At 64.9% G+C, this 114,337-nt stretch carries 99 protein-coding genes, 2 tRNA genes, 2 rRNA genes and 2 riboswitches (2 of these 105 running past the window's edge); of the genes, 44 read left to right on the top strand and 59 right to left on the bottom strand.

The genetic code is table 11. The features are described 5' to 3' along the window. From BI327_RS31925 to BI327_RS31940, 4 genes are all read right to left on the bottom strand, one after another. Positions 1–1,037, bottom strand: a 23S ribosomal RNA gene (locus BI327_RS31925) (it extends 1,803 nt beyond the left edge of the window). A gap of 429 nt (positions 1,038–1,466) precedes the next feature. Beyond that, a tRNA-Ala gene (locus BI327_RS31930) sits at positions 1,467–1,542 on the bottom strand. A gap of 35 nt (positions 1,543–1,577) precedes the next feature. Further along, a tRNA-Ile gene (locus BI327_RS31935) sits at positions 1,578–1,654 on the bottom strand. Between the two features lie 210 nt (positions 1,655–1,864). Beyond that, positions 1,865–3,353: ribosomal RNA gene (locus BI327_RS31940) — 16S ribosomal RNA — on the bottom strand. The 16S and 23S rRNA genes sit together here with 2 tRNA genes alongside, the layout of an rRNA operon. Positions 3,354–4,365: 1,012 nt before the next feature. On the opposite strand from BI327_RS31940, the gene BI327_RS31945 reads away from it, so the two are divergent. Continuing rightward, positions 4,366–6,432 carry a M23 family metallopeptidase gene (locus BI327_RS31945; RefSeq protein ID WP_076865243.1) on the top strand — a complete coding sequence of 689 codons (2,067 nt, stop codon included), beginning with the start codon at positions 4,366–4,368 and terminating at the stop codon, positions 6,430–6,432. Positions 6,433–6,524: 92 nt separating this feature from the next. Then, positions 6,525–6,782, top strand: a complete 258-nt coding sequence (locus BI327_RS31950; RefSeq protein WP_076865245.1) for a hypothetical protein — start codon at positions 6,525–6,527, stop codon at positions 6,780–6,782. A gap of 53 nt (positions 6,783–6,835) precedes the next feature. Here BI327_RS31950 and clpB read toward each other — a convergent pair whose 3' ends face one another. Both clpB and BI327_RS31960 read right to left on the bottom strand, forming a co-directional pair. Continuing rightward, positions 6,836–9,487, bottom strand: coding sequence for an ATP-dependent chaperone ClpB (gene clpB, locus BI327_RS31955; RefSeq protein ID WP_076865246.1), 2,652 nt, complete (start codon positions 9,485–9,487; stop codon positions 6,836–6,838). A gap of 191 nt (positions 9,488–9,678) precedes the next feature. Then, positions 9,679–10,242 carry a helix-turn-helix domain-containing protein gene (locus BI327_RS31960; protein ID WP_076865248.1) on the bottom strand — a complete coding sequence of 188 codons (564 nt, stop codon included), beginning with the start codon at positions 10,240–10,242 and terminating at the stop codon, positions 9,679–9,681. A gap of 58 nt (positions 10,243–10,300) precedes the next feature. Between BI327_RS31960 and BI327_RS31965 the strand changes: the two genes are divergently transcribed. Further along, complete coding sequence (locus BI327_RS31965; RefSeq protein WP_076865249.1) at positions 10,301–10,816, top strand: GNAT family N-acetyltransferase; 516 nt, start codon at positions 10,301–10,303, stop codon at positions 10,814–10,816. A gap of 56 nt (positions 10,817–10,872) precedes the next feature. Beyond that, positions 10,873–11,643: an MOSC domain-containing protein gene (locus tag BI327_RS31970; RefSeq protein WP_076865251.1), complete on the top strand. Its 771-nt coding sequence runs from the start codon at positions 10,873–10,875 to the stop codon at positions 11,641–11,643. Between the two features lie 59 nt (positions 11,644–11,702). On the opposite strand, the gene BI327_RS31975 is transcribed toward BI327_RS31970, so the two are convergent. After that, complete coding sequence (locus BI327_RS31975; RefSeq protein ID WP_076865253.1) at positions 11,703–12,368, bottom strand: TIGR02594 family protein; 666 nt, start codon at positions 12,366–12,368, stop codon at positions 11,703–11,705. 233 nt (positions 12,369–12,601) lie between these two features. On the opposite strand from BI327_RS31975, the gene BI327_RS31980 reads away from it, so the two are divergent. After that, the gene (locus BI327_RS31980; RefSeq protein ID WP_076865255.1) at positions 12,602–13,474 is read left to right on the top strand and encodes an alpha/beta fold hydrolase; all 873 of its coding nucleotides are present in this window, start codon (positions 12,602–12,604) and stop codon (positions 13,472–13,474) included. Positions 13,475–13,569: 95 nt separating this feature from the next. Here BI327_RS31980 and metW read toward each other — a convergent pair whose 3' ends face one another. Next, positions 13,570–14,235 (bottom strand): methionine biosynthesis protein MetW, encoded by a 666-nt coding sequence (gene metW / locus BI327_RS31985; RefSeq protein ID WP_076865257.1) that lies wholly within the window; start codon positions 14,233–14,235, stop codon positions 13,570–13,572. Further along, entirely contained in the window at positions 14,232–15,437 is a 1,206-nt protein-coding gene (gene metX / locus BI327_RS31990) for a homoserine O-acetyltransferase MetX (RefSeq protein ID WP_076865259.1), read from the bottom strand. Before metX ends, metW begins: the two co-directional genes overlap by 4 nt. An 85-nt stretch (positions 15,438–15,522) precedes the next feature. Continuing rightward, a riboswitch (SAM riboswitch) is annotated at positions 15,523–15,602 on the bottom strand. A 186-nt stretch (positions 15,603–15,788) separates the two neighbouring features. Between metX and BI327_RS31995 the strand changes: the two genes are divergently transcribed. The 4 genes from BI327_RS31995 to BI327_RS32010 all read left to right on the top strand — a co-directional run bounded on the left by BI327_RS31995 (position 15,789) and on the right by BI327_RS32010 (position 19,411). Next, positions 15,789–16,637 (top strand): chorismate mutase, encoded by an 849-nt coding sequence (locus BI327_RS31995; protein ID WP_076865261.1) that lies wholly within the window; start codon positions 15,789–15,791, stop codon positions 16,635–16,637. Between the two features lie 36 nt (positions 16,638–16,673). After that, positions 16,674–17,771, top strand: coding sequence for a histidinol-phosphate transaminase (hisC, locus tag BI327_RS32000; RefSeq protein WP_076865263.1), 1,098 nt, complete (start codon positions 16,674–16,676; stop codon positions 17,769–17,771). A 4-nt stretch (positions 17,772–17,775) separates the two neighbouring features. Further along, positions 17,776–18,708 carry a prephenate/arogenate dehydrogenase family protein gene (locus BI327_RS32005; RefSeq protein WP_076865264.1) on the top strand — a complete coding sequence of 311 codons (933 nt, stop codon included), beginning with the start codon at positions 17,776–17,778 and terminating at the stop codon, positions 18,706–18,708. 268 nt (positions 18,709–18,976) lie between these two features. Then, positions 18,977–19,411 (top strand): VOC family protein, encoded by a 435-nt coding sequence (locus tag BI327_RS32010; RefSeq protein WP_076865266.1) that lies wholly within the window; start codon positions 18,977–18,979, stop codon positions 19,409–19,411. A gap of 29 nt (positions 19,412–19,440) precedes the next feature. Here BI327_RS32010 and BI327_RS32015 read toward each other — a convergent pair whose 3' ends face one another. Next, positions 19,441–19,953, bottom strand: a complete 513-nt coding sequence (locus BI327_RS32015; RefSeq protein WP_076865268.1) for a hypothetical protein — start codon at positions 19,951–19,953, stop codon at positions 19,441–19,443. Positions 19,954–20,170: 217 nt separating this feature from the next. Further along, the gene (locus tag BI327_RS32020; protein ID WP_245334994.1) at positions 20,171–21,739 is read right to left on the bottom strand and encodes a hypothetical protein; all 1,569 of its coding nucleotides are present in this window, start codon (positions 21,737–21,739) and stop codon (positions 20,171–20,173) included. Positions 21,740–22,048: 309 nt separating this feature from the next. Here BI327_RS32020 and BI327_RS32025 point away from each other — a divergent pair, with 309 nt between their 5' ends. Continuing rightward, positions 22,049–22,366 carry an antibiotic biosynthesis monooxygenase family protein gene (locus tag BI327_RS32025; protein WP_076865272.1) on the top strand — a complete coding sequence of 106 codons (318 nt, stop codon included), beginning with the start codon at positions 22,049–22,051 and terminating at the stop codon, positions 22,364–22,366. Between the two features lie 114 nt (positions 22,367–22,480). Here BI327_RS32025 and BI327_RS32030 read toward each other — a convergent pair whose 3' ends face one another. Further along, positions 22,481–23,668 carry a DUF2125 domain-containing protein gene (locus BI327_RS32030; RefSeq protein ID WP_076865274.1) on the bottom strand — a complete coding sequence of 396 codons (1,188 nt, stop codon included), beginning with the start codon at positions 23,666–23,668 and terminating at the stop codon, positions 22,481–22,483. A gap of 143 nt (positions 23,669–23,811) precedes the next feature. Between BI327_RS32030 and BI327_RS32035 the strand changes: the two genes are divergently transcribed. The 5 genes from BI327_RS32035 (at position 23,812) to BI327_RS32055 (ending at position 30,858) form a co-directional block, all read left to right on the top strand. After that, positions 23,812–24,417 (top strand): gamma-glutamylcyclotransferase, encoded by a 606-nt coding sequence (locus tag BI327_RS32035; RefSeq protein ID WP_076865276.1) that lies wholly within the window; start codon positions 23,812–23,814, stop codon positions 24,415–24,417. Between the two features lie 130 nt (positions 24,418–24,547). Beyond that, positions 24,548–25,306 carry an ankyrin repeat domain-containing protein gene (locus BI327_RS32040; RefSeq protein WP_076865278.1) on the top strand — a complete coding sequence of 253 codons (759 nt, stop codon included), beginning with the start codon at positions 24,548–24,550 and terminating at the stop codon, positions 25,304–25,306. 143 nt (positions 25,307–25,449) lie between these two features. Beyond that, complete coding sequence (locus tag BI327_RS32045; protein WP_076865280.1) at positions 25,450–28,749, top strand: efflux RND transporter permease subunit; 3,300 nt, start codon at positions 25,450–25,452, stop codon at positions 28,747–28,749. Positions 28,750–28,806: 57 nt separating this feature from the next. Continuing rightward, positions 28,807–29,274: a peroxiredoxin family protein gene (locus BI327_RS32050; protein ID WP_076865282.1), complete on the top strand. Its 468-nt coding sequence runs from the start codon at positions 28,807–28,809 to the stop codon at positions 29,272–29,274. 102 nt (positions 29,275–29,376) lie between these two features. Continuing rightward, entirely contained in the window at positions 29,377–30,858 is a 1,482-nt protein-coding gene (locus BI327_RS32055) for an aldehyde dehydrogenase (protein ID WP_076865284.1), read from the top strand. A 51-nt stretch (positions 30,859–30,909) separates the two neighbouring features. On the opposite strand, the gene BI327_RS32060 is transcribed toward BI327_RS32055, so the two are convergent. The 3 genes from BI327_RS32060 to BI327_RS32070 all read right to left on the bottom strand — a co-directional run bounded on the left by BI327_RS32060 (position 30,910) and on the right by BI327_RS32070 (position 33,664). Continuing rightward, positions 30,910–31,926 (bottom strand): zinc-dependent alcohol dehydrogenase family protein, encoded by a 1,017-nt coding sequence (locus tag BI327_RS32060; protein ID WP_076865286.1) that lies wholly within the window; start codon positions 31,924–31,926, stop codon positions 30,910–30,912. After that, on the bottom strand, positions 31,923–32,342 hold the full coding sequence (locus BI327_RS32065) for a (R)-mandelonitrile lyase (RefSeq protein WP_076865288.1): 420 nt from the start codon (positions 32,340–32,342) through the stop codon (positions 31,923–31,925). The genes BI327_RS32060 and BI327_RS32065 overlap by 4 nt, the downstream gene beginning before the upstream one ends. A 95-nt stretch (positions 32,343–32,437) precedes the next feature. Next, a complete protein-coding gene (locus BI327_RS32070) occupies positions 32,438–33,664 on the bottom strand; it encodes an MFS transporter (RefSeq protein ID WP_076865290.1) in 1,227 nt (408 codons plus the stop codon). Positions 33,665–33,792: 128 nt separating this feature from the next. Between BI327_RS32070 and BI327_RS32075 the strand changes: the two genes are divergently transcribed. Continuing rightward, entirely contained in the window at positions 33,793–34,707 is a 915-nt protein-coding gene (locus tag BI327_RS32075; RefSeq protein ID WP_076865293.1) for a LysR family transcriptional regulator, read from the top strand. A gap of 33 nt (positions 34,708–34,740) precedes the next feature. On the opposite strand, the gene BI327_RS32080 is transcribed toward BI327_RS32075, so the two are convergent. Next, positions 34,741–35,502 (bottom strand): lysophospholipid acyltransferase family protein, encoded by a 762-nt coding sequence (locus tag BI327_RS32080; protein WP_076865295.1) that lies wholly within the window; start codon positions 35,500–35,502, stop codon positions 34,741–34,743. A 1-nt stretch (position 35,503) separates the two neighbouring features. Further along, positions 35,504–36,226 (bottom strand): YdcF family protein, encoded by a 723-nt coding sequence (locus tag BI327_RS32085; protein WP_076865296.1) that lies wholly within the window; start codon positions 36,224–36,226, stop codon positions 35,504–35,506. 306 nt (positions 36,227–36,532) lie between these two features. Here BI327_RS32085 and BI327_RS32090 point away from each other — a divergent pair, with 306 nt between their 5' ends. Then, a complete protein-coding gene (locus BI327_RS32090) occupies positions 36,533–37,528 on the top strand; it encodes a hypothetical protein (protein ID WP_143271725.1) in 996 nt (331 codons plus the stop codon). Between the two features lie 30 nt (positions 37,529–37,558). On the opposite strand, the gene BI327_RS32095 is transcribed toward BI327_RS32090, so the two are convergent. Next, on the bottom strand, positions 37,559–38,530 hold the full coding sequence (locus BI327_RS32095; RefSeq protein ID WP_076865299.1) for a cell division protein FtsX: 972 nt from the start codon (positions 38,528–38,530) through the stop codon (positions 37,559–37,561). Continuing rightward, the gene (gene ftsE, locus BI327_RS32100) at positions 38,523–39,182 is read right to left on the bottom strand and encodes a cell division ATP-binding protein FtsE (protein ID WP_076865300.1); all 660 of its coding nucleotides are present in this window, start codon (positions 39,180–39,182) and stop codon (positions 38,523–38,525) included. The genes BI327_RS32095 and ftsE overlap by 8 nt, the downstream gene beginning before the upstream one ends. 162 nt (positions 39,183–39,344) lie before the next feature. Here ftsE and BI327_RS32105 point away from each other — a divergent pair, with 162 nt between their 5' ends. Beyond that, positions 39,345–40,226 (top strand): MJ0042-type zinc finger domain-containing protein, encoded by an 882-nt coding sequence (locus BI327_RS32105; protein ID WP_076865302.1) that lies wholly within the window; start codon positions 39,345–39,347, stop codon positions 40,224–40,226. Positions 40,227–40,263: 37 nt separating this feature from the next. Beyond that, positions 40,264–40,641 carry a response regulator gene (locus BI327_RS32110; RefSeq protein ID WP_076865304.1) on the top strand — a complete coding sequence of 126 codons (378 nt, stop codon included), beginning with the start codon at positions 40,264–40,266 and terminating at the stop codon, positions 40,639–40,641. A 132-nt stretch (positions 40,642–40,773) separates the two neighbouring features. On the opposite strand, the gene BI327_RS32115 is transcribed toward BI327_RS32110, so the two are convergent. Then, on the bottom strand, positions 40,774–43,368 hold the full coding sequence (locus BI327_RS32115) for a TIGR02302 family protein (protein ID WP_076865306.1): 2,595 nt from the start codon (positions 43,366–43,368) through the stop codon (positions 40,774–40,776). A 169-nt stretch (positions 43,369–43,537) separates the two neighbouring features. Between BI327_RS32115 and BI327_RS32120 the strand changes: the two genes are divergently transcribed. Continuing rightward, entirely contained in the window at positions 43,538–43,918 is a 381-nt protein-coding gene (locus tag BI327_RS32120) for a carboxymuconolactone decarboxylase family protein (protein ID WP_050629459.1), read from the top strand. Between the two features lie 195 nt (positions 43,919–44,113). Continuing rightward, a complete protein-coding gene (locus BI327_RS32125; RefSeq protein ID WP_076865308.1) occupies positions 44,114–45,025 on the top strand; it encodes an NAD(P)-dependent oxidoreductase in 912 nt (303 codons plus the stop codon). A 181-nt stretch (positions 45,026–45,206) separates the two neighbouring features. Here the strand turns inward: BI327_RS32125 and lysA are convergent, their stop codons facing one another. The 3 genes from lysA to argH form a co-directional block, all read right to left on the bottom strand. Next, positions 45,207–46,472: a diaminopimelate decarboxylase gene (gene lysA / locus BI327_RS32130; RefSeq protein ID WP_076865310.1), complete on the bottom strand. Its 1,266-nt coding sequence runs from the start codon at positions 46,470–46,472 to the stop codon at positions 45,207–45,209. A 16-nt stretch (positions 46,473–46,488) separates the two neighbouring features. Further along, positions 46,489–46,758, bottom strand: a complete 270-nt coding sequence (gene lptM / locus BI327_RS32135; RefSeq protein WP_076865512.1) for an LPS translocon maturation chaperone LptM — start codon at positions 46,756–46,758, stop codon at positions 46,489–46,491. Positions 46,759–46,851: 93 nt separating this feature from the next. Next, positions 46,852–48,249 (bottom strand): argininosuccinate lyase, encoded by a 1,398-nt coding sequence (argH, locus tag BI327_RS32140; protein WP_076865312.1) that lies wholly within the window; start codon positions 48,247–48,249, stop codon positions 46,852–46,854. Positions 48,250–48,374: 125 nt separating this feature from the next. Between argH and tlpA the strand changes: the two genes are divergently transcribed. Beyond that, the gene (tlpA, locus tag BI327_RS32145; protein WP_089025655.1) at positions 48,375–49,067 is read left to right on the top strand and encodes a thiol:disulfide interchange protein TlpA; all 693 of its coding nucleotides are present in this window, start codon (positions 48,375–48,377) and stop codon (positions 49,065–49,067) included. Here tlpA and BI327_RS32150 read toward each other — a convergent pair whose 3' ends face one another. Beyond that, a complete protein-coding gene (locus BI327_RS32150) occupies positions 49,068–49,256 on the bottom strand; it encodes a putative motility protein (RefSeq protein WP_076865315.1) in 189 nt (62 codons plus the stop codon). Positions 49,257–49,350: 94 nt separating this feature from the next. Next, a complete protein-coding gene (locus BI327_RS32155) occupies positions 49,351–50,208 on the bottom strand; it encodes a LysR substrate-binding domain-containing protein (RefSeq protein ID WP_083742283.1) in 858 nt (285 codons plus the stop codon). Positions 50,209–50,316: 108 nt separating this feature from the next. Between BI327_RS32155 and BI327_RS32160 the strand changes: the two genes are divergently transcribed. Genes BI327_RS32160 through BI327_RS43600 form a run of 3 tightly spaced genes read left to right on the top strand, consistent with a single transcriptional unit; the run spans position 50,317 to position 52,030 of the window. Next, on the top strand, positions 50,317–50,700 hold the full coding sequence (locus BI327_RS32160) for a tautomerase family protein (RefSeq protein WP_076865317.1): 384 nt from the start codon (positions 50,317–50,319) through the stop codon (positions 50,698–50,700). After that, a complete protein-coding gene (locus BI327_RS32165; RefSeq protein WP_076865319.1) occupies positions 50,697–51,908 on the top strand; it encodes an aminotransferase class I/II-fold pyridoxal phosphate-dependent enzyme in 1,212 nt (403 codons plus the stop codon). The genes BI327_RS32160 and BI327_RS32165 overlap by 4 nt, the downstream gene beginning before the upstream one ends. Continuing rightward, positions 51,905–52,030 carry a hypothetical protein gene (locus BI327_RS43600; RefSeq protein WP_283807825.1) on the top strand — a complete coding sequence of 42 codons (126 nt, stop codon included), beginning with the start codon at positions 51,905–51,907 and terminating at the stop codon, positions 52,028–52,030. Before BI327_RS32165 ends, BI327_RS43600 begins: the two co-directional genes overlap by 4 nt. 10 nt (positions 52,031–52,040) lie before the next feature. Here the strand turns inward: BI327_RS43600 and BI327_RS32170 are convergent, their stop codons facing one another. From BI327_RS32170 to BI327_RS32190, 5 genes are all read right to left on the bottom strand, one after another. Further along, positions 52,041–52,922, bottom strand: a complete 882-nt coding sequence (locus tag BI327_RS32170) for a 3-hydroxybutyryl-CoA dehydrogenase (protein WP_076865514.1) — start codon at positions 52,920–52,922, stop codon at positions 52,041–52,043. Between the two features lie 247 nt (positions 52,923–53,169). Beyond that, on the bottom strand, positions 53,170–54,120 hold the full coding sequence (locus BI327_RS32175; protein ID WP_076865321.1) for an electron transfer flavoprotein subunit alpha/FixB family protein: 951 nt from the start codon (positions 54,118–54,120) through the stop codon (positions 53,170–53,172). Beyond that, complete coding sequence (locus tag BI327_RS32180) at positions 54,120–54,869, bottom strand: electron transfer flavoprotein subunit beta/FixA family protein (protein ID WP_021079449.1); 750 nt, start codon at positions 54,867–54,869, stop codon at positions 54,120–54,122. Before BI327_RS32180 ends, BI327_RS32175 begins: the two co-directional genes overlap by 1 nt. 117 nt (positions 54,870–54,986) lie before the next feature. After that, positions 54,987–55,559 carry a cob(I)yrinic acid a,c-diamide adenosyltransferase gene (locus BI327_RS32185; RefSeq protein ID WP_076865323.1) on the bottom strand — a complete coding sequence of 191 codons (573 nt, stop codon included), beginning with the start codon at positions 55,557–55,559 and terminating at the stop codon, positions 54,987–54,989. 32 nt (positions 55,560–55,591) lie between these two features. Continuing rightward, complete coding sequence (locus BI327_RS32190; RefSeq protein ID WP_028340366.1) at positions 55,592–55,786, bottom strand: twin transmembrane helix small protein; 195 nt, start codon at positions 55,784–55,786, stop codon at positions 55,592–55,594. 165 nt (positions 55,787–55,951) lie between these two features. Between BI327_RS32190 and BI327_RS32195 the strand changes: the two genes are divergently transcribed. After that, the gene (locus tag BI327_RS32195; protein ID WP_394329903.1) at positions 55,952–56,812 is read left to right on the top strand and encodes a YihY/virulence factor BrkB family protein; all 861 of its coding nucleotides are present in this window, start codon (positions 55,952–55,954) and stop codon (positions 56,810–56,812) included. On the opposite strand, the gene BI327_RS32200 is transcribed toward BI327_RS32195, so the two are convergent. Both BI327_RS32200 and gluQRS read right to left on the bottom strand, forming a co-directional pair. Beyond that, entirely contained in the window at positions 56,739–58,037 is a 1,299-nt protein-coding gene (locus tag BI327_RS32200; protein ID WP_076865327.1) for an ATP-binding protein, read from the bottom strand. The two genes, BI327_RS32195 and BI327_RS32200, sit on opposite strands and share 74 nt — an antisense overlap. 245 nt (positions 58,038–58,282) lie before the next feature. Then, the gene (gene gluQRS / locus BI327_RS32205) at positions 58,283–59,152 is read right to left on the bottom strand and encodes a tRNA glutamyl-Q(34) synthetase GluQRS (RefSeq protein WP_076865328.1); all 870 of its coding nucleotides are present in this window, start codon (positions 59,150–59,152) and stop codon (positions 58,283–58,285) included. 225 nt (positions 59,153–59,377) lie between these two features. On the opposite strand from gluQRS, the gene BI327_RS32210 reads away from it, so the two are divergent. From BI327_RS32210 to BI327_RS32220, 3 genes are all read left to right on the top strand, one after another. Continuing rightward, a complete protein-coding gene (locus BI327_RS32210; RefSeq protein ID WP_076865330.1) occupies positions 59,378–60,031 on the top strand; it encodes a DNA-3-methyladenine glycosylase family protein in 654 nt (217 codons plus the stop codon). A gap of 168 nt (positions 60,032–60,199) precedes the next feature. After that, positions 60,200–61,762, top strand: a complete 1,563-nt coding sequence (locus BI327_RS32215) for a glycoside hydrolase family 17 protein (RefSeq protein WP_076865515.1) — start codon at positions 60,200–60,202, stop codon at positions 61,760–61,762. A 201-nt stretch (positions 61,763–61,963) separates the two neighbouring features. Next, positions 61,964–63,745 (top strand): adenylate/guanylate cyclase domain-containing protein, encoded by a 1,782-nt coding sequence (locus BI327_RS32220; RefSeq protein WP_076865331.1) that lies wholly within the window; start codon positions 61,964–61,966, stop codon positions 63,743–63,745. A gap of 264 nt (positions 63,746–64,009) precedes the next feature. Here the strand turns inward: BI327_RS32220 and BI327_RS32225 are convergent, their stop codons facing one another. The 3 genes from BI327_RS32225 to BI327_RS32235 all read right to left on the bottom strand — a co-directional run bounded on the left by BI327_RS32225 (position 64,010) and on the right by BI327_RS32235 (position 66,472). Then, positions 64,010–64,831: a hypothetical protein gene (locus tag BI327_RS32225; protein ID WP_143271726.1), complete on the bottom strand. Its 822-nt coding sequence runs from the start codon at positions 64,829–64,831 to the stop codon at positions 64,010–64,012. 130 nt (positions 64,832–64,961) lie between these two features. Continuing rightward, positions 64,962–65,417, bottom strand: coding sequence for a MaoC/PaaZ C-terminal domain-containing protein (locus BI327_RS32230; RefSeq protein WP_076865336.1), 456 nt, complete (start codon positions 65,415–65,417; stop codon positions 64,962–64,964). A 167-nt stretch (positions 65,418–65,584) separates the two neighbouring features. Continuing rightward, entirely contained in the window at positions 65,585–66,472 is an 888-nt protein-coding gene (locus BI327_RS32235; protein ID WP_076865338.1) for a LysR family transcriptional regulator, read from the bottom strand. A gap of 174 nt (positions 66,473–66,646) precedes the next feature. Here BI327_RS32235 and BI327_RS32240 point away from each other — a divergent pair, with 174 nt between their 5' ends. From BI327_RS32240 to BI327_RS32260, 5 genes are all read left to right on the top strand, one after another. Then, a complete protein-coding gene (locus BI327_RS32240) occupies positions 66,647–67,618 on the top strand; it encodes an NAD(P)H-dependent flavin oxidoreductase (RefSeq protein ID WP_076865516.1) in 972 nt (323 codons plus the stop codon). A gap of 25 nt (positions 67,619–67,643) precedes the next feature. Beyond that, positions 67,644–69,161: an acyl-CoA synthetase gene (locus BI327_RS32245; protein WP_076865340.1), complete on the top strand. Its 1,518-nt coding sequence runs from the start codon at positions 67,644–67,646 to the stop codon at positions 69,159–69,161. 105 nt (positions 69,162–69,266) lie between these two features. Beyond that, the gene (locus BI327_RS32250; RefSeq protein ID WP_076865342.1) at positions 69,267–70,352 is read left to right on the top strand and encodes a DUF2855 family protein; all 1,086 of its coding nucleotides are present in this window, start codon (positions 69,267–69,269) and stop codon (positions 70,350–70,352) included. Positions 70,353–70,462: 110 nt separating this feature from the next. Further along, the gene (locus BI327_RS32255; RefSeq protein ID WP_076865344.1) at positions 70,463–72,250 is read left to right on the top strand and encodes a flavin-containing monooxygenase; all 1,788 of its coding nucleotides are present in this window, start codon (positions 70,463–70,465) and stop codon (positions 72,248–72,250) included. A gap of 64 nt (positions 72,251–72,314) precedes the next feature. Continuing rightward, positions 72,315–73,292 carry a peptidyl-alpha-hydroxyglycine alpha-amidating lyase family protein gene (locus BI327_RS32260; protein ID WP_076865346.1) on the top strand — a complete coding sequence of 326 codons (978 nt, stop codon included), beginning with the start codon at positions 72,315–72,317 and terminating at the stop codon, positions 73,290–73,292. A gap of 154 nt (positions 73,293–73,446) precedes the next feature. Here the strand turns inward: BI327_RS32260 and BI327_RS32265 are convergent, their stop codons facing one another. After that, complete coding sequence (locus tag BI327_RS32265) at positions 73,447–75,207, bottom strand: chloride channel protein (protein ID WP_076865349.1); 1,761 nt, start codon at positions 75,205–75,207, stop codon at positions 73,447–73,449. A 191-nt stretch (positions 75,208–75,398) separates the two neighbouring features. Between BI327_RS32265 and BI327_RS32270 the strand changes: the two genes are divergently transcribed. From BI327_RS32270 to BI327_RS32290, 5 genes are all read left to right on the top strand, one after another. After that, positions 75,399–75,956 (top strand): HNH endonuclease, encoded by a 558-nt coding sequence (locus BI327_RS32270; protein ID WP_016845270.1) that lies wholly within the window; start codon positions 75,399–75,401, stop codon positions 75,954–75,956. Between the two features lie 158 nt (positions 75,957–76,114). Further along, complete coding sequence (locus BI327_RS32275; RefSeq protein WP_076865350.1) at positions 76,115–76,567, top strand: MarR family winged helix-turn-helix transcriptional regulator; 453 nt, start codon at positions 76,115–76,117, stop codon at positions 76,565–76,567. A 2-nt stretch (positions 76,568–76,569) separates the two neighbouring features. Next, positions 76,570–78,621, top strand: coding sequence for an FUSC family protein (locus BI327_RS32280; RefSeq protein ID WP_076865352.1), 2,052 nt, complete (start codon positions 76,570–76,572; stop codon positions 78,619–78,621). Next, entirely contained in the window at positions 78,618–78,824 is a 207-nt protein-coding gene (locus BI327_RS32285) for a DUF1656 domain-containing protein (protein WP_076865357.1), read from the top strand. The genes BI327_RS32280 and BI327_RS32285 overlap by 4 nt, the downstream gene beginning before the upstream one ends. Next, complete coding sequence (locus BI327_RS32290; protein WP_076865358.1) at positions 78,821–79,687, top strand: efflux RND transporter periplasmic adaptor subunit; 867 nt, start codon at positions 78,821–78,823, stop codon at positions 79,685–79,687. The genes BI327_RS32285 and BI327_RS32290 overlap by 4 nt, the downstream gene beginning before the upstream one ends. A gap of 164 nt (positions 79,688–79,851) precedes the next feature. Here the strand turns inward: BI327_RS32290 and BI327_RS32295 are convergent, their stop codons facing one another. Together BI327_RS32295 and BI327_RS32300 are read right to left on the bottom strand one after the other, a co-directional pair. Next, on the bottom strand, positions 79,852–80,721 hold the full coding sequence (locus tag BI327_RS32295; RefSeq protein ID WP_076865359.1) for a tetratricopeptide repeat protein: 870 nt from the start codon (positions 80,719–80,721) through the stop codon (positions 79,852–79,854). 46 nt (positions 80,722–80,767) lie between these two features. Further along, on the bottom strand, positions 80,768–81,382 hold the full coding sequence (locus tag BI327_RS32300; RefSeq protein WP_245334995.1) for a FecR family protein: 615 nt from the start codon (positions 81,380–81,382) through the stop codon (positions 80,768–80,770). 514 nt (positions 81,383–81,896) lie between these two features. Between BI327_RS32300 and BI327_RS32305 the strand changes: the two genes are divergently transcribed. Further along, the gene (locus BI327_RS32305; protein WP_076865362.1) at positions 81,897–86,060 is read left to right on the top strand and encodes a DUF5801 repeats-in-toxin domain-containing protein; all 4,164 of its coding nucleotides are present in this window, start codon (positions 81,897–81,899) and stop codon (positions 86,058–86,060) included. Between the two features lie 68 nt (positions 86,061–86,128). Here the strand turns inward: BI327_RS32305 and BI327_RS32310 are convergent, their stop codons facing one another. Beyond that, on the bottom strand, positions 86,129–87,898 hold the full coding sequence (locus BI327_RS32310) for an alkaline phosphatase family protein (protein ID WP_076865363.1): 1,770 nt from the start codon (positions 87,896–87,898) through the stop codon (positions 86,129–86,131). Between the two features lie 44 nt (positions 87,899–87,942). Beyond that, positions 87,943–88,083, bottom strand: coding sequence for a hypothetical protein (locus BI327_RS42465; RefSeq protein WP_159450497.1), 141 nt, complete (start codon positions 88,081–88,083; stop codon positions 87,943–87,945). A gap of 119 nt (positions 88,084–88,202) precedes the next feature. Between BI327_RS42465 and BI327_RS32315 the strand changes: the two genes are divergently transcribed. Continuing rightward, positions 88,203–89,633, top strand: coding sequence for a cytochrome c peroxidase (locus BI327_RS32315; protein WP_083742286.1), 1,431 nt, complete (start codon positions 88,203–88,205; stop codon positions 89,631–89,633). A gap of 5 nt (positions 89,634–89,638) precedes the next feature. Here BI327_RS32315 and BI327_RS32320 read toward each other — a convergent pair whose 3' ends face one another. From BI327_RS32320 to BI327_RS32335, 4 genes are all read right to left on the bottom strand, one after another. Then, a complete protein-coding gene (locus tag BI327_RS32320; protein WP_245334996.1) occupies positions 89,639–90,298 on the bottom strand; it encodes a hypothetical protein in 660 nt (219 codons plus the stop codon). Between the two features lie 146 nt (positions 90,299–90,444). Next, the gene (locus BI327_RS32325) at positions 90,445–92,499 is read right to left on the bottom strand and encodes an alkaline phosphatase family protein (RefSeq protein ID WP_245334997.1); all 2,055 of its coding nucleotides are present in this window, start codon (positions 92,497–92,499) and stop codon (positions 90,445–90,447) included. 238 nt (positions 92,500–92,737) lie between these two features. Next, positions 92,738–94,114 carry a cytochrome c peroxidase gene (locus BI327_RS32330; protein WP_076865367.1) on the bottom strand — a complete coding sequence of 459 codons (1,377 nt, stop codon included), beginning with the start codon at positions 94,112–94,114 and terminating at the stop codon, positions 92,738–92,740. After that, a complete protein-coding gene (locus BI327_RS32335) occupies positions 94,111–94,842 on the bottom strand; it encodes an EfeM/EfeO family lipoprotein (RefSeq protein ID WP_245334998.1) in 732 nt (243 codons plus the stop codon). Before BI327_RS32335 ends, BI327_RS32330 begins: the two co-directional genes overlap by 4 nt. 299 nt (positions 94,843–95,141) lie before the next feature. On the opposite strand from BI327_RS32335, the gene BI327_RS32340 reads away from it, so the two are divergent. After that, complete coding sequence (locus BI327_RS32340) at positions 95,142–95,633, top strand: prepilin peptidase (RefSeq protein ID WP_076865369.1); 492 nt, start codon at positions 95,142–95,144, stop codon at positions 95,631–95,633. Positions 95,634–95,643: 10 nt separating this feature from the next. On the opposite strand, the gene BI327_RS32345 is transcribed toward BI327_RS32340, so the two are convergent. From BI327_RS32345 to BI327_RS32390, 10 genes are read right to left on the bottom strand one after another with little or no spacing between them, the layout of a single operon-like run. Then, complete coding sequence (locus tag BI327_RS32345; RefSeq protein ID WP_245334999.1) at positions 95,644–96,288, bottom strand: hypothetical protein; 645 nt, start codon at positions 96,286–96,288, stop codon at positions 95,644–95,646. Further along, positions 96,288–96,851 carry a type II secretion system protein GspM gene (gene gspM / locus BI327_RS32350; RefSeq protein WP_076865371.1) on the bottom strand — a complete coding sequence of 188 codons (564 nt, stop codon included), beginning with the start codon at positions 96,849–96,851 and terminating at the stop codon, positions 96,288–96,290. Before gspM ends, BI327_RS32345 begins: the two co-directional genes overlap by 1 nt. Continuing rightward, positions 96,848–97,921, bottom strand: coding sequence for a PilN domain-containing protein (locus tag BI327_RS32355; protein ID WP_076865372.1), 1,074 nt, complete (start codon positions 97,919–97,921; stop codon positions 96,848–96,850). The genes gspM and BI327_RS32355 overlap by 4 nt, the downstream gene beginning before the upstream one ends. Next, entirely contained in the window at positions 97,921–98,850 is a 930-nt protein-coding gene (locus BI327_RS32360) for a type II secretion system minor pseudopilin (RefSeq protein ID WP_076865373.1), read from the bottom strand. Before BI327_RS32360 ends, BI327_RS32355 begins: the two co-directional genes overlap by 1 nt. After that, positions 98,850–99,569, bottom strand: coding sequence for a PulJ/GspJ family protein (locus BI327_RS32365; protein ID WP_076865374.1), 720 nt, complete (start codon positions 99,567–99,569; stop codon positions 98,850–98,852). The genes BI327_RS32360 and BI327_RS32365 overlap by 1 nt, the downstream gene beginning before the upstream one ends. After that, positions 99,566–99,976 carry a prepilin-type N-terminal cleavage/methylation domain-containing protein gene (locus BI327_RS32370; protein WP_143271727.1) on the bottom strand — a complete coding sequence of 137 codons (411 nt, stop codon included), beginning with the start codon at positions 99,974–99,976 and terminating at the stop codon, positions 99,566–99,568. Before BI327_RS32370 ends, BI327_RS32365 begins: the two co-directional genes overlap by 4 nt. Beyond that, positions 99,951–100,415 carry a prepilin-type N-terminal cleavage/methylation domain-containing protein gene (locus tag BI327_RS32375; RefSeq protein WP_076865517.1) on the bottom strand — a complete coding sequence of 155 codons (465 nt, stop codon included), beginning with the start codon at positions 100,413–100,415 and terminating at the stop codon, positions 99,951–99,953. Before BI327_RS32375 ends, BI327_RS32370 begins: the two co-directional genes overlap by 26 nt. 22 nt (positions 100,416–100,437) lie before the next feature. After that, entirely contained in the window at positions 100,438–100,950 is a 513-nt protein-coding gene (gene gspG / locus BI327_RS32380) for a type II secretion system major pseudopilin GspG (RefSeq protein ID WP_076865375.1), read from the bottom strand. Between the two features lie 17 nt (positions 100,951–100,967). After that, positions 100,968–102,179, bottom strand: coding sequence for a type II secretion system F family protein (locus BI327_RS32385; RefSeq protein WP_076865376.1), 1,212 nt, complete (start codon positions 102,177–102,179; stop codon positions 100,968–100,970). A gap of 4 nt (positions 102,180–102,183) precedes the next feature. Next, complete coding sequence (locus BI327_RS32390; RefSeq protein ID WP_076865377.1) at positions 102,184–103,860, bottom strand: GspE/PulE family protein; 1,677 nt, start codon at positions 103,858–103,860, stop codon at positions 102,184–102,186. 331 nt (positions 103,861–104,191) lie between these two features. Between BI327_RS32390 and gspD the strand changes: the two genes are divergently transcribed. Beyond that, positions 104,192–106,570 (top strand): type II secretion system secretin GspD, encoded by a 2,379-nt coding sequence (gspD, locus tag BI327_RS32395; protein WP_167386922.1) that lies wholly within the window; start codon positions 104,192–104,194, stop codon positions 106,568–106,570. A gap of 76 nt (positions 106,571–106,646) precedes the next feature. After that, positions 106,647–107,120 (top strand): tetratricopeptide repeat protein, encoded by a 474-nt coding sequence (locus BI327_RS32400; protein ID WP_076865519.1) that lies wholly within the window; start codon positions 106,647–106,649, stop codon positions 107,118–107,120. 6 nt (positions 107,121–107,126) lie between these two features. Here BI327_RS32400 and BI327_RS32405 read toward each other — a convergent pair whose 3' ends face one another. The 5 genes from BI327_RS32405 to BI327_RS32425 form a co-directional block, all read right to left on the bottom strand. Beyond that, on the bottom strand, positions 107,127–108,626 hold the full coding sequence (locus BI327_RS32405) for a peptidase (protein ID WP_076865379.1): 1,500 nt from the start codon (positions 108,624–108,626) through the stop codon (positions 107,127–107,129). 2 nt (positions 108,627–108,628) lie between these two features. Continuing rightward, positions 108,629–110,908, bottom strand: coding sequence for a TonB-dependent receptor (locus BI327_RS32410; RefSeq protein ID WP_076865520.1), 2,280 nt, complete (start codon positions 110,906–110,908; stop codon positions 108,629–108,631). Between the two features lie 106 nt (positions 110,909–111,014). Then, positions 111,015–111,209: riboswitch (cobalamin riboswitch) on the bottom strand. 224 nt (positions 111,210–111,433) lie between these two features. Further along, on the bottom strand, positions 111,434–112,363 hold the full coding sequence (locus BI327_RS32415; protein ID WP_076865521.1) for a CobW family GTP-binding protein: 930 nt from the start codon (positions 112,361–112,363) through the stop codon (positions 111,434–111,436). A 1-nt stretch (position 112,364) separates the two neighbouring features. Next, positions 112,365–113,855 carry an amidohydrolase family protein gene (locus BI327_RS32420; protein ID WP_076865380.1) on the bottom strand — a complete coding sequence of 497 codons (1,491 nt, stop codon included), beginning with the start codon at positions 113,853–113,855 and terminating at the stop codon, positions 112,365–112,367. A gap of 152 nt (positions 113,856–114,007) precedes the next feature. Further along, positions 114,008–114,337 carry the 3' portion of a hypothetical protein gene (locus BI327_RS32425; RefSeq protein WP_076865381.1) on the bottom strand. The gene runs 75 nt beyond the window's last position, so the window shows 330 of its 405 coding nt (coding positions 76–405); its start codon lies beyond the right edge, outside the window — the gene reads right to left on this strand; its stop codon occupies positions 114,008–114,010.

Here is a 114,337-nt window from a genome sequence, read left to right on the forward strand (position 1 = left end):
CACCCGCCGTGTGACTCCCGGATAGTACTCTCAGGTATTCGGAGTTTGGTTGGGTTTGGTAAGACGGTAAGTCCCCCTAGCCCATCCAGTGCTCTACCCCCTGAGGTATTCATCCGAGGCGATACCTAAATATCTTTCGCGGAGAACCAGCTATTTCCCAGTTTGATTGGCCTTTCACCCCTAACCACAAGTCATCGGAGCCTTTTTCAACAGGCACCCGTTCGGTCCTCCAGTGAGTGTTACCTCACCTTCAACCTGCTCATGGCTAGATCACTAGGTTTCGGGTCTAATACAACGAACTTGACGCCCTATTCAGACTCGCTTTCGCTACGCCTTCGCCTATCGGCTTAAGCTTGCTCGTTAAATTAAGTCGCTGGCCCATAATACAAAAGGTACGACGTCACCCAGAACGTATCTTGGGCTCCGTCTGTTTGTAGGTGTCCGGTTTCAGGTCTATTTCACTCCCCTCGTCGGGGTGCTTTTCACCTTTCCCTCACGGTACTGGTTCGCTATCGGTCGCTGAGGAGTACTTAGGCTTGGAGGGTGGTCCCCCCGTGTTCAGACAGGATTACACGTGTCCCGCCTTACTCGTGGATACATCATCGCATTACTCGTACGGGGCTATCACCCTCTGAGGCCCAGCTTTCCTGACTGGTTCCGATTGTCTTTGATGTATCACTGGCCTGGTCCGCGTTCGCTCGCCACTACTAACGGAGTCTCGATTGATGTCCTTTCCTCCAGGTACTTAGATGTTTCAGTTCCCTGGGTTTGCTTAAAACCTCCTATTTTATTCGGAAGTCTCATACCTTCTCTTGATAACCGGAAATCCAAAACCTCGCGGTCTGATTTCTTCCATTTCTGGTCGAACCCCAAAACACAAGGTCTTGGAGTTCCGGCTATCGAAGGTGGGTTTCCCCATTCGGAAATCCGTGGATCAAAGCTTCTTCGCAGCTCCCCACGGCTTATCGCAGCGTAGCACGTCCTTCATCGCCTCTCAGCGCCAAGGCATCCACCGAACACCCTTAAGGCACTTGATTGCTCTCATTATCAATGTCCACACACTCGGCAGAATGTTGTCTGCACAACTGCCCGAAGACCGAAGTCTCAGGCACGCATCCTCGATGAATGCGATTGCGCAGCCGGACATTGACTAGAAAGACCAGCTTGCTTCGTAAGATCGGCCCGATAGCGAGGCGGTCAAGCTTCGCTACAAAGATCGTTTTACAACTCGATCATCTCACTCACCTTGCGGTGAGCTGCGATGAACGAGCGCCGAAAACGATCTGGAGATTAGGAATGGTACCCGCGAATTGCTTCGCAGATCCAAACTCGGATCGATCTCCTCTTTACGATGTCAGAAAACACGCACGTCACCGTCCATCCGGACCAATGAGTGCGAAGTGATGTTTCGCGGACGATATGAACAGAGCCTGCTAAGCAGAGTAGTCTCGAGCTTCAATTCCATCTGGTGGAGCCAGACGGGATCGAACCGACGACCTCATGCTTGCAAAGCACGCGCTCTCCCAGCTGAGCTATGGCCCCGTACCAGAAGACGAATGCTCCGCACTCGATCAAAATGGTGGGCCTGGGAAGACTTGAACTTCCGACCTCACGCTTATCAAGCGCGCGCTCTAACCAACTGAGCTACAAGCCCCTAACACGAGAGACATGCCGGCGCGCACCCGACGCGAAGTCGGTGCATCGCACAGCGCTCAGCCCCTGGCGCGTGTTCGTCCGCGAAGAAAGAGAAACGAAGACGGCGAAATCCCGCCAATGGAGCTCAACAATCCTGAAACTGTTGGCCCCTGAATGTTTCTAAAACGATCCGATAGTGAGCGTGAGCTCGCTGAAGGATCATCCTTAGAAAGGAGGTGATCCAGCCGCAGGTTCCCCTACGGCTACCTTGTTACGACTTCACCCCAGTCGCTGACCCTACCGTGGCCGGCTGCCCCCTTTCGGTTAGCGCACCGTCTTCAGGTAAAACCAACTCCCATGGTGTGACGGGCGGTGTGTACAAGGCCCGGGAACGTATTCACCGTGGCGTGCTGATCCACGATTACTAGCGATTCCAACTTCATGGGCTCGAGTTGCAGAGCCCAATCCGAACTGAGACGGCTTTTTGAGATTTGCGAAGGGTCGCCCCTTAGCATCCCATTGTCACCGCCATTGTAGCACGTGTGTAGCCCAGCCCGTAAGGGCCATGAGGACTTGACGTCATCCCCACCTTCCTCGCGGCTTATCACCGGCAGTCTCCTTAGAGTGCTCAACTAAATGGTAGCAACTAAGGACGGGGGTTGCGCTCGTTGCGGGACTTAACCCAACATCTCACGACACGAGCTGACGACAGCCATGCAGCACCTGTCTCCGGTCCAGCCGAACTGAAGAACTCCGTCTCTGGAGTCCGCGACCGGGATGTCAAGGGCTGGTAAGGTTCTGCGCGTTGCGTCGAATTAAACCACATGCTCCACCGCTTGTGCGGGCCCCCGTCAATTCCTTTGAGTTTTAATCTTGCGACCGTACTCCCCAGGCGGAATGCTTAAAGCGTTAGCTGCGCCACTAGTGAGTAAACCCACTAACGGCTGGCATTCATCGTTTACGGCGTGGACTACCAGGGTATCTAATCCTGTTTGCTCCCCACGCTTTCGTGCCTCAGCGTCAGTATCGGGCCAGTGAGCCGCCTTCGCCACTGGTGTTCTTGCGAATATCTACGAATTTCACCTCTACACTCGCAGTTCCACTCACCTCTCCCGAACTCAAGATCTTCAGTATCAAAGGCAGTTCTGGAGTTGAGCTCCAGGATTTCACCCCTGACTTAAAGACCCGCCTACGCACCCTTTACGCCCAGTGATTCCGAGCAACGCTAGCCCCCTTCGTATTACCGCGGCTGCTGGCACGAAGTTAGCCGGGGCTTATTCTTGCGGTACCGTCATTATCTTCCCGCACAAAAGAGCTTTACAACCCTAGGGCCTTCATCACTCACGCGGCATGGCTGGATCAGGCTTGCGCCCATTGTCCAATATTCCCCACTGCTGCCTCCCGTAGGAGTTTGGGCCGTGTCTCAGTCCCAATGTGGCTGATCATCCTCTCAGACCAGCTACTGATCGTCGCCTTGGTGAGCCATTACCTCACCAACTAGCTAATCAGACGCGGGCCGATCTTTCGGCGATAAATCTTTCCCCGTAAGGGCTTATCCGGTATTAGCACAAGTTTCCCTGTGTTGTTCCGAACCAAAAGGTACGTTCCCACGCGTTACTCACCCGTCTGCCGCTGACATATTGCTATGCCCGCTCGACTTGCATGTGTTAAGCCTGCCGCCAGCGTTCGCTCTGAGCCAGGATCAAACTCTCAAGTTGGACTTGAAACCTTTGAACCGGCTGATCACAACGTTTGACGAGGTCCCACCATTCTTCGTCGACCGAAGTCAACGAGCCGCCTGCGATTCACATCGTTGGCAGCGATGGTGTAACCTTTAAACGTGTACCGCCGAAGTCTTTCGTCCACTCTCAGAAGTCAAAAGCCGAAGCTTTCGAGTATTCCGAGAGACGCAAGGACTCCGCCGTCCACGTTTCTCTTTCTTCATCTTCACTTGTCAAACAGCCCGGGATCAGACGACCCCACACCCTTAGAGGGTGGTTCTACCCTTCACCGGCAGACAGTGAACCTCAACCGATTTATGTCGGCTGTTGTGTCACTCATCTAAGTGAGGAGCATCAGAGGCGCGTTCGCTCGCCTTGGTCAGTGACCCGGCGGCGCCGCGCTCAGTGGTTGGTTTATAGTCCCCACCCCTCCGGATTGTCAACGCCCATTGTCAACAAATCGTCGCACGCCCAAATCGATTGTGCAGTGCGAAGAAAGTCTCGCGCTTTCCGTGACTTAGGTCGGAGGTAAAAATGCGTCACCGAACCCACGTGGTAAAAAACTTCAAAAAAAGTTTGTCGCCGGAGAGCCCGTGAGGCCCTTCGGAACGGGTTCCAATCGGCTCAAGCCACTCCAGCCGGGCGGCGGCACCTACCCGCTTCAGGAAACTTTTCCACCCTAAATGCCGCACTTGAGCCACAATCCTGCGACGTTCTCGCTATAACGAATGCAATGAACCGCTCGAAACCAGTGGGGGCTCGGGTGGTTTTGTCAGGGGACCAGGCGATTTCTTCGAGAACCCGTCGCCTCTTCCCTACGCGGCCGAGCAATATCGAGAGATCTGCACACCATTGACGTTCGAGAGTACGGCCAGCAAATGGCCTTCGTCTCTTCGACTTCGATGCGTGTGGCTCGCCACACTGCCGAAATCCCTCTCGGAGGGAGCGAGGTAGAGATGAGGACGAGCAGAGGACGATCGCAGTTGCTGGAATTTGGGGGGATATCGGGTTGAGCCAACGGGCGTCACGCGGAAGCGGCATTGGGCGCGAGACCGGGATGATCGATCTCGGTCACGAACCGCCGCTCTCAGTCGACGGCACCGAGGCTGCGGTGATCGATCGCCGCCGTGTCTCCGTTCAATGGTTCAGCGGCACCATTCTGACTGGTCTATGTGGCGCGGCCCTGATCGGCGGCGCCGTTTTTGCGTCGCTCGACGGCGAGATGACCTTCGCCAAGGTGCCGGAGCGCGTCGAAGGCGCGCTGCGCGGCGCCTTCACCGGCAATGATCGCGTCGTCAGCCTGCACAAGGGTGACCGCCTGCCGCCGCCAAGCGAAAACTCCGCCTCCCGCAGCCTGGTGCGCGTCTCGACCGTGACCCGCGTCGGCAATCGCGACGTGATGCGGGTGCGGCCCTTCATCCGGATTTCCGGCAATCTCTCGATGACCACGAGCGATCTGTCGTCCAAGATACCGCCGTTCAACGCGCAGCGTCTGTTGACCGATGTCGGCTCCGACACGCCGGCGGCAACCGAGGATCCGAATGCGGCGGCGGCCGCCGAACCCGACGCCGAGGTCTCCTTCGTCACCAAGGATCTCGGATCCGTGCTGCCGAAAGCCAAGCTCGCCGCAGGTGTCGGGCTCGACGACATCCTGATGCGGGTCCGCGACGCCGCCAATTGGCGCGGCTCCGGCAACTCGGTGCGCTACGCCTCGCTCGCCAATGCGGCGGCCGATGCCAGCGGCGCCGGCCCCGATATGCGGATGGCCTACGCCACCGAGGGCAACACCTCCGATCCGTATGCGGGCTTCGAGACCCGCGTGGTGCCGGAAAACGTCACGCTGCTGCCGAAGACCAAGGAGCAGGTCACCGGCGGCAACCCGGTCGGCGAACGGGTTCACCTCGTCAAGAAGGGCGACAGCATCACCTCGATCCTGCGCGACCAGGGCGCGACGCCCGACGAGGCGAAGGCGATTGCCGCAACGCTTGGTCCGCGCGGCCGCGACGGCGGCTTGAAGGAAGGCCAGAAGGTGCGGATCCTGATGGCGCCGGCAGCACCGGGCGCCCGGCTGCAACCCTATCGGGTGATCGTCGCGAATGACTCCATCGTCGAAGCCGTCGCTGCGCTGTCCGACCTCGGCAAATACGTCGCCGTCGACGTGCAGAGCATGAACACCACGACCGATACCGCCGACAATTCCAGCGACGACGACGAGGATGATGGCAGCGGCGTGCGGCTCTATCAGAGCATTTACGAGACCGCGCTGCGCAACAAGGTGCCGCCGACCGTGATCGACGACATGGTCAAGATCTACTCCTACGACGTCGATTTCCAGCGCAAGGTCCAGCCCGGCGACTCCTTCGACGTCTTCTATGCCGGCGAGGACGAGGGCGTCACCAGCACCGAAAAGACCGAAGTGCTGTACGCCGCGCTGACCGTGGGCGGCGAGACCAAGAAATACTACCGCTTCCAGAGCTCCGACGACGGCGTCGTCGACTACTATGACGAGACCGGCAAGAGCGCGAAGAAGTTCCTGGTGCGCAAGCCGGTCAACAACGCGATCATGCGCTCGGGCTTCGGCGGCCGCCGCCACCCGATCCTCGGCTACGTGAAGATGCACACCGGCGTCGACTGGGCCACCGCCTACGGCACGCCGATCTTCGCTTCCGGCAATGGCGTGCTCGAGAAGGTCGGATACGAGGGCGGCTACGGCAAATATATCCGCATGAAGCATGCGAATGGCTATGAGACGGCCTACGGCCACATGTCGGCCTTCGCCAAGGGCATGGAGATCGGCAAGAAGGTGCGGCAGGGCCAGGTGATCGGCTTCGTCGGTTCGACCGGCCAGTCGACCGGCCCGCACGTCCATTACGAGATCCTGGTCAACGGCCGATTCGTCGACCCGATGCGCGTGAAACTGCCGCGCGGCCGATCGCTCGAAGGTCCGATGCTGGCGAACTTCGAGAAGGAGCGCGACCGGATCGAAGCCCAGATGTCCAGCCGCGGCAGCTCGCGCATCGTCTCGGATGCCACGAGCTCGACGTCGCAGACGCGCTCCATCACCACCAACCGCTGATCGCGGAACCTCTCCAAAGCCGCCCCAAACGGAACGATTCGCGCCCGATTCGGCTTGTCCCGGCTGGGCAACCGCTTGCAGAGGAGGCGCGCATGACCAGCCTCACCCGTGACGACGTGTTGAAGGCCGTCAGCAACGCCGACGACGTCACGATCGCGAAAATCATCGCATCGGGGGCGACCGTCGCCGAGCTCGCCGAGGCGCAGGCCTGGCTCGCCAATGACGAGCCGCTGATCAATGCCGGCAAGCCGCTCGCCACCGGCCGCGCCCGCGAGCTGGTCGACATCCTCTCCGAACTCGAGCCTGCCGAAGACGACGAGCCGTCACCGCCCACCGTCCCGCAAGCGTAGTCCAAGAAGCAAGCCCTCCCCGCGGCGCGCGGAGAGGGCTCTCGTCGTTACGATCAGTTCAGCTTGCGCTTCGAGACCGGGGCCTCGAACTGCACGATCTCGGCTGTCTTGGGCACCTGACCGTTGAAGATCAGCACGTTGCCTTTCTCCGAAATCACCACGCGATCGCCGTCCTTGACCTCGCCGGCGAGGATCATCTCGGCCAGCGGATCCTGCACGCTGCGCTGGATCACCCGCTTCAGCGGGCGGGCGCCGTAAGCCGGATCCCAGCCCTTTTCCGCGAGCCAATCCCGCGCCTTCGGATCGAGCGTGAGCTCGATCTTGCGATCCTCGAGCAGCTTCCTCAGCCGCGCGAACTGGATCTCGACGATGCGGCCCATCTCGCTCTTCTGCAGCCGATGGAACAGGATGATCTCGTCGATGCGGTTCAGGAATTCCGGCCTGAAATGCGCCCGCACGACGCCCATCACCTGATCGCGGACCGCAGCGGTGTCCTCGCCTTCCGGTTGATTCACCAGGAATTCCGAACCGAGGTTCGAGGTCATGATGATCAGCGTGTTGCGGAAATCGACGGTGCGGCCCTGACCATCGGTCAGGCGGCCGTCGTCGAGCACCTGCAACAGCACGTTGAAGACGTCGGGATGCGCCTTCTCGATCTCGTCGAACAGCACGACCTGGTAGGGCCGGCGCCGAACGGCTTCGGTCAGTGCACCACCCTCGTCGTAGCCGACATAGCCGGGAGGCGCGCCGATCAGCCGCGAGACCGAGTGCTTCTCCATGAACTCGGACATGTCGAGGCGGACCATCGCGGTCTCGTCGTTGAACAAATCAGCGGCGAGCGCCTTGGTCAGCTCGGTCTTGCCGACGCCGGTGGGGCCCAAGAACATGAACGAGCCGGTCGGCCGGTTCGGATCCTGCAAGCCGGCGCGGGCACGGCGAACGGCGGTTGCCACCGCACGCACGGCTTCGGCCTGGCCGACAACGCGCTTGGCGAGACTGTCCTCCATTTTCAGGAGCTTGTCCTTTTCGCCCTCGAGCATCTTGTCGACCGGCACGCCGGTCCAGCGCGAGACGACCTGCGCGATGTGGTTGGCGGTGACCGCCTCCTCCATCATCTCGCCGCCGTTCGGCTTGCTGTTCTCTTGCGCCTCGATGTCAGCGAGCTTCCTTTCCAGCTCGGGGATCCGGCCATAGGCCAGCTCGCCCGCCTTCTGGAATTCGCCGCGACGTTGCGCATTGGCGAGCTCGACGCGGAGCGCATCGAGTTCGCTCTTTAGCTTCTGGGCGTTGGAGAGCTTGTTCTTCTCCGCGCTCCAGCGCGCCGTCAGCGCCGTCGACCGCTCCTCGAGCCCGGCGAGCTCCTTCTCCAGCGTCTGCAGACGGCTCTTCGAACCGGCATCGCTCTCCTTCTTCAGCGCCTCCTGCTCGATCTTGAGCCGGATGATGTCGCGATCCAGCGAATCGAGCTCTTCCGGCTTGGAATCGACCTGCATCTTGAGCCGCGCCGCCGCCTCGTCCATCAGGTCGATGGCCTTGTCGGGCAGGAAGCGGTCGGTGATGTAGCGGTTCGACAGCGTGGTCGCGGCTACCAACGCGGAGTCGGTGATGCGCACGCCGTGGTGCTGCTCGTACTTGTCCTTCAGGCCGCGCAGGATCGAGATGGTGTCCTCGACCGTCGGCTCGCTGACATAGATCGGCTGGAACCGGCGGGCCAGCGCAGCATCCTTCTCGACATGCTTGCGATACTCGTCGAGCGTGGTCGCACCGATACAGTGCAGCTCACCGCGCGCCAGCGCAGGCTTCAGCAGGTTGGACGCGTCCATCGCGCCGTCGGCCTTGCCGGCGCCGATCAGCGTGTGCATCTCGTCGATGAACAGGATGATGCCGCCCTCGGCGGACGAGACCTCCTGCAGCACGGACTTCAGCCGCTCCTCGAACTCGCCGCGATATTTCGCGCCGGCGATCAAGGCGCCCATGTCGAGCGACAAGAGCTTCTTGTCCTTCAGGCTCTCCGGCACGTCGCCGTTGAGGATGCGCAGCGCCAGGCCCTCGACGATCGCGGTCTTGCCGACGCCGGGCTCACCGATCAGGACGGGATTGTTCTTGGTTCGCCGCGACAGCACCTGGATAGTGCGGCGGATCTCCTCGTCGCGGCCGATGACGGGATCGAGCTTGCCGTCGCGCGCAGCCTGGGTCAGGTCGCGGGCATATTTCTTCAGCGCGTCATAGGCATTCTCCGCGGTCGCGCTGTCCGCAGTGCGGCCCTTGCGCAGCGCTTCGATCGCCGCATTCAGGTTCTGCGCCGTGACGCCGCCCTTGCTCAGGATGGAGGCCGCCTCGCTGCCCTTCTCGAGCGTGAGCCCGAGCAGCAGCCGCTCGACGGTGACAAAACTGTCGCCGGCCTTGTCGGCGGCCTTTTCCGCCCCATCGAAGGCGCGCGCCAGCTCCGGCGACAGGTAGACCTGTCCGGCACCGTTGCCCGAGACTTTCGGCAGCTTGTTCAGTGCCTCTTCGGTCGATTTCAGGATCGCTCTGGAATTGCCGCCGGCACGGTCGATCAGACCGCCGGCGAGCCCCTCATTGTCGTCCAGCAGCACCTTCAACAGATGCAGCGGTGAGAACTGCTGGTGACCGTCACGCATTGCGAGCGATTGGGCAGACTGGATGAATCCGCGCGCGCGCTCGGTGTACTTCTCAATGTTCATTCGTTTTCCCTCGGCCTGCCGTCACCACCCATTCAGGCATGGTTCCGGCATCTTCATTGGGTTTCCGCGGGCCGCGTTGACGTTCCTCAACCAGCCTCTGGTCGTCGCCATCATTTTTCAGGCTTGCCGCAGATGTGGGCACTTGGTTCCGAAACGGAAGAGCCACAGTCCGCGATTTCGCCCGGTCGAGCTCAGCGCCGCACGATGGCGACAAGGTAGCGGCAGGGCTGAGCAGTTTCGTTACGGAAGACGATGTCCGACGGCGGGCCGAGCTCGACGCGGTCACCCGCAGCGAGCTCGTGGCGCTCCGCTCCTTCCATCAAGGTGAGGCGGCCGCTGATCACCCACACCACCTGACGGACCAGGTGATAGGCGCTGGCGGGGAAACCGGCTTCCTGGTGGGCAGGCAGCTCGACCTCGACCAGCTCCAGCGGATTGGCCGGGTGCAGGAACACCTGCCGCCGCAGATAGGCGGCCTTGGGATCGCGCCACACCGGCTGATCCTTGGCCCGCTGCAGGCGGGAACTGTGTGAGGCAACCTCGAACAGCGCGGCCATGGTCAGGCCATAGGCCGTGGCAATCCGCGACAGCGTCGCCGCCGTCGGGCTTGCCTCCGCCCGCTCGATCTTGCTCAGCATGGCCTTGGACACGCCGGCCCGCCCGGCGAGTTCCGCCAGCGACCAGCCGCGCCCCTCCCGTTCGGCGCGAACCCGCCGCCCGAGGGCCTCATCGGCGCTGTCTTCTATAATTGACATACCGTCTTATATAGTAGACGATAGGGTCCATTCAATAGGCTCGTCGAGGAAACTAACAATGATTATCCGCCCCGCCGCCGAGCAGGACGTCCCTGCGATCACCGCGATCTTCAACGAGGCGGTCGTCAACTCGAACGCGATCTGGACGGAGAAGCAGGATTCCGAAGCCGAGCGGTTGACCTGGATGAAGGCCCGGCTGGCGCTGGGCTATCCGGTGCTGGTCGCGGCCGAAGGACCTGTGGTGCTGGGGTACGGCACGTTCGGCGACTTCCGCGCCTTCCCGGGATACCGCTACAGCGTCGAGCATAGCGTCTACATCCATGCCGAGCATCGCGGCCGCGGCCTTGGCCGCGTCATCGTCGACGAGCTCATCGCCGCAGCCACCGCGCTCGGCAAGCACGTCATGATCGCCGGCATCGACGGCGGCAATCCCGCCTCGCTCCGGCTGCACGCGCAGGCCGGCTTCGTCGAGGTCGCGCGGATGCCGGAGGTCGGGCGCAAGTTCGGCCGCTGGCTCGAGCTGGTGTTCATGCAGCGCGTGCTGGACGCGCCAGGCGCATCGCGGCCCGACTAGCTGCTGTCCCGCGGGCGGCAGTTCTCCTCGTTCGCCAAACAGGCTAGAGCGGACGGATGGACAACACATCCTCCGCCCGGATCACCGGCATCTACCGCTACCCCGTCAAGGGTCTGACGCCCGAGCCGCTGCCCCGCGCAGCGCTGCGGGTCGGCGAGACGCTCCGCTCGGATCGCCGCTACGCGATCGAGAACGGCCCGAGCGGTTTCGATCCCTCGGCGCCGAAATGGCTGGCGAAGCCGCATTTCCTGATGCTGCAGCGGGACGAATGGCTGGCGCCGCTGCGCGCGCATTTCGACGACGACAGCCATGTGCTGACGCTGCGCCGGGACGGCGCGATGGTGGCCCAGGGCGATCTCGAGACCGAAGCCGGGCGCGCGGCGATCGAGCGCTATTTCGCCGATCGCCATGCCGGCCAGATCAAGGGGCCACCCAAGGTGCTGGTGAGCCCCGGCCACAGTTTTTCCGACGTGCCGCGCAAGGTGGTCTCGATCATCAATCTGGCGAGCCTGCGGGCGATCGAGGACATGGTGCAGGCGCCGGTCCATCCGCTGCGCTTCCGCGCCAACCTCTATGTCGAGGGCTGGCCGGCCTGGCATGAAGCCAGCCTGCTCGACCAGACCATTGCGATCGGCAGCGCACGGGCCAAGGTGGTGAAGCGCATCACCCGCTGCGCCGCGGTTAATGTCGATCCCGACGCCGGCGTGCGCGACCTCTCGGTCCCGAACACGCTGATGCAGCGCTTCGGCAACAATGAATGCGGCATCTACGCCGAGATCATCTCTGACGGTGATGCTGCCGTCGGCGATACGATTGCCGCCGAGTAGACGTTTCGCCTCGTAGCACCGGGCAAGGCGCGCATGCGCCGTGCCCGGCTTTCGACAGCTCAGTTCGTCGGCATCACATAGGCGTAGATCCGGCCGCGCGAGACCGGCACCTCGCGAACGCGATGGCTGCTGTTGCCCGAGATCATGATCGGATTGCCCTTGGCATCGACGCCGGTGATGATGCCGACATGCCCGCCGCCGCGGCGGCCCATCACGGCGATGGCGCCGACCTGCGGCCCCGAGACGCGCGTGCCGTATTTGGCGAACGAGCTCGCCATGTCGGAGCCGGTGCCGCGATGGCCGGTCTGCTGCAGCACCATGTTCATGAAGCGCGCGCACCACAGGCTGGAGCGGCCGGTCGGGTTGCCCCCGAGATAGCGCCGCGCCGCGGCGACGATGCCCGACGAGCCGAAGCCGTCTGCCGCGCTCACCCCGCCGGTATTGGGCACGGCTTCAGCGTTGCCCGGCAACGCGGCCGCATTGGTTTCGATGATACCGCCCGGCTGCGCGAGTGCGCGGCGCTCGGCGCGCGACAGCCGCGCGGCATGCCGATAGTGGTGACGGACATAGTGGCGCGCGTGATGTCCGGCATGGGCCGAATGCGCGTGACGCTGATGGTGCGGACGGGCGGAGGCCGAAGAAACCGAAACGACGGCGAGAGTGAGCGAACACAGAGCCAGCGCCAAAACACGAAGCGACCGGCGATACGCAAGCAACTGAACCATACTTCACGAGATCCTCTGCAACGCCCCCCAATCCCCATCGCATTCCCTGAGGGAATGCGGCGGCCGTTTTGAAAATCGGGATGTGGCGAGAGGAAGATTTCATGCGGCGCTGCGGAAACGATTTCTGGGTCATTCCGCGCTGATTCGATGACGAGAAAGGAACCAGAACTGCCGCATTGCGGCCGCGAAAATTAACTGCAAATCTGGGGGCGGCCAACGAGAGGAGAATTTCAATGCCCTACGCCACCACGAAAGATAATGTCCGCCTCCACTTTGAGGAGGCAGGCCACGGCACCCCGATCATCTTCCTGCACGAGTTCGCAGCCGATCACACCAACTGGGAGCCGCAGCTGCGCTACTTCGCGCGCGGCCATCGCTGCATCGCCTATTCCGCGCGCGGCTACACGCCGTCGGACGTGCCTGCGAGCGCCGACGTCTATACCTACAAGCATTTCTACAGCGATGCGCTCGCGGTGCTCGATCATCTCGGCATCGCCAAAGCGCATTTCGTCGGCCTCTCGATGGGCTCCTATTCGTCGCTCCAGGTTGCGCTGAATGCGCCGGAGCGCGCGCTGTCGATGACGCTGGCCGCCGTCGGCTCCGGCTCGAGCCTCGAGCATCTCGATGCCTTCCGCGCGCAGTGCCGCGCCAATGCCGAGCAATACGAGGCGATCGGCGCGGTCGAGGTCGCCAAGGTCACGCGCGAGGCGCCGAGCCGGATTCCGTTCCTGGTCAAGGATCCGCGCGGCCACGCCGACTTCTACGCCGCGCTCGCCCGCCACGACGCCAAGGGCTCGGCCAACACGATGCGCAGCTTTCAGGGCGGCAGGCCCTCGATCTACACCATGACCGACGCCATCAGGCGCGCCGCGACGCCGGCGCTGATCCTGTGCGGCGACGAGGACGACAATTGCATCGCATCCAGCATGTTCCTGAAGCAGCATCTGCCGGCCGCCGGCCTGTCATTCTTCCCGAAATCGGGCCACGTGCTCAACCTCGAGGAGCCGGCGCTGTTCAACGAGATGGTGGAGCGCTTCATCGCGCTGGTCGAGGCCGGCCGCTGGCCGGTGCGCGATCCGAGGTCGCTGGTGGCGGCGCCGGTTTAGGCCGTCATTGCGCGCGGAGCGAAGCAATCCATTCGTCTGCACCTGCGGAGAGATGGATTGCTTCGTCGCTTCGCTCCTCGCAATGACGTCGATGGCTACTTCACCTGCCCGCCGCGGCTCAGCAAAAACACGCCCTGCTCGCCGAACATGTTCCACACCCACCACGGCAGGTTGAGCGGCACCGGGCGGCCGTAGAGATCGAGCGCCACCGCGCGCTCCATCTTGACGTTGATCTGCTCGCAGAGCTCCACGAAATCCTTGATGGTGCAGAAATGGATGTTCGAGGTGTCGTACCAGCTCGCCGGCAAATTCTCGGTGCGCGGCATGTGGCCGCCGATCAGGAGTTGCAGCCGCATCTTCCAGAACCCGAAATTCGGGAACGAGACGATGGCGCGCTGGCCGATCCGCAGCAGGTTCTCCAGCACCACCTTCGGCTGCCGCGTCGCCTGCAAGGTCTGCGACAGGATCACATAGTCGAACGCATCGTCGGGATAGTTGACGAGGTCGGTGTCGGCATCGCCCTGCACCACCGCGAGCCCCTTGGCGACGCAGCCGTTGACGCCCTCGCGCGACAGCTCGATGCCGCGGCCGTCGATGCCGCGGCCCTCCAGGAGTTGCAGCAATTCGCCGTCGCCGCAGCCGACGTCGAGCACGCGCGAACCCGGCCGCACCATTTCGGCAACCAGGAGATGATCCCTGCGATAACCGCCGGTCCGCTCCGGCGCGACGCCCGGCAAGGGCAGTGTCTGCTGCATGCTCATGACTGGCCGCCGTCCTTCAGTCCGCGCGCCTTGCCTGCGGCCAGCAGGAAGGCACGGGAGATGTCCAGGAATTCGGGCACGTCGAGCAGGAAGGCGTCGTGCCCCCTGTCGGTCTCGATCTCGGCGAACGACACCCGTGCGCTCGACGCATTCAGCGCATGCACCAGCGCCCGCGATTCCGAGGTCGGAAACAGCCAGTCGCTGGTGAACGATACCACGCAGAACCGCGTCTTGATGCCGGTGAACGCCTTCGCCAGCACGCCGTTGTGGTCGGCGGCGATGTCGAAATAGTCCATCGCGCGGGTCAGGTAGAGGTAGCTGTTGGCGTCGAAGCGCTCGACAAAGGACGAGCCCTGGTAACGCAGATAGCTCTCGACCTGGAAATCCGCATCGAACGAGAAGGTCGGCAGCTCGCGATCCTGCATCCGCCGCCCGAACTTGCGATGCAGCGCGGCGTCGGAGAGATAGGTGATGTGCGCAGCCATGCGCGCAACAGCCAATCCGCGATGCGGATGGGTGTCCTCGTCGACATAGCGGCCGCCGCGCCAGTCCGGATCGGCCATCACCGCCTGGCGGCCGAGCTCGTGGAACGCGATGTTCTGCGCCGAGTGGCGGGTCGAGCAGGCGATCGCGAGCGTCGAGAACACGCGCTCGGGATAGGCCGCGGTCCATTGCAGCACCTGCATGCCGCCCATCGAGCCGCCGACCACGCAGAACAGCGTGGTGATGCCGAGGCGATCGATCAGCATCGCCTGCGCGCGCACCATGTCGGGGATGGTGATGATCGGGAAGTCCAGCCCCCACACCTTGCCGGTCGCGGGATTCAGCGATGCGGGCCCGGTCGAGCCCATGCAGCCGCCGATCACGTTCGAGCAGATGATGAAGTATTTTTCGGGATCGATCGGCTTGCCCGCGCCGACCATGGTGTCCCACCAGCCGGGCTTGCCGGTGACGGGATGGGTGTTGTTGACGTGCTGATCGCCGGTCAGCGCGTGGCAGATCAGGATCGCGTTGGAGCTGTCGGCATTGAGCTCGCCATAGGTCTGATAGGCGATCTGGAACGGCGCGAGGTCGACGCCGCAATCGAGCTTGAGCGGCTGATCCATGCCGAACTTCGCCACCAATGACGACGGGTGATCGGCCTCATGGGCGCGATCATCGCTCTGGATCTGCGGGCTCGTTATCGGACGCACGTTGCTCATCTAGGCGACCCTGCCTCCGCGCGGGAGGGCTCGAACAGAAAATCAGGCCATAAAAAACCCGGCCTGAACATAGGTTCGGCCGGGAGCTGATCTGTCCCCGGCCTGTTTAGCGAGTTGTTTAACGTGGCTGCAAGCCGGCCGGCTCAAATGACCACGGAGTACAGCGAACCTAGTCCCCGGGCCCCCCGTCGTCAAGGCGGCCCGCGAACGCCCCCTTGCCGGTCGCCGATGGTTAACCGTTTGCGCAAGGCACGCCTGCGAGGTTTCTCTTTGCTTTCGGTGGCCGTCTTTCCTAATCAGGGGCCCTGTCCGACGCGGCAACGGGCCGCCCCGACGACAAGGTTTGAGAGCATGTCCAACCCACCCCCGTCGCCGCCTTCGCTGCAGGAGCTGCGCAAGGAGATCGATGCGATCGACGAGCAGGTTCACCGGCTCTTGATGTCGCGCGGCGACATCATCGACCGCCTGATCCAGGTCAAGAAGACCCAGGAGGTCGGCTCGGCGTTCCGCCCGGCACGCGAAGCCAGCATGATGCGCGAACTGGTGCAGCGCCATCGCGGCATCCTGCCGCTCGACACCATCGAGGGCATCTGGCGCGTCATCATCTCGACCTTCACCTACGTGCAGGCGCCGTTCGCGGTGCATGCCGACGTTTCCGTCGGCGAGTCGGCGATGCGCGACTCGGCGCGGTTTCACTTCGGCTTCGTGGTGCCCTACGTCTCGCATTTCAGCGCGCAGGCCGCGGTCGAGGCGGTGACGAAATCGAGGGGCGACCTCGCGCTGGTTTCCGCGATCGCAAGCCGCACGCCGTGGTGGACTGCGCTCGAATCCGATGGCGCGCCGAAGATCATCGCGCGGCTGCCGTTCCTCGAACGCGCCGACCATCCCGCCGCGCTGCCGGTGTTCCTGATCTCGCGGGTCGCCGACGATGCCATGGTGACCGAGGTGCAGACCTGGAGCGTGCGCGTCTCCGGCTGGAACGCCGATGTCGCTCGCGCCCTGGCGCCGCTCGCCGAGATCGTCGCGGTCCCCGACACCGCCTTCGACGGCGCGGCCCTCCTGGTCTCGGTCGCCGGACATGATTTCGAGAAGATCAAGCTTGCCCTGATCCAGGCCGGCGCCTCGGTGCGCTCTTCGGCCCTCGTCGGCAGCCACGCAACGCGCTATACGGTGCCCTCTAACGGATCGGCCAGGAGCTAGATAAGGCATCGGCCAATCCGCCCATCGGAGTAGACTATGTCCCGCCCCGTGCCGAACCCCGGCATCCTCGATATTGCGCCCTACACGCCCGGCAAGAGCCCGGTGCCGGAACCGGGCCGCAAGGTGTTCAAGCTGTCCGCCAACGAGACGCCGTTCGGGCCGTCGCCGAAGGCGATCGCGGCCTACAAGGCCGCGGCTGACCATCTCGAGGACTATCCGGAGGGCACCTCGCGCGTGCTGCGCGAGGCGATCGGCCGCGCCTACGGCCTCGATCCCGACCGCATCATCTGCGGCGCCGGCTCCGACGAGATCCTCAATCTGCTGGCGCACACCTATCTCGCGCCCGGCGACGAGGCGATCTCGACCACCCATGGCTTCCTGGTCTACCCGATCGCCACCATGGCGAACGGCGCCAGCAACGTGATCGCGGCCGAAACCAACTTCACCGCCGACGTCGATGCCATCCTCAAGGTGGTGACGCCGAAGACCAAGCTCGTCTGGCTCGCCAACCCGAACAATCCGACCGGCACCTACATCCCGTTCGACGAGGTCAAGCGGCTGCGCGCCGCCCTGCCCTCGCATGTACTGCTGGTGCTCGACGCCGCCTATGCCGACTACGTCTCGCGCAACGACTATGAGCTCGGCATCGAGCTGGTCGCGACCACGGACAATACTGTCGTGACGCACACCTTCTCCAAGATCCACGGCCTTGCCGCGCTGCGGGTCGGCTGGATGTTCGGCCCCGCGCATATCGTCGATGCCTGCAACCGGATTCGCGGTCCGTTCAACGTCACGACGCCGGCGATGCTGGCGGCGGTGGCGGCGATCGAGGACGCTGCGCATGTGCAGATGTCGCGCACCCACACCGAACAATGGCGCAACTGGCTGACCGAGGAGATCGGCAAGCTCGGGCTGAAGGTGACGCCGAGCGTCGCCAATTTCGTCCTGATCCACTTCCCGACCGACAAGGGCAGGACCGCGGCCGAAGCCGACGCCTATCTGACGCGGCGCGGCCTCGTGCTGCGCGCGCTCAACAATTACAAGCTGCCGCATGCGCTGCGCATGACCATTGGCACCGAGGAAGCCAACCGCCTCGTGGTCGAGGGCCTGCGCGACTTCCTGGCCGGAAAGTGACATCGTGACCACCGCTCCGCTCTTCAACCGCATCGCGCTGATCGGCTTCGGCCTGATCGGCGGCTCGATCGCACGCGGCGCGCGCGCGCAGGGCCTGGTCGGCGAGATCGTCACCACCGCGCGCTCGGAAAAAACACGCGCCCGCGTCGCCGAGCTCGGCATCGTCGACCGCGTCGTCGAGACCAACATCGAGGCCGTGAAGGACGCCGACCTGGTCATCCTGTGCATCCCGGTCGGCGCCTGCGGCCCCGTCGCGGCCGAGATCGCGCCGTATCTGAAGCCCGGCGCCATCATCTCCGACGTCGGCTCGGTGAAGGGCGCCGTCGTCAAGGACATGGCGCCGCATTTGCCGAAAGCCGTCCACTTCGTTCCGGCGCATCCGGTGGCCGGCACCGAGCATTCCGGGCCGGATTCCGGCTTCGCCGAGCTCTTCATCAATCGCTGGTGCATCCTGACGCCGCCCGAGGGCACCGACCCTGCCGCGACCGACCGGCTGCGGGCGTTCTGGGCCGCGCTCGGCGCCAAGGTCGAGATCATGACGCCGGATCATCATGACCTCGTGCTCGCGATCACCAGCCATCTGCCGCATCTGATCGCCTACACCATCGTCGGCACCGCCGACGAACTGGCGCAGGTGACGGAATCCGAGGTGATCAAGTTCTCCGCCGGCGGCTTCCGCGACTTCACCCGCATCGCGGCCTCCGACCCGACGATGTGGCGCGACGTGTTCCTCGCCAACAAGGATGCCGTGCTCGAGATGCTCGGGACCTTCACCGAGGACCTGTCGAAGCTGACCCGCGCGATCCGGCGCGGCGACGGCGAGGCGCTGTTCGACCACTTCACCCGCACCCGCGCCATCCGCCGCGGCATCGTCGAGACCGGCCAGGATTCGGCAGCGCCCGACTTCGGCCGGCCGCATGCGAATTTGAAGAAGTAGGCGGGGCACGCGGCTTCTCCGACGTCGTCCTGACCAGGACGACGATGCGGATGGTTCTCGATTCAAGACAAACACACAGTGTCATCGCCCGGCTCGACCGGGTGATCCAGTATTCCAGAGGCCGTCGTTATTGAACCGATGGGCCGCGGCGTACTGGATCGCCCGGTCAAGCCGGGCGATGACAGCTGAAAATCCGATTCCTGCCGTCATTCCGCAGCAGCCTGAAGCACTGTAAGCTGGCGCGGCATCGATGACAGGGAGCGATCAGATGATACTCAGTCCGGATCATGTGACGATCGCGGTGGCAGACGCCGGCCGGGCGATCGCATTCTTCGCGCTGCTTGGCTTCAAGAAAACCCACGTCGCGACCATCGACGGTGGCGTTCCCGCGCAGTACATGGGCATGCCGAGCATGAAAGCGCTGCACATCACGCTCGCACTCGACGGAGCGGATTTCGAAATCCAGCTGCTTGCGTTCGACCCACCGCCCGGGACCGATCCGGGCGTGCACCCAACCAACCTGCGAAAGCTGGGCTTCAATCACCTCGCGTTCCGCGTCGACGACATCGAGGCCGCCACCGCGCACCTGGTCGCCAACGGCGTCACCATGCTGAGCGACGAGATGGACTATATCAGCCGAAAGCTCCGGCTGTTCGAGGGCCCCGAGGGCATCACCTTCGAGCTGGTCCAGCGCGACGCCTGAGGCTCTGCGCAGCGGAGCCGCGCTCGCGCTCACCGCCGCAACCGCTGATCCCGGATCGGCCCTGCCGGCATCGCCGCAATCTTTTGCGTCGGCCGCTGCTGACGGCCGACGAGGCCGGCGGTTGCCAGCATGACGGCGCCGCCGAACCACCACGAGCCGATCACGAATTCCCAGGCCCGCGGCGGAATCTCGTCAAAGATGATGCCATAGACGGACACCAAAGCGGCCGGCGCGGCGAGGAAGATGCCGGCCGCCGTCAGAAGCTCGACGGTATCGATGCGCCCGGTCCCGCGCATCGCGGGCTTGGGAACATCGATGCCGAGATAGAAGCCGACGGCGCCGACCACGATCGTGGTCGCGATGAAGGCGAGCGTGCCGAAGACAGCGACATGGCCCTTGGCGAGCTGGGCGGCGACGAAGGTGCCGGCCATGCTACCTGCCATTGCGAGCCCGGTTCGCTGCAGCACATGCGCGGCGCGGCTGACCATCATCAACTCGCGGGCGATCACGGCCCGCTGCTTCGGCCTGGACATGATCCTCATGTGCGGTGTTCCTTTCCCTCGAGCTCGAGCAACGCCCCCCTTCACCTCGCCCCGCGTGCGGGGAGAGGTCGGAATGCATCGTTAGATGCATTCCGGGTGAGGGGGAGCCTCCGCAAGCGCATCTGTGTCCGTGTATGCGGAGACGGCCCCTCACCCCAATCCTCTCCCCGCAAGGGCGGGGCGAGGGAGCGCAGCGCATTCGCGGTTGCTACACACGCTAGAACGGGTAGTAGCGGATCTGGGTCATGACGATGTGGTCGTCGGTCTTCGTCGCGCCGCCGACACCGGCGAAGGCGAAGCGCTGGTTGTAGGAATACTGGACGCCGGCCTTGATCGCCCCGTAATCGCCCTTGAAGATCGTGTCGTAGAAGCCGGCGGTGTATTGCCTGACCTCCGAGGTGTTGCCGTTACAGGTCGCGGCCGGCGAGTTCTCGATGTTGCAGCCGAGATTGTTGTAGAGCGGATTGCCGTAGCCGAACGGCACGGTGCCGACATTGGAGAACGTCGCCTTGGTCTTCTCGAGGCCGGCATAGGCATAGAGATCGAGCGACGGCGTCGTGTGCCAGACCGTGCCAAGCAGGAACGCCGTGATCGGCAGCGGCTGGATCGTGCCGTCCTGGCGAACCGTCGCGTCCGGAAACGGGGTCGCGGTGAAGCGGCCGAGCGCGCCGTGCGACGCGGAGCCTTGCAGCTCGAGCAGCTTCGGCACGATCTCCGCCGAGAAGTGCCCGCCGAAGCTCACCGTGTTGACGTCGTGATTGGCGAAGTTGAAGCGATCGTAGAAATCGCGATACATCGCCCAGCCCTCGACATGCAGCTTGTAGGGCCCGAGCCGCGGATCCCACGCGCCCTTCACGGTGAAGTCGGGCACGTGGTTGAGGCTGACATTGTTTGCGTTGTTGAAGAAGCTGCCGCCCGGCCCGGTGAGGTTGACCAGCAGGTTCGGATTGAGCACGCCCTGCGGCCCGACCGCGGGCGTGCCGACCAGCGGCGTGTTGCCGCCGAAGAACGAGGTCTGCGGGTTTTCCGCCGAGACCGCGAGCTTGAATTCGGGCCCGATATCCTGCCAGACGCGAATGCCGGGCTGCCGCGCCGCGAGGAAGCCGGGCACCGATTCGAAATCGATCACGCCGGGCGCATCGACGCCGCGCGGATCGATCCCCGCCTTGCTCGGCGCGTTCAGCGACCAGCTCTGGCCGGCCAGGACGTGCAGGCCGAGATCGGTGCGGCTGATCTCGACGCTGGCCTGCCGCAGCCGCGGGTTGAACGAGTTGGTCGCGACCGAATTGGCGGTCTGCGCGGCGCCTTCGAAATCCATTTCGCCGTAGCCGGCGACACGGGTGTTGGCGAACACCTCGGCTTCCGCAAGCACCGAGAAGCGGGTCTGCCGCGCCGAGAAGCGCGACTCGCCGGTGTTGAAATTCTTGCTCTGCGGGAACGGGATGAAGGCGTAGACCGATCCGGTGTCGGAGGCGAGATTGCGGGTGCGATAGATGCCGGTGAGATCGACCCAGCCGCCGAAGGTGAAGGTGACGCCCTTGTAGCAGAGCTTGCCGGACGCGCAGGGATCGAACGGCACCGGCGCTTTCGCCGCCATCTGCGTGTGCTGCATCGCGCTCTGTTTTGCCGCCAGCGCCTCCTCCTTGCGCGCCTGCACTTCCATTTTCTGTTCGAGCTGCTTGAGCCGCGTCTTCAACGCGCGCAGCTCGGACGCATCGTCCTCCGCCAACACCGGACCTGCCGACAGCAGCATGCTGCCGAGCAGAATTCCCCCGAGAATTCGCATCGCTTCCTCCACACCAGGGTTGTTTCCTCAGGCGAGAGAGAGCGGTACTCGGGGAGTGATATTCGCGTCGGCCCGCAATATTCCGGTCACGTTTTTCTCATCGCGACCGCGGGAATAGTTTGCCGCGACGGACGATATCGCGCGCGAGGGATTAGTGAGTCCGCGCGGCGCGGAAGTCGGGATTGGCGCGCAGCGTCATCCGCCGCTCAATCTCGCGCGACGCGTAACAACACCGGCCGCGAATTCGAATTGTCGTTTGGACGCTTGCTTTCAAGCCGCCATGGACATTCGACGGACAAAGGACGGAACATGATCGGTGAAATCATTGTCGTTGGGGACCTGAAGCTGCGCGAGCACGCCCCGCTCGACGAATACAACCGGCTGGGCGAGCGCATGTACGAGATCGTCAGCGGCCTTCCGGGATTCCTCTCGGTCAAATCATTCAAGGCAGAGGACGGCGAAGAGATCACCCTGTTTCGCTTCGCCTCGGAGGACGCGCTCGAAGCCTGGCGCACTCACCCAGAGCACGTCGAGACCATGAAGCGCGGACATGCCGAATTCTATGCCAGCGGCTTCCTGCAGATCTGCAAGGTGATCCGCGAAGTCGGGCCGTTCGAACATTCCTGAGAGTCGGTCGGTGGTAGGGTGGACTAGCCCAAGGCGTAATCCGCCGCGCAGCCAATGGTGAAGAATGGCGGATTACGCTAACGCTAATCCGCCCTACAAGATCGATGCGTCCGCTCAGAACAGCGGCGGAATCTGCCCGACCTTGAGCGGGCCCAAAAACACCGCGCCGTCGGCGAAGCGCAGCGGGAAGCTGCGGGCCTTCTTGCCTTCGAGGGTGGCCTCGGTGCCGAGCGAATTGATGCCGGCGGAAATGCCGGCATTGGCGTTCTGCTTGATCACCTTGCCGAGGCCGGGGATCGCGCGATCCAGCGCGCCGAACAGATTGCTGAGGTCCTGGCTCTTCACCCCGGGCGCGACGCGATCGAGCGTGGATTGCGGCACGCCGTCCTCGAGCATCTTGTCGATGCCGAGCGCGGGGATGACGCGGTCGAGGCCGGCGACCGTCATCTGCAGCTCGCCCTCGATGCGGCCTTGCGCGTTGAGGCGCAGCGTGCCGGCGGCGACCGACAGCACGTCGCCCTGCTCGATCCGCGACTGCTGGATCTCGACGCTGCCGCCCGCCGCCTGGATCTCGCGGAAACGATCCGGCCACGGCTTCGGCGAGAAATCCTTCAGGCCGTTCAGCCGCGCATGGATGTCGGCGTTGAACGGCTGGGTGAGCAGCGGATGCACCTCCTGCAAGGTGCCGCCGTTGATCTGCAGCACGGTCTCGATCGCAGGGCTGTCCGGCGCCGAGCCGTCGACCTGCCTTCCGTGCAGCTCGATGTGATTGACGCGCATCAAGGGCGTCGGCGCGGGACCGCCGGTTCGGTCGATGGCGAGATCGTCGAACACCAGCGAGGCGCGCTGCGGCACCGCCGGCAGGCCGACCACGCTGCTGCGTCCGAGCCGCCAGTTCACCGACAACGTTGGCTGCGCGTTGCGCTCGGCGATGGTGGCCGGGCCCTTGAACTCCGCGATCACGAGCTTGGGATCATAGATCTGCGCCACGACCAGGATTTCGGCGAGCCGCGCCACGAATGCCATCTGCGGCGAGGCGGTCTGTGACACCAGCATCACGCTCGGATCGGTGCAGCGGACTTCGAACCGGAACGGGTAACCCGCCACCGAGCGGTTGCCGCAATCATAGACCCGGCCGGCCTTCGCCTCCTGCGCGCGCCAGGCATCGGCCTGCACGCCGACCTGCGAGGCGGCGAAGAACCAGAAAGCGCTCCACAGCACCGCAGCGATCAGGACCGCGACGGGGACGGCGTAGAGGCCGAAGCGCGAGCGGCGGCGGGGGGCGGAGGTCATATCGGACATGCGGCGTCCTTTGGCGGGCGAATTTGTCAAAATCTAAGCGGCAGCAAGCCCCGGGCAAGCCCTCGGCAACCTTTAGGCAACCCTTGGAAACATCACGGAATCTGCTTCGCTTCGACGGCCCGTTCTGCTAGCCCATCAGCGCGATGTCAGCAAATCCCCCCCATTCCGAAACCGATGGCGACCTCTGGGTGTTCGGCTACGGCTCGCTGATGTGGAAGCCGGGCTTCGAGTTCCTCGAGCAGGCGCCGGCGCGGCTGATCGGCGAGCATCGCGCGCTCTGCGTCTATTCGTTCGACCATCGCGGCACGCCGGAGAAGCCGGGGCTGGTGCTCGGGCTCGATCGCGGCGGCGCCTGCCGCGGCATCGCGTTCCGCGTCGCCGCCCGCCTGCGCCACGACACCATCGCCTATCTGCGGGCGCGCGAGCAGACCACCAACGTCTATCGCGAGGTGATGCGCTCGGTGTGGCTGGAGAACGCGGCGCGCGATCGCGTCTCGGCGCTGGCCTATGTGGTCGATCGCGGCCATGTGCAATATGCCGGACGGCTGTCGCTGGCGGAGCAGCAGCGCCTGGTGCTGCAAGGCCATGGCCGCTCCGGCAACAACCGCGACTATGTGCTGTCGACGGTGGCCTCGATCGAGAAGCAGGGCTTTCGCGACGCGCAACTGCATCAGCTCGCTACGATGCTGCATGATTCAGGCACGCTGCATCGGGATGCGCGTGCGGCTGATGGCCTCGATCCGGGCTGAGCGCGGAACCTCGCTCGCGAAGTCTTGCCACGGCGCGAACAACATTTGCCGGTTTGAGAGAGGACGGTGCGGTTTGCGACGCCAAGGATTGGCGGCCCGAGTAAGCGCGCGGGATTGCGGGAGGCGGACGATGACCACCGACAAGCCGAGATTGCGAAGCGACGACCCGCTTGCCGCAGAGCTGACGGCAGCCCTCAAGGCCGGTGAGACCGAGCGCCTTCGCACGCTGCTCGCGTCCCACCCCGAACTTGCCGGCTGCGTGGTCGAGGATGCGAAGGGCGGCGGAAGGAGCCCGCTGCATCTGTTCGCCGACTGGCCGGGCCATAACCCCAACGCGGCTGCGATCGTGCAGATCCTGGCGAGCGCTGGCGCCGATCTCGATGCGTCGGCGGCCGCGATGTGGCATCGCGAAACGCCGCTGCACTGGGCCGCCAGCAATGACGATGTCGCGCTGATCGATGCACTGATCGATGTCGGCGCCGATCTCGAGCATGAGGGCTCATCGATCGACGGCGGTCCGCCGCTGTCGTCGGCGGTCGGCTACGGCCAATGGGCGGCGGCGCGGCGGCTGGCCGGGCGCGGCGCGCGGACACAGCTGTGGCACGAGGCGGCGCTCGGCATGATGCCGGAGATCGTTCGCCGGCTCGAGGCCGCGCCCCTCCCCGCCGAAGAGCTCTCGGGACCGTTCTGGAACGCCTGCCATGGCGGGCAACTCGCCGCGGCAGAATTTCTGCTCGAGCGCGGCGCTGACCTCAACTGGCTCGCGCCCTGGTCCGGGCAGACACCGCTCGACATCGCGAAGCAAGCGGACCATCGCGCCGTCGTGGCCTGGCTGCTCGAGCGCGGCGCGATCCGCACAACGAAGAGCGCCGCGCCGGACGGGAGCTGAACGGCGCAGATGGATCGCGAGCGAGGCGTGGTCGCAACCCGGCAAATCGCGGCTAGTGTATGGCGGCGCCCTGTGACATTTAGGCTTTTGCATCGCGGCGCGGACGGATAGAAGCTCATCCGCAAACATCGCTCGCTGATGCAATGAACCTCTCCGCCCCCTTCGTCCGCCGGCCGGTCGGCACCACGCTGCTGTCGCTTGGGCTTGTGGTGGCGGGCATCATTGCGTTCTTCAAGCTGCCGGTGTCGCCGCTGCCCGACGTCGACATCCCGACCATCATGGTGCAGGCGACCTTGCCCGGCGCGAGCCCGGCCGACGTCGCCGCGACCGTCGCGAGCCCGCTGGAACGCCACCTCGGCCAGATCGCCAGCGTCACCGAAATGACCTCGGTGTCCTCGCTCGGCAACGCCCGCATCACGCTGCAATTCGATATCGACCGCGACATCAACGGTGCCGCGCGCGACGTGCAGGCCGCGATCAACGCGGCGCGCGCCGACCTGCCGACCAACCTCCGCGCCAATCCGACCTACCGCAAGTTCAACCCGGCCTCGGCGCCGATCCTGATCTACACCCTGACCTCGGACACGCTGACGCCGGCCGAGCTCTATGACGCCGCCTCGACCGTGCTCGCGCAGAAGCTGTCGCAGGTCGAGGGCGTCGGCGAAGTCTCGGTCGGCGGCGGCTCGCTGCCCGCGGTGCGCGTCGAGCTGATCCCGCCGGCGCTCTACAAATACGGCATCGGGCTCGAGGATGTCCGCGCCGCGCTGTCGAGCGCCAATGCGCACAGCCCGAAGGGCGGCATCGACGTCGGCGACCAGCGCTACCAGATCTACGCCAACGACCAGGCCCGCAAGGCGGCCGACTACAGGCCGCTGGTCGTCGCCTACCGCAACGGCGCGGCGGTGCGGCTGACCGACGTCGGCGACGTCATCGATTCCGTCGAGAATGTGCGCACGCTCGGCCTCGCCAACGGCAAGCCGGCCGTCGTGATGATCGTGTACCGGCAGCCGGGCGCCAACATCATCAAGATGGTCGACAATGTGAAGGGGCTGATGCCGCAGCTCAAGGCCTCGGTGTCGCCCGCGATCGACATCACGCTGGCGATGGACCGCTCGAAGACGATCCGGGCCTCGCTGCACGACGTCGAGATCACGCTCTTGATCGCGGTCGCGCTGGTGATCCTGGTGGTGTTCGCCTTCCTGCGCAATGCGCGGGCGACGCTGGTGCCTGTGGTGGCGGTCGGCGTGTCGCTGATCGCGACCTTCGCCGTGATGTATCTGCTCGGCTACACGCTCGACATCTTCTCGCTGATGGCGCTGACGGTGGCGACCGGCTTCGTGGTCGACGACGCCATCGTGGTGCTGGAGAACATCACCCGCCACATGGATGCCGGGCTGTCGCGCATGGAGGCGACGCTGCTCGGCACCCGCGAGGTCGGCTTCACGGTGCTGTCGATGAGCGTGTCGCTGGTCGCGGTGTTCGTGCCGATCCTCTTGATGGGCGGGCTGGTCGGCCGCCTGTTCCGCGAATTCGCCATGACCATCACGATCGCGATCGTGATCTCGCTGGTGGTCTCGCTGACCACGACGCCGATGATGTGCTCCGTGCTGCTGCGCAAGCAGGAAGGCCAGCCGCACGGCCGGATCTACCGGATCAGCGAACGCGTGTTCGAGCTGATGCTGAACGGCTACCGCGCGACGCTCGGGCTCGCGCTGCGCCATCCGCTGCTGGTGATGCTGATCCTCGGCTCGACGCTGTATCTGAATTTCCATCTCTACAGGGTCGTGCCCAAGGGCTTCGTGCCACAGCAGGATACCGGGCTCCTGGTCGGCTCGATCCAGGCCGACCAGAGCACCTCGTTCCAGCTGATGCAGCAGAAGCTGACCCAGTTCATCGACATCGTGAAGTCGGATCCGGCGGTCGATACCGCAGTTGGTTTCACCGGCGGCGGTGGCGTCGGCCCGGGCGGCACCAACACCGGCACCGTGTTCGCCTCGCTGAAGCCAATGGGCGAGCGCAACCTGCGCGCCGACAAGGTGATCGAGCGGCTGCGCGTGCCGCTGGCGAGCGTCGCCGGCGCCACCCTCTTTCTGCAATCGATCGGTGATCTCGGCGCCGGCGGACGCTCCGGCAACGCGGCCTATCAATACACGCTGAAGGGCTCGACCTTCGAGGAATTGAACGAGTGGACGCCGAAGCTCGTCGCGGCGCTGCAGAAGGAGCCGACGCTGGTCGACGTCAACAGCGACCAGCAGAACAAGGCGCTGCAAGCCAATCTGGTGATCGATCGCGACGCCGCCTCGCGGCTCGGCATCACGGTCAGCCAGCTCGACAACACGCTCTATGACGCGTTCGGGCAGCGCCAGGTCTCGACCATCTTCGTGGCACGCAACCAGTATCACGTGATCATGGAGGTCGCGCCGCGCTTCTCGAAGGATCCGCAGACCCTGAAGGAGGTCTACATCTCGACCTCGGGCGGGTCCGCGACCGGCACCCAAAGCACCAATGCGGTGGCCGGAACGGTGGCCTCCTCGTCGCAGAAGAGCTCGGTCAGCTCGGTCGCCGCCAATGTAGTGCGCAACCAGGCGACCAACTCAATCGGCGCCACCGGCAAGGGCGTAGCCTCGACCGGCACCGCGGTCTCGACCAGCGCCGAGACGATGATCCCGCTGTCGAGCGTCGCGCGCTTCGAGCACGGCGAGACGCCGCTTTCGGTCAACCACCAGGACCTGCTGGTTTCCAGCACCATCTCGTTCAACCTGCCGCCCGGCGTCTCGCTGAGCACCGCGACCACCACGATCGAGAACGCGATGCACGCGATCAACATGCCGGCGGGCATCAACGGCGGCTTCGCGGGCTCCGCAAAGATCTTCCAGCAGGCGCTGGCCAACGAGCTGTTCCTGGTGCTCGCTGCGCTGGCGACGATCTACATCTCGCTCGGCATGCTCTATGAGAGCTACATCCACCCGCTGACCATCCTGTCCACCCTGCCCTCCGCCGGCGTCGGCGCGGTAGCGGCGCTGATGCTCTCGCACACCGATTTCGACATCATCGGCATGATCGGGGTGATCCTCTTGGTCGGCATCGTCAAGAAGAATGCGATCATGATGATCGACTTCGCGCTCGACGCCGAGCGCCAGCGCGGGCTGTCGTCGCGCGATGCGATCTACGAAGCCTGCCTGATGCGGTTCCGCCCGATCATGATGACGACGCTCGCCGCCTTGTTCGGCGCGGTGCCGTTGATGATCGGGCTCGGCGAAGGCAGCGAGCTGCGCCAACCGCTCGGCATCGCGATCTTCGGCGGGTTGATCCTGAGCCAGATCCTGACGCTCTACACCACGCCGGTGGTCTATCTCTATCTCGACCGCGCCAGGCTTTGGACCCAGCGCCGCCGCGCGGCCCGCCGCGCACGGCGTGCGGCAGCAAGCGCCGCCAGTCGTTGACAAGCTGGCGCCGATCTTGCCACCCTCGTGCCGTGGGTGGACGCAAGGAACCAAGCCGTGACTCCAGCACCTGATATCGCCGTATCGCGCTGGTTCAACACCAGTGAGCCCCTGACGCTGGCCGCACTACGCGGCCGGCCGGTGCTGCTGCATGCGTTCCAGATGCTGTGTCCGGGCTGCGTATCGCATGGCACGCCGCAAACCCAGCGTGCGTTCGAGCTGTTCAAGCATTCGAACCTTCAGGTGATAGGGCTGCACACCGTATTCGAGCACCACGCGGCGATGACGCCGGTCTCGCTCGAAGCCTTCATCCACGAATACCGGCTGACCTTTCCGATCGGCGTCGACGAGGCCGGCGACGGCACGCCGATCCCCGTCACCATGCAGCGCTACGGCATGCAGGGAACTCCGACCAGCATCCTGATCGGCCGCGACGGCAACATCGTGCATCACGGCTTCGGGCAGCAAAGCGACATGGCGCTCGGCGCGATCATCGCAGCCGAGCTTGCCGCACCGCACGCCTGAGCCCGCCGCATCCCCGTTCACGCAGCCGCGTTATGACGGCGTCGCGCAAGGCGTGATAGCGTTACGGAAAGCCAAAACCGATCGCCGCGACGGGAGGACCTCATGAAGACCTATCAGCTCTACATCAACGGCCAGTATGTCGACCCCGCCAATGGCGAGTGGTTCGAATCGATCGATCCCTATCGCGGCGAGGCCTGGGCCAAGATCCCGCGCGGCACGGCCGCCGATGCCGACAAGGCGGTGAAGGCCGCCAATGAGGCGATGTGGAACGGCCCGTGGGCGAAGATGACGGCGTCCGCGCGCGGCAAGGCGATGCGCAAGCTCGGCGATCTCGTCGCGGCCAATGCCGAGCGCCTCGCCGAGATCGAGGTGCGCGACAACGGCAAGCTGATGGCCGAGATGCTGGGCCAGCTGCGCTACCATCCGGAATGGTGGTGGTATTTCGGCGGGCTCGTCGACAAGCTCGAGGGCGGCCTGGTGCCGATCGACAAGGCCGAGACCTTTGCCTACACGACGCACGAGCCGGTCGGCGTCGTCGCGGCGCTGACCGCCTGGAATTCGCCGCTGCTGTTCGTCGCCTGGAAATGCGCCGCCGCGCTCGCGGCCGGCTGCGCGGTGGTGGTCAAGCCCTCGGAATTCACCTCCGCCAGCACGCTGGAATTCGCGGCCCTGACGAAAGAGGCCGGGATCCCCGACGGCATCTTCAATGTCGTGACCGGCTTCGGGCCCGAGGCCGGCGCCGCGCTGATCTCGCATCCCGGTGTCGCAAAAATCACCTTCACCGGATCGGACACGACCGGCGCGAGGGTCTACGAGACCGCGGCCAAGAGCCTGAAGCGGGTCTCGCTCGAGCTTGGCGGCAAGTCGCCGAACATCGTGTTCGAGGATGCCGACCTCACCGCGGCCGCGGCCGGTGCGATCTCCGGCATCTTCGCCGCCACCGGCCAGACCTGCATCGCAGGATCGCGCCTGCTGGTGCAGAGCTCGATCAAGGAGAAGTTCGTCGCCCGCGTGCTGGAGCTCGCGAAGTCAGCCAAGATCGGCGATCCGATGCAGTCCGACACCAATGTCGGTCCGATCACGACGCCGGCGCAGTACAAGAAGGTGCTCGACTATATCGACATCGCCAAGGCCGAGGGCGCGCGCTGCCTGCTCGGCGGCAAGCCGGCCTCCGGTGACGGCATCAAGGGCGGGCAGTTCGTCGAGCCGACCATCTTCACCGACGTTGACAACACCATGCGGATCGCGCGTGAGGAGGTATTCGGCCCGGTGCTTTCGATCATCTCGTTCGATACCGAGGAAGACGCCATCCGCATCGCCAACGACACGATCTATGGCCTCGCCGCCGGCATCTGGACCAAGGATCTCTCCCGCGCGATCCGCGTGCCGAAGCAGCTGCGCGCCGGCACCGTGTGGGTGAACACCTACCGGGCCATCAGCTACATGATGCCGTTCGGCGGCATGAAGTTCTCCGGCGTCGGCCGCGAGAGCGGCATCGACGCTGTGCGCGAGTATCAGGAGACCAAGAGCGTCTGGATCTCGACCGCGACAGATGTGCCGGCCAATCCGTTCGTGATGCGGTGAGCAAGCGCTTGGCCTGCACCTCTCCCCCGCGGGGAGAGGTGCACCAAGCTGTCACACGGTCAGCAGCGTCTTGATCGCGCGGCGCTCGTCCATTGCACGGTAGCCCTCCGCCACCTGATCGATCGGCAGCGTGAGATCAAAGACCTTGCCGGGTCGGATGCGCCCTTTGAGCACCCGGTCCATCAGGTCGGGCAGGAAACGGCGGACGGGTGCCGGGCCACCGAGCATGCGCCGTTGCGCGAAGAACAGCGCCCGGCCCTCGAAAGTTACCCCATGGGGAACACCGACATAGCCGACCGTGCCACCGGGACGCGTGCATTCGAGCGCCTGCGACATCGCTTCCTGGGTGCCGACACATTCGAGCACCGAGTCGGCGCCGACGCCCCGGGTCAACTCTTTCACGCGAGCGATACCCTCGGCGCCACGTTCGACCACGATATCGGTCGCACCGAACTCCCTGGCCAGATCCTGCCGCGTCTTGTGACGGCTCATGGCAATGATGCGCTCCGCGCCCATTTCTTTCGCTGCAAGCACGGCCATGAGGCCGACCGCGCCGTCGCCGACCACGGCGACCGTGGAGCCTTCCTTCACATTGGCGGCGTCCGCGGCGTACCAGCCGGTCCCGAGCACGTCGGACGTCGCAAGCAGATGGGGGATGAGATCACTTCCCGGCATCTCCCTGGTCGCGACAAGCGTGCCATCGGCAAGGGCGACCCGCGCATAGGGCGCCTGCGCGCCCGCCATGAATTCGCGCTGCTCGCACGACGACTGGAAGCCGAACTTGCAATGCGGGCAGGTGTTGTCCGAAAGGCAGAATGAGCCGACGACGAACTGGCCGGGCCTGATGGTCCGCACCTCGCTGCCGACCTCGACGACGACACCGCAATATTCATGGCCCATGTAGGCAGGCCCGTCCGACGGCTGCAGGCCGCGATAGGGCCAGAGATCGGAGCCACAGATACAGGTTGCCGACAGCTTGATGATGGCGTCGGTCGGTCTCAGGATCTTCGGATCGTCACGCTCCTCGAAGCGCACGTCACCGGGACCGTGGAGGACGGTTGCCTTCATTGGTGCCCTCCTTTCGCGGCGCGATCGCCGTACTGTTCGTCGGTTACCTTCTCCATCCACGCGACCGGGCTGCCGTTGAGTGCTTCCTGAATGGCGATATGGGACATCGCCGAGGCCGCTGACGCGCCGTGCCAGTGCTTTTCGCCGGGCTCGAACGACACCACGTCGCCCGGACGGATTTCCTCGATCGGGCCGCCCCAGCGCTGCACGCAGCCGCGGCCGAACGTCACGATGAGCGTCTGGCCAAAGGGATGGGTATGCCACGCGGTCCGTGCGCCAGGCTCAAAGGTGACGTGGGCGCCCGAGACGCGCGAAGGATCTGCGGCCTGAAACAGCGGATCGACACGGACCGTTCCGGTGAAATACTCGGCCGGCCCGCGGGCCGAGGGTTGTGAGCCTGCTTGTCTTATTTGCATCGAGTGCCTCCTTGATGCTGTCGTTTCAGTTGATGCCGATGACGTTGGCGCGCGCGTTTCGCACGGCGCGCAGAAATCCCTGCGAAGACGTTGCGTCACGCAGCCGAACTTGCCGATGCACAGGTGCATTGCGCGTCGGCTTTTGCCTTGCGGCGAACCGCTCCGACCAGAATCACGAGCGACGAGAGCGCGAGGATGACGGCGCTGAACAGGAAGGTGGCGCGATAGCCGCTGCTGTCGAACAGCACGCCACCGCCCGCGGCACCTGCCGTGATGGCGAGCTGGATCACCGCGACCATCAGCCCGCCGCCTGCCTCGGCGTCATCGGGCAAGGCCTCGCTCAACCAGGTAAACCAGCCAACGGGCGCCGCCGTGCCGATGAAGCCCCACAGGAACATCAGCGCCGTCGTCGCGCCAGGCGAGCGGCCCAATGCCGTGAGGGCGACGGCAATCACGGCCATGGCGAACGGCATCAAGACAAGGAACGTGTAAAGGCGGTCGCGGATGACGAGGCCGATCAGTGTCGTGCCGACAAGACCGGCTACGCCCATCACGAGCAGCAGCGCCGAAATGGTCGTGACGTCGACACGCGTGACCGTTTCGAAGAATGGCCGCAGATAGGTGAAGAGCGCGAACTGCCCGAGGAAGAACAGCGCTGCAGCGAGCATGCCGTAGGGCACTCCAGGCCGGCGCAGCACCTTGAATGCCGCCGCCGCGCTCGTCCGGTCATGGCTCGGCATTCCGGGAAGCGCGACGAATTGCCAGAGCAGCGTCAGCGCCGCGATCGGCACGACGCAAAAGAACGCGCCGCGCCAACCGATATACTGGCCGAGAAAGCTGCCAAGAGGCGCGGCAATCGTCGTCGCGAGGGCATTGCCACCATTGAGAATCGCGAGCGCGCGCGGCACGTCGGCGGCTGGTACGATGCGGATCATCGTTGCGGCGGACATCGACCAAAAGCCTCCAACGACCATGCCGACGAGCGCACGCCCGACCATGAAAATCGTGTAGGTGGGTGCGAACGCGACAACGACGCCGGAGATCAGCATGACGCTGGTCAGCCACAGCAGGACGGCCCGCCGATCGGCGCCACGCGTTGCCGCCGAGATGAAAAGACTGGTCAGGATAGCGAAGAAGCCGGACACGGAAATGGCTTGCCCGGCCTGCCCTTCAGTCAAATCGAGGCCTGCTGCAATCGGCGTGAGCAAGCTCACGGGCATCCACTCGGTTGCAACGAGGGTCGAGGCGCAGAGAGCCAGCGCGAAGACGGCGCTCCACGCGGTCGTTGGTTGGGTTGTCTTTTGATCGATTGTGGCGTCCATCGGGCATCCAAGTTCAGGGAGGCGCCAAGCCGGCGCTGTTCACCGCAAGACATAGAGCCCGGCATCATGTTCGATTAGACGCTATAATTCGCTTGCATTAATCGACCTGGACCATGAATACTGACGCCATGGCAAGCCAGGATTTCAACGACCTACTGGCCTTCGTGGCGGTCGCCCGCGAGCGCAGCTTCACCAGAGCCGCGGCGAAGCTGGGCGTTGTGCAGTCGACGCTCAGCCACACGATCAAGCGCCTCGAAATGCAGATGGGGCTGCGGCTTCTCACGCGCACGACGCGCAGCGTCGGCCTGACCGAGGCGGGCGAGCGCCTTCAGCAATCGCTTGCGCCGCGGATCGAGGAGATCGAGCGCGACATCGCCGCGCTGATGTCGCTGCGCGACACGCCATCGGGCACCATCCGGATCACGCTCTCGGAGCACGCGCTGCATACGGCCGTCTGGCCGAAGCTGTCGCCCGTCCTGAAGAGATATCCGGATATCAAGGTCGAGTTCAGCCTCGACACCGGATTCCGCAACATCGTCAAGGACGGCTTCGATGCCGGCGTCCGGCTCGGCGAGAGCGTGGAAAAGGATATGATCGCCGTGCGCATCGGCCCCGATTGGCGGCTGGTCGCGGTCGCTTCACCCGCTTATCTGAAGGAACGTCCCAGACCCAGGCATCCACAGGACCTCGTCAATCACGTCTGCATCAAGCGGCGCCTGGTAGCGGGCGGTCACTATGTGTGGGAGTTCGCCAAGAATGGTGCTGAACTCCGGGTGCGCGTCGAGGGGCAAATGACCTTCAACGACTCGCGCGCCATGATCGATGCCGCCGTGAAAGGCTTCGGCATTGCCTATCTTCCCGAAGACATGGCTGCGCAGCACGTCCGGTCGGGTGAATTGGTTGTCGTGCTTGACGATTGGTCGCCGAAGTTCGACGGCTACTATATCTACTACCCGACGTCGCGGCAGAACTCGGCTGCCTTCAAGGTGATCGTCGATGCGCTGCGGCACCATGACGCGCGACGGCAGGGAAAGCGCGGCTAGCGGCGCCGAACGTCGCCGTCCGCGAGATCGCCCCTACTCCTTAGCCTCACCCGGCACGGCGCCGAACAATTTCGCCTGCTCGGCGCGGCCGGCATCGACGATGCGGGTGGTGGCGGTTTCGATCGCCTCGCGCAGGCGGGTCATGAACTCGTCGCGCGGCAGGCCGGGCGGCAGCGGATCGAGGAATTCGACCACCAGCGTGCCGGGATAGCGCATGAAGGTGCGGCGCGGCCAGAACAGCCCGGAATTGAGCGCGATCGGCAGGCACGGCACGCCGCTCTCGGCATAGATCTGGGCGACGCCGGCCTTGTAGTTCGGCGCGGCACCGGGCGCGGTGCGGGTGCCCTCCGGGAAGATCACGAGTTGGCGGCCGAGCTTCACCTCGGCGGCCGCGCGCTTCAGCGTCTTGATCAGCGAGCGCGGGCCGCCGCCGCGTTCCACCGAGATCATGCCAACCTTCTTCAGGTACCAGCCGAACACCGGGATCATCATCAGCTCGCGCTTGAGGATGAACAGCGGGTGCTCGAAGAAGCGCACCAGCGCAAAGGTCTCCCAGAACGACTGGTGCTTCGAGGCGACGACCAGTGGTCCCGCCGGAATTTTTTCGACCCCGCGGAACTCGATCCGGATGTTGCAGATCACGCGCATCAGGAACAGGCTGATGTTGGCCCACAAGGCCTCCAGCGCCATCAGCGCGCCGCGCGGCAGCAGCAGCGCCGGCAGGGCTGCGATGCACAGCACCACCAGCACCAGGTAGAACAGCACGTTGAAGATCAGCGAGCGCAGGAAGATCATTTCAGTCCTTGTTAGACGCCTGCGCGGTCGCCGGGCGGCGTGGCGTAGCCGCCGGCTGCTCGGCAAGATCCGAGGTCAGGTCGATACCGATATCGGCCAGCCGCACCCGGACCTCCGCTGCAACATATTTGGCGTACTCCGATAGCAAGAGACGGAACGTTCCGCCACTCGTCCACCAGGGTTCATCGCGCCATTTGTCGCCGACGACCGCGAACGGGATCAGCGTGATGTCGGGCATGGCATGCGACAGTTCCACGATCGCCCGCGGCATGTGGTAATTCGAGGTCACCACGATCAGCGACTTGAAGCCGCGCTCGCGTACCCAGCGCCGCGTCTCCGCCGCATTGCTGCGGGTGTTGACCGCCGAGCGGTCGAGATCGACGCAGCAGCGCATCAGCCCCTGGCTGTCCGGCACCGAGCGGGAAATATCGCTGGCGTCGTTGGTCGGATGCACGCCCGAGATCAGCAGCCGCTTGCCGTAGCCCGCGGCCAATAGCTCCATCGCGTCCGACACCCGCGACGAGCCGCCGGTCAGCACCACGATGCCGTCGGCATTGTGCGGCGGGTCGGTCTCGACGCCGCGCAATTGCGACAGGAAGCCGACGAAGCCGACCGCCGCGGCGACAAAGACCAACGCCAGCGACGCGACAATGACGGCGCGCAGCCAGCCGCGCGGGCGCGCGGCATGGCCATTCGGCGACGTATCGTCGGACTGCAAACTCATGTGATGCGGCTACCCTTCCCCCCGAGGGATTTTAAAGCATGATCCGGAAAAGTGGAAACCGGATTTCGCGCGAACAATGACAGCGCTGCCGTTCAGGCGCGCAAGCCTTGCCAAGGACGCCGCGCCGAGCGGCGGCTGGCCTCGCGCGGCTTCGTCGGTCACATCGGCATGAGACGGGTGCTGCCGCCGTCGCTCGCCCTTTAATTGTGGATAACGCAACGAAACACGCCGTAGCGAATTCGCTCCCCGATTGAGCTCGCAGGCCGCTCTACCGATAGTGCGTCCATTGCCGGATGGGGACTCATTATGAAACGCGCTCTTGTTATTGCTCTCTCGCTGCTGACTGCCGGTTGCGTCACCGATAATGGAGCAGGCTTCGTTGACAGCGTCAGCGCGATATCCTCGGCGCTCACGGCACAGGACACTCTCGAATTTGACCTTCGAAAGGACCTCGTGCGCAGATCGAACGAGCTCGAGTTCATGTCGAACGGGACGTACTCTTGCGGCGAACCGAAGAGCGCCTTTATCGCGGACTCCGAGGAGTATTACCGCGCTCTCAACAGACGAAACGTCAAGAAGCCGATTGGATGGAATGTCGTCCTCGAATTGCGCAAGAAGGACAGGGAGAACGACGAGCTGCTGAAGGCCGTTCTGACCTACGGCAATCAGATGAAGGCGCTGACCTCCGACTTCGAATTTGCAAAAGGACTGATCGGCGTGATCAAGGGCGAGGTCGCGGCCCTCAAACAAGGTGGCGGCCTGACGGATGCCGGCTCGGTCCTGACCGGCCTGAACGCAGTCCTTGTCATCGCCGAACAGTCGGCAGGCAGTTTCGAAGCGGCAGCCGTTCAGCACGCTGCGGCTTCGATGCAGGAGGGCTTGGCCCTTGCAGCCAAGCGCCTGTCCGCCGACGCCGTGTTGGCCGGGCTGACGAAGACCGAAGCGATCGCCTTCCGCTTCTGGGACGCATGCCAAACCGAGCGCCTTCGATTTTATCGCGACTATTACTATCCGATCCGGAAGCAGAAGGAGTTCGTCAACAGTGACGGGCGGCCCTACTATCAAGGCGTCGAAAGATCCAGTGTCATCGATTTCGCTCGAGAGTACCGGCAATATCAACTCGACCGGGAAGCCTTCATCAGCCGCCGACCCAATTTTGTCAGCCTGATCAACAATGTCGTGGAAGCCAACAAGAAGATCATCGAGGCGCCCGACCGCGACGCGATTCTGGCCGCCGGAAAGGCCCTCGTCGATACGACGACGGCTATTCAACCCGCCGCGGTAACCCTCGCATCCCGGTAAAATAGCCCGCGCGCGCGAGATTGCGGGCCGTCAGTCGATGTCGTCGAGCGTGGCAAACAGGGTGCGCCGCGACGCCCATGCGGTGATCGCCGCGATCAGCACCGCCTGCATCGCCAGCACCAGATAGCCCGACGGACGCAGCGAGAAGGTGCCGAGCAGGGCTGCGAACTGGTCGCCGACCGGCGTGCCCGAGAACCAGTTGGCGATCGACTCCGAGAAGCCGAACGCCAGCATCGCCGCGCCGCCGCCGATCAGCCCGCCCTCGAGGCCGAGCCTGAGGAAATGCCGCAGGAAGCGGTTGGCGATGAAGCTGTCGCCGGCGCCGACGAAATGCAGCACCTCGACGATCGGGCGGTTGGCGGCCATCGCGCCACGCGTCGCGAACGACACCGAGATGATCGTCGCGATGATCACAAGGATCAGGATGCCGACGCCGGCAAACACCGTGGCGCCGGTCATCGAGCGCATGCGCTCGATCCAGGCGCGGTGATCGTCGACGCTCGCGGTCGGTGCCACCTGCGTCACCCGCGCGCGCAAGCTCGCGAGATCGAGCGTGGTCCCCGGCTGCACCCGCGCGACGATGACCCGCGGCACCGGCAGCTCGTCGATCGAAAGTCCGCTGCCGAGCCACGGCTCCAGCAGCTTGGCGGACTCCTCCTTGCTGAACGGACGGACCTCGAGAATGCCGGGCTGCGCCCGCATCGCGTCCACTGCGGCCTGCGCGTCGCGATCGAGGTCACGGCCCGGCGAGGGGCGCACCTGGATGGTGATCTCGCTCGACACTTCCGACTGCCATTCGGCGGCCGACGCGCTGACCAGCAGCACGGTGCCCGTGGTCAGCGAGGCGAGGAAGGTCATGATCGCGACCACCGCGACCAGTGCGCGGCCGGAGATCGAGGCGCGCGGCACGATCGGCGACATGTTGCGCGCAGTGGCCGGGACCTGCGGGCGTTCGCGCCCGAGATCGACCAACGACACTTTCTCGTCGCCGCTCCTATTCATAGATGTGCAGCCGTCCCTGATGCAGCACCAGCCGCCGTGCCTCGTACTGATCCATCAGCGTGATGTCGTGGGTCGCGATGATAACAGCGGTGCCGGATTTGTTCAGCTCGATGAACAGCCGCAGCAGGCGCCGCCCGAGCGTCGGGTCGACGCTGCCGGTCGGCTCGTCCGCCAGCAGCAATTGCGGCCGCGAGATCACCGCGCGCGCGATCGCCGCGCGCTGCTTCTCGCCGCCCGACAGGATCGGCGGCAGCGCATCCATGCGCTCGCCGAGGCCGACCCATTTCAGCAGGTCGATCACCTCGCGGCGATAGCTCGACTCCTCGCGGCCCATCACGCGGAACGGCAGCGCGACGTTCTCATAGGTGGTCATATGGTCGAGCAGGCGGAAATCCTGCAGCACGATGCCGATGCGCTTGCGCAGGTCGGCGATCTGGTCCTTGCTGAGCAAAGAGACGTCCTTGCCGAACAGATTGACCAGCCCGCGGGTCGGCCGCAGCGACAGGAACAGGAGCCGCAGCAGCGAGGTCTTGCCGGCGCCGGACGGGCCGGTGAGGAACTGGAACGAGTGCGCCGGGATCATGAAGGAGAGGTCGCGCAAAATCTCCGGGCCGAGCCCGTAGCGCAGACCGACATTTTCGAACCGAACCAATGCGCTAGCTCCGTTCGAGAGGGCCGATGGCCCAATACCCCACGCGTAACCCCGGACTTGCGGCCCGAACCGCACAGAAGGGTTGTGCGTCGGTTATGGTTTCCGATTCGTTAACGGTCGCTAAGTAGCATCCGGGCATCCACACGGTGGAGATTCGGCTCCATGCATATTGTTTGCCCGCATTGTACAACATCCTACGCCATCAATCCGGCCACCCTGGGGGAGGCCGGACGTACCGTCCGTTGTTCCCGCTGCCGGGAAGTCTGGCTGGCCCGCCCGGAGGACGCAATCGGAGCCGTGGCTCCCACCTTGGCCTACCAATCCGCCGGCTCCGATCTGGCGGCCGAATGGGAGGCGATGGGCCAGGAAGAGGCTGACGCGACCCCGGTGGTCGAAAGCCCCTCGATTTCCGCCGATTTGCCCAGCGAAGGGGATACCGCCACCGCGTGGCCCGCGGTGGCCGAGGCGGATGCCGCGGCCCATGCCGACGGCCAGGATGCGGCCGGAAAGCGCCGATTCCGCCTGCCGAAGCTTCCCCGCCTGTTCCGCCTGCCTGCCCTGCCCCGGCTTCCGTTCATGCCCGTGATCGGCGCCCTGCCGACCACCTGCGGCGCGATGGCCGCGCTGATCATCGCGCTGTTCGTCTGGCGCAACGACGTGGTGCGGCTGCTGCCGCAGACCGCGCTGTTCTACAAGATGGTCGGGCTCGACGTGAACCTGCGCGGCCTCGCCTTCAAGGATCTCAAGATCACCAACGAGACCGTCGACGGCAAGCCGGTGCTGGTGATCGAGGGCGTGATCGTCGGCCAGACCAGGAAGCCGGTCGAGTTGCCGCGGCTGCGCTTCTCGGTGCGCGACGCGCAGGGCGCAGAGATCTATGCCTGGAATGCGGTGCTGGAGCAGCCGGTGCTCAATCCCGGCGAGCGCGCCTTCTTCAAGTCACGCCTCGCCTCGCCGCCGCCTGAAGGCCGCAATATCGACGTACGCTTCTTCAACAAGCGTGACCTCATCGGCGGCCGCGACCTCATCGGCGGCCGCGCGTGAGGCTGCCGGCCAACACCTTACGGAACCAACACTCACCATGACGCGTGTTCTGATCGCCGACGACGAAGACTCGATGCGCTCGCTGGTGGCGCGCGCCATCGCCATGGACGGCCACGAGACCGTGACCGCGCAGGACGGCGCCGAGGCGCTGGAGGTTTTGACCCGCGACGAAGGCGCGTTCGACCTGCTGCTCACCGACATCCAGATGCCCGTCATGGACGGCATCGCGCTGGCGCTGACCGCGGCGCGCGACTTCCCCGCGCTGAAGATCCTGCTGATGACCGGCTTCGCCCACCAGCGCGAGCGCGCCTCCGGCCTCGAGGCGATCGTGCATGACGTGGTGACCAAGCCGTTTTCGGTGGCCGATATCCGCACTGCGGTTGCGGATGCGCTGGCGGCGCGGAAGGCGCAGTAGTCAAACACACACTCGGTGTCATACCCCGCGCATGCGGGGTATCCAGTACGCCGCGGCCTTTCGATTCAAGCACTACTGTCTCTGGAATACTGGATCGCCCGGTCGAGCCGGGCGATGACAGTGGAAGCGGGCTCAATAATCCTTCAGCAGCCGCTCGATGTAGTCGAGTTCGATCTGCGGCCGTGACGGATCGGCGAGGCGGCGGCGCAGCTCTTCGAGGATGCGGCGGACGCGCTGGACGTCGATCTCGCCGGGGATCTTCACGGTGTAGTCGTCGCCGAATTCACGGCCATGCAACGGCCGGCCGAGCGGATCGGTCTGGTTGCCGCCGCTCTGCTGGCGGCCGGCGCGGTTGCCGGGGCCATCGCCCGGCTGGTCGCCGTCGCCCTGCTGCATCGCATCCGCAAGGCTCTGGGCGCCCTTGCGCAATGCATCCAGCGCACGGCCCTGCGAATCCACCGCGCCGTCGGCATTGCCCTCGCCGAGCCGCCCGGACGCATCGCCCATCGCGGAATCGGCCTGGTCGAGCCCGTCGCCGTCATCATCGCCCTGGTCGCCCTGCTGGGCCTGGTCACCCTTCTGGCCCTGGCCCTTCTGGCCGCGCTGCTCCGGCCCCATGCCGCGCTTGGCAAGCTCCTCCTGCAGCTTCTTCAGACGGTCGCGCAGCGCCTGCTGATCCTGCTGCAGGTCGCCCATCGACTGGTCGCCCTGCTTGCCGCGCATGCGGTCGCGGCGGGAATCCTGACCCTGCTTGAAGGTCTTGTCGCGCAACTGCTGCTGCTTGCGGATCATGTCGCCGAGCTCGTTGAGCGACTGCTGCATGTCGTCGTCGCCCTGATTGGGCTGCGCCATCTGCAGGTTTTCCAGCATCTGCTGCATCTGTTCCAGCAACTGCCGCGCCGCATCCTTGTCGCCGGAGCGCGACAGCCGCTCCATGCGATCGAGCATGTTCTTGAGATCCTGCTGGCTCAGCACCTTGGCATTGGGATCGAGCGGCCGGGCGAGCTGCTGCGGATTGTTGCGGAACTGTTCGACCATCTGACGCAGGAAATTGTCCAGCGCGGCGCGCAGATTGTCGGTGAGCTTCTTGATCTCCTCGTCGGTCGCGCCGCGCTCCAGCGCCTGCTTGAGCGCGTCCTGCGCCGCGCGCAGCGCCTTGTCGACGTCGCTGATGTTGCCGTCCTCGATGGTGACGGCGAGCGCCCACAGGCTGGCGACGACCTCGCGCAGCTGGTCGTCGGTGCGCGCCGCCTCGAGCTGGCGGCTCACGGTGTGGAGGCCGAGATAGTAGCCGGTCTCCGGCATGAACATCTCGGGCGCGATCATCAGCGCCTCGAGCGCGGCGAACACCTGGCCGTTCTGGTTGGCATCGAGCGCCAGGATGCGGCGCTGCTCGATCAGCGCGCGCGCCAGCGGCTTGGTGAACAGCCGCTCCGGCAGCCGCATGTTGAACGGCTCGCTCTTGCCCTCATTACCGGCCTCGTCCTTGGCGGTCAGCGTCAGCGTCACGTCGGCGCCGGCATAAGGATCCTCACTGAGATCCTTGACGGTCTGGCCGACGCCGTTGCGGGTGCGCGCGTTCGGCAACACCAGCGCGAATTGCGGCGGCTCGAACAGCGGACGCGGCGGCGCCGCCTTGCCGTCGGCTTCCTTCTTGCCGTCAGCCGGCGCATCGGCGGGCCGCGCCGAGAACTGCGCGCGCGCTTCGGTCACGCCGTAATCGTCCTCGAGCCGGTAGGACATCTGCAAGGCGCCGCGCGCCTGCCGCTCCGGATCCTTGGCGAGCGCGATCGACGGCGGACGGTCCGGCGTCGCGGTGAATTTCCACTGCGGCTGGCCGGCCGGCGCGCGGACATGCGCGGTGCCGTCGCCGGTGATCTTGAAATGCCTCTCATTGGTGCCCTTGGGCGCCTGGCCCTCCGGCGCGACCTCGGCGACGCCGCCACCGACCACGACGTCGATGGTGCCGCCGCTGGAGCGCACCAGGAGCGTGCTGCCGGCCGGAACCGCGAGCGGGGTGGTGTCGGCCGCGTTGGCGTCCTTGTTGGCATTCGACAGGATGATCGGCGGCTTGGCGGTGTAGTTCGGCGGCGTCACCCAGGCGTCGACCCTGACATTGGCCGGCGCCATGATGCCGTTCCAGTCGAACGCCGAGGCGACGCGCAGGCCGCGCTCGTCGCCGGCGGCAACATAGGTCGCGACCAGCATCACGATGACGAGCGCCCGCAGCGCCCAGGGATCGTGCAGCGAGACGCGCGGCCGCGGCAGCCCGGCGCGGATGCGCTTGATCGAGGCCAGCGTGCGCTCGCGCTGCGCCTGCCACAGCGCCAGCGCGAACGGATCCTTATTGGTGAGCGTATCGGAGAGCGTGGTCGCCGGGCGATGGCGGATGCCGGCGCCGCGGTCGAGCCGGCTCAGCCCCTCCTCGCGGCTCGGCCAGCGGAAGCGCACCAGCGGCGACAGCGCCGCGAGCGCGGCAAGACCGAACAGGCCGGCGCCGGCCACGCGTGCGACAAACGGCAGCACGAGCCACAGCCCGGCCCAGGACGCGACCAGGAACAGACCCACGACCGTCAGGAACCGCGCCAGATGCGGCCACGCCCGTTCCCACGCAATCGCAAATTTTGCTCGCTGCAAAGCCTCGGTCAGTTTCAGCCGCGCGATCGCATCGCTGTCGCGGACGGCGCTTGACGGGTTGTCAGTCGGGTCGATGTTGGCTCCGCTCAATCAAATCTCCGGGGTAGCCGGCAGGTCAGCCTAGCACAGCGGCGGCTTTGAGGCACCCGTTCCGGGGCGTAACCCACACCGGGAAATTCGCATAACACGAAGGCGTGACTGCGGCGGTTCGACCCCGTAACGTCCCGGCGAACCATCGTCCTAACGCATGAGGAAAAATATGGACCAGAAGACGCACGACAAGGGGCTCGAAATCCGCAAAGCGGTGCTCGGCGAGGCCTATGTCAACAATGCGCTGAAGAATTCGGACAGCTTCAACAAGCCGTTCCAGGAACTCGTCACGGAATATTGCTGGGGTGCGGTCTGGGGCCGCGAGGAGCTGCCGCGCAAGACCCGCAGCATGCTCAACCTCGCCATGATCTCGATCCTGAACCGGCCGCACGAATTGAAGGCGCACATCAAGGGCGCGCTGACCAACGGCGTCTCGCGCGACGAGATCCGCGAGATCTTCATGCAGGTCTCGATCTATGCCGGCATCCCGGCCGGCGTCGACAGCTTCCGCATCGCGCGCGAGGTGTTCGCCGAACTCGACAAGGCGTGAACGAAGCAAAGCGTATCCAACCGTCGTCCCTGCGAAAGCAGGGACCCATAACCACAGGCCTTCGTGGTTAGAGATGCTGGAGCCCCAGCTTCGCACAATGACGAAGAGCGGTGGTTATGGGTCCTGGCTTTCGCCAGGACGACATCGAATGTGGGGCGCGGGGCTTCGCGCATAACGAAGAAAAGGAAACGACCCATGGAAATCGGATTCATCGGCCTCGGGAAGATGGGCTTCCCGATGGCGCGCCGGCTGATCGAGGCCGGCCACAAGCTCACCGTGTTCGACACCAGCAAGGACGCGCTCGACCGGATGGTTGCGCTCGGCGCGCAGGCAGCAACCTCGCCGAAGGACATCGCCGACCGCGTCGAGACCGTGATGGCGAGCCTGCCCTCGCTGCAGGCCTCGCTCGAGGTCGCAACCGGCAGCGGCGGCGTGATCGAGGGCACGTGCGTCAAGCGCTTCATCGATCTCTCCACCGTCGGCTCGCAGATGGCGGTGAAGATCCACGATCTGCTGGCCAAGAAGAACATCGTGCAGATCGACAGCCCGGTCTCCGGCGGCGTCTCCGGCGCCGAGAAGGGCACGCTGGCGGTGATGGTGTCGGGCCCGCGCGCCGATTTCGAGCCGGTGAAATCCGCGCTCGACGTGATCGGCAAGGTGTTCTTCATCGGCACCAAGCCGGGCTCCGGCCAGACCATGAAGCTCGCCAACAACTTCCTGTCGGCGACCGCGATGGTCGCAACGTCGGAGGCCGTGGTGATGGGCGTGAAGTCCGGGCTCGATCCGGCCGTGATGATCGACGTCATCAATGCGGGCTCCGGGCTGAACACCGCGAGCCGCGACAAGTTCCCGCGCTCGGTCCTGCCGCGCAGCTTCGACTTCGGCTTCGCCACCGGGTTGATGGTAAAGGACGTCCGGCTTGCAGTCGAGGAAATGCGCTCGCTCGGGCTGTCGATGGAAGTCGCCGAGGCGGTCGGCCGGCTCTGGGAAGTCATCATCCGCGATGAGGGACCGGAGTCGGATTTCACCGCGGCGATCAAGCCGATCGAGAAGGCCGCGGGCGTCATCGTGGGTGGGGCCAAGGGCGGCAGTCACGCGGCGAAGTAGGGCTGTCGATACAATAAACGCCGTCGTCCCGGGCAAGCGCAAGCGCGACCCGGACCCATAACCACAGGATTTCGTGGTTTAGCTGAGCTGGGGCCCCAGCTCAGTATAACAATCAAGGGCGGTGGTTATGGGTCCCTGCTTTCGCAGGGACGACACTGCTAGTGAGGCGCGATCCCGGCCTTCACAGCCACGGCGCGGGCTTGTCCATCGCGATCAGCGCGTCGACGTCGATGCGCGGGCGCACGATCGCGTACTGGTCGTCCTTGACCAGCACCTCCGGCACCAGAGGCCGGGTGTTGTAGGTGCCGGACTGCACCGCGCCATAGGCGCCGGCGGTCATGATCGCCAAGAGATCGCCGGCCTTCGGCTGCGGCAGCGCGCGGTCGAGCGCGAGATAGTCGCCGGTCTCGCAGACCGGCCCGACCACGTCGGCGACCATGGTCGGCGTGCCCGCTGCCGGCTGACGCACCGGCAGGATGTCGTGATGCGCTTCATAGAGCGTCGGCCGGATCAAATCGTTCATCGCAGCATCGATGATGACGAAGTTCTTGGCGTCGCCCGGCTTCACATGGATCACGCGGGCAACGAGGATGCCGGCATTGCCGACGATCATGCGGCCCGGCTCGAACATCAGCGTGCAGCCGAGATTATGCGTGACGCGCTTGACCATCGCGGCATAGGCAGCCGGTTCCGGCGGCGCGGCGCGGTCCATGTAATAGGGAATGCCGAGCCCGCCGCCGAAATCGACGTGCGAGATGTCGTGGCCGTCGGCGCGCAACGTCTGCACGAATTCGGCGAGCAGGCGGAAGGCGGCCTCCAGCGGGCCGAGATCGGTGATCTGGCTGCCGATATGCACGTCGGTGCCGGTGACCTTGATGCCGGGCAGCTTCGCGGCGCGGGCATAGACCTCGCGGGCGCGGGCGATCGGGATGCCGAACTTGTTCTCCGACTTGCCGGTCGAAATCTTGGCGTGGGTGCCGGCATCGACGTCGGGATTGACCCGCACCGAGATGCGCGCCGTCTTCTTCATCTCGACGGCGAGGCGCGACAGCATCTCGAGCTCCGGCTCGGACTCGATGTTGATGCAGAGGATGTCGGTGGCGAGTGCGGCGCGCAGCTCGCCCTCGGTCTTGCCGACGCCGGAGAACACGATCTTCGACGGCGGAATGCCGGCCGCCAGCGCCCGCTTCAATTCGCCGCCCGACACCACGTCGGCGCCGGCGCCGAGCTTGGCCAGCGTGCGGAGCACCGACTGGTTGGAGTTCGCCTTCATGGCGTAGCAGACCAGCGCCTTTTCGCCCGCGAAAGCCTCGGTGAAGACGCGGTAGTGGCGCTCCAGCGTCGCGGTCGAATAGCAATAGAACGGCGTGCCGACGGCTTCCGCCAGTTCAATGAGATTGACCGCCTCGGCATGCAGCACGCCGTTGCGATAGTCGAAATGGTTCATGACACGCGTTTAGATATTAATTGCCGAGCAGCGGATCGAGGATGAAGGGCCGTTTATTGCCGCGCGGCGCGGCCGGCGCCGCATCCGAGCCATAGGTCGGGTTGAACACGCTGGGCTGTGCCGCCCGCTCGCTCTCGGTGTCGGTCGGTGCCGCGCCCGGCGCCGCGTTGGCGGTCGGCGGCAGGTCGAGCGGTCCCTTGCGGCCGCAGCCGCCGAGCGCAAGCGTTGCAGCGCTCAGCACAATGATGGCCCATCCCGAGGGGGTCAGGCGGTTCTTGCTAATCACGACGAAATTCCCCAATTCGGGCGGCACCATACAAACATTGGCGTGCTCTGGCGAGAGGCGGAGCGCTGAGAAATCACGGCCAAATTTTCCGGTTCAGCCCAATTTTCGCTCTTTTTCCAGCCGCTTGGCCCAGGCTTTGGCCTGCGCCATCACATTCTTCGGCGCCGTGCCGCCAAACGAGGTCCGGCTCTTCACCGAGGATTCGACGCTGAGCACCTTCAGCGCCTCCGCGGTAATCTTCGGCTCGACCTCCTGCATGGCCTTCAGAGGGAGTTCGTGCAGCGCCACGCCCTGCTTCGAGGCCAGCCCGACGATGCGGCCGGTCACGTGGTGGGCGTCGCGGAACGGCATTTTCAGGGTGCGCACCAGCCAGTCGGCAAGGTCGGTCGCGGTGGCATAGCCCTCGCCGGCGGCGGCCTTCATCTTCGCCTCATCAGGCACCAGGTCCTCGACCATGCCGGTCATGGCGCGGATCGCGAGCGACAGCGCCTCGAAGGCCTCCATCGCGCCCTGCTTGTCCTCCTGCATGTCCTTTTGATAGGCGAGTGGCAGGCCCTTCATCACGATCAGCAGCGCCGTGAGCGCACCGATCACGCGGCCGGTCTTGGCACGCACCAGCTCGGCGGCGTCCGGGTTGCGCTTCTGCGGCATGATCGACGAGCCGGTGGTGAACTTGTCGCTGAGCTTGACGAGACCGACCAGCGGCGAGGTCCAGATCACGATCTCCTCGGCGAAGCGCGACATGTGCACTGCGCAGATCGCCGCCGCCGACAGCGTCTCGAGCACGAAATCGCGGTCGGATACCGCGTCGAGCGAATTGGCCATCGGGCGGTCGAAGCCGAGCGCTTTCGCCGTCGCCGCGCGGTCGATCGGAAACGAGGTGCCGGCGAGCGCGGCGGCGCCCAGCGGCGATTCGTTGAGCCGCTTGCGCGCATCGGCAAACCGGCCGCGGTCGCGGCCGGCCATCTCGACATAGGCCAGCAGATGATGGCCGAAGGTGACGGGCTGCGCGGTCTGCAGATGGGTGAAGCCCGGCATCACGGTTCCGGCGTGCTCCAGCGCGCGGGTGACCAGCGCCTGCTGGAACGCGGCCAGCGCCGCCTCGGTCTCATCGATGGTGTCGCGGACATAGAGCCGGAAATCGGTCGCGACCTGGTCGTTGCGCGAGCGCGCGGTATGCAGCCGGCCCGCGGCGGGCCCGATCAGCTCGGACAGCCGCGATTCGACATTCATATGGATGTCCTCGAGCGCGCGCTTGAAGTCGAAATCGCCCTTGCCGATCTCTGACAAAATCGTGTCTAGACCTTTGCCGATATTTTTCGCATCAGCTGACGTGATGATGCCTTGCGCGGCGAGCATCGCGGCGTGGGCCTTGGACGCGGCAATGTCCTGGGCATAAAGGTGCCGGTCGACGTCGATGGAGACGTTGATTTCCTCCATGATCGCGTCGGGACGCTCCGAGAATCGGCCGCCCCACATCTTGTTGCTCATGACATCTCGCTCACGAATTTGTATTTCAGGCCGCTGTTCCCGCGCCAAGGCGGCGAAACGGCATGGCGGTTCCGATCGTATTCACGGCACTGCTTAGCCACATCTGACGCTGGATGACAAACGATATGCCCGAGACGACCCCATCCGAACCGACCGCCAAGTCGACGGCTAAGCCGACAGCCAAGTGGCGTATCCCGCTGGTGATCGGCGCCGTGCTGGCCGGGGCCGTGATCGGCTATGTCGGGGTCTCCGGCCTCAAGCATCCCGCGGGCGGCGATATCGCCTGCAACAGCGCGGTGAGCCTGGCGAAGAAGATCGCCCCGCTCGCCCACGGCGAGGTCGCGGCGCTGACCATGGCGACCACCCCCTTGCGGCTGCCCGACCTGACCTTCGAGGACGCCAACGGCCAGCCGAAGAAGCTCTCGGACTGGCGCGGCAAGACCGTGCTGGTGAACCTGTGGGCGACCTGGTGCGTGCCCTGCCGCAAGGAGATGCCGGCGCTCGACAGCCTGCAGACCAAGCTCGGCGGCAAGGATTTCGAGGTGGTCGCGATCAACATCGACACCCGCGACCCGGACAAGCCGAAGAACTTCCTGAAAGAGGCCAATCTGACCAGGCTGGATTATTTCAGCGACCAGAAAGCCAAGGTCTTTCAGGACCTTAAGAACATAGGCAAGGCGCTGGGCATGCCGACCTCGGTGCTGGTCGACGGCCAAGGCTGCGAGATCGCTAACATCGCCGGTCCCGCCGAATGGGCGAGCGACGATGCGATCAAGCTGCTGAAGGCGGCGCTACAGCCGGCCGCGGCCGGGTTCTGATCAGGCGACGGCGTTGAGGTTGTCGCCGATGCCGGGCGACAAATTCGCCGTGGACGGCGTGCCGAGCAGGGTCTGAACCGCGAACTTTTCCGCGTCGAGGTTCTGCTTGGTCACGCGGGTCGCGATCTCACCCTGCAGGTTGCCCTGCTGCATCGACAGGATGCTGGTGACCATGCTCATCGTGTCCATACGCGGTACTCCCAAGTTCGACCTTGGGTAGCGCGCGAAAGTTAATGCTTGGGTAACGGATGGCCGCGTCAGGCCGACGCATTTGAGGCGCCGCTCAGGCCGCGTTCGCCGCAAAAGCCGCGCCGAGGGTGCGCAGCGCCTGCCGTGTGCGCGCGTCCGACAGCTTCGAGTGCAGGATCACGTCACGGGACGGCAAGGGCGGCAGGCCGAGCCGTGGGCCGAGGTCGACGGTATCGGCTGGCGCCACCCGGCGAGCCAGCGCGGCGACCGCAAGGCCTGCGGATATCGCGGCTCCGATCGTCGAAAGTCCGCCACCGACGAACGCCTCGGTCCAGGCGATGCCGGCGGCGTCGAGAGCCTCGACCGCCATGGCGCGCACGCTGCAAGGCTCGGCCTGGGTCGCCAGCCGCAACGGCTCCCCGGGCCGGTGGTGAAAATCCGGCGCGGCCATCCAGCCGAATGGTTCCTCGAACAGCACGTCGCCGTCGCGGCGCTTGGCGTCGTGGCGCAGCACGATCGCGGCATCGAGCCTGCCGTCGTCGAATGCGCTGAGCACCGAACGCGACGTATCGACGTGCAGCTGGATCACCAGTCCCGGATCGGTGGCGTTCATCCTCCGCAACAGCGCGGTCAGCTCCGATCCGACGATGTGGTGGCTGATGCCGACGACCAATCGGCGATGCTCGACGGCAAACGACCCGATCGCCGATTGATGCGCGGCAACCAAATTGCGCGCCGCGCCGAGGAAGGCAGCGCCTTCAGCGGACAGCCGAACCAGCCGCGGCGTTCGCTCCAGGAGCCGCCGGCCGAGCCCGTCCTCCAGCCGACGGATCTTCAGGCTGACCGCCGACTGCGTGGTCTCCATGACCTGCGCCGCCCGCGTGAAGCTGCTGAGATCCGCCACCAGGACGAAGGCCTGCACCGCCTCGACGTCGAGCGCCTTCATCGCCATTCATTTAAATCAGCAATCATTGAAATGTTTTATCATACCGTTTTTCAATGATCAAGGAGCCCCTAGGATCGGCTGCACGCAACCACCGCTTCCAGGAGAGCTACCATCATGCCGCTGACCCGCGTTTCGCTGCGACGGGGCAAGCCCGCCGCCTACCGCAAGGCAATTCTCGAGAGCCTTTATCGCGCCATGCGCGAGACCTTCGACGTGCCGGAGGGCGATCGCTTCATGACGATCTCCGAGCACGATGCCGACGATTTCATCTATGGCGCCGACTACCTCGGCATCAGGCGCAGCGATGATCTGGTCATCATCCAGATCACCGTCAGCAATACGCGCCCGGTGGCGCAGAAGCAGAAGCTCTACCGGCGGATCGCCGAGCTCCTGGCGGAACGCCCCGGCCTGCGCACTGAAGACATCTTCATCAACCTCGTCGAGGTGCTCCCCGAGAACTGGTCGTTCGGCAACGGTGAGGCGCAGTACGTCCGATGAGCGCAACCGTGATCCTCTCGCCGCGGATGAGCGGCATCAAGCCATCGCCCGCATCGGTGCTGCGCCGCCGCGCCCGCGAACTGCGCGCCGCCGGGCGCGACATCATCGAGCTGTCGTCGGGCAATCTGGATTTTCCGACACCGGAGCATGTGATCGCGGCGGCGCATCAAGCGGCGCTGCGCGGCGAGACCCGCTACACCGATGTCGACGGCACGCCGGAGCTGAAGCAAGCGGTGCAGGCCGCACTGCGCCGCGACCATCGGCTCGACTATCGGCTGGATGAGATCGTCGTCACCAGCGGCTCGACCCAGGCGCTGTTCAACGCGCTGCTGGCGACGCTGGCGCCGGGCGACGAGGTGATCATTCCCGCGCCTTACTGGGCGCCCTATCTCGATCAGGTGCGGCTCGCAGGCGGGACGCCGGTGGTCGTGCCGTGCGCGCAGAACAACGGCTTCAAGCTGCGCGCCGAAGATTTGCAGGCGACCATTTCGCCGCGGACGCGCTGGGTCGTGGTTAACAACCCGGTCAATCCGTCCGGTGCGCTGTATTCGCGTGAGGATCTCTCCGAGATCGCCGCGGTCCTCCTGCGGCATCCGGACATCTGGGTGCTTGCCGACGGGCTCTACGAGCACATCGCGTTTAGCGGCGCACCGGCGCCGACGCTTGCGGCGGTCGAGCCGCGCCTGAAGCCGCGGACGCTGACCGTCAGCGGCCCCGCCAAGAGCTACGCCATGATGGGATGGCGCATCGGCTACGCCGCCGGACCATCGGCGCTGATCCGCGAGATGATCACAATCCAGTCGCAGACCACATCAGGCGCCTCGTCGATCAGCCAGGCCGCCGCGGTGGCTGCACTCGATGGCGCGCAGGATGTGCTGGCCGAGCGCGCCGTGATCCTTCGCGCCAGGCGCGACCGCTTTGCCGAACTCGTGAACGGATGCGCCGGGCTGTCCTGCACGCCGCCGGAGGGCACGTTCTATCTGCTGGTCGGCTGCGCCGGCGTGATCGGCAGGCGCGCGCCCGACGGCAAGGTGATCGAGACCGACCGCGACTTCTCGGCCTATCTGCTCGAAGAGGCCGATGTGGTGGTGTTCCCCGGCGAGGATCTCGGGCTGTCGCCCTACATCAGGGTGAGCTTCGCCAATCCGCCGGCGGCCATCGAGGAGGCCGGCAGGCGGTTGAAGCGCGCCTGCGAGGCATTGCAATGACGCCTCACAGGCAGCGCCAGCGCCTCGCGCTGACCGCGCATCTGCTCGGACTTGGAATGGGTGCGACCGTCATCATCGGTCTCGTGCCCGCGATGCTGACGCTGCTGCGGGCACTGAACTGACGCGCAGGGATTACCGGGTCGGGACCGGCTTGTCGCCGCGATAGTCGTAGAAGCCGCGCTGCGACTTGCGTCCGAGCCAGCCGGCCTCGACGTATTTCACCAGCAGCGGGCACGGCCGGTACTTGGAGTCGGCGAGCCCCTCGTGCAGCACCTGCATGATCGACAGGCAGGTGTCGAGGCCGATGAAGTCGGCGAGCTCGAGCGGGCCCATCGGATGGTGCGCGCCGAGCTTCATCGCGGCGTCGATCGCCTCGACGTTGCCGACCCCTTCATACAGCGTGTAGATCGCCTCGTTGATCATCGGCAGCAGGATGCGGTTGACGATGAAGGCCGGGAAATCTTCCGACACCGCGACCTGCTTGCCGAGCTTGGCGACGAACGCCTTGGCGGTGTCGAAGGTCGTGTCGTCAGTGGCGATGCCGCGGATCAACTCGACCAGCTCCATCGCCGGCACCGGATTCATGAAATGAATGCCGATGAATTTCTCCGGGCGGTCGGTCGAGGCCGCGAGCCTGGTGATCGAGATCGACGACGAGTTGGTCGCGACGATCGCGTCCGGCTTCAGCACCGCGCAGACTTCGTGGAAGATCTTGCGCTTGGTCTCTTCCTTTTCGATCGCGGTCTCGATCACGAGATCGCAATCGGCGAGCGCATCGAGCGTCTCGGAGGAGGTGATGCGGTCGAGCGCCTGCTTGCGCTCGCTCTCGCTGATCGCCTTCTTGGCAACCTGGCGGGTCAGATTGCCATTGATGGTCGCCAGTGCCGACTTCAGCCGGTCGCCGGACACGTCGTTGAGCACCACGTCGTAGCCGGCCAGCGCCGCCACATGGGCAATGCCATTGCCCATCTGGCCCGAACCGATCACGCCGACCTTTTTGATTGCCACCGTCATCTTGTCATCCACCGGAACGGCGCGCATGTCGCGCCTGCCCAATTCCAACGATACCCGAAGTGAAGCCTTCCGGGTTGCCCAATCCGCCGGAAAACGTTTCCCGGGACCATGATGTGATGACAGGTCATCACACAAGGGTCCCATTTCCCCTGTCGAGCATGATCCTTTCGGAAAAGCGTTTCCGGATCATTGCCTCGAAAATCATAACACCGGCCGGAGTTTAGCCATCCGGCCGGTGTCTTGTCGCTTACTTTCCGAGCTTGCCGAGCGCCTCGGTGAGCTCCGGAACCGCCTGGTAGAGGTCGGCGACCAGGCCGTAATCGGCGACCTGGAAGATCGGTGCGTCTTCATCCTTGTTGATGGCGACGATCACCTTGGAGTCCTTCATGCCGGCCAGATGCTGGATCGCGCCGGAGATGCCGACCGCGACGTAGAGTTCCGGGGCCACCACCTTGCCGGTCTGGCCGACCTGCCAGTCGTTCGGCGCATAGCCGGCATCGACCGCGGCGCGCGAGGCGCCGACGCCGGCGCCGAGCTTGTCGGCGAGCGGCTCGATGTACTTGGCGAAGTTTTCGCGGCTCTGCATGGCCCGGCCGCCCGAGACGATGATCTTGGCGGAGGTCAGTTCCGGACGGTCGCTCTTGGCGACTTCCTCGCCGACGAACGTCGACAGGCCGGGATCGGCAGCCGATGCGGCATTCTCGATTGCCGCGCTGCCGCCTTCACCGGCAGCGGCGAAGGTCGAGGTGCGGACCGTGATCACCTTCTTGGCGTCCTTCGACTTCACGGTCTGGATCGCGTTGCCGGCATAGATCGGCCGCTCATAGGTGTCGGGCGCGACGACCTTGATGATCTCGGAGACCTGCATGACGTCGAGCAGCGCTGCGACGCGCGGCATCACGTTCTTGAAGCGCGAGGTCGCGGGCGCGACGAAGGCGTCGTAGCCTCCGGCCAGCGCAACGATCAGCGCAGCCAGCGGCTCGGCAAGATCGTGCTCATAGGCGGGGCCTTCGGCCACCAGCACCTTGCTGACGCCGGCAAGCTTGGCGGCAGCTTCCGCCGCGGCCTTGGTGCCCTGGCCGCCACCGGCAACCAGCACATGCACGTCGCCACCGAGCTGGCTCGCCGCGGTCAGCGCCTTGTTGGTCGAGTCCTTCAGGGTCTCGTGGTCGTGTTCAGCAATCAACAGCGTCGTCATCAGAGAACCCCGGCTTCGGTCTTGAGCTTGTTCACGAGTTCGGCGACGTCCTTGACCTTGACGCCCGCCTTGCGGCCTGCCGGTTCCGCGGTCTTCAGCACTTCCAGACGCGGCGTCACATCGACGCCGTAGTCGGCGACGCTCTTGTCGTCGATCGGCTTCTTCTTCGCCTTCATGATGTTGGGCAGCGACGCATAGCGCGGCTCGTTGAGGCGGAGGTCAGTGGTGACGATCGCCGGGCCCTTCAGCTTGATGGTCTGCAAGCCGCCGTCGACTTCGCGGGTGACCTTGAAGTCCGATCCTTCGACTTCGAGCTTGGAGGCGAAGGTCGCCTGCGACCAGCCGAGCAGCGCGGCCAGCATCTGGCCGGTCTGGTTCGAATCGTCGTCGATCGCCTGCTTGCCGAGAATGACGAGGCCGGGCTGCTCCGCCTCGACCACCGCCTTCAGGATCTTGGCGACCGCGAGCGGTTCGACATTGCCTTCGGCCTTGACCAGGATGCCGCGGTCGGCGCCCATCGCAAGGGCGGTGCGGATGGTCTCGGAGGCCTGCGCCGGTCCGATCGACACCACCACCACTTCGGTCGCCTTGCCGGCTTCCTTCAGCCGCAGCGCTTCCTCGACGGCGATTTCGTCGAACGGGTTCATCGACATCTTGACGTTGGCGAGCTCCACGCCCGTCCCGTCGCTCTTGACGCGGACCTTGACGTTGTAGTCGACGACCCGCTTTACCGGCACAAGAACCTTCATCGATCCTCTTTCGCTTTGATTTTATGGGTTTCGGTTGGCTGGCGCGGAACCTAAAGGTCCCGTTTCCCCCGGTCAACGCGCCAAAGCCAAAAAACCGTCACCCGGTTTTGAACCAGTTTAGCGGTTTTGGCCCGGCACCCACAACACGTCTCCCGCCCCCTTATCGTTCTGGAAGCGGCTGGCAACGAACAGGAAATCCGACAGGCGGTTCATATACTGAATGCCAGCGGCGTTGACCGGCTCGTCGGGCCGGGCGGCGAGTTCCACCATCATCCGTTCCGCGCGGCGACATATCGTCCGGGCGAGATGCAGATATGCGGATGCCGCCGTCCCGCCGGGCAGCACGAACGAGGTCAGCGGCGCGAGCTGGTCGTTCAGGCTGTCGATGTCGCGCTCGAGCCGCTCGACCTGGCTTGCCAGCATGCGCAACCGTTCGGCCTTGCCCTCGCGCTCGGGCACCGCAAGGTCGGCGCCGAGATCGAACAGATCGTTCTGGATCCGGCCGAGCATCGCATCGACCTCGGGGCTGTCGGCGAGATGCAGCCGCACCACGCCGATCGCGGCATTGGTCTCGTCGACGGTGCCGTAGGCGGCTACGCGCAGATCGTATTTCGGCCGCCGCTCGCCGGAGCCGAGCGCGGTGGTGCCGTCATCGCCGGTGCGCGTGTAGATCCGATTGAGAACGACCATGGCCGCGATCTCCTAAGGTTTGCGCATCGCTGTTATCGCCCCATCGCCCACACCGCGAGCATCGCGATGACGATGGCGACGAACTGCAGCAGCACGCGCAGCCGCATCAGCTTCTGCGACGTGTTCGGCGAGCCGCCCTTCATCATGTTGATGAGGCCGAGCAGGAGCACCAGTGCGACGGCGCCGACGGCGATGGGAAGAATGATCGTGCTGAGAAGAGATGTCATCTGCGGTACATAACACCGCAGGACGCGGACTTCCACACAGCTCCGCGCTGCAACCAACTGGCTTTTCTGCGCGTAATATCAGATGCTGGACCCGTTCTCGGAGCGAGCGATTTCGACAATGCCGGGTGGAATGTGAAACAGCTTCGTTACGTCTTCAACGTCGTGATGGATGCCTTTTACACGTTCCTCGCCGACGACGGCTGGGCGATCGCAAGCCACATCGCGCTGTCGACCCTGATGGCGCTGTTTCCGTTCCTGATCGTGCTGACGTCGCTGGCCGGCTTCTTCGGCTCCAAGGAGCTTGCCGACCAGGCGGTCGGGCTGCTGCTCCAGGTCTGGCCGGATCAGGTCGCCAGGGCGCTGTCCGGCCAGATCCACGACGTGCTGACCAACACCCGCGGCGACATCCTGACCATCGGCGCGGTGCTCGCGGTCTACTTCGCCTCCAACGGCGTCGAGGCGCTGCGGGTGGCGCTGAACCGCGCCTATGCCGTGATCGAGCCGCGGCGCTGGTACTGGCTGCGGCTGGAGTCGATCGGCTACACGCTGGTCGCGGCGTTCACCTCGCTGGCGATGGCGTTCCTGATCGTGCTCGGACCGCTGATCATCGAGGCGGCGCGGCGCTATATCCCGTTCTTCGTCGAATCCAACGAGAGCCTGCTCAACACCGCGCGCTACGGCATCACGATACTGGCGCTGGTCGTCGCGCTGTTCATCCTGCATGCCTGGCTGCCGGCGGGCCGCCGCGGCTTCACCCAGATCCTGCCCGGCATCATCTTCACCATGGTGGCGTCGCTGCTCTCGGGCATCGGCTTCGGCATGTACCTGGCGCGCTTCGCCAACAACTACGTCACGATGTATGCGGGGCTCGCCTCGGTGGTGATCGCGCTGGTGTTCATGTATTTCATTGCCGCGATCTTCGTGTTCGGCGGCGAATTGAACGCCGCGATCATCAAGTCGCGGCTGCCGCACGGCGTGTCGCTTCATGCAGCGCAGTCGCGAGCGCCCGCGGAGACACAGGCTTGACCAGAAAGGCGTCGGCGCCGGCGGCGCGTGCCGCGGCTTCATCTTCGGCGCGGCCGGAAATCCCGACGATCACGATACGGCCCTGCGGCAGCGGCAGCGCGCGGATGCGCCTGATCGCCTCGACGCCGCCGATGCCGGGCAGCACCATGTCCATCAGCACGGCGTCGAAGGCGCCCTGGCCGAGCCGGTCAGGCGCGCCCTCGCCTTGACCGATGAATTCGGCGTGGTGACCGAGTTCGGTCAGGATCGTGTTGAGCACGACGCGGCCGAACGGATTGTCTTCGACGCTGAGTAGCCGCAGCCCTTGCGATGCCCGCGCGGGAGTACCTTCACTCGACATCGCGCCGGCCGGCCCATCGGCGGGCACCAGCATCACGGTGAGCGTGAAAATGGTGCCGCCGCCCGCGCGCGGGGCCGCGACGATGTCGCCGCCCATGGCACGCGCGAGCTGCTTGACCGAGGACAGGCCGAGCCCGGCGCCGCCGAACCGCGCGGCGATCGAGACGTTGGCCTGCGAGAACGGCCGGAACAGGCGTTTCACCTCAGACAATTTCAGGCCGATGCCGCTGTCGGAAATCGCAAAGGCCACGCCGATCCTGCCGTCATTCTTGGCCTTGGCCGCGCGCACCGGCGCGACACGCAGCTCGATGCTGCCCTGCTCGGTGAACTTGACCGCGTTGTCGATCAGGTTTTCCAGCGCCGCGCGCAGCCGGACGGGATCGCCGACCGCAAAGGCGGGCAGTCTGTCGGAGACCTCGACCGAGGCCTGTAGTCCCTTGGCGGCGGCGCGGCCGGCGAGCGAATCGCCGGCGTGGCGCGCCAGCGTGCGCAGGTCGAAGAAGTCCTGCCGGATCTCGAGCCCCGGCCCCTCGCTGCGGGCGGCATCGACGAACAGGGTCGCAAGGCTCGCCAAGTGCTCGGCGCCGGCCTTGATGGTATCGACCCAGCGCCGCTCGCGCTCGCCGAGTTCCGAGGTCGCGAGCAGATTGCTGATCGCGAGGATTCCGGTCAGCGGCGTCCGCACCTCATGGGCGAACGCAGCGAGCGCGGTCTCCACCATGCCGGGACCGGACTTGGCTGATGCCTTTGGCGCGGCCCGTGTGCGGCGCCGCTTGGCCACCTTGGCCTTGCGGGGCATGACCTTACGGGGCTTGGCGGCGCGGGTCTTCGACGGCGCGCCCTTTGCTCGCCGCTTGCTGCGCCCTCCGCGCGATGATGTCGCCATGATCTTCGTGACCCCGCCCCCGGAGGCAACATGGCATGCCAGGAGTGGCAGAGTCACGGCGCCGTTTGGGAGGAGCCAAGGCAAATCAGGATGATGGTAAGCGGTCCACCCGCTTGCGGCGCCTTCCCCTGCAAGAGCAGGGCGTCTCCAGCCAAAATGTCGAAAACAACCCCATGCAAAGGAGCCGGTGGCCGCCGGCGTCTGACGCCGCAACAGGAAGGCGAGCGCCGCACCTTCGTGACGGACTACACCAAGCCGACCAGACGGCGGATGTCGGCCAGGCTCGCCCCTTCCGCCCGAAGCTCGCGCAAACCTGTGGCCCGGGTCGATTTCGACAGTTTCTGCCCGGCCGCGTCCCGGATCAGCGCGTGGTGCCGGTAGGCCGGCACGGCCAGGCCAAGCAGGTCCTGCAACAGCCGATGCACGCTGGTCGACCAGAACAGGTCAACGCCCCTGACCACATCGGTGACGCCCTGCAGGGCGTCGTCGATCACGACCGACAGATGGTAGCTGGTTGGGGTCTCCTTGCGGGCCAGGATCACGTCGCCCCAGGCCTCGGGCCGGGCATCCACCCCTCCGCTCTCGCCGGCCGGCCCCTCACCCGCCTCCCGCCAGCGCAGGCCGCCGGCGCGCGCGGCGGCCTGGACCATGTCGAGCCGCAGCGCGAATGGCGCGCCCTGACCGATCAGCCGGTCGCGCTCCCCGGCCGGCAACGATTTGGCCATCCCCGGATAGAGCGGCGCGCCATCCGGATCGCGCGGCCACGCGCCGCCCGCTTCCTTTCCCGTGACCAGCCGCGCGACCTCGGCGCGGCTCTCGAAGCTCGGATAGATCAGCCCCTGCGCCGCCAAGCGGTCGATCGCCGCGCCATAAGCGGCAAAATGCTCGGACTGCCGCCGTACCGGGGTTTCCCAGGCGATGCCGAGCCAGGCGAGGTCCTCGTAGATCGCGGCCTCGAATTCCGGCCGGCAGCGCGTCGAATCGATGTCCTCGATCCGCAGCAGCAAGCGTCCGCCCGACTGCCGCGCCAGATCGTGGTTGAGCAGCGCCGAATAGGCGTGGCCGAGGTGCAAATAGCCGTTCGGACTCGGAGCGAAACGGAAAACGGGTGGCATGGTTGTTGGTCACACGTCATTGCCGGGCATAGCCGTCTGAAGGACGGCGTCACTTCCGCTCGCCTATGCCCGGCAATCCATCTGGACAAGACTCTGTTACGATAGGAGATGGATGCACGGGTCCCGGCTACGCCAAGGCTTCGCCGAGGCCCGCACATCCAAGCCCGCCGAAGCTTTAGCAGAGGCGGCAAGCCCCGCGCACGACAAGTCGATGCAGATCCCGCAATGCTGATTCATCTCGAAACCCAGGCCGACCTCGACGACGCCATCCAGAAGCTGGTCGACCAGGATCGCCGCCTGCGCCCGATCCTCGAACTGACCGGCATGCCGGCGATCCGGCAGCGTGAGCCGGGATTTGCCGGGCTCGCCGCGATCATCTGCGGCCAGCAGCTGTCGACCGCGAGTGCTGCCGCGATCTGGGGCCGTGTCAGCAAGGCGTTCGATCCGTTCCACCATGATGCGATCCGCAAGGCGCGCGCCGACCGGCTCGGCCGGCTTGGATTGTCCGCGGCCAAGATCAAGACGCTGAAGCACATCGCCCGCGAGCTCGCCGAGGAACGGCTGAACCTCGACGTGCTCGCCAATGAAGAGGCCGATGCGGCGCACAACACGCTGACCGCGCTGCCGGGGATCGGCCCCTGGACCGCCGACGTCTATCTCTTGTTCTGCCTCGGCCATGGCGATGCCTGGCCGGCCGGCGACCTCGCCGTGCAGGAAGCGGTCAAGGCCGGGCTCGGGCTGAAGGAGCGGCCGACGCCGAAGCAGATGGCGCCGCTTGCCGAGCCGTGGCGTCCGCTGCGCGGCGCCGCAGCACACCTGTGGTGGGCGTATTATCGCGTGCTGAAGAAGCGCGAAGGCGTGATCGCAGGCGCGAAGTAGGGCGTTGAGAAAAACACTCGAACGGCGTGACCGCGTGATGTAGCATCAGCAGACAGATATTTTTTCAATTTGCCGGCCTCGCCCATTTCGCACGTCCAGCACATCCTTCCTGCAAGGAGGACGGACCTGGTATCGCTCCGTACCCCGCTGACGCTCTTCCTGATTTCCCTGGGCGCCATCGCCACGGCATGGTGGTGGCTCGGCATCCCGGTCAGCCTGGTGCGGGCACCGATCGATCCGAACGATAAAGTCCAGTGCATCTCCTACGCCCCGTTCCGCAACAATCAGACATCACTTTCGCCGGCGACGCAGGTCTCGCCGGAACAGGTCGCGGAAGACCTCGCCCAGCTTGCGAAGATAACCGACTGCATCCGCACCTATGCGACCGACCTCGGTCTCGATCAGATTCCCGGGCTCGCGGCCAAGGCGGGGCTGAAAGTCATTCAGGGCATTTTCCTCGATCGCGACCGCAAGAAGAATGCAACGCAGGTCGAAACGGCGATCCGCCTCGCCAAGGAATATCCGGACACGATCATCGCGCTCGTGGTCGGCAACGAGGTCTTGCTGCGCAAGGAGATGTCCGCGTCTGACCTCGCCGCCATGATCCGCGCGATCAAGGCCCAGGTCTCGGTCCCCGTCACCTATGCCGATGTCTGGGAGTTCTGGCTGAGCAACCGCGAACTTTCCGACGCCGTCGACTTCATCACGGTTCACATCCTGCCGTACTGGGAAAACATCCCGATCCGCGCGGAAAATGCCGCCGCGCACGCTGACGAGATGCGCCGGCAGATCGCGGCGGCTTTTCCGGGCAAGGAGATCTTCATCGGCGAAATCGGCTGGCCGAGCGAGGGGCGGATGCGCGAGTCCGCGCTGCCGTCGCGCGTCAATCAGGCGCGGGTAGTCTCGGAGGTCCTCGACCTCGCCCGGCGCGAGCATTTCCGCGTCAACCTGTTCGAGGCCTATGACGAAGGATGGAAGCGGGAGATCGAGGGCACGGTCGGCGGCTCCTGGGGCCTGTTCGATTCCGAAGAACGCACGCTGAAATATCCACCCGGGCTGCCGATCAGCAATTTCCCGTCCTGGAAGCTGCAAATGTGCGGCGGACTCGCGCTGGCGATCCTGATCTTCGGCGCGGCATGGCTGACCTTGCGCCGCAAGCCGAGAGAGCCCGGGTTCGCGGCGTGGCTCGCGGTCGGCGTATCAGCGACCACGGCCGGAATCCTGTTCGGGGTGGCCGCCCAAAGACTGCTCTATGAAAGCTACGGAACCGGAGGCTGGCTGGTGTGGGGCTCGCTTCTGGTGGCGGCCACGGCTTCGCCGGTGTTCGGCGCCAACGCCCTCGTGTCGGGTCGCGCACCACCGAGCTTCCTGGAGTTGTTGGGTCCGAAGGGCTACCACACCGAATCGATGCTGGTGACCCTGCACGGGTTGGCCTTAGCCGTCACCATCGTGGTCGGCACGGCGGCCGCACTCGGCCTCATCTTCGATCCGCGCTTCATCGATTTTCCTTTTGCGCCGCTCACCATGGCAGCGGTGCCGTTTGCGGCCATGACGCTGCTCAATCCGCCCACCAAGGGAATGCGCCCGCTGGCGGAATCGATCTTTGCCGGCATCTTTGTCGCAGCCACCGTCTACATGCTTTTCAACGAGGGACTGGAGAACTGGCAGTCGCTGTGGACCTGCGCTGTCTTCATCCTGCTCGCGATGACGCTGTGGCGGGCGCGGGCCTGAGCATGCGTTCCAGCTTTGGGGCGCGTAGTCATAAATCCGGTACAGGCGTGCGGAAATGGCGGGGTCCGGATTGCCCTAACAAGCAGACAACAACGATGGCAGATTGAATGTCCGCGAAGGGCCAATAGCTGATGGGCAATCCTTGCAACTTGTTGTAGTAAAGCAACTGGTTTGATTGCGACTATGATTTAGGAGCGGTCAATGCGGGTCGAGCGCAGGTTGACGGCGATATTGGCCGCTGACGTGGCGAGTTATTCGCGGCTCATGCACAATGACGAGGAGGCCACGCACGCCAAGCTCATGGGGCTCCTCGCTGACGGCGTCGAGCCCGCAATTGCGGAACACGGTGGCCGCATCGTGAAGAACACCGGCGACGGGTTTTTGGTGGAGTTTTCGAGCGCGGTCGAAGCGGTTCGGGCTGCGATGAAGTTCCAAGCCCGTGTTCACGAACTTACGACCGGCGACCCGGAAGACAGACGCATCGCTTTTCGCGTGGGCGTCAACATTGGTGATGTGCTCGTCGAGCCTCACGACATCTTTGGCGATGGTGTCAACATCGCGGCACGGCTTGAGGGCATTGCTGTGCCCGGCGGGATCTGCATCTCCTCTGCTGTTTACGAGCAAGTCCAAGGCAAGGTTGGAGGTAGGATCGCCGATCTGGGCGAGCAGAACCTTAAAAACATCGACCGTCCGGTTCGAGCCTATGCCGTGATCTGGGATGAACCCAACCCAACGACACGGTGTCAGCGCACGGGATCGAGCGTACTTTCACCGCCTCGTCTTTCCATCGTTGTACTGCCTTTCACCAACCTCAGCGGCGATCCCGAACAAGATTATTTCGTCGATGGTGTAACCGAGAACCTAACAACGGACTTGTCGCGCATCGGTGGCTTGTTCGTAATCGCCCGAAACAGCGCGTTCTCATACAAGGGCAAAGCAATCGACGTACAGCAAGTCGGCCGCGAGTTGAACGTCCAGTACGTGCTGGAAGGTTCCATGCAGCGCAGCGGCAAGCGGCTTCGAGTGAACGTGCAGCTCATCGATGCCAAAAGCCGCAAACATCTTTGGGCCGAGCGCTTCGAAAAGCCTGTCGCCGATCTTTTCGATATGCAGGACGAAATCGTATCGAGGCTGGCCAACTCGTTTGGTGCCCAGCTCGTTGTAGTCGAGGCACGACAAGCGGAGCGGTTGCGGCATCCCGACGCAATAGACCTGTTCTTTCAAGGTACTGCCTGCTTCTACAACGGGCCGACCCTTGAACACGCGACCCGGGCGCGCGGCTTTTTTGAACGTGCTTTGGCGATCGATCCCCAAGGGGTCGGAGCGGCTTGGGCGTTGATCGGCATGGCAAACGTCGATCTGACAGTGGGAGCCGACCTGCTAACGGACGAACGAGCCGCGCTTCTTTCGGCAGCCGAAGCGAACGCGATCAAAGCACGTTCACTAGCTCCCAACATTGCCGCGGCCCGCCTGACACTGGCACTCGTCTACATCAACACAAACCGCGCCGCGCAAGGGATTACCGAATGCGAGCAGGCATTAGCACTTGATCGCAATTTGGCTTATGCTCATGGCGTTATTGGTTTAGCCAAATTCTATATGGGGCGCCCTACCGAGACTGAAGGCCATGTACTCGAGGCTCTCCGTCTGTCCCCTCGCGATCTCGTTGCCAACCGCTTGATGCGTTTTGTGGGCGTGGCAAAGCTACATCTCGGTGCGGATGCCGAAGCCGTCAGTTGGCTGCGACGAAGCATTGAGGCCAACCGCACTCATCCTCTCGCGCATTTTTCGCTCGCCGCTGCCTTGGGCTTGCTCGGCGCGCTCGATGAGGCGCGAACGGCTGCGAAAGCAGGATTGGCGCTCAACCCAGGCTTTACGATCCGCCGCTTGCGCGCCGCCAAAATAAGCGACAATCCTATTTATCTCTCCGGACAAGAGCGCCTCTGTGAGGGCATGCGCATAGCCGGGGTGCCGGAGGGGTGATGCCGGAGATGGGTCAAAAGCGCCGGTTTGGCCCTCAGCTGGAGACTTCCGGTCTACCCCCAACTTCGGACATGTCCCTGCGCCGCGCAAGCTGTCGCGAAGGGCCAGAACCAGAAGTCGCCGTAATCAGATCAATGGAATTGATAGTTCAGCCCGACGCGCAAGATGTTGTCGGTGAAATGGGTGTGCGTGGTGATAGTGCCGCTCGGTCAGTAGCGGATGTCGGTAACGGGTCGAAGTCGTCACTCCGCGCCAAAGCCGCGGCTACACCAAAGCGTACACATAGACATTGCAGATCGGTGTCGGCGTCTGGGTGACAATGAGAGTACATTCCTCACACAGGTCGTCGGCGGGATGCCACTGAACTCCCGTTCGGAATGGCAGTACCAGAGGTTTCGGCTTTTTTGGGCGGATCGCCGAAACAATGGGATTCTTCAGCCGCGCTTCAATTAGCGCTCCGTCAACCTGGTTTTTTTGCGAAAGCCGTTCCACCGCCTCGGCGTCAGGCCACGCTTCCTGCTGTAGGGAGGCGATGATACCATCGAACAGCGGCTTTATTTTCCCAGCAGGATTTTTCGGTGGCGCAGACCCGCCTAGCTCCACGTAGATACCATAGGTTCCTGTTACAGGGCCGGTACTGATCGCCTGACCGCTCCCTACCGCCCACCAGACATCGAAGACATTATTGAGGCCAGCCGGCGTGAAATTGAGATGAACTAGGGAATATTCTGGCATTTCCGGCTTCGAGATTAACCGGTAGTCCAGCATGTGTGGGAACCCCGGACTATTGGCCTCGCTGTGTAATCGGCATCTGCGCGCTCGCAAGCCGTTGCCTGCCGAATTCCGGAACGTTGCAGACTCGATGTTGTAGAACACGACGTTCTCAACGTCGAAGAATCCTTCCTCCTGACTGGAATAAACCCCTTCGATAATCTGCCCGGGTGAAGGCTTGATGGCTTCGAGGGCTATGCGCAGACTCCTGCGCGCCAAGTCCATAGGCCCCTTCCTTGAGCTATGAGGCATGCGATGCGCGCTGAACAGTGAAACGCGGCTTTCGCTCTGTTCGATTCTGAATACATCCGCCATGGCTACTCCCTGGCAAGGCCAAGTCCCGCAAACCAGACCATGTCATAAGGTTTGCGATCCGCAACTACAACCGTACGCCGCGGGGTCTGCTTAGGGCCAGAAGCGGAAGTCATTCTGTGCACCCGAGCCGCTAGGCGCTCGCGTTCGGCCGCCGCTCAACAAATATGTTGGAGATGCATTCGAGAACGGTTTCGCGCTTCTGGTTGCGCAAGATATTTCGATTCCGGACAATCCCTCGATCAGATTTTGACTTCGATTCGCGCATCTCCAGAACCGTCATTTCCAGATCGAGTTCATCACCAGGGCGCACCGGGTTAGGCAGTTTCACCTCGTCCCAACCCAATCCCATGAGCACTTGGAAGTGTGGTTGGAGCCGACCAGTCAACAAGATGTAAATAGCGAATGTGTGAGAGCCCGATGCAGTCAGCCCTCCAAACGTTGAGCGCGCGGCGACCTCTTCGTCGATGTGACGGGGTATGGGATCATATTCCTTTGCGAACCGGATAATGCCCTCCTTCGAGACGAGGTAGGGGCCAGCTGCGCTGCGGCCTCCGATCTGCAGTTCTTCGAAATAGAGGTTCGCCATCGATGCCTCCAACTGCCGCAGCCTACGGTCGAAAGACAATACCAGAAGGTCTCAACCCAGAAATAGAGACGATATCCGCTTCGGGTCACACGGCGACATCCCTCTGGTCAGATCGCGTGGCCGCCTTATTCTCCAAGGCAGACATCTCGGATTTATGAGCATGCGTTCTAACCGCGCAGCCTGACGCGGTCCTCGCGCGCGCAGTCGGTGACGAAGCCGATCACGGCGCGCACCGAGGGAAGCTCGACCAGATCGGGATGGGCGAGCAGCCAGAGATCGGAGAGGCTCGAGAGCTTCTGCGGCGCGACCCGAACCAGGTCGGGATAGTCGGCCCCGACCAGGCAGGACAGCGCCGTGATCCCGAGCCCGGCCCGCGCGGCCGCAAGCATGTCGCCCTGCGAGGAGCAGCGCATCACCAGCGTGCCCTGCCGCGTGATGACATCGCTCCACCGCGCCAGACGCGCATTCGAGGCCTGGTCGGCAAACCCGATCACGCTGTGGCCCTTCCACTCGTCCGGCCGCTCCGGAAGCTTGCGCCCGACCGCGTAGAGGCGTGAGGCGTAGAAGCCGGCGCCGAGCCGCCCGATCCTGCGGCCGATCAGGTTCTCGTCCCCGGCATCGACCGGCCGCAGCACCACGTCGGCCTCGCGGCGGCGCACGCTCGCCGGAAACGGGTGGGTGATGATCTCGAGCTGGACGTTGGCGTGATCGCGCAGGAACGGCCCGAGTCGCGGCATCAGCCAATGCGCGGCCAGCGTCGCGCCGATCGACAGCTTGACGACGCCGCGGGCCTGCTCACCGGTCGCAGACGCCGAGGCTTCGGCGCGCAAGGCGGCCGCGGCCATCGCCTCGGCATGCTCGCGGAATTTGCGGCCGTACGACGTCAGCGACAAGCCGTCATTGGAGCGGGCGAACAGGCGGGTGCCGAGCTGCTTCTCGAGCGCCGCGACGTTGCGGCCGACGGTCGGATGGCTGATGCGCAGGCGCCGCGCGGCGGCGGCAAGGCTGCGCGTCTCGGCCACCGCGACGAACGTCTTGCAGAGATCCCAGTCCATGCCGTTCGCTCCCGCGTTTCGTTCATTCTTGACCAATCAGCTGTTCAATATTGAACGCGATGACGCGGCCGTCCAGCCTTATATTGCCGCGCCAGCAGAGCCGCCGCTCCAACCATCACAACACATCGCGATCCGCCCCGGCCGCCGGCTGGGCGGCGCATGGAGGATCCGAAAATGTCGCTGCCCGCTTCGCTCGCCAACAAGCTTGAACTGCCGGTCGTCGGCTCCCCGCTGTTCATCGTCTCGGGGCCGGAGCTCGTGATCGCGCAGTGCAAGGCCGGCATCGTCGGCTCATTCCCGGCGCTGAACGCCCGCCCGGCCGAGAAGCTCGGCGAATGGCTGACGCAGATCGAGAACGAGCTCGGCGAGTACCAGGCGCTGCATCCGGAGAAGAAGGTCGCGCCCTACGCCGTCAACCAGATCTGCCACGCCTCCAACGACCGCCTGATGCGCGACATGGAAACCTGCGTGAAGCACAAGGTGCCCGTCATCATCACCTCGCTGCGTCCGCCGTCCGAGATCGTCGAGGCCGCGCATTCCTATGGCGGCGTCGTGTTCCACGACGTCATCAACGTCAAGCACGCGCGCAAGGCGGCCGAGCAGGGCGTCGACGGCCTGATCCTGGTCTGCGCCGGCGCCGGCGGACATGCCGGCACGCTGTCGCCGTTCGCGCTGGTGCGCGAGGTCAAGCAATGGTTCAAGGGCACGATCCTGCTGTCGGGCGCGATCTCCGACGGCTGGAGCATCGCCTCCGCGCTCGCGCTCGGCGCCGACCTCGCCTACATGGGCACCCGCTTCATCGCGACCGAGGAAGCCAATGCCGATGTCAGGTACAAGCAGGCATTGACCGAGCATGCCGCGCACGACATCGTCTATTCGAACCTGTTTACGGGCGTGCACGGCAACTACCTTGGACCGTCGATCGCAGCAGCCGGCCTCGATCCGGCCAATTTGCCGGTTGCCGACAAATCCAAGATGAATTTCGGCTCCGGCGGCAACACCAAGGCCAAGGCCTGGCGCGACATCTGGGGCTCGGGCCAGGGCATCGGCCAGATCGTCGACGCCCCGCCGGTCGCCGAGCTGGTGGCGCGGCTGAAGGCGGAGTTTAATGAGGCGCGCAACGATTTCATGAAGGCGAGCGCCTGACACTGAGCGCCTGGAGAAACGCAGCATGATCATCAGCGGCGACCGGCAGATCAGCTACCGCGACATCCACGCCCGCATCGCGCGGGCGGCAACCGGCTTCCGCGCGCTCGGCGTGCAGGGCGGCAAGCCGGTCGGCATGATGCTGCGCAATGATTTCGCGCTGTTCGAGGTGGTCGCGGCCTCAGCCGCGCTCGGCAGCCCGGTGGTGCCGATCAACTGGCACCTGAAGGCCGACGAGGTCGCCTATATCCTCACGGACAGCGGTGCCGATACGCTGGTCTGCCACGCGGATCTGTTGCCGCAGATCCGCGACGGGCTGCCGCCTGATATCAAGCTGCTGGTGGTGACGACGCCACCGGAGATCGCCGCGGCCTATGGCGTGGCGGCGGCATCCACGCGCGTGCCCGATGGCATGACCGACTGGGACGTCTGGCGTGAGACGCATCAGCCGCTGACCGACGCGCCGATCGGCGCCGCGCCGATGTTCTATACGTCGGGCACAACCGGGCTGCCGAAAGGCGTCAAGCGCAAGCCAATGCGGCCCGAGCAGCAGGCGGCGGCCGCGCGGGTTGGCGCCCTCACCTACGGCGTCAAGCCGAACGAGGGCCAGGTGATCCTGATGAACGGCCCGATGTACCATTCGGCGCCGCACTCCTACGGCATGCTCGCGTTCCGCAACGGCTGCGCGATCGTGCTCGAGCCGCGCTTCGATCCCGAGGATCTGCTGCAACTGATCGCGCGTCACCGCGTCACCCACATGCACATGGTGCCGACCATGTTCGTGCGGCTGCTGCGCCTGCCCGAGGAGACGCGGCGCCGCTACGATTTGTCGTCGCTGCGCTTCATCGTGCACGGCGCGGCGCCCTGCCCGGTCGACGTCAAGCGCGCGATGATCGAATGGTGGGGACCTGTCATCAACGAATATCTCGGCTCGACCGAGACCGGCATCCCGGTCTGGCATTCGTCGGCGGAAGCGCTGGCCAAGCCCGGCACCGTCGGCCGCGCGATCGAAGGCGGCATCGTCAAGACCTTCCGGCCCGACGGGACGCTATGCGAGGTCGGCGAGCCCGGCGAGATCTTCATGCGCCAGACCGCGACGTCGGATTTCGACTACCACGGCAATGCCAAGGCGCGCGCCGAGGCCGACCGCGACGGCCTGATCAGCGTCGGCGATGTCGGCTATCTCGACGCCGACGGCTATCTGTTCCTGTGCGACCGCAAGCGCGACATGGTGATCTCGGGCGGCGTCAACATCTATCCCGCCGAGATCGAGAACACGCTGATCGGCATGGACGGCGTCCGCGACTGCGCGGTGTTCGGCGTTCCCGACGACGAATATGGCGAGCGGCTGTTCGCCTGCGTCGAGCCGGAAGCCGGCAGCACACTGTCGGCCGTGGCGATCCAGGAGTTCCTGCGCGGCAAGCTCGCCAATTTCAAGGTGCCGAAAGATATTCGCTTCATGGACGCGCTGCCGCGCGAGGCGACCGGCAAGATCTTCAAGCGCAAGCTGCGCGACCTCTACCGCGAAGGCCAGCTCCGCTGAGCTGAGGCGGCGATGAAGCGAACGGCGTTTGAAACTTAGTTGCTGTTGCAATAGGTCGGTAATCGACGCAACGATGCCGGCGTATCCGAAGCTGGGATCATCGCCATGAACTCGACCGACTTCATCGTCATCCGCAACGACCTGCAGCAATGCAAGGTGATCGAGACCGAGTTGCCCGATGAAGCGGCGCTGCCGGCCGACGCGCTGCTGGTGAAAGTCACCCGCTTCGCCTTCACAGCCAACAACATCACCTATGCCGTGATCGGCGAGCAGCTGAAATATTGGCAGCTGTTCCCCGCGCCCAAGGACTACGGCATCATCCCGGTCTGGGGCTTCGGCGAGGTGCTGGCCTCGAAACATCCCATGGTCGCCGTCGGCGAGACGCTGTTCGGCTACTTCCCGATGGCGACGCACCTCGTCATTGAAGCAGCCGACGTCAGCAAGCGCGGCCTGCGCGACGGCGCGGCGCACCGGCAGGAGGTCTCGCCGGTCTACAACGCCTATGCCCGCGTCTCCGGCGACCCGACCTATGCCGGCCGGCAGGGCGATTTCCGGGCGCTGCTGCTGCCCTTGTTCATGCTGTCGTTCCTGGTCGACGACTTCCTCGCCGAGAACGCGTTCTATGGCGCGCGCCGCGTCATCCTGTCGTCGGCCTCGAGCAAGACCGCGTTCGGCCTCGCCCATCTCGTGCACAAACGGGGTATTCCCGTGATCGGGCTGACCTCCAGGGGCAATGTCGATTTCGTCACCTCGCTCGGCTGTTACGACGAGGTCGTCACCTATGACCAGGTCGCGGCGATTCCGGCGGCCGAGCCGGTCGCCTATGTCGACATGGCCGGCAACAGCGCGCTGCGCGAGACCCTGCACCGGCACTTCGGCGCGCAGATGGTCTATTCCGGCCGGGTCGGGCTGACGCATCGCGCGAGCGAGCCGGACGAGCCGACGCTACCCGGCGCCAAGCCGGTGTGGTTCTTCGCGCCGGACCAGATCCGCAAGCGCGCCAAGGAATGGGGTCCCGGCGGCATCGACCAGCGCTTTGGCGCCGCATGGGCCGAGCTCGTGCCGCATCTGCCCGATTGGCTCGAGGTCGTCGAGCGGCGCGGCCCCGCCGCGGTGCGCGAAGCCTATCTCGATACCTTGCAGGGCCGCGTTCCGCCGGACCAAGGCCTGATCCTGTCGCTGGCCGAATAGGCGCTATCCCGTCGCGCCCTTTCTGCGGCCTCGCCAATGGGTATAGGCTTTGCGGCAATGGGAACGCCGCCAGGAAACTGACCAAGGCGGCCGATGACGGGAAACGCCGGATGCTCGACAAGACGGACGATATTTCGGTCGCCGCCGACAATTGGCTGGTGCAGTTCGAGGATGCGCTGGCGAGCCCCGACGATGTGCTCCTGAAGCCGCTGTTCCACCCCGACAGCTACTGGCGCGACGTGCTGGCGCTGAGCTGGAACATCCAGACCATCAACCGCGCCTTTGCCATCATCGAGGAACTGCCCGCGCAAGCGCGGCGCAGCACGCCGCGTGACTTCCGCATCGATGCCGAGCGCGCCGCGCCACGCCGGGTGACACGCGCCGGTACCCAAGCGATCGAGGCGATCTTCAAGTTCGAGACCGTCACCGGCCGCGGCCACGGCATCGTGCGGCTGATCCCGGATGCCGCCGACGGCGACCGGTTGAAGGCGTGGACCTTGCTGACCGCGCTCGAGGAGCTGAAAGGCTTCGAGGAGCAACAGGGCCACACGCGGCCGCGCGGACAGGCCTATTCCCGCGATTTTCGCGGGCCCAACTGGCTCGACCTGCGCAAGGCCTCCACCGAGTATGCCGGCCGCGATCCCGACGTGCTGGTGGTCGGCGGCGGACAGGCCGGGCTTGCGATTGCCGCGCGGCTGCAAGCGCTCAAGCTCGACGCCCTGATCGTCGACCGCGAGGCGCGCGTCGGCGACAATTGGCGCAAGCGCTACCATGCGCTGACCCTGCACAACCAGGTGCAGGTCAATCATTTGCCTTATATGCCGTTCCCGCCGAACTGGCCGACCTACATCCCGAAGGACAAGCTCGCCAACTGGTTCGAATCCTATGTCGACGCCATGGAGCTGAACTTCTGGACCGGCACGGAATTTTTGGGCGGCAGCTATGACGACGCGCAGGGCCATTGGACTGTCGAGCTGCGCCGCGCCGACGGCACGACCCGGACGATGCGGCCGCGCCATGTCGTGATGGCGACCGGCGTCAGCGGCATCCCCAATTTGCCTGAGATCGCCGGCCTGAAGAATTTCTCCGGCAAGGTCATGCATTCCAGCCGCTACGAGGACGGCGAGAGCTGGACCGGCAAGCGCGCGCTTGTCATCGGCACCGGCAACAGCGGCCACGACATCGCGCAGGACCTGCACTCCTCCGGCGCCGAAGTCACGCTGGTGCAGCGCTCCTCGACGCTGATCACCAATATCGAGCCGTCGGCGCAGCTGGCCTATGCCGCCTACAATGAAGGCTCGCTCGAGGACAATGATCTGATCGCGACCTCGATGCCGCTTGCGCTCGCCAAGCGCAGCCACGTGCTGATGACCGAGCAGTCGAAGCAGCTCGACAAGCCGCTGCTCGACGGCCTCGCCCGCAAAGGCTTCAAGCTCGATTTCGGCGACGGCGGCACCGGCTGGCAGTTCAAATACCTCACGCGTGGCGGCGGCTATTACTTCAATGTCGGCTGCTCCGACCTGGTCGCCAGCGGCGCGATTGCGCTGAAGCAGTTTTCCGACATCGAGACCTTCGTGAGCGAGGGCGCGCGGCTGAAGGGCGGCGAGACGGTTGCCGCCGATCTGATCGTGCTCGCCACCGGCTACCGGCCGCAGGAAGAGCTGGTGAAGAAGCTGTTCGGACAGGCGATGGCCGCACGCGTCGGCCCGATCTGGGGCTTCGGCGACGGCCAGGAGCTGCGCAACATGTACACCCGCACGCCGCAGCCCGGCCTGTGGTTCATCGCCGGCAGCCTCGCGCAATGCCGCATCAACTCGCGCTACCTCGCATTGCAGATCAAGGCGATCGAGGCAGGCCTGCTGCCGCGCGACGCCGGACCGGTGGCGAAGCTTTCATAACTCCCACCGCCGTCATTCCGGGGCGATGCGCGAGCCCGAATGACGAGAAGAGAGAGGACGTACAATGCCAGCCATCCTGGGCGCCGGCGAGCACCGCTACCGCGTGGTCGAGAATTTCGCAAAGCTGCCCGACGGCTGGAGCCTGACGGATGTCGCCTCCGTCGCGGTCGACAGCAAGGACCGCGTCTATGTCTTCAACCGCGGCGAACATCCGATGGTGGTGCTCGACCGCGAGGGGAATTTCATCCGGAGTTTTGGCGAAGGCGTGTTCTCGCGCGCCCACGGCCTGCACATCGACGCCGACGACAATCTCTATTGCACCGATGACGGCGACCACACCGTGCGCAAATGCTCCAGCGACGGCAAGGTGCTGCTGACGATCGGCATCCCGAACCAGCCGGCGCCGTTCATGAGCGGCGAGCCGTTCCATCGCTGCACCCATACCGCGCTGTCGCCGAAAGGCGAGATCTATGTCTCGGACGGCTACGGCAATGCCTGCGTCCACAAATACACGCCGGACGGCAAGCTGATCAAAACCTGGGGCGAGCCCGGCACCGATCCCGGCCAGTTCAACATCGTGCACAACATCGCGGCCGATGCCGATGGCTACGTCTATGTCGCCGATCGAGAGAACCACCGCGTCCAGGTGTTCGACGGCAACGGCAGATACGAGACGCAGTGGAACAATCTGCACCGGCCCTGCGCGCTGTGCTGCTGTGGAGGCGGCAAGCAGCCGAACTTCGTGATCGGCGAGCTCGGGCCCGGCATGGCGGTCAACCGCAAGGTGCCCAATCTCGGCCCGCGGCTGTCGATCGTGGATCACACCGGCAAGCGCATCGCGCGGCTCGGCGGCGAGCACGGCCCCGGCGTCGAGACCGGAAAATTCCTGGCGCCGCACGGCCTCGCGCTGAATTCGCGCGGCGACATCTATGTCGGCGAAGTCGGCGTCACCGACTGGAAGACCAGCTTTCCGGACACCGAGATGCCGGCGGCGGTGCGCGTGACGCGGTGCTTGCAGAAGCTGGAGCGGGTGATGGGGTAGTCATCGCAAACGCGAGCCTTTTTCTATCCCCGTCATCCTGAGGTGCGAGCGGAGCGAGCCTCGAAGGATGGACGGCCCGGCTGGTGGCCGTTCATCCTTCGAGGCTCGCAAGAGCTCGCACCTCAGGATGACGGGTCGAGAAGCACCGCCAAAATCAAATCTCGCCGATCACCTCGCGGCGGCGCTGCTCGGATTCTTCGGCATAGCGCCGCATCGCGTGCGCTTCGGTGAGCAGGCCGATCGGCCGGCGGTCGCCGTCGTCCTCGACCACCGCGAGCGATTCGGCTTCGGCCGCGTCGAACACCGCGATCGCCTCCTGCACGTTCATGCCGGGATGCAGCACCACGTCGGCGTAGCGCAGGATGCCGGCAAGCCCCTTGTCCTCCTCGAGGTCCGGCGCGTGCGCTTCCGCCACCAGCGCGAGCCCCGCATAATGGCCTTCGCCGTCGACCGCGACGACCTGGGTCTTCGAGCCCGGCGGGAATTCCTCGCGGAACGCCTCGATCGGCATCGCGGCGTTCACCGTGATCATGTCCTGCCGCATCATCTTGCCGACCGTGAGATCGCGGATCCAGCCGATGTCGGCGGCGCTGCGGATGGTCTCGCCGCGCAGATGCAGCCGCCAGGTCGCGAACGAATAGCCGAACAGCTCGCGGGTGATGGTGGTCGAGATGATGACCGCGACCAGCACCGCGGTGGTGAGCCAGAGATTGCCGGTGGATTCCAGCGCGATGAACGACATCGTCAGCGGACCGCCGATCACCGAGGCCGACAGCGCGCTCATGCCGATCACCGCGTAAGCGTTCGGATCGAGGTTGAGCCCCGGCCACACGATGTCGACACCGGCCGCGAACAGCCGGCCGCCGAGCGCACCCATGAACAGCGTGGCGAAGAACAAGCCGCCGCGGAAACCGGAGCCCAGCGAGACGATCGAGGCCACGGCCTTCAGCGCGAACACGCCGGCGATGAAGGCGAGCGGCATCGCCACGATCCCTGCGAAACGCAGCGCGCCATGGCCCGACGACATCACCTGCGGCGTCAGCAGCGCCATCGCGCCGACTGCAAGCCCGCCGAGCGCCGGCCGCAGCGGCGGCCACAGCTTGGTCTTGGCGAGGATGGCCTCGCACAGCGTCACGCCGCGCATGATCGCAATGCCGGTCAGCGCGGCGACCATGCCGAGCAGCGCGGCAATCGCAAGATCGCGCCCCAGCACGTCACCGACGGTTCCGACGCCGACACCGAGCGGCAGCGGCTCGAAGGCATGGGCGACGAAATAGCCGGTCACCGCCGCGACGCCGACCGGGGTCAGGCTCGCCGGCGTGTAGCCGCCGATCACAAGTTCGAAAGCATAGAACGCGCCGGCCAGCGGCGCGCTGAAGGCGCCGGCGATCGCCGCCGCCGCGCCGCAGCCGACCATGATTCGCTGGTCGTTGCGGCGGAGATGAAAACCGCGACCGAGCGAGGCGGCGAGGCCGCTCGACAGCTGGGTGTAACCGGCCTCGAGCCCGACCGAGCCGCCGACGCCGCTCGACCAGATCGTCTGCAGCGCCACGATCACGCTGCCGCGGAACGACATCCGTCCGCCATAAAGCGCGTTGGCCTCGATCGGGTCGATCTCGCGGGCCGGCCGGACCCGGAGCAGCAGCAGGAACGCAAATCCCAGCAGCAGGCCGCCGATCGTGGGAACCAGAAGCGCGCGCACGGGATCGATGCTGGACTGGCTCGACAGCCGGTCGCCCAGCGGCAGATTGAACAGCACGGAATGCAGCACCGTGACGAGGCCGCTCATGACCGCCACCACGAGGCCGCCAATGGCGCCGATCAGCACCGCCAGCACCACGAGGCTCGTCTCGTGCGCACGCACGAATGCGCGCAAACGGCGCGGTGCCTCGAGATAGCTTGTGGTCGTGGTCATCGGCAGGGGTCCGTCACTGGCCGAGGGGGCTTGCGGCTCCCTTTACGGGCCTCGCGGGCAGGAGGCAATCGGGGCAGGAACATGGCAGGGGACGGCGGATAAGCTGCTCATTGCTCTTCACAATCCCGTCACGCTGCCTGTAGTATGTGAGTGCATGCTGCTTCGCAGCTAATGGGAGTCAGGAGCGTTATTTGAACGCACATGTCTCGCAAGGCGGTTGGCCGGTGCTGGTCTTGAATGCGGACTTCCGGCCGCTGAGTTATTACCCGCTGTCGCTCTGGTCCTGGCAGGACGCGATCAAGGCGGTGTTCCTCGATCGCGTCAATATCGTCGAATATTACGACCGCGCGGTACGAAGTCCTTCCTTCGAAATCCAGTTGCCGAGCGTCGTCTCCCTCAAGTCCTTCGTCAAGCCGACCACCCACCCCGCCTTCACCCGGTTCAACGTCTTCCTGCGCGACCGATTCAGCTGCCAGTATTGCCTGTCGGGCGACGACCTCACCTTCGATCACATCATTCCGCGCAGCAAGGGTGGCCAGACCACCTGGGAGAACGTCGTCGCCGCCTGCTCGCCCTGCAATCTGCGCAAGGGCAATCTGACGCCGCAGCAGGCCAAGATGTTTCCGAAGCAGACGCCCTATGCACCCACCGTGCATCAGCTCCACCGCAACGGCCGGCTCTTCCCGCCGAACTATCTGCACGAGAGCTGGCTCGATTATCTCTACTGGGATACTGAGCTCGATCCGTAGGCGGCGCGGACGTTCACCGAACTCAATCGTCGTTCGACAAGGTCAGCCCGGCCAAACCCATCATCATGCGCGCCATCGCGTTCCCATTCGCGTGATCGACGGAGATATCCCAGCGAATACAGTTGCAGCCTAATAGATAGCATCCTATCTAATTGGGCATGCCCCCGTCGCAATCCCATATCCATGCCGAGATCGGCCGCCTGATCACCAGGCTTGGGCGGATCTGGCGTCGCGAGTCGGATCAGGCGTTGTCGGATCACGGCCTGTCCTACGCGACCGCGATCCCGCTGCTGGTGCTGTCGCGACAGGGGGAAAACGTCCGCCAGGGCGTGCTGGCGGACGAACTCGGAATCGAAGGGCCTTCACTGGTGCGGCTGATCGATCTGCTCGAGTCCGAAGGCCTGGTCGAGCGCCGCGAGGATCCGACCGATCGGCGCGCCAAGACGCTGCATCTCACCGTTTCAGGCGAAGCCAAGGTCGAGGAGATCAACCGGGTGCTGCGCCGGGTGCGGGCCGGCCTGCTGAAGGATATCGGCAGCGAGGAACTTGCGGTAACCTTCGAGACGCTCCAGCGCATCGAGCAACGGGCCACCGCTGCAGAGGCGAAATAGTCATGCGCGCCGAAGAGCCGTTCCTGGTCCGCCACGCGGACCTCATCTTCGCGTTGAAGACGTTCGCCGCGTCGATGCTGGCGCTCGTCATCGCATTGGCGATCGATCTGCCGCGTCCCTATTGGGCGATGGCGACGGTCTACATCACCTCGCAGCCGCTGGCCGGCGCGACCAGCTCGAAGGCGTTCTTCCGCGTGATCGGCACCCTGGTCGGCGCGAGCATGACGGTCGCCCTGGTGCCCAACCTGATCAATGCGCCGGAGCTATTGTGCCTCGCGATCGCGCTCTGGGTCGGGCTCTGCCTATATCTGTCGCTGCTCGACGGCACGCCGCGCAGCTATGTCTTCATGCTGGGCGGATATACCGTCGCGCTGATCGGCTTTCCCTCGGTGGCCGACCCCGGCAGCATCTTCGACGTGGCGCTGGCGCGGGTCGAGGAAATCTCGCTCGGCATCATCTGCGCGAGCCTGGTGTCGACCGTGGTGTTTCCCCGCAGCGTCGCGCCGGCAGTCGGCGGCCGCGTCAGGAGCTGGCTGGCGGATGCGCGCCGGCTGTCGCGCGACGTGCTGCTTGATCGCGGGACCAGCGAGACGCGACGGGCCCAGCGCCTCCGCCTTGCGACCGACATCGTCGAGATCGATACGCTGGCGACCCATCTCGCCTACGACCGGCTGGCTGATGCCGGCACCGTGCGCGGCCTCGCCGAGATCCGGCTGCGCATGCTGATGCTGTTGCCGATCGTCACGTCGATCGAAGACCGGCTTGCCGCGCTCGGCGGGGCAGTCCCGCAAAGGCAACCGGAGCTGCGGCACCTGATCGACGATCTCGCCGCATGGATCGTGGACGAGGATCGCCAGCGGCAATCCGGCGAGCCGATCCGCGCTGCGATCGCCGAGCGGCAATCGGCGCTCGACGGCCTCGCGCCGCGGGAGCGCATCATCACGATCAGCCTGCTGCTCCGGCTGCGCGAGCTTGTCGACATCTCGGCCGATTGCCGCGCTATCGGCGATGCGATGGTCGCGGGCCGCGACATCTCCACCGTCTCGCTGGCGTTCCACCCGGAATCGGGGGCAGCACCGGTCCGGCATCGCGACCATGGCATGGCGCTGTGGTCGGCCGCGGGAGCGGCGGTGGCGATCCTGATCTGCTGCGGCCTGTGGATTGCGACCGGCTGGGCCGATGGCGCCTCGGCGCCGATGATGGCAGCAGTCGCCTGCTCCTTCTTCGCCGCGCAGGATGAGCCGGCGCGCAGCATCCGCGCCTTCGGCCTGTTTTCGCTGGTCGCGATCGCCGTCGTCGCGATCTACCAGTTCGCGCTGGTGCCGGGCATCTCCCATGTCGAGGTCCTGATCGCAGCGCTGGCGCCGACCTTCCTCACCTACGGTTTCCTGATCGCGCGGCCGAAAACCGCACCGATCGGCTCGGCTCTCGCTGTCAACACCGCGACGCTGCTCGCGCTGCAATCGACCTACAGCGCGGATTTCGCCAGTTTTGCCAACAGCTCCGTCGCCTTCTTCCTCGGTATCGTGATCGCCGAGATCGTGACCCGGATCGCCCGCGGCGTCGGCGCCGAATGGATCGCCAAGCGGCTGATGATTTCGAGCTGGCAGACGCTCGCGGTCGCGGCCGAGCGGCGCGGCCACGGCGATCGCGCAGAGTTTGCCGGCCTGATGCTGCATCGGCTCGGCCTGCTGGTCCAGCGCATCGCCTTCATTTCCGAGGCCGACCGCCGCGATGCCGACAGCCTGGTCCAGCTGCGCATCGGGCTCAACATCATCGACCTCAGGCGGGCCCGTTACGGGCTTGCCGCATCGACCGTGCGGGCCATCGACGACATGCTGGACGACCTCGCGGCGGCGTTTCGCGCCCATGCGGACCAGGCGATGCCGGCCGAACTGCTGTCACGCATCGACGCGACGGTGACCGCGGTCGTCAAGGATTCCAATGAGCGCGCGCGGGACCATGCACTGCTCGGCCTCGTCGGCATCCGCCGCGGCCTGTTTCCCAATGCACCTGCGTATCGATCGCAGCCCGAGGAGAGTTTTGCTGCATGAGGTATGAGCTCGACATCTACGGTGTCCTGGTCCCAGCGCTGCTGCTGTGGCTGATCGTGGCCTACGCGCTGAGCGCGGTGGTGAGCCGGATCATGCAGCGCTTCGGGCTCTACCGGCTGGTGTGGCATCGCGCGCTGTTCAATTTCACCCTGTACGTATGCCTGCTCGGCGTCGTCGTTTATCTTTCGGAGTTTCTGCCATGAAGGGAAATTTCGCCTGGCTTGGCCGGGTCGCGCTGACCGCCGTTGCGGTGGTTGCCGCGCTCGCCGTCGCGCGCGCGCTCTGGGTCTACTACATGGAGTCGCCGTGGACCCGCGACGGCAGAGTCCGTGCCGACGTGGTTCAGGTCGCCCCCGACGTGTCCGGCTTCGTCACCGACGTGCTGGTCAAGGACAATCAGCAGGTGCATCGCGGTGACGTCCTGTTCCGGATCGACCGCGCACGCTTTGCGCTGGCATTGCAGCAGGCCGATGCGGCGATCGCCGGCCGCCGCGCGACGCTGGATCAGGCCGATTCCGACCTCAAGCGCTACAACTCGCTGACGACCGACGCGGTGTCGCAGCAGAAGCAGGAGCAGGTGCTGGCCACGCAGCTGCAGGCCAAGGCCGCCTATGATCAGGCGGTCGCCGATCGCGCCGTCGCGCAGCTCAACCTCGATCGCAGCGAGGTGCATGCGTCCGTCAACGGCACCATCACCAATATGGACCTGCGACCCGGTGCCTATGTCACCGCGGGCAAGGGCGTGATGGCGTTGGTCGATACCGACACGCTGCATGTCGAGGGCTATTTCGAGGAGACCAAGCTCGCGCGCATTCGCGTCGGCGACAAGGCGCAGGTGCGGCTGATGGGCGAGCCGGTCCGGCTCACCGGACACGTCGAGAGCATCGCGGCCGGCATCGCGGACCGCGACCGCACCGACGGCGCGAACCTGCTCGCCAACGTCAATCCGACCTTCAGCTGGGTTCGGCTCGCGCAGCGCGTCCCCGTGCGCATCGCGCTGGATCACCTGCCGGATCGCATCGCGCTGGTCGCCGGCCGTTCGGCGACAGTCGAGATCATGGACTAAAGCGCGATGAGATTGCGTTGAATCGTCGTCGCGCTTTGGATTCTTGCTTTAGCATGATCTTTTCGGAAAACCGCTTCGCACTTTTCCGGATCATGCCTTAGTGACCCGCCGCGACGGCATCAAGCCGGCCGCGCCCTTGCCATGGCGTGCACCGGCCATCGACGTTATTGCACGCCGTAACGCGTGAAGTCGTCGCCGATGCCGCTCTGTATGGCCTTGGCCGCCGCGATGTCGACGTTGCCGCCGGCCTTGTCGCCCTGCTTCAGCTTCGCCAGCCCGCGCCCATAGAGTGCGCTTGCCAGCTTCGGATCGATGCGGAGCGCGGAACTATAGTCGTCGATGGCCGCGCCGAGCTGACCGGTCTTGAGATAGATCAGGCCGCGCGAGTCGTAGGTCGCGGCGTTGGCCGGCCCCGATTGCAGCGCCTTGTTGCAATCCTCCAGTGCCGCCTGCAGCGCGCCGAGGATAGCCCGGCTCCAGCAGCGTCCATTCCACACACCGTCGAGGTTCGGCTCGAGGCGAATGGCCTGATCGTAGTCCTCCGCTGCGTGGGCATAGTCGCTTTTCTTCAGATAGGCCCCCGCCCGGTTGGCAAAGGCTTCGCCGTAGTTCGGGTTGAGCTTGATGGCCTGATCGAAAGCGTCGGTCGCGCGATCGTATTCGCGCTTCTTGAAGTAGGCTACGCCGCGGTTGTTGAACGGCTTGGTGTAGGTCGGGTTGAGCTCGATCGATCGATCGAAATCGCCGATGGCGCGGTCGTAGTCTCCCTTGGCGGCATAGGCGTTGCCGCGATTATTGTAGGCGATCGCGAGGCCGGCGGGCGTCATGTCCTGCCCCGCATCGATGAGCGTCGTGCACGCACCGATGCGCGCGTCGGCCGGCGTGTGATTGAGGCCGCTGCACAACCCGATGTCCTTGAGATAGCTGCCCTTGGGCTTTGCGCTCTCCGCGCCGGCCGGCGATGCCGGCAACAGCAGGATGAGAAGCACCGCCGCCAGGCCGCCACTGGCACCGCTACCTGCACGAGGCTTCATGTCGAGCTCCGGTTTTGACGATGCACACACACCGGTTTCCGCTCGCCTAGCACCCTCGACAGATGTTCGGGTTGAACCTGTGGTAGGTGTTTTGCTCGCCTTGCGGCGTCGCACGTGTCGCGGGCTTTCTGAGGAGCTTGCTCTTGCCCTCCTCGACGAGCGTCGCAAACTTGACCGTACCATCGTCAGATATTTCGATGCGCGGCGTGGTGCCTCGAATTCCCATCGTCGCGGCGGGAGTGTCGATCTTCATGTCGCCGGTCTTGGCGATATTGCCGGCAACGAAGGTGAACGTGCCGTTGGCCAGCTTGAACAAGGTCGAATTCGACTTGCCGTTCGGGTCGTACACAAACTCGGTCATGGCCATCTTGGCGTTGCTCGACAGATTGAACGAGGTGCCGTCGGTGAAGTTGATCCCGACGCGACCGTCGGCTCCGGTCTGCACCACATCGCCCAGATAGACGAGGTCACCAACCTTGGTCTGAGCCTTTTGATCAGCCAGCGCGGCCTGAACGACGACCGCACTCGCATGCTCGATCGTGACCGAGCCGGTGGCAGCGACGACTTTCCCGATCAGCTTCGCTGACGACTCCTGAACCGCAGGTTCGGCCGGCACGGTTTGCGCCGGTGCCGGACCGGACGCCAGGGTGACGAGCGCCAAAACGAGGCCTGCAAGCAATTGAATATTCAAATCGGTACGCACGATCCCCTCCCTTTCGAGAAGATCTTGTCGTGTCGCGGCGCGATGGTGACCCGGACCGCCTGCCGAGACCGCAGGACCTTGAGTGCCAAACGAGTTGCTGCAAACAGGCCTAAAGGCCTGGTGTAGTTCGATTAAAAATTAATATGTGGACAATCTACTCGGTAAATATACACTAAATCTAGTGGGGCCGCACTGGCGATAAAGGACAGCAGCTCTGCCGTTTCCGCAATCGCTCTTTGCAGTACCGGACTTCGATTTTCACGACCTAATTTAGTTTCAATCGAGACCTTTCGGCGGGCAAGCCTATGGCGGCCAATACGAGGATTTTTCCCTCGTAGAGAGCCAAGCCAGACAAAAAAACTGCGGCATCGCGCCCCGTTCAAGCTACTCAGCAGGCGAAAAGCCAATGTTAGTCGCGTCCGGCGTAGCGTTCGGGGACGCGAGTTCGGCCGTTTTAGGCCGGCTGCCCCGAATGGTTGGCATTGTTCAGACGGCGATCGGGTGCGGCACCGTCGCGCGCGCGCGCGGCATTGCCGTTCAAGCCGTCGCCGGCGATCCCATTTACCAGGGTGACACCGTCGAGGTCGAAGCCGGCGGACAGGTCGATATCCGCCTGATCGATGGCACCTTGCTGAACCTGCCCGCCGGCAGCCGGCTGGAGTTGGGCGATCTGGCCCGGAACAGCAGCTTGCGGCCGGGCCTTTTCGCGAAAACGAGAAACCTCTTCCGCCTCATTGGCAGCCGGCTGTTGGGATCCGGCATCCTGACGGCGGACACGCCTGTTGGCACCCTCAGGGCCAGCGGCCTCGGCATGCTGTCATTCGCCGCACTGACCGTCGCACTGCTGAAGGACGCACAGGCTGCGGAGTCGAACGTCACGTTCCTTGACGATGACAACATCAACTACAAGGACCTCCATCACGGCGTATTCGAGCTGGTGACCAAGGAAGCGATCCCCCGGCATATCATCGTCGATGACCCCGGAGAGACGATCATCCTGAACAAGAGGGGGTCCTCGGTCAGCGTGAGCCATCTCACGAATTCCGCTACCCACATGGAGGAGTTGCGCGAGGCACAGCAGGAGACGCTTGCCAATTTCCAGAAGGGAGCGGGATCGAAGGGTTCAGGCATGCCTGCTCTCGACGACCAGCTGATCTTGCAACCGATCAATTTCATCCAGCCTGGTTCGCCGCCAATCGTGCAGGATCCGCTTGCGCCGCTGCCGGGGTTCGCCCCCCAGTTCGTAATAACCTTCGAACCACCGCCAGTGCCGCCGAAGCTGAATCTCGGAACGGCGCCGATCGAGATCGATACGAAGATATTTGACAATTTCGGCTCGTCGAGCGGGACTTTCGCCGCCAGCGGGAGCGGCAAGCTGACCTTCGGCATCGGCGGTAGCGTGCCGACCAATATCGTCCTGGGGCAAAACACCTACGACGAGGCGAGTACCGGCGAGTTTGGCACGCTTTATCTCAACAGCGCGACCGGGGCCTACACTTTCATTCCGAACAATGACGCGATCAACGCGCTGAAGGTCAGCACGATCCAAAGCTTCGTCATCACCGTAGCGGACGGCGCGCTGTCGGCCAGCGAGAGCTTCAACATCACCATCGACGGGGTCGATGACGCCTCGATCATTTCCGGCGCCAAGGCCGGCTCGGTCGTGGGGGCAGTCGGCGTCAGCGCCGCCTCGCCCGGCCTGCTCAAGGCGACCGGCCTGCTCACCGACACTGATGTCGACGATCCAGCCAACACCTTCACGGCCGTGAGCACGCCGACGACCAGCACAGGCGGCTATGGTTCATTCACGCTGACGACGGCCGGTGTTTGGACCTACACCCTCGACAACACCAACAGCTCCGTGCAAGCCCTCAAGGTCGGCGGTGCGCTGACCGACAGCTTCACGGTAACCACGATCGGCGGTACCCCGCAGACGGTGACGATCGTCGTCAACGGCCCGCTGATCGGGACCAAGGCGGCTCCGTCGTTGACGTTGAGCGAGACGCATCTGACGGCAACAGCGCTCGACGACAACATCGCCGGCTCGGCGCCGGATGCCGCGTTGACGACGACGTCGGCCGATTTCTCGACGGCGTTCACCACCGCGCAAGACCTGAATGGTGCCACGGTCAGCTATGCGCTGACGATCAGCGGCGGCAATGGCACGGCGTCGGGGCTGATCGACTCCCATACCGGCCTTGCCGATGTGCTGGTCCTGAACGGCAATACGATCGAAGGCCATGTCGGCTCCATCGGCGGCACGCTGGCATTCACCATCACGGTCGATCCCGTCACGGGCCTCGTGACCTTCGTCGAGCACCGGGCGGTGGAGCAGCCGCAGGGGACCAGCCCGGACGGTGGCGAAGGCTTGTCGCTCGGAGTCGGCCTCGTCAACCTGATTGCAACCGTCACGGAGCAGGACGGGGATTTCCAGAGTGCGAGCATTGACCTCGGCAAGCAGCTGACCATCACGGACGACGGCCCGAGTATCAAGGCGAATGGCACGCTCCCGTCGCTGTCGCTGAGCGAGACGCATCTGACCGCGACGGCGCTCGACGACAACATCGCGGGGTCTGCGCCGGATGCCGCGCTGATGACGAAGTCGGCCGATTTCTCGACGGCATTCAGCTCGGTTCAAGGCGCGGATGGCGCGACGATCAAGTATGCGCTGGCGATCACCGGCGGCAACGGCACGGCGTCAGGTCTGATCGATTCGCACACCGGCCTCGCCGACATTCTGGTCCTGAACGGCAACACGATCGAGGGCCATGTCGGCACCGCCAACGGCACGCTGGCGTTCACCATCGCGCTCGATCCGGCTACGGGGTACGTGACCTTCACCGATTACCGGCCGGTCAAGCAGCCGCTCGGCACCGACCCGGACAGCGGCGAAGCCGTGTCGCTTGCGGCTGGCATCGTAAGCCTGACTGCAACGATCACGGACAAGGACGGCGACTTCCAGAACGCGAGCGTGGACCTCGGCAAGCAATTGAGCATCACGGACGACGGCCCGTGCATCAAGCCAAGTTATGATGTGCCGTCGCTGACGCTGAGCGAGACGCATCTGACGGCAACGGCGCTGGACGATTGCGTTGCCGGTTCAATGCCGGACGCGGCGCTGACAACGACGTCGGCTGATTTCTCGACGGCATTCGTCTCGAAACAAGGCGCCGACGGTGCGACCATCGGCTACGCGCTGAAGATCACCGGCGGCAACTGCACCGCGTCGGGGCTGATCGATTCGGAAACCGGCTGCGCTGACGTGCTGGTTCTGAACGGCAACACCATCGAAGGCCATGTCGGTTCGGCAAGCGGAAAGCTGGCCTTCAGCATCGCGCTCGATCCAGCCACGGGATACGTCACTTTCACCGAGTATCGTGCGGTGGAGCATCCGCTCTGCGCCGACAGCGTGGCGTTGAACGCCGGCGTTGTGGATCTGGTCGCCACCATCACGGACAAAGACGGCGACTTCCAGAGCGCCTGCATCGATCTCGGCAAGCAACTGGCGATCACGGACGATAGCCCGACGATTGGCGGCTTCACCAAGGTTCTCGTTCCCGATCAGGACAATCAGGTCGCGACCGGGACTTACGACATCAATTTCGGCGCTGACGGTAACGCCGGCATGTTCGTTGCCATCCACGATGGTGCGGTGGGCGATACAGGATACAATCTGGCCACGTGCCACCTGGGCGACGGCATCACCTCGGTACAGGTCACCGGAAATGGCGACTACTTCACGTTCTACTATTCGACCCACGAGGTGGGCGGCGGCGTCGAACTGGACGCCTATCATACGGATTGCAATGGCACCCTGACCGATCCTTACTTCAAGTTGCTGATCGATCCGGACGGGACTTTCTGCTTTGATCTCAAGAGCGTCGATCTGGTGAAGGGCGCCACCGTGACCGGCGCCGATTTCGGCGCTTCGGGCAGCGGCACGCCGTCACTGACGTCCGCGGACGGACAACTCGTGATCACCGGCTCCAACTGCGGCCAACCCGCCGATGTCAAGGCTTCCGGCAACGGTATCGCGGTTGGCGACTACGGTCTGCAAATGGACCCGGCCGAGCAGTTGAACCTCGCCTTCTCCGAGAAGCAGTCGCAAGTCGGCTTGGCCCTCACGCAATGGCAGGGCCAGGGCGCGGCAAGCGTGACCTTCAAGGTTCTCGACGGCAGCGCCGACGTTCACGACTTCAACATCTGCATCCCCAAGCCATACGGCGGCGGCAATGCCGACATCGTGGTGCAGGAAACGTCGAATGCTTCACTGATCAACACCTATAGCTTTGACAACGCGACGTCGACGTACACGCTCTACGTTGGAAAGGCGTTCAATCAGCTCCAGGTCGACTACGATCAGGCGGCCGGTGGAAACGCCACCTTCACGGTCAACAACATCACTTATAACGAGAAGACGACGTTCCCGAGCACCGACCTCCTGTTCGACGTGTCCGCCTTCGACAAGGATGGTGATTCAGCGACGACCTGCTTACAGGTCGACATCCAATGCCCCGCGCCCGGGCCAGCGGCGCCCGCCTTCATATTTGCGGCCCCCCTGGAAAGCGCGGCGATGGCCGGCACCAGCGTCGTTTCAGATCAGGTCACGCATATCCAGCACGATCTGATCATGTAACGCCGTGAAGCGTAACCGAGGTCCCGGCCCGCGTCGGACCTTGACGCGGGCCGGGATGATCTCGCGTATCAGTGCCAGCCCTCGCCGGCCTTCAGCGCCGCCGACAGGCTGCGCACCGGGCGCGTCACCAGCGGATCGAGATCGAAGCGCTTCTCGAGCATCTTGAGGATCGACGTGGTGTCGAAATCCTCATGCGCGACGCCCGACTTGTTGAAGCGCTTGGCGATCAGCAGCGCCGGAATGCGGGTGCCCGGGCCCCACTGGTCCGCGGCCTTGGCTTCGGCGCCATGACGGTTGTGCGGCGGCGGCGGAACGTGATCCCACTGTCCACCGAACTCGTCATAGGTGATGACGATCAGCGTGTCCTTGCCATCCGGCCCTTCGACGATCGCCTTGACGAGATCGACGAGATGCTGGCTGCCTTCGGACTCGCTGGTGTAGCCCGGATGCTCGTTCTCTTCGCCGATCGGCTTGATGAAGCTGACCTGCTTCAGCCGGCCGTTCTTGGCCGCCTGGATGAACTCCGCCTCGTCCTTCAGGTGATCCCTGCGGGCCTGCGTTCCCGGCGCGTAATTGGCGAAGTAGTTGAGCGCCTGATGGTGGAACTGGAAGTCCACGTCGGGGCAGTTCGGGAACACTGCATTGGCGTTGTGGTTCGGATCGGTGCAGGTGGTGCCGTTGCCGTTGGTCCAGCCGGACGCGCCGACGTCGCCGTTGGCGTTCGACCAGCCGCCCGAATACCAGGCCCAGTCAACGTGCTTGGCCGACAGCCGATCGCCGATGTTCGGCGTGTGCAGCGGCGGCAGACGCTTGATGTCCGGGGTGCCCGGGGAAAAGGGCTGGTAGGTCGGCTGCGTGGTGTTGACGGCAAAGTCGCCGCAGGCGAGGCCGGCCGGCAGACCGGACTGGGTGCACTTGGCGGTCAGCTGCGCGTCCTTCACCGTGGAGACCGGCGTGTAGAGCGGCGTGCTGGTCGGCATGCCGTTGGCATCGACGATCGAGTGGAAGTCGTTGGCGCTGCCGTCGTTCAAGGCGCCGACGAACTGCGGCGCCGCGGCCGCGACCAGGAACTGGTGGTTGAGGAACGAACCACCAAACGCACCCTGGAAGAAGCTGTCGGCGATCACGTAGTTCGGCGCGCTGTGGCCGTGGAGATAGGTGTAGATGGGCAGCTTCTTGGTGTCGTAGTAGCCCATCACCAGACCCGAAGCATCGCTGCCGGTCACGTAGCGGTTCTGCCGGCCACCGTTGAGCTGGTACTGCTCGCTGTAGAAGCGATGCACGATGTCCTCGGTGCAGCCGCCGGGCGCGCCGGTGCCGTTGAGGAAGCCGTGCGCCGCAAAAGCGCCGAGCGGCTTCGGACAGGTGGTCGCCGAGGTCGGAATGAAGTCGTTGATCTCGAACGGCTTGTTCTTGAACGCGCTGAGGATCGCAACCGAGCCCGTGTTGTCGGTGCAGCTCGTCGGCTGCGGTGACGGCGAGGTCAGGTTGACGTCGTTCTGCAACAGACAGCCAAAGACGGTCTGATTGTCCTGCCGGACCTGCAGCGTATGCGCCTGATCGGCGTCGGAGGTGCCGTTGATCCGGTCACGGCCGACATCGCCCCAGTGCCCGTAGAGGTTATCGAAGCTGTGGTTTTCCTGATAGATGACGACGATGTGCTTGTACTGATGCACGCCTTCATGGCCGCGATCCCGCAGGTCACGCAGCTCGTCACGCACCTCGTGCTTGAACTCATCAACGATCTTTTCGACCAAATTCTCGGCGTTTGCCACCGGTGAGACGGCAACGGCGCCAGCAACAACTGCGAGCGCCGGAATGGCTCCCCAAAGCCGCATAGTGCTCTCCTGATTTCAGAAAGAAATAGAAATGGAGTTACACGCTATGCAAAACACATTTCGCTGGGATGACTGTTTTTCGACGCGCGCACGAACGCATCACGAAGCGCTTTCGCGCCGATAAAGTTTTGGCCGAATGAGACGTGCAGATCGGTTTCTGCTTCGTTGCCGTCATCAAACCGCAATCAACCGTCGTCTATCCAAACAGATGGTCATTGATCCTGCCGACAGGAAACTGTCACCTCGGTGACATCTTCCGTCGCGCGGCAGCGCATATGCATTGTGACAGGGGCGTTTTCTCGCAATGGCTTGGGATATCGTGGCGTCCGGCTCCGGAAGATGTCGTGCCTCAACCGCCGATCGCGGCGTTAGACCGGCACGGGTCGCGTTGCTGGCGTTCGTCGTTGCCTTTCTCCCGCTGCCCGCGACGGCGTTCCCGCTCGGCGGCGACCAGACCGTGCTGCCCGCCGGCACCGAATTTTCCGAGGACGCGCTGGCGCGGCCGCGCGAGCTGTTTCACTCCGAGGCGATGGGCGGGCGAAAATCCTATCTGGTCAATCTCGGCGATCTCGCCTTCAACTCGCCGTCCATCCTCGGCGGCAAGGCGCGCCAGGCCGAGATGAGCTGCGGCACCTGTCACGTCAACGGCGCATCGAACCCGAAATTGTTCGTTCCGGGCGCATCCTCCCGCCCTGGCACCTTCGACACGACGAGCCTGGTGTTCAACGCCAAGACGTTCAACAGCATCCTCGATCCGGTCAGGATTCCGAGCCTGCGGGGCGCCCGCTTCCTCTCACCCTACGGGCATGACGGGCGCATCACCTCGCTGCGCGAGTTCGTATATAATGTCATCGTCAATGAGTTCTCCGGTCCAAAGCCCAGCGACGCGGTGCTCGACGGCCTCGTCGCCTATATCAACGACATCGACTTCCTCCCCAATCCGAAGATTGCACCCGGCGGCAGGCTCGGCACGCAGGCCAGTGTCGAGGAACGGCGCGGCGAGCAGCTGTTCTTCAAGCCGTTCCCGAAGCAGGCCGAGCTGAGCTGTGCCGGCTGTCACATTCCGGCTGGAACCTTCAACGATCAGGTGCGTCACGACGTCGGCTCGGGCGGACTGGTCAAGACCCCGACCCTGCTGAACGCCAACTTCAATGCCCCGTATTTTCATGACGGCCGCTACGACAGTTATGAGCAGGTGGTCGAGCATTTCGATCGCGTGTTCGACCTCGAGCTGTCGACCCAGGACACGCAGGACCTCGTCGCCTATCTGAATGCCGTCGGCGACGGCGAACGTCCCTTCGACAAGGACGGCGTCGTGCTCCGGATGAAGGAAGTGCTCGAGCTATCGAGCGTGCTCGAGGTCGCGATCCCGGCCGCCGATACCGCGGTGGTGTCACTGGCCGTGACCGGGGTCGGCGCCGAACTGCGTGAATTGACCGAGCACGTCCCCGACATCAGGAACGTTTCGGTCGGCGGCAAGGACGAACGGCTGGCGGCGCGCGCGATCCTGAAGGACCTCGTCCTCACCTTGCGCCGCATCGATCTCGAGGTCGCGGCCGGCCATATCGACGAGGCGATGACCGAATACCGCAAATTTGCCCAGCTGGTGAATTTCGACGTTCCCGTCGCCCTGAAAAAGGCCGAGCCCTGGTCGCTGTTCAACAGCAACGTGCATCAGTCGCATTACACGGCGCTCGGCCGGCTGCTGCCGGTAACGAGCCGGCAATCGCAATAGCGCAGTCACTGCGAGGCCGGTGGTTCAACCCATACGTCGCTCTGCTGGATCCTGCGGATCAGCGCCTGCGGATCGAATTTGCGCAAACCTGCGGGAATTTTGAAGCTTTGTGCCGGCTGGGGCTCGTCGCGGATGTGATCGGCGGCGATCAGCGTCCCATCCGCGGTCTTGATCTGCACCGGAAACCTGCGCTCGCGGTCGATCCAGGCGACAAAGCCGGCCCCGGCCGGCGCCGTGACGCGATAAACGTCCGTGTCGCGGCCCGAAATCGCTTCCGCGCCCTCGCGCTGGCAATGCCACGTCGCGGGATCGACCGGCGCGGCCAGCTGCGCAATCGCCTGCCATTGCCGGCAGGGATCGCCTGGGTCGACCGGAACGAACATCTGGGTCAGCGGACTGGACTGCCGCGCCTCCATGAAAACACGCGCGCCGGGACGAACGAAATACGCCGCGGGCCTTCCCGCATCGATCAGGAAGAAGCCGTCCGGCAACGCCTTTGCCTCGATCCGCGCCTTCTGTTGCGAGACGCGCAGCGTTCCCAACGCGGTTGACGTTTCGTCCTTCCGCGCGACGAGGTCGGCGGAAAACTGCTGCGCCGTGGCCGGCACCGGAGCATTGCCCAGGAGAGCAATGGCAAGCAGGCCGGCTGCCGTGCTCCTGCTCATCGAGCACGTCTTCTCGTTACGCTTCATCGCATGGTCCCAGTCGATCAAATGGTGGCAGGCAAAACGTGACGGCGCCGACCGAACCAATGGTTCGATCGGCGCCGGTCTTGGTTGGGATCAAGAACTCGTGCTGGACGAGCGCCCGATCACTCGGTGTAGGACAGCGTGACCGGCTTGCTGAAGTCGAACGCGTCGAACATGTCAGAGAGAGCCGGGCTGTTGGTCGGGACGTACTCGTTGTTCTTCGAGTAGCTCGGGTTCGGCAGGTTGTCGCGGCTGCGGTTCGTGAGCGGCTGGAGAGCCCAGTTGCGCTCGATGAACTTCAGCAGCGAAACGTGGTCGGCGTAGTTGTGGTTGACCTTGCCGCCCGTCGAATAGGGCGAGAGGATCAGGGTCGGAATGCGCGGTCCGTCGCCGAAGAAGTCGATCGACTGCTGGTAACCGGAGTCCCAGTAGCCGCCGGCCTCGTCCCAGGTGATGAAGACGGCGGTTTCCGCCTTCAGCTCCGGATTGTTGTCCAGCGCGTTGAGCACGTTCAGGACATAGGCCTCGAACAGGTCAACCTTCGAGCTCTGCGGATGACCGTCGAGCAGACCGTCCGGCTTGCCGAACGACACCGCAGGCAGCGTGTTGCCCTGGATCGCCGTGATCAGATCGGCAGTGTCCTTCATGTGAGCCTGACGCACGGCCGGGTTGGCCATGATCGAGGTCGCATACTGGAACGGATTGCAGATCTGGCAGTAGGCGACGCCGAGCGCGTGCGCCGGATCGGCGACCGCAGCGGCGCTGAGGTTGGGGTTCGACGGATTGGCGGCAACCGCGGCATTGGAAAGCGCCACGGCGTCGTTGAACGCACCACCATAATACGCCCAGGAGATGTTCTTCTCCATCAGCGCATCACCGATCGTGCGAACCGACGACGGCGGAACGTTGCTGCCACCCGACAACGCGCCGTTCGGCAGATAGCCGGGGTTGACGTTGTTGAGCATGTAGTAGTGGTTGGGCTTGCAGTTCGGCTCCGCCGCGTACGGCAGATTGTTGAGATAGGTGACGATCGGCTTCACGCCGGGCTGGAACACGTCCGAGCAGTTGCTCCAGTTGCCGTCGACGGTATAGCGGTTGACCGAGCCCGCGACCGGATTCGGGTTGGCGATGGCGGTCGCCGGCGGCGTCACCGGATTGCCCTTGCCGTCGCTCCAGAAGGCCGCATCGCCGGTGCCGAGCATGAAGTGGTTCGCGCCGGTGCCGCCATGGAACGACTGGTGGAAGTTGTCGCTCAGGGTGAAGCGATCGGCCAGCATCTTCAGCACCGGAGCCTGACCCTGCTGGGCATTGTAGAAGCCCATCGAGTTGGCCATGCTCTTGTTCGACGACGAATAGGTCGCCATCACGAACGGGAACAGGTCGTTCAGGCAGCCCGAATTGTTCTTCTTCGTGGCGTTGGCCGCGCTGCAGTCTTCCTGCTGCCAATCCTGATAGAAGCGGTGCGTCGAGTCGCCGGTGTAGTCGTCGTCGCTGATCTGCTCGCCCTGCAGCTGGAACGGTCCGTTGAGGCCGCCGGCGCCGGGAATGCGGGTATCCAGCACGCCGGTCGGCAGGCCGCTGAAGCCGGTGGTGAGAATGTCGAGATCGGCCGGGTCCATGTCCTTCTCGACGCTGGCCTCGGCGATCGTCTTGAACGGGGCGCCGGTGTCGCTCTGCGCGGTCGGCGTGCCGTTGGTGTTCGGCTGCGGCATCAGGTTGGTCGCGTTATAGGGCGACTTCGAGATGACGGGCGCGCCGATATAGTACAACGGCTGGCCAGCGACCGAGGCCTGCTGCGCCTGGGCGAAGTTCGGGCCCGGCGTGCCATCCTCGTTGACGATGCCCTTCGACAGCAGGTTGGAGATGGTCTGCCCCTTGCCCTTCGGCTTGTAGATACCGAAGGTGTGATCGAGGCCGCGGTTTTCACCGATCAGGATGATGACGTGCTTGATCGGCGAAGCGGTCTTCACGCCGTGATCGCCGTCGCCATGATGGCCATTGTCATGCTTCGCACGATCGCCCTCTTCGTGCGCCTGGTGATTGTGATGCGAGCGCTTGTCCCAATCACTGCGACCGCCCGGATAGTGAGCGGCATATGCGGCTGTTGCGACGAGCACCGATGACGCGATGCAGAGCGCGGTGCTGGTTCGCCAGTGCTTTTTGTAATTCAAACTCATTGTCGACCTCAGGGTGTTTGCGGTTAGCAACACACACTGCTTAGTGCGACAGTATGACGCATGCTTTTCGCTTACGTGAAAGCACGCGAGAAATTTCGAAACGTTCAAAGAATTTCTGCGGAGACATCCACTGCAGCATGCAGCATCTCCACGATTCGACCTTTCAACTGGAGATCGAAAATCGATTGCGCGATCCATGCAACGACGCCGACCGCAAATGCACTACAATACAGCTAAATCAGTGCGAAACGTGCCTGGAGCGCATCACCTCGCGAAGCGCAGCATAATGCTGGTCATGCACGCCCTGATTGAATAGCGACCACGGCTCGGCACTGGCCAACAGCGCAGGAACGGCAGCGGCCATCAGATTGCGATAATTCCTGAACTCGGCCGCAGCGTCGGCGTTGCGTCCTTCCGCAACCGCCATCTCTACGCGCCGCAGCGTGAGCACGAGCTCCTTGAGTCCGTTGCGCGCCAAGACACGCTGCTGCTCGCCGCCCGATACGCTGGTGTTCTTGCGATCGGGATATTGCTCGGTCAGTTCGCGCAGCTCGCGGCCGATCGTATCGACCGCCAACGCAACGATGTCCTTGTCGCCGGCAGGAATCGCGGTCGCAAGCACCGTCGAGAAATCGTTGATCTCTTTCAGAGTTGCACCGGCACCGTCGCGCTCATAGGGCTGCACGCCATCGCCGACGGCCGTGAGATAGGCGACGAGGTCGCCCTTGTCCTGCGCCGAGAGCTCGAGCTGAAAGGTCCGGTCGAAATAATCGACGACCTGGTTGTAGTTGTCGAAGCGGCCATCGTGAAAATACGGCGCATTGAAGTCGGCGTTGCGCAGCGTCGGCGTCTTGAACAGGCCGCCCGAACCGACGTCGTGCTGCTGGTGATCGACGAAGCCGGACGACGGAACATGGCACCCTGCGCAGCTCAGCGCAGGATCATGCGGGAACGGCTTGGTGAACAGCGCTTCGCCGCGGCGCTCCGCGTCGGTGATCTTGCCGGCGAGCCGTCCGGCGGGACCCAGGCTCGGATTGGGCAGGAAATCGACGTCGTGAAGATAGGCCACGATCGCATCGAGCGTGGCCGGCGACGGCTCGGGTCCGGCGAACTCGCTGGTGATGACGTTGTGGACGAAGTCGCGCAGCGAGGCGAACCGGCCGTCGGCGCCATAGGGCGCAAGATAGCGCGTGCCGCGCAGGCTCGGGATACGCACGGGATCGAACGCCAGATTGTTGGCCTTCGGATTGAACAGCGGACCGGTGGTGTCGAACGTGCCGGGCCGGCTCGACATCTTCGGCATGAAGAACTTGGCGTTGTTCGCACCATTGACGTGGCAGGTACCGCAGCTCACGCCGGCCTGCCGCGCTACTTCGCCGAGCAGCCCCGGCGAATTGAAGGCGAGATCGCCGAGATTGACCAGATACGACTTGGCGCCGGTCCGCTCGGACTGGAACACCTCGCGCGGCTTGTCGAGCGCATCCTCGTTCAGCTCGGTCGCCACCGGCAGCACCGTCTTGTCACCGTCGACCGGAAACGCCACAGCGCGCCCGAGCAGTGCAAGGGCGAAGACACCGGAGAGCAGCGCAGCCAGACGCAGGTGAAGCGAGGTCATCGCGCCTGGGCCTCCAGGGTCGGGCGCTGCAGCCCGAGCTTTGCCGAGGCACTCTGCAATGCAATGACCAGTTCTTCGCTGGTCTGGCGCAGGTCGGCGATATTGACATGCGGCAGGTCGGGCGTGGCGACGATCGCCTCGAGCTGCTCGATCCGGTTCGTCACCATTTCATCGAGCTTGCCGTCGACCGTGTTGAGCGCGGCGGAGAAGATCGTGTGGTACGCGAAGTCGATGCCCGCGATATTGTTGCGCATGTCGTCGAGCGAGGTGCCGCTGATCCGCGACTCGCCGCCATCGGCCTTGCTCTCGCCGACTTCGTAGGCGAGCCGCACGGTGCCGTCGAGCAGACCCTGCGGGGTCAGCTTGATGTCCTTGAGCTTGCCGTGAAGATCATTGAGGTGCTCGACAAGACCGGTCGCATCAGTGGCTACGTCGGTGCTGCCGGCACCGAACAGCTTGGCCTCGATCGCGTGGAACCCGCTGTCCGCGTTCGGCCAGGCGTCGATCTGCGCATCGAGTTCGGGCACGAAGCCCGCGGTGAACACCTCCGAGCGCTCCCAGCCGGCGCGCGCCGACAACCAGGCCTTCTTTGCACCGGGCAAGTCCGCCGCAGCGGCGTGCTCGCGCAATGCACGCGCGCCTGCCAGCGCACTGGCAACGCCCTCGATCAAATACGGCCGATAGCGCTCGGCGCCGTCCTCGAGAGCGCCCGCGTTCGCGGCGTGCATGCCTGTCGACGCTGCCAGCAAAGCCAGGCACGCCGCCACTCGCATCTTGTGCATAGTCAAACCCAGTCATCTGCCACGAAGGGCTCGCGGCACGTAACGGAGCGAACTATTGTCGGTATCCTATGCGGATTTGTGACAGCGCAGACTTTTTGTCGCACCTTTTCTGCTTCGTCATCGTCGATGACGATCACAATCTCGCAAACGCATCGCGCCGTTGCCGGTCGATTGAAAATGCACTGTTCAACGCGCGCGAGTTGTTGCAACACAGAGCGTGTACGCGTCACACTTGTCCCGCCACCATGCAGATCGATCGCGAAGTTCTTTATTTCATCGGAGCTTACGGCGCGCTTTGCGTGCTGTGCTGTGCCGTCGCGCTGATCGATCTTCGCCACGGTATCATTCCCGATGGGCTAAATCTCGCAATCGCCGCGCTCGGGCTCGCCAACGTCGTCATTACGGATGGAACGAGCGCGGCCTTCAGCGCGATGGCGATCGCCGGCCTCGTCGGCATCCTGTTCTGGCTCTTGCAGCGTCTCTACTTCGCCGTGCGGCATGTGGACGGGTTGGGACTCGGCGACGTCAAGTTTCTTGCCGCCGCGTCGATCTGGGTCGGCGCGATCGGAATTCCGACCTTGCTGCTGATCGCGGCACTCGCAGCGCTTGGTGTTGCCGGCGGCCTGCAACTGGCGGGACGCGAGATGAAGCGCCAGACGTCGATCCCGTTCGGTCCCTTTCTGGCGCTCGGGCTTCTCGTGACGCCGGCCTTGCAGAGCTGGCTGGGATTGAACTAGGTACGCGACCTCACATCTGGCGCCGAGCGGCCAACGGTTTCCGCTCGGTGCTGACCGGAACGAGGCGGGCATCGCCGCTCTCTTCGCCGCCGGGCTGGGGCAATGTCAGCACCGCCGCCTGCTCGTCCTTCTGCATCGTGGCTTCGCGCCCGTTGATCGACCGCAGCTTCCATCCCTGGAACTCGTCGCCGACCTTCAGCCGCAGCGCGGTCTTGTTCGACTGATCGAGAAAGATCCCGAAGCTTTCATCATCTCCCGTGATGGTGCCGACCAGCGACAGCGGCGGCGGCTCGATCGCGACCTTGCGCGGCGGCGGCGGTGGCGCCTTGGTGACTTCCGGCTCCGCGACCACCGCGGGCGGCGGTCGCCGCGATGGCGAGAACACCGGGCGGTCGCGCGTGTTGGACAGCGTCTTGAGCGGAATGCCCCACAGCGGATTGGCGCTGAGCGGCCGCGGCGTCGGGGCCGGCGCGGGCGCCACCCGGACCGACGTCACCGGTTCGGACGGCGGCGGCGAACTCAGCGCCGGTCCGCCCAAACGGGTATCGTCGAGCAGCCCGCCGTCCAGTGCATCACCGGCCCGATCAGGCACGGCAGCCGGCGCCGAAAAAGCCGACACCGCCAACAGCACGATGGTCGCTGCGAAGCGTCGCATCATTTGGCTCCTCGCCATTGTCCGGAGACGCCGAGCAAGACGCGCAGCTTGCCGGGATCGGCGCCCTTGGCGGCCTCGTCGGCGACGGGCTGCACGACCAGCTGGTCGATGAACAGGAACGGCATGCCGGCTTCGAGATCGTAAAGCACCTGCTGCAACTGCGCCTGCTCGATCTCGCTGCTCGCGACCATGCTGATGAAGCCGGCCTTGGCCGGCGCGTTGGGAACGTCAAGCTGCGTCGACAACACGTTGCCGCCGGCCTTGATCACCGCGCCCGATACGCGCTGCAACAAGGTGGCGCCGGCAACCGTGACGGTCGCCCCTTCGAGGTAGGCGGAGCCGGTCGGCATCGCGGGCTGACCGGGCGCGGTATTCGCCTTGGATCGTCCCTCCAGCTGCTCCAGCATTCCGGCCGACGCCGCGACGTCGCTGCGCAGTCCGATGATATCCGAGAGCGACGAGATCACGACAAAGAGCAGCAGCACGAACAGACCGAGATAGCTCGCGGTCGCGACCAGTGGCGAGGTGCTGACGGCGGTCAGCGATCGGGATGCTGCGCTCATGAGCCGGACCCAAAGTAAGCTGATATATTGGCTTCGACGTGGAACCGCTCCGCCGATTCATTCGCGGCGCGGGTCGTCGGCGCGAAGAACGTCGCGCGGGTGAATTGCGGTGACTGCTCCAGCAGGCGGATCAGCGATGGCGCGTCCTGGGTCAGCCCCACCACCTGCACCTTGTTGTTCTCGATGCGGAGCTCCGTGACATAGGTCGTATCGGGCAGCACGCGCGAGACGGCTTCCAGAACCATGACGCTCGACGGCGTGGTCTGCTTGCGCTTGGCCAGCAGGCCGAGCCCGGACGTATCGCCATTGGCATCGAGGCGCAGCGCGGCGCGACGCTGCGAGATCCGATGTTGTAGGTCCTCCTGCTCCGATTGCAGGTATCCGCCGAGATAGATGTTCGCCAGCAGGGAGACCGCGGCCGCGGCCGCGGTCGAGACCAGGCCGATGCGCAGCAGGCGCGGAACCGCCGGCCCGGCAAGGCCGCGTAGCGAGCGGTCGAGCAGCGTCACCTGTTGCGGGGTGCCGTCGCTGCCAACCGCCGGCGCCGACACCGCAACGGAGGCGGCCCCCAGCATCCCGGCCATCCGGATCAACGGATCGACCTTGGCCGCCGCGGTCGCGCTGAACGCGACTTCGATGCGGTCATTGGAGATCGGCTGCGGCGCACCCCAGCCGAACGCGGCGTCCGCGGCGGTCCATGGTGTCAGCCGGTCGACCTGCGCGCGGATCATGCCGTCGAGGAAGTCGCCCGCCTGGCTCGGGAAATCGAGCACACGGCTGACGACGTGGTCCGATCGCAATCGCACCTCGATACGGCTGCCGTCGAGCGCCGTCTTCCACTCCGCCGGCAACGGAGGCCGCGGCGCATCGTGATCGAGCCGGAACGAAAGCGGCGCTGACGGCGAGCCGTCCTTCGCCGCAGCGAGGCGCGCGGTGAACGTGCCGTCGGCGTTCTCGTCGAGCGCGACGCTGCGCCGGCGCATGAACCTGCCCGCGACGCCGTCAACGGTCGTCGCCACCGCGCCGATCCATTGCTCGAACCATTGCCGTGCTTCGGCGAGCATTGCCATCAACCTTTCCTGCGCGGCAGAACGATACTTCGCGGCTCGACGTCGTTCTGCCAGGACAACACACGATATGGCTCGACCTTGTCGCCGAGCGCAATCACCGCTTCGGACGAAGTGCGGTGACCGTTGCGGAACCGGATCGATATTGCGATCCGGTAGCAAGGACTCTGCGCCGTCGAAGCGGCAGGCTGCGGATTGGGGCCCTGCGCGCCCGCGGCGATGCCGTTCGGCGACGGAGCACTTGCCCCGAGCGCGGACGACCCGAAACTGTCCTGTTGCTTCCCCGACGCCTTATCCACCGCCAGCGCGACTTCGGGTGCAGCGATGGTCGGATCGACATCCGGACTGCCGTTGAACACCGTCACGAACGGCAACACGCGATCGACGAAGGCTTCCGGGATGCCGGCGACCAGCGCCAGCTCGTTGACATGGGTGAACAGCCCCTGGCGCGGCGAATAGCCAAGCGCGTTGTAGCGCGCGGCCTCCACATTCTCGCTGCCCGGCGTGGGCCGGGTTCGCCAGCCGACGATGCGATCGGCATATTCGGAAGCGGCGTCCTTTCGGGCGCCGAGCACGACGAAGAGGCCGGTCAGCATTTCCTTCGACGCATAGTTCAGGTCGACGCGGCCGGCTTCCGACGTGAAGCTCACGTTGACGCTGGCATCATCCAGCCCGAAATGGAATGCTCCGTACTGCGGCCTCGTCTTGTCGTCGGTCAGCGTCAGCTGATAGGCGGTGAGCTCGAGCCCGGCCGACACCAGCGCCTCGGTCTGCAACGACAGATCGCTGGCCGCCAACGCGCGCGCTGATGCGGCAAGATAGGCCGAGAAGATGATCGCAAGCGACGACAGCGCGAGCAGGATCCAGAGCACCGCAACGATGACGAAGCCGCGATTGGCCGGCGATCGGCCGAGATTGCCGGGCGCACCCATCACGTCTTCCCCTGGTCGGTCGCAGCGTCGGACCCCTGCTTGTCGCCGCAATTGCCGTCCGGCTTGGTGCAGTCGCTCGGAATCTGGACATGGACCGGCGCGATGGTCGAAACCGACAGGACGCGCTGGCTCGCCGCGTCACGCACGGTGAGCCGGATCATCGCCGGCAGTTTGCTGGCATCCTTCCACGCGCTCTTCCAGGCCCGGTCGGCGCCGGCATAGGCAAAGGACAGCCGATAGGGCGCGCGCAGCAACACGACGGGACTGCCGAGATGCACCTGCTCCGACAGCGACACCCCGTCGGCCAGCGGCGTGAAGCGCGTCTGGGTGCGAACCGTGACGAACTCGCCGCGATCCCTGACCTCGCCGAGGCGCACCACGTCGAGCCCCGCCCCGGCATTCGGCCCGACCGACGTCCGCACGAACGTGACCGACAATTCCGATCCGTCGAACAGCGGCTTGTGGGTATCGCGGTTGGCGGCAACGAACTCCGCCGCGGCGAGATCGGCGCCGATCCGCTCCAGCGCGATCCCGATCAATTCGCTGCGCTGGATCCGGTCAATGCCCCTGTTCCAGCTCGGCAGCCATTCTCCCGTGATGCCGGCGAGGGCCGACAGCAACAGCCCCATCAGCGCCAGCGCGACGATGGTCTCGATCAGCGTGAAGCCGCGTTCACCCGCTCGCTCGGCTGTCCTTGTTGCTGTCTTGACCGCGGTCATTCCGAAGACCTCGGCATCAGGCGCACGGTGCGAATGTCGGACAGGGCGCCGCCCGGCGATTTGACGCGAATCCGCACCAGTTCCGGGGCCCAGGGCGCGTTGCCCTCGGGCACCGTCCAGTCGCCGCCGAGCGGACTGACATCGATGGTCCAGCGGTAGCCTTCCGCCTGCCCTGTCGATGCGCCCGGCTGCAATTCCGCGCGGGGCGGAATACCGACCGTCATCAACGTGCGCACCGCCTGCATCAGCGCGACGTGTTGTTCCATCGCCCGCACGCCGCGCGTCTTGACGCCCATCACGGCGCCGATCGCAACGATCGAGACAGCCACCAGCGCCAGCGCCACCAGCACTTCGATGATGGTGAAGCCCGCATCAGCGCGGTCAGTTGGCGGCGACGTCGCGAGCAACGATTTCAACCCTTCCGGTGAGCCAATTGACGCGAACCTCATATCCCGCATCGAGCCGCGTCAGCGCGATGGAGCCGCCGCAGGAACCGCCATTGGCGAAGAAGCGGATGGTCGACAGCGCCGCGCGGCGCTGGCAGCTTTGCGGCAGCACCGCATCGAACCGCACGTCATCGGGGATTCGCACCGTCATGCGCGACGCCCCCGAATGGATCACCCGGCTCGACGCATCCACCAGCGTCGCGACGCTGGTGCTGCGCTCGATCGCCGCATTGCGATCGGCCTTCAGCAACGTCGCGGTTTGCAGCGCATAGGCCTGCAAGCGCGACCGTGAGGTCTGGTGTGGAATGAACGGAAGCAGCACGGCCGCCAGCAGCGCGATGATGGCGAGCACGCACACCATCTCGAGCAGGGTAAAACCGCGCTGCGTCGCGTCATTCATGCGCGCCATGCATCCTTCTTTGTCACTCGTTGTTGGCGGCCGTGGTCTTCTCGAGCGAGATATCGGCCGAGGTACCGCTGCCGCCCTCCTGACCGTCGGAGCCATAGGAGACGATGTCGTATGGCCCGTGCTCGCCGGGCGAGCGATAGAGATAAGGGTGGTTCCAGGGATCGTTCGGGACGTTGCCGCCCTTCAGATACGGGCCGTTCCAAGCGGCGACGCCCGGCGTACGCCGGACCAGCGCGGCAAGTCCCTCTGCCGTGGAGGGGAAGCGCCCGGCGTCGAGATAGAACAGATCGAGCGCGCTGGAGAAGCTCTGCAACTGGATGCGCGCGGTCTTGACCTTGGATTCGCTGAGATAGTTGAGCACGCGCGGCCCGATCAGCCCCATGATGAGGCCGATGATCGCGATCACGACCAGCATCTCGACCAGCGTGAAGCCCGCCTCGCCCGTTCGTCCCGGCCGTTGCGATTGCGTGCGATTGCGTCCCGCTCGCGTGGACAATGCCTCGATGATGGTGATGCGCGATATCATGACCGATGACCCCTGCTTTAGCCGACTAGCTGCGTGACCGAGAGCAGCGCCGTCATCACCGATACGATCAGTCCGCCGACGACGGTGCTGATCGTGATGATCGCCAGCGGACCGACGATGCCGACGACGCGGTCCAGGCTGCGCTGCAATTTTGCTTCGTAGAATTCCGCGACCCGCCCGGCCAAGGCCGGCAGTTGCCCGGTCTCTTCGCCGAGCCGCAGCATGCGGACCGCCATCGGCGGCAGGCTGTCCGCCACCGCGAGGGCTTCCGATAATTTGCCGCCATGACGGACGCGGTCGGCGGCGGCGGTCCAGTTCGCCTCGCTCCCGGTCACCGCCATGATGTCGACGAGGATGCGCAGCGCGGCCGTGAGGTTGACGCCGCTGCCGAGCAGGACGCCGAGATTGCGGCAGAACAGGCTGGCGCGGTAGAACTGGAAAGCGCTGCTGATGCCCGGCACCCGCGAGATCCCGTTGACCAGGGCGGCGCGCACCCGCGCCTGCCGCAGCAGCCACCACACGAGCGCGATCGTCGCCGCGCTGATCAGGCTCGCCGCCGTGGCATTGGCGCGCAGGAAATCCGATAGCGCGATGAAGCTGGCGAGCGCGGTATCCGACTTGCCGCCGAAATCGCCCAGCACCGTCGAGAATTGCGGCAGCACGAACAGCAGGAAGAACAGCATCACGCCGGATGCCGCGACCAGCACGAAGGCCGGATACTGCATCGCGTCGGTCAGCTTGCGCCGCATCTGCTCGGAGCGCGCGCGCTCGGTTCCCAGCATCTCCAGCACGGAATCCAGCGTGCCGGAGATTTCGCCGACCCGGACCAGGGCGATATACATCGGCTGGAACAGGGTCGGATGATCCGCCACCGCATCGGCAAAGCTCTCGCCGGTAAGCAGGGCGGCGCGAATTTTCGCCACCACCGGACGCATCCGGCCGACATCGGCGTCGCCGGACAACAGCTCCAGCGCATCGTCGAGCCGCGCGCCGGCCTTGAGCAGCAGCGCGAGATCGCGCGTGAACGTGGTGACCTCGGCGGCGCTCGGCCCGCCGAACAGGCTGCGGCCACCGGCGGCGCCGGATGCGCGCTTGTCCTCGGTGGTTTCGATCGGCAGCAGCTTGAGATATTCGATCCGCCGCGCCACCTCGGCCGCGGTCGGTGCCGAGATCGTGCCGTTCACGATCTCGCCGGCCTGGGTCAGAGCGCGATAGCGATAATTCGGCACGGCGTCACCGCACCGTCGCCACGCGGAGGATCTCGGCGGGCGAGGTCAATCCGGCGCGGCATTTGGCGACCCCGTCATCGAGCATCGTGGTCATGCCCGCCCGGATCGCCATCGTATCGATCTTCAGCCCGTCGGTTCGCTCTCCGATCAGTTCACGCAGTTCATTGGACAGTTCGAGCAGCTCGAACACGCCGAGGCGGCCGCGATAGCCGGTGCCGCCGCAGCGCTCGCAGCCGGATGGCTCCTGGATGATCTCGTCCGCGCAGAACCCGAGCGCGGCGAGCCGGGGATCCTCGGTGAAGTCAGCCGCCGCCAGCGGCCGCGCCGTCTTGCAGCGCTCGCACAATTGCCGGACCAGACGTTGCGCGATCACGCCGCGCAACACGGAACGCAGCAGATAACCCTCGACCCCGAGGTCGAGCAGGCGCGGCACTGCGGCCGCCGCCGTCTCGGTGTGCAGCGTCGTCAGCACCAGATGCCCGGTCAGCGCCGCATGCACCGCGACATGCGCGGTCTCAGAGTCGCGGATTTCGCCGACCATGATCACATCAGGGTCCTGGCGAACGAAGGACCGCAGGGCGGTCGCGAAGGTCAGGCCGATCGCGGGCTTGATCTGGGACTGGTTGACGCCGGGAATCTCGTATTCGACCGGGTCCTCGATCGTCAGGATCTTGCGGCTGGGCTCGTTGAGGATCGACAGGATGGTCGCCAGCGTCGTGGTCTTGCCGCTGCCGGTCGGCCCGGTGATCACAACCATGCCGTGCGGCAGCTTCAGGAGTCGCCGCAACTTGCCTTCGTCGGGCTCGGAAAACCCCAGCTTTTCGACGACCAGCAGGCCGCGATCCTTGGGCAGGATGCGGATCACGGCGGATTCGCCGTGCTGCGTCGGCATGATCGCGACGCGGATATCGATGTCGGTCCGCCCGGCCCGCAGCCGCGCCGCGCCGTCCTGCGGCAGGCGGCGCTCGGCGATATTGAGATTGGCGATGATCTTGATGCGGGAGACCACCGCCTGCGGCAGCACGCCGGTCAGCGCCGCGACCGGCCGCAGCAAGCCGTCGATCCGCAGGCGCACCATGAGGCCGGCGGAAAACGGCTCGATATGGATGTCGCTGGCGCGAAGCTCGACCGCCTTCTCGATCAGGTCATTGACCGCGCGCACCACCGGTGCGCCGCTGGCGAGATCGCGCAGGCTCTCGATGTCGTCTTCGCGCGGCAGTGCCGCCGCCGTATCAGCGGCCTCGGCTTCCTCGGCACTGGAGGAGTTGTTCAGCGCGATGGCGACGTCCTCAGATGACGCCACTTTCACATTGATGCCGGCACCAAGCACGATCTGTGCCGCGCGCAGCGTTGCCTGGTCGGTCGGGTCGACCACCGCAAGCACCGTGGTCCCATCGGCGGCCCGGCACGGATAGACCATGGTCTCGCGCAGGAAGCGCGGCGAGAACGCCCCGACCAGCGGTTCGACCGAGGTCATCTCCTGCAACGTCAGGCGGCCGAGCGCAAAGAAGCGCGCGGCTTCGTCGGCGAATTCAGTCGGTGAGAGGCTGGTGAGCTCCCACAGCTTCAACTGCCTGACGTCGGCGCCCTGCCCGGTCCGCTCAGCCGATCCCTCGATCGGCGCCAGGTGATTGTTCTGACGGAGATAATCCACGAACCGAACGGACAGGTCGTTGGCCATTCCAGATATCCCGCCACACTATCCCGGATCAGTTCGTGCCAAGGGCCGCTGCGTGCCGTCGCATTCGGCTCCCGGCAATTGTGCGGTTATCGATCCGAAGTGTGACAGCTGTGCGAAGTCACATCGCTCACCCACTCAAGAAGCTTTGACGTGGCATCGCGGACACGACGGCGCACGGCTGCACAATTTTGGTGCGATGCGAGGGCAAGGCGCGAACGACAATCATGTAACCAATTTATTTCTGTCATGTTCGATCGCTAAGAGTCCCTCCGGGGTAGGACCGATCGTCGCAAGCAATCGAAATTCCAGTTAGTCAGACCGAAGGGCCTTCATGCAACGCGTAGGCACAGTGGGCCGCTGCCCGACGATTCGTGGCGGCCTCGCAGCCATTTTTGCCCTGACGTCACTGGGGTTGTTGGCGTCCTGCAATTCCGCGACGGTCGGCGAAAGCGTCGACGCGTCCCAGCTCGACGTCACCGACAAGGTGCGCTCGCTGGATCTGGCGCAGCGCCAGCCGCAACAGGTCAGCGCGCTGGCGGCGACGGGCGGCAGCCAGAGCGGCAGCGTCCGCGCGGCGATGTATGATGGAAGCGAGGTGACGGCGGTCGCCGATGCGCGGCCGCAGCCGGCGTCGAACGGCAATGGCTTCGACCTGAATTTCGAGAGCACGCCGGTGGCGACTGTCGCCAAGGTCGTGCTCGGCGACATCCTGCATGTCGGCTACACCATCGACCCGCGGGTACAGGGCACCGTGAGCCTCGTGTCGGTCCGCCCGGTGCCGAAATCCGACATGGTGTTCGTGCTTGAGAACGCGCTGCGCCTGAGCGGCGTGGTGCTGCTCAAGGATACGGCGGGCTATCGCCTGACGCCGCTCGGCGATGCCGTCGGCGGCGGCCGCGTTGATGCCGCGGCAGCCAATCCCGAGGCCGGATTCGGCATCTCGGTGGTTCCCCTGCAATATGTGTCGGCCCAGACCCTGCTGAAGCTGACCGACAGCTTCGCCACCAGGGCCGGCTCGGTCCGCGCCGATACCACGCGCAATCTGCTTTTGATCCAGGGCACCGGCGCCGAGCGCCGCACCGCCGTCGACACCGTGCTCAGCTTCGACGTCGACTGGATGCGTGGCCAATCCGTCGGCATCTTCCCGATCTCGAGCGGGTCGCCTGCGCCCGTCATTGCCGAGCTGGAGAAGATCGTCGATTCAGGCGAGAACGGCCTCAGCCAGAACGTCATCAAGTTCATGCCGATCCAGCGCCTGAACGCGATCCTGGTCGTGACCAAGAAGCCGGACATGCTGCATACGGCCGCGACCTGGATCAAGCGGCTCGACCGCAACGACACCGCGCGCACCTCGGTCCATGTCTACCGCGTCAAATACGGCGATGCGCGCCAGATGGCGCGGGTGCTGACCGACATGTTCCTCGGCGGCTCGTCAGGCAACCTGCTCGACAGCGCCGACAGCCAGCTCGCACCCGGCTCCGGCACCTCGTCGACCTCGAGCGTCGCCGACCGGCTGTCGCTCAACAACAACAACGGCTCGAATTCGGGCATGAGCGGCTTCGCATCCCGCGGCACGTCGGGGACGGGCGGAACCGGCTTGGGCCAGGGATTCGGCGCCGGCGGGCAATCGAACAATCCCAACAATCAAGGCCAGGGCAACAATGCCGCGCTGGATAGCGGACGCGGCGCCAGCGGCGGCAACGGCCAGCCCGTGATGCAGGACGTGCGGATCACGCCCGATGTCGTGAACAACAATCTGCTGATCTACGCCGACCAGGCCAACTACCGCATCATCGAATCGACGCTGATGCAGATCGACGAACCGCAGCTCCAGGTCGCGATCAACGCGACGATCGCCGAGGTCACGCTCAACAACACCCTGTCCTATGGCGTGCAGACCTATCTCACCAGCCAGAACCTCGGCCTGAAGCCGAACACCGGCTCGATCCTCGGCACCCAGGCCACCGCGGCGCCCGCGACCACCACGGACGCAACCACCGGCGCCGTCTCGGTCGCGGGTTCGCTCACCAACGCCTTCATCAACCAGAGCTTCCCGGGCTTCAACTTCCTGATCGGAAACGCAACGCAACCGAGCCTGATCCTGGATGCGCTGCACGCCGTCACCAGCGTCAAGGTGCTCTCCAATCCGTCGCTGGTCGTGATCAACAACCAGGTCGCGACCCTGCAGGTCGGCGACGTCGTCCCGGTGTCGACCGGCAGCGCGACGGTGCTGACCACGAGCAACACGGTGGTCAACACCATCGACTATCGCAACACCGGCATCATCCTGAAGGTCTCGCCGCGCGTCAGCGTGAACGGCACCGTGCGGCTCGATGTCGAGCAGGAGATCAGCAACGTTCCGCAGAGCAACGGCACGGTCAACCTGACGCCGACCGTTTCGGAACGGCGGGTCAAGAGCCAGATTTCAGTGGCCAACGGCCAGACCGTGCTCCTCGCGGGCCTGATCAGCGAACAGCAGAGCGGCGCGCGCAATGCGCTTCCCGTGCTTGACCAGATTCCCGGCCTCGGTGATGCGTTCGGACATCAGAGCAACGGCACCCAGCGCACCGAGCTGATCATCTTCATCCGCCCGCAGATCATCCGCAATGGTTCCGACGCCCAGACCGTGGCGGAGGAGCTGCGATCGAAATTGCGCGGCAGCATCGCCACGACGTCGACCAATGCGCCGATCACCACCAGCTATCACTAGGCCGGAGGGCAGGATGTGCCGCATGCTCGCACAACGGATGAGCCGCTCGGCTTCGCTTGCGGTCCTGCTTTGCGCGATGACCGCCTCGGTCGCGAGCGCCGACAGCGTTGCGCGCGGAGCGGCCGCCTTCCATCGCGGCGACTATGTCAGGGCGGCGCAGGAGCTTTCGCCGGCCGCCGATCGCAACAACGCAAGGGCGCTCGGCCTGCTCGGCTTCATGTATGAGCACGGCTTCGGCGTGCCGCAGGCCTACGTCGCCGCAGCCGATCTCTATTATCGCGGCGCCGTGCAGGGCGACCCGTTCGCGCAAGCCCAGCTCGGCCTGTTATACGACAAGGGCCACGGCGTTCCGAACGATTACGTGCTGGCCTACAAGTGGCTCAACCTGGCGGCTGCCCGATCCTGCGGGCGGCAGCGCGACGCCTATCTCCGCTTCCGCGATGCGGTCGCATCAAAACTCTCGACCTATGAGATCATTGCCGGCCAACGGTTTGCATTGGGATGGGTCCCGGACCGGCTGGCGCCCGACATGCATCTGACGGTCAAGTAGCCGCGGCTATGACGACATACGCACGCGGCTCGCAGACACCTGCCTCGCTCGCACCTTTCGCCGCCGCAGCCGGCGCCAGCCGATCACGACGCCGCTGATCGAGACGATCGTACCGACTGCTGAGAGCAGCCACACCACGATGTCGCGCGCCGGCCAGATGCGCAGCAGCAGCGGGAAGTCGAGGCTGTGCAGGGCGTTGAACAGCCACCGATAGGAACGGCGGCTGTCATCGCTGCGGTCGAGGATCTCGGCGGTGACCGGAGAGACGTGCAGCCAGGTGTGTGCGGGATCGTTGAAGCCGATCCGCAGCACAGGCAGCTCCCGCGACTGGTGCAGCGTGTACCAATAGGCATCGGGCTCATCGAGCTGCCGCGCGGATATCACGGCAGCTTCGGGCATTGCGCGCCGGGCCGCCGCGATGATGTCGTCACGCGAGAGCGTTACGGGCGCACCGGTGGCGGGATCGGCGAGGCTGCGACGGCCATTGCTGTCGTCGAGCAACATCAGCCGGCGTCTGCCGATCCAGACGAAGCGCACCTCCACTGCCGGCATCGATGGCTGCGACTGGAAGCCCGCAACGATATCGGGCCTGTCGTGGCCGCCGTAGCCGACCGCGATCTCGCGGGTGACGCCGCGGCCGGAGAATGCGCCACCGGGATTGAGCGACAGCCAGCCGCTGAACATCCAGGTGAAGACGAAGATGCCGCCGATCAGGCCGGCGATGTGATGCCAGGCCATCCAGCCGCGATAGGGTGAGACGGCGCCGCTGGCGTAACGGCGGGTCAGCCGCAGGCGCAGAATGCCGATCCAGAAGCCGGTGACCGCGACCACGAGGCAGACGCCCGAGATCCACAACACCACGTCCCGCCACAGCGGGCCGTCCTTGCGCAACACGGTCGGATAGATCCAGTGCGGGATCGAGCCGAGCCAGTTCCAGACCCGCTCCCGCCGCGTGGTGTCGAGCGCGATCTCGCCCGAGCGCGAGGAGACATAGAGCTCGGTGCCGTCGGCGTCGCCGAGGCTGATCAGATAAAGTGGCCGCAACGGATCGAAGCGCGCGGTGACCGACCATTGATCGCGCGTCACCGTATCGCGCAATTGCGGCTGCACGGCATGCGGGTGATGGCGAGCGATGGCAAGCGCCTGATCCGGCGTGATGCGGTCGATCACGCTTCCATCGATCGCCGAAACGGTGACGGCGGCGCCCTTCCAGGCGGCGATGCGATAGACCGGCGTCTCGTCCATCATCGAGAGCCGCAGGTCGCGCGGATAGTGCTCCATCCCGGCGATCGCCATCGCGCGATCCGGCGAGACCTGAACCTTGTTCCAGAGAATGACAGGGAGCGCGGCGAGGCGCTCGCTGTCGGTGAGGCGTGGAAAGGCCACGTACATCATGACGAGGCCGGAGATGAACCACATCGCGAACAGCAGGCAGGTCGCAATGCCGATCCAGCGATGGACGACATAGAGCCACCGCCGCCCCCGCCGGATCAGAGCCTTGCGCATGATCAGAACTTCACGTTGACGGACAGTTCGGCGGTGCGCGGCATGCCGAGTAACCACTGCCCCGTGCCGTTCGAGGTCACGGCGTAGACCTTGTCGAACAGATTGTAGACGCGGAACGCAACCGTCGTGCGGTCGTCCGGTTTCCACCTGATGCCGCCGTTGACCACGTTGTAGCCCGGCCGCAACTGGGTGTTGGCGAGGTCGGAGTACATCGCGCCGACCATCTGCACACCGCCATAGACCGACCAATTCGAAGCGAAGTCCCAGGTCAGCCAGACGTTCGAGACCTGCTGCGGAACGTTGACGGGAACATTGCCGGCATAGCTGACGATCTTGCCGCCAACCAGCTGGCTGTTGTTGTCGTATTTGGCGCGCAGCAGCGCCGTGTTGGCGTCGATGCGCCAGCCGTAATCGAGCGCGAGCCCGACCGAGGCCTCGACGCCGCGCGATGATTGCTGCCCGACCTGGAGCGAATTTCCGGGATTGCCGGGATCGGCGATGAGCAGATTGTTCTTGACGATCTCATAGCCTGCCAGCGTCCACTCGCCGCGTCCGCCGAGGAACGACTGCTTGACGCCGAACTCGGTCTGCTTGCCGGTGGAGAGCTGGAAGTTCTTCTGCGAGGTGGACAACGAGATGAGATTGCCGACCGGGTCGACGCCGACGGCATACTGGCCGTAGAAGGCGAGATTCTTGATCGGCTCGTATACGAGGCCGGTGCGCCAGCTGGTGCCCGACAGCGCGGTATCGAAGCTGTTTGAAGGTATCTTGTAGTCGGTGCGGTCCACCTCCGGACGATCGTATCGGACGCCGGTCACGAGCGACAATTGATCGGTCAGCTTCAGCCGGTCCTCGGCAAACAGCGCGTATTGATTGACGATCGAATTGAAGCCCGGCGTGGTTGCGGTCGTTGTTGCGAAAAACGATCCGGGATCGAACACGTACGGATTCACCGACGACGCGCCGCCATAGGGTGAGTTGTTGGTGTGGAAGAACTCGATGTGATTGACATCAAAGCCGGCAACGAACTGGTTCGCCAGGCCGAGGATGTGACCGCTGAACGTCGCGTCCATCCGGTTGCCGGACTGCTTCTGGTCGTGGAAGATCTCGATATAGCTGGAGCGGTCGATCAGCTGCGTCTTCGGATTGAAGGTGTAGTTCTCGATGTCGCGCCAGTGCCGTTCGCTGGTCAGATAATACAGCGTGTTGTTGATCTTGACGCCGTCGGCGACATCCCACTCGGTCTTGAACTGGGTCCAGCTGTCCTTGTAGCGAATGGTGCTATCGAGCGCATTGTAGTTCTTGAAGCGCAGCGCGTCCTGGATCGCGCCGTTGATCAGCGGCGTGCCGAAATAGCGCGACGGGCTGCGGTCACCATAGTCTTCCGACAACGTGAAGGCCAGATTCTCCGAGGCCTGCACCCGCACGGCGGCCGAGACCGCGACATTCGAGGTCTTGTCGCGATCGACCCAGCCGTCCGACATGTTGCCGGTGGCGTTGATGCGATACGACACATTGGGATTGATCGGACCGGTAGAGTCCACTGACAGCCGCCGCGTCATGTTGCTGTCGAGCGAGACCTCGGCCTCGTTGTACGGCGTGGCTAACGGCTTCTTCGGAACCACGTTGACGACGCCGCCGATCGCGCCTTCGCCGTACAGCACCGAGGCCGGGCCGCGCAGCACCTCGATGCGCTGTGCCGACCAGGTGTCGTAGGGGAATGTCAGGGTGCCGGAGCCGATATAGAAGCGCGTGCCGTCGTAGAGCGTCATCACCGAATTGCTGCCGGCAAAGCCGCGGGTGCTGAACGACAGGCCACCATTACCGGGCGCCGGCGTTGCGGTGAAGCCCGTCGCATTCTGGGTGACGGCATCGAGCACATTATGCTGGCCGCGTTCCTCGATGGTCTGCGCCGTGATGATCTCGACGCTGGCGGGCGTCTGCAACGGCGTCAGATTGAGACGGCTGCCGGTGCCGCCTGGCGTGGTGGCATTGAGCGTCGGCGATGCCGCCCCGGATGTACCTGACGCTGCCGCGCGCGGCGTGTTGCCGGTGGCCGCGGCCGTTGCGGCAGGCCTGGCACGCGGCCGCGACGCAGCGGCGGTATTGCTGCTTCGCGCGGCAGGCTTGGGCTTTGCGGAGGCTAAGGGCGCGACCTCGATCGGATCGAGCCTGGTGGGTGCAGCGGTTTGTGCCGAGCCTTCGGCCGGCAGCAACAACGATGACAGGGAGCAGACGAGACCGAGGCGCCAGTTGCGCGCAACGGAGAAGGACGAGGACATGAAACGACTCGCGGTAACGTGGCACGTCACCGCGAACGCGGACTGGCGCATTGCCCAAAAGGCAGTGCTCCGATCCCACCAGGACGCCCCCGCCCGATGTGCTCGCGTGTGACCACGACTGACGGCAGGTCTCCTGGCTCACGGGTCATCGCCTGTCGACGCCTTCCCGGGCCGATGGCCCAGTGGCAAAATGACGAAAGGCTCGCCGTTTACAGTTGCGGGGACAGCTGCGGCATTGGGGTTACCCTCGCACCGCATTCCCTTTTGATCCCCGAAGGGAACCGTCGGCAAAAACGATAGGTGCTGGGGACAGGGCTGTCAATTCGATGTGATTGTCGCACACATGCTTTGCGCGATCAGCGTGGCCGCGACGTCACAACGGACTCGCAACTTACACGATCACTTCTCGTCCCGTCATCCTGAGGAGCCGCGAAGCGGCGTCTCGAAGGATCGACGGCCGCCGGCCGGGCCGTACATCCTTCGAGGCTCGCTCCGCTCGCACCTCAGGATGACGGGAACGCAAGTTCACTCCTGGTCGACACACCCTTCCATGATTGAATCGATCTCGGCGCGCGAGAGAGCGCCCATCTCGGCGATGAAGACCAGTCGCGTGCGCGGCACGCCGGGAGCCGGCACGCCGCCGGCAGCCAAGGTCGCGCGGCCGCCGGCGAGTTGAAAGACCGTCAGCCGCCCGGGCTGCTCCACCGTCTCGAACAATCCCTTCGCCCGCGCCAGCTTCGGCGCCAGCCTGCCGATCGCCTGCTGCAGACGCGGCAGCCGCACCGGCCGCTCCGAGGTCCAGCTCAGCGTCTCGAACCGGTCAGCCACCGGCCGGCGCGGCGCGACGTCACGCGGCGCCGGCACATGATCGAGATCCACCGGAAACAGCAACTCCGCCGGCACCTCGCCATGCAAGGCGTCGACGACCACGGCCGCCGGACGCACCGCGCGCACGGCGCCGCGGATTGCAGCACACGCGGCCGCGTCGGCCAGATCGACCTTGCTCAGCGCCACCACATCGGCCGCTCGCAGCTGCGAGCGCAACAGCGCATCGTCCAGCGCGGCCGCAGGCTGCGTCGCGTCGACCACGCACAGCACCGTCTCCAGCGGCGCCTCCTTCCAGATCGCGGGATCCATCAGGTTGCGGACGATGTCGGCGGGATCGGCGATTCCGCTGGTCTCGATCACGATGAATTCGGGACGCGGATCACGCCGCAGCAAGGTGGCGAGCGTGCGCAGCAGATCGCCCTCCAGCGTGCAGCAGATGCAGCCATTGCTCAGGCTGACCACGCCGTCGCTGGCGCCGGCGATCAGCTCGGCGTCGATGTTGATCGCGCCGAAATCATTGACCACGGCGGCGATGCGCCGGCCCTGCGCGTGCGCCAGCAGATGGTTGACGACCGTGGTCTTGCCCGCCCCGAGAAAACCCGCGACCAGCAGGATCGGGACCGGCATCTCAGCCCCCGGTGACGGGCCGGCGCACCGGCCGGCCGGGACGTGCCGCGACGTCGAGGATGCCGTCATTGATCAGCGGCTGACCGCTGACCACAAGATGCCGCACGCCTTCCGCCGGACGGTTCATCGCCGAGAAGGTCGCGCGGTCGCTCAGCGTCTCGAAGTCGAACACCACGACATCGGCATCGGCGCCGGCCTGCAGTCGGCCCTTGGCGCGCATCGCCGGCGTGCTGGCCGACAGGATCTCGGCCGGGATCAGCGCGCATTTGCGGATGCCCTCGAGCAGCGAGACCTTCTTGCGTTCGCGCACCCATTCGCGGATGAAGCGGGTGAAACAGCCGGCCGAGCGCGGATGCGAGGTGGCATCGTCGGGCAGCGGCCAGGCGTCGCCGCTGTAGGGGCGGCCGTCCGACAGCGTCCACGGCATCGCGTCGGAGGCGATCGCGCCGCCCGGATACAGCACCGCCATGTCGAGCAGATCGCGATGATGCGCGTTGTTGTCGATGTCGAGCACATGCCACAGCACCAGCGTCGAGGGCTCTGCGGCCTGCGCCGCCAAGAGCTCCTCGCGGCTGCCGAAGCGATGCCCGTCGGTCACGCGCTGCACCGAATCATAACCGAGGCCGTTGCGCTCCTCGAATTTGGGATCGCTGAAGAAGGTCGCGGCCAGCACGGTCGAACCGGTGCCGTAGGGATAGGCCTCCACCGTGATCGGCAGGCCCTGCGCCTGCGCTTTGGCGATCAGCCCGACGCAGCGTTCGATATCGGTCTTGCTCGACGAGTTGAAGTGGCAGATGTGCATATGCGCGCCGGTGGCGCCGGCATAGCCGATCAGGCGGATATAGGCCTCGGCCGCGCTCTCGGGATCGATGCGCGACATGTAGGCGACGTGGGTGAAGGTCGGCACCGCGTGATCGGCCGCGAGCTGGCACACCGCGGTCAATTCCTGCACGCCGGCACCCGGCGCATAGGCGTTGAGAATGCCGATGCCGATGCCGCCCTCGTTCAGCCCGTTGGCAAGGCGCTCGAGGATGCCGCCGACCTCGCTCTCGGTCGCGACGTTCTCGATCCAGCGGCGATCGCGCATGGCGCTGCCGAACGATTCCAGCGAGCTCTCCGAATTCGAGCCGGTCATCGCGCCGATCCGCGCGAAGGCCCAATTGGTCGCGGCGCCGTAGTTCAGCACCCGGCCCTTCTCGGCCTGCCGCTTGTACCAGGATGCCACCGGCAATACGCCGGCTTCGAGGTCGAGCGATGTCGTCACCCCGTCGAACGCCTGCATGCGATCGGCTGGAATGGTCTGGCCATGGGCGTGCAGGTCGATGAAGCCCGGCGCGACCACGAGCCCGGTCGCATCGATCTGCCGCTCGGCGCCGCCAAGGCCGGTACCCACAGCGGCGATCTTGCCGTCGACGACGGCGACGTCGCCGATCGCGTCCATCCCGCTGGCCGGATCCACCACCCGGCCGCCGCTGATCACCAAGCCACCCATCTCGCCACTCCCCGCATTCCGAAACCGACCGGTCTCTTTCGCGCACAGAGAAGCGCATCGCGGTCATCGCAGCAACCCGGCCAGGGTTGTGGCGACATGCTGTGGCGGAATATCCGCCGCGCCGTAACGGAGATTGCGGATAGAGACCCTCTTTATGTTCCGGTTGCACGCCGCGGCGCCAGCCCTCGCCAGAGATCGGGGCCATGCTTGATGCGGCTCGCCACGATTCTGGGCGGCGTGCGGTGCGGCGTGCGTTCCTTGGCCATCGCCGCTTCGACTGCGCGCTTGAGCCGGACATTGTCGATCCGCGCCAGGAAGCGCCCGACGACGGCATCCTGATCCGTGCCCTGACCGGCGATCGCCGCGCACAGCTCCGCGGTCGTCCTGCGGAAGAAGTGGAAGGCGTCACCGGCCGCGCTGCCCAGCCGGTCGACCTCGCCGGCGACGGCGAGCGCGTGCATTCGATCGTCATCGTCGCGCGT

Origin of the sequence: Bradyrhizobium mercantei, assembly GCF_001982635.1 — a bacterium.
GTDB classification, from domain to species: domain Bacteria; phylum Pseudomonadota; class Alphaproteobacteria; order Rhizobiales; family Xanthobacteraceae; genus Bradyrhizobium; species Bradyrhizobium mercantei.

What these genes read in the sequence shown, in the direction of transcription:
- BI327_RS31950 (WP_076865245.1), top strand. Translation starts at nt 6,525, where the DNA reads ATGACCAGCCTCACCCGTGACGACGTGTTGAAGGCCGTCAGCAACGCC.
- clpB (WP_076865246.1), bottom strand. Translation starts at nt 9,487, where the DNA reads ATGAACATTGAGAAGTACACCGAGCGCGCGCGCGGATTCATCCAGTCT.
- BI327_RS31960 (WP_076865248.1), bottom strand. Translation starts at nt 10,242, where the DNA reads ATGTCAATTATAGAAGACAGCGCCGATGAGGCCCTCGGGCGGCGGGTT.
- BI327_RS31965 (WP_076865249.1), top strand. Translation starts at nt 10,301, where the DNA reads ATGATTATCCGCCCCGCCGCCGAGCAGGACGTCCCTGCGATCACCGCG.
- BI327_RS31970 (WP_076865251.1), top strand. Translation starts at nt 10,873, where the DNA reads ATGGACAACACATCCTCCGCCCGGATCACCGGCATCTACCGCTACCCC.
- BI327_RS31975 (WP_076865253.1), bottom strand. Translation starts at nt 12,368, where the DNA reads ATGGTTCAGTTGCTTGCGTATCGCCGGTCGCTTCGTGTTTTGGCGCTG.
- BI327_RS31980 (WP_076865255.1), top strand. Translation starts at nt 12,602, where the DNA reads ATGCCCTACGCCACCACGAAAGATAATGTCCGCCTCCACTTTGAGGAG.
- metW (WP_076865257.1), bottom strand. Translation starts at nt 14,235, where the DNA reads ATGAGCATGCAGCAGACACTGCCCTTGCCGGGCGTCGCGCCGGAGCGG.
- metX (WP_076865259.1), bottom strand. Translation starts at nt 15,437, where the DNA reads ATGAGCAACGTGCGTCCGATAACGAGCCCGCAGATCCAGAGCGATGAT.
- BI327_RS31995 (WP_076865261.1), top strand. Translation starts at nt 15,789, where the DNA reads ATGTCCAACCCACCCCCGTCGCCGCCTTCGCTGCAGGAGCTGCGCAAG.
- hisC (WP_076865263.1), top strand. Translation starts at nt 16,674, where the DNA reads ATGTCCCGCCCCGTGCCGAACCCCGGCATCCTCGATATTGCGCCCTAC.
- BI327_RS32010 (WP_076865266.1), top strand. Translation starts at nt 18,977, where the DNA reads ATGATACTCAGTCCGGATCATGTGACGATCGCGGTGGCAGACGCCGGC.
- BI327_RS32015 (WP_076865268.1), bottom strand. Translation starts at nt 19,953, where the DNA reads ATGAGGATCATGTCCAGGCCGAAGCAGCGGGCCGTGATCGCCCGCGAG.
- BI327_RS32020 (WP_245334994.1), bottom strand. Translation starts at nt 21,739, where the DNA reads ATGCGAATTCTCGGGGGAATTCTGCTCGGCAGCATGCTGCTGTCGGCA.
- BI327_RS32025 (WP_076865272.1), top strand. Translation starts at nt 22,049, where the DNA reads ATGATCGGTGAAATCATTGTCGTTGGGGACCTGAAGCTGCGCGAGCAC.
- BI327_RS32030 (WP_076865274.1), bottom strand. Translation starts at nt 23,668, where the DNA reads ATGTCCGATATGACCTCCGCCCCCCGCCGCCGCTCGCGCTTCGGCCTC.
- BI327_RS32035 (WP_076865276.1), top strand. Translation starts at nt 23,812, where the DNA reads ATGTCAGCAAATCCCCCCCATTCCGAAACCGATGGCGACCTCTGGGTG.
- BI327_RS32040 (WP_076865278.1), top strand. Translation starts at nt 24,548, where the DNA reads ATGACCACCGACAAGCCGAGATTGCGAAGCGACGACCCGCTTGCCGCA.
- BI327_RS32045 (WP_076865280.1), top strand. Translation starts at nt 25,450, where the DNA reads ATGAACCTCTCCGCCCCCTTCGTCCGCCGGCCGGTCGGCACCACGCTG.
- BI327_RS32055 (WP_076865284.1), top strand. Translation starts at nt 29,377, where the DNA reads ATGAAGACCTATCAGCTCTACATCAACGGCCAGTATGTCGACCCCGCC.
- BI327_RS32060 (WP_076865286.1), bottom strand. Translation starts at nt 31,926, where the DNA reads ATGAAGGCAACCGTCCTCCACGGTCCCGGTGACGTGCGCTTCGAGGAG.
- BI327_RS32065 (WP_076865288.1), bottom strand. Translation starts at nt 32,342, where the DNA reads ATGCAAATAAGACAAGCAGGCTCACAACCCTCGGCCCGCGGGCCGGCC.
- BI327_RS32070 (WP_076865290.1), bottom strand. Translation starts at nt 33,664, where the DNA reads ATGGACGCCACAATCGATCAAAAGACAACCCAACCAACGACCGCGTGG.
- BI327_RS32075 (WP_076865293.1), top strand. Translation starts at nt 33,793, where the DNA reads ATGGCAAGCCAGGATTTCAACGACCTACTGGCCTTCGTGGCGGTCGCC.
- BI327_RS32080 (WP_076865295.1), bottom strand. Translation starts at nt 35,502, where the DNA reads ATGATCTTCCTGCGCTCGCTGATCTTCAACGTGCTGTTCTACCTGGTG.
- BI327_RS32085 (WP_076865296.1), bottom strand. Translation starts at nt 36,226, where the DNA reads ATGAGTTTGCAGTCCGACGATACGTCGCCGAATGGCCATGCCGCGCGC.
- BI327_RS32090 (WP_143271725.1), top strand. Translation starts at nt 36,533, where the DNA reads ATGAAACGCGCTCTTGTTATTGCTCTCTCGCTGCTGACTGCCGGTTGC.
- BI327_RS32095 (WP_076865299.1), bottom strand. Translation starts at nt 38,530, where the DNA reads ATGAATAGGAGCGGCGACGAGAAAGTGTCGTTGGTCGATCTCGGGCGC.
- BI327_RS32105 (WP_076865302.1), top strand. Translation starts at nt 39,345, where the DNA reads ATGCATATTGTTTGCCCGCATTGTACAACATCCTACGCCATCAATCCG.
- BI327_RS32110 (WP_076865304.1), top strand. Translation starts at nt 40,264, where the DNA reads ATGACGCGTGTTCTGATCGCCGACGACGAAGACTCGATGCGCTCGCTG.
- BI327_RS32120 (WP_050629459.1), top strand. Translation starts at nt 43,538, where the DNA reads ATGGACCAGAAGACGCACGACAAGGGGCTCGAAATCCGCAAAGCGGTG.
- BI327_RS32125 (WP_076865308.1), top strand. Translation starts at nt 44,114, where the DNA reads ATGGAAATCGGATTCATCGGCCTCGGGAAGATGGGCTTCCCGATGGCG.
- lysA (WP_076865310.1), bottom strand. Translation starts at nt 46,472, where the DNA reads ATGAACCATTTCGACTATCGCAACGGCGTGCTGCATGCCGAGGCGGTC.
- argH (WP_076865312.1), bottom strand. Translation starts at nt 48,249, where the DNA reads ATGAGCAACAAGATGTGGGGCGGCCGATTCTCGGAGCGTCCCGACGCG.
- tlpA (WP_089025655.1), top strand. Translation starts at nt 48,375, where the DNA reads ATGCCCGAGACGACCCCATCCGAACCGACCGCCAAGTCGACGGCTAAG.
- BI327_RS32150 (WP_076865315.1), bottom strand. Translation starts at nt 49,256, where the DNA reads ATGGACACGATGAGCATGGTCACCAGCATCCTGTCGATGCAGCAGGGC.
- BI327_RS32155 (WP_083742283.1), bottom strand. Translation starts at nt 50,208, where the DNA reads ATGGCGATGAAGGCGCTCGACGTCGAGGCGGTGCAGGCCTTCGTCCTG.
- BI327_RS32160 (WP_076865317.1), top strand. Translation starts at nt 50,317, where the DNA reads ATGCCGCTGACCCGCGTTTCGCTGCGACGGGGCAAGCCCGCCGCCTAC.
- BI327_RS32165 (WP_076865319.1), top strand. Translation starts at nt 50,697, where the DNA reads ATGAGCGCAACCGTGATCCTCTCGCCGCGGATGAGCGGCATCAAGCCA.
- BI327_RS43600 (WP_283807825.1), top strand. Translation starts at nt 51,905, where the DNA reads ATGACGCCTCACAGGCAGCGCCAGCGCCTCGCGCTGACCGCGCATCTG.
- BI327_RS32170 (WP_076865514.1), bottom strand. Translation starts at nt 52,922, where the DNA reads ATGACGGTGGCAATCAAAAAGGTCGGCGTGATCGGTTCGGGCCAGATG.
- BI327_RS32175 (WP_076865321.1), bottom strand. Translation starts at nt 54,120, where the DNA reads ATGACGACGCTGTTGATTGCTGAACACGACCACGAGACCCTGAAGGAC.
- BI327_RS32180 (WP_021079449.1), bottom strand. Translation starts at nt 54,869, where the DNA reads ATGAAGGTTCTTGTGCCGGTAAAGCGGGTCGTCGACTACAACGTCAAG.
- BI327_RS32185 (WP_076865323.1), bottom strand. Translation starts at nt 55,559, where the DNA reads ATGGTCGTTCTCAATCGGATCTACACGCGCACCGGCGATGACGGCACC.
- BI327_RS32190 (WP_028340366.1), bottom strand. Translation starts at nt 55,786, where the DNA reads ATGACATCTCTTCTCAGCACGATCATTCTTCCCATCGCCGTCGGCGCC.
- BI327_RS32195 (WP_394329903.1), top strand. Translation starts at nt 55,952, where the DNA reads ATGGATGCCTTTTACACGTTCCTCGCCGACGACGGCTGGGCGATCGCA.
- BI327_RS32200 (WP_076865327.1), bottom strand. Translation starts at nt 58,037, where the DNA reads ATGGCGACATCATCGCGCGGAGGGCGCAGCAAGCGGCGAGCAAAGGGC.
- gluQRS (WP_076865328.1), bottom strand. Translation starts at nt 59,152, where the DNA reads ATGCCACCCGTTTTCCGTTTCGCTCCGAGTCCGAACGGCTATTTGCAC.
- BI327_RS32210 (WP_076865330.1), top strand. Translation starts at nt 59,378, where the DNA reads ATGCTGATTCATCTCGAAACCCAGGCCGACCTCGACGACGCCATCCAG.
- BI327_RS32220 (WP_076865331.1), top strand. Translation starts at nt 61,964, where the DNA reads ATGCGGGTCGAGCGCAGGTTGACGGCGATATTGGCCGCTGACGTGGCG.
- BI327_RS32225 (WP_143271726.1), bottom strand. Translation starts at nt 64,831, where the DNA reads ATGGCGGATGTATTCAGAATCGAACAGAGCGAAAGCCGCGTTTCACTG.
- BI327_RS32230 (WP_076865336.1), bottom strand. Translation starts at nt 65,417, where the DNA reads ATGGCGAACCTCTATTTCGAAGAACTGCAGATCGGAGGCCGCAGCGCA.
- BI327_RS32235 (WP_076865338.1), bottom strand. Translation starts at nt 66,472, where the DNA reads ATGGACTGGGATCTCTGCAAGACGTTCGTCGCGGTGGCCGAGACGCGC.
- BI327_RS32240 (WP_076865516.1), top strand. Translation starts at nt 66,647, where the DNA reads ATGTCGCTGCCCGCTTCGCTCGCCAACAAGCTTGAACTGCCGGTCGTC.
- BI327_RS32245 (WP_076865340.1), top strand. Translation starts at nt 67,644, where the DNA reads ATGATCATCAGCGGCGACCGGCAGATCAGCTACCGCGACATCCACGCC.
- BI327_RS32250 (WP_076865342.1), top strand. Translation starts at nt 69,267, where the DNA reads ATGAACTCGACCGACTTCATCGTCATCCGCAACGACCTGCAGCAATGC.
- BI327_RS32255 (WP_076865344.1), top strand. Translation starts at nt 70,463, where the DNA reads ATGCTCGACAAGACGGACGATATTTCGGTCGCCGCCGACAATTGGCTG.
- BI327_RS32260 (WP_076865346.1), top strand. Translation starts at nt 72,315, where the DNA reads ATGCCAGCCATCCTGGGCGCCGGCGAGCACCGCTACCGCGTGGTCGAG.
- BI327_RS32265 (WP_076865349.1), bottom strand. Translation starts at nt 75,207, where the DNA reads ATGACCACGACCACAAGCTATCTCGAGGCACCGCGCCGTTTGCGCGCA.
- BI327_RS32275 (WP_076865350.1), top strand. Translation starts at nt 76,115, where the DNA reads ATGCCCCCGTCGCAATCCCATATCCATGCCGAGATCGGCCGCCTGATC.
- BI327_RS32280 (WP_076865352.1), top strand. Translation starts at nt 76,570, where the DNA reads ATGCGCGCCGAAGAGCCGTTCCTGGTCCGCCACGCGGACCTCATCTTC.
- BI327_RS32285 (WP_076865357.1), top strand. Translation starts at nt 78,618, where the DNA reads ATGAGGTATGAGCTCGACATCTACGGTGTCCTGGTCCCAGCGCTGCTG.
- BI327_RS32290 (WP_076865358.1), top strand. Translation starts at nt 78,821, where the DNA reads ATGAAGGGAAATTTCGCCTGGCTTGGCCGGGTCGCGCTGACCGCCGTT.
- BI327_RS32295 (WP_076865359.1), bottom strand. Translation starts at nt 80,721, where the DNA reads ATGAAGCCTCGTGCAGGTAGCGGTGCCAGTGGCGGCCTGGCGGCGGTG.
- BI327_RS32305 (WP_076865362.1), top strand. Translation starts at nt 81,897, where the DNA reads ATGGTTGGCATTGTTCAGACGGCGATCGGGTGCGGCACCGTCGCGCGC.
- BI327_RS32310 (WP_076865363.1), bottom strand. Translation starts at nt 87,898, where the DNA reads ATGCGGCTTTGGGGAGCCATTCCGGCGCTCGCAGTTGTTGCTGGCGCC.
- BI327_RS32315 (WP_083742286.1), top strand. Translation starts at nt 88,203, where the DNA reads ATGGCTTGGGATATCGTGGCGTCCGGCTCCGGAAGATGTCGTGCCTCA.
- BI327_RS32320 (WP_245334996.1), bottom strand. Translation starts at nt 90,298, where the DNA reads ATGAGCAGGAGCACGGCAGCCGGCCTGCTTGCCATTGCTCTCCTGGGC.
- BI327_RS32325 (WP_245334997.1), bottom strand. Translation starts at nt 92,499, where the DNA reads ATGAGTTTGAATTACAAAAAGCACTGGCGAACCAGCACCGCGCTCTGC.
- BI327_RS32330 (WP_076865367.1), bottom strand. Translation starts at nt 94,114, where the DNA reads ATGACCTCGCTTCACCTGCGTCTGGCTGCGCTGCTCTCCGGTGTCTTC.
- BI327_RS32335 (WP_245334998.1), bottom strand. Translation starts at nt 94,842, where the DNA reads ATGCACGCCGCGAACGCGGGCGCTCTCGAGGACGGCGCCGAGCGCTAT.
- BI327_RS32340 (WP_076865369.1), top strand. Translation starts at nt 95,142, where the DNA reads ATGCAGATCGATCGCGAAGTTCTTTATTTCATCGGAGCTTACGGCGCG.
- BI327_RS32345 (WP_245334999.1), bottom strand. Translation starts at nt 96,288, where the DNA reads ATGCGACGCTTCGCAGCGACCATCGTGCTGTTGGCGGTGTCGGCTTTT.
- gspM (WP_076865371.1), bottom strand. Translation starts at nt 96,851, where the DNA reads ATGAGCGCAGCATCCCGATCGCTGACCGCCGTCAGCACCTCGCCACTG.
- BI327_RS32355 (WP_076865372.1), bottom strand. Translation starts at nt 97,921, where the DNA reads ATGGCAATGCTCGCCGAAGCACGGCAATGGTTCGAGCAATGGATCGGC.
- BI327_RS32360 (WP_076865373.1), bottom strand. Translation starts at nt 98,850, where the DNA reads ATGGGTGCGCCCGGCAATCTCGGCCGATCGCCGGCCAATCGCGGCTTC.
- BI327_RS32365 (WP_076865374.1), bottom strand. Translation starts at nt 99,569, where the DNA reads ATGACCGCGGTCAAGACAGCAACAAGGACAGCCGAGCGAGCGGGTGAA.
- BI327_RS32375 (WP_076865517.1), bottom strand. Translation starts at nt 100,415, where the DNA reads ATGAATGACGCGACGCAGCGCGGTTTTACCCTGCTCGAGATGGTGTGC.
- gspG (WP_076865375.1), bottom strand. Translation starts at nt 100,950, where the DNA reads ATGATATCGCGCATCACCATCATCGAGGCATTGTCCACGCGAGCGGGA.
- BI327_RS32390 (WP_076865377.1), bottom strand. Translation starts at nt 103,860, where the DNA reads ATGGCCAACGACCTGTCCGTTCGGTTCGTGGATTATCTCCGTCAGAAC.
- gspD (WP_167386922.1), top strand. Translation starts at nt 104,192, where the DNA reads ATGCAACGCGTAGGCACAGTGGGCCGCTGCCCGACGATTCGTGGCGGC.
- BI327_RS32400 (WP_076865519.1), top strand. Translation starts at nt 106,647, where the DNA reads ATGACCGCCTCGGTCGCGAGCGCCGACAGCGTTGCGCGCGGAGCGGCC.
- BI327_RS32405 (WP_076865379.1), bottom strand. Translation starts at nt 108,626, where the DNA reads ATGCGCAAGGCTCTGATCCGGCGGGGGCGGCGGTGGCTCTATGTCGTC.
- BI327_RS32410 (WP_076865520.1), bottom strand. Translation starts at nt 110,908, where the DNA reads ATGTCCTCGTCCTTCTCCGTTGCGCGCAACTGGCGCCTCGGTCTCGTC.
- BI327_RS32415 (WP_076865521.1), bottom strand. Translation starts at nt 112,363, where the DNA reads ATGCCGGTCCCGATCCTGCTGGTCGCGGGTTTTCTCGGGGCGGGCAAG.
- BI327_RS32420 (WP_076865380.1), bottom strand. Translation starts at nt 113,855, where the DNA reads ATGGGTGGCTTGGTGATCAGCGGCGGCCGGGTGGTGGATCCGGCCAGC.